The organism is Paraburkholderia fynbosensis, assembly GCF_902859935.1.
Taxonomy (GTDB): domain Bacteria; phylum Pseudomonadota; class Gammaproteobacteria; order Burkholderiales; family Burkholderiaceae; genus Paraburkholderia; species Paraburkholderia fynbosensis.
This window is the reverse complement of the sequence record NZ_CADIKI010000001.1, coordinates 460,418-575,760: the sequence shown is the minus strand read 5'-3', so window position 1 is coordinate 575,760 and position 115,343 is coordinate 460,418. Positions and strand designations below refer to the sequence as shown.

Annotated in this window: 91 protein-coding genes, 2 pseudogenes and 1 riboswitch (2 of these 94 running past the window's edge); of the genes and pseudogenes, 57 read left to right on the top strand and 36 right to left on the bottom strand. The window is 64.9% G+C overall.

All coding sequences use genetic code 11. The features are described from left to right. From hutH to hutG, 7 genes are all read left to right on the top strand, one after another. Positions 1–894, top strand: the 3' portion of a protein-coding gene (hutH, locus tag HV770_RS02520) for a histidine ammonia-lyase (RefSeq protein ID WP_175157922.1). Its footprint begins 627 nt before the window's first position; only the last 894 of its 1,521 coding nucleotides appear in the window; the start codon falls outside the window, past its left edge; its stop codon occupies positions 892–894. A 24-nt stretch (positions 895–918) separates the two neighbouring features. Next, complete coding sequence (gene hutC / locus HV770_RS02515) at positions 919–1,614, top strand: histidine utilization transcriptional repressor HutC (RefSeq protein ID WP_175157921.1); 696 nt, start codon at positions 919–921, stop codon at positions 1,612–1,614. A 52-nt stretch (positions 1,615–1,666) separates the two neighbouring features. Then, entirely contained in the window at positions 1,667–3,355 is a 1,689-nt protein-coding gene (hutU, locus tag HV770_RS02510) for a urocanate hydratase (protein ID WP_175157920.1), read from the top strand. A 20-nt stretch (positions 3,356–3,375) separates the two neighbouring features. Then, positions 3,376–3,993: a HutD/Ves family protein gene (locus HV770_RS02505; protein ID WP_175157919.1), complete on the top strand. Its 618-nt coding sequence runs from the start codon at positions 3,376–3,378 to the stop codon at positions 3,991–3,993. An 88-nt stretch (positions 3,994–4,081) separates the two neighbouring features. Further along, positions 4,082–5,305: an imidazolonepropionase gene (gene hutI, locus HV770_RS02500; RefSeq protein WP_175157918.1), complete on the top strand. Its 1,224-nt coding sequence runs from the start codon at positions 4,082–4,084 to the stop codon at positions 5,303–5,305. 35 nt (positions 5,306–5,340) lie between these two features. After that, entirely contained in the window at positions 5,341–6,735 is a 1,395-nt protein-coding gene (locus tag HV770_RS02495) for a formimidoylglutamate deiminase (protein WP_175157917.1), read from the top strand. A 63-nt stretch (positions 6,736–6,798) separates the two neighbouring features. Next, a complete protein-coding gene (gene hutG / locus HV770_RS02490) occupies positions 6,799–7,611 on the top strand; it encodes an N-formylglutamate deformylase (RefSeq protein WP_121318872.1) in 813 nt (270 codons plus the stop codon). Between the two features lie 295 nt (positions 7,612–7,906). Here the strand turns inward: hutG and HV770_RS39345 are convergent, their stop codons facing one another. After that, positions 7,907–8,041 (bottom strand): hypothetical protein, encoded by a 135-nt coding sequence (locus HV770_RS39345; RefSeq protein ID WP_255219733.1) that lies wholly within the window; start codon positions 8,039–8,041, stop codon positions 7,907–7,909. Between the two features lie 334 nt (positions 8,042–8,375). Here HV770_RS39345 and HV770_RS02485 point away from each other — a divergent pair, with 334 nt between their 5' ends. Further along, positions 8,376–9,041 (top strand): hypothetical protein, encoded by a 666-nt coding sequence (locus HV770_RS02485; protein ID WP_175157916.1) that lies wholly within the window; start codon positions 8,376–8,378, stop codon positions 9,039–9,041. Positions 9,042–9,086: 45 nt separating this feature from the next. On the opposite strand, the gene HV770_RS02480 is transcribed toward HV770_RS02485, so the two are convergent. Next, positions 9,087–9,662 (bottom strand): hypothetical protein, encoded by a 576-nt coding sequence (locus tag HV770_RS02480; RefSeq protein ID WP_175157915.1) that lies wholly within the window; start codon positions 9,660–9,662, stop codon positions 9,087–9,089. A gap of 107 nt (positions 9,663–9,769) precedes the next feature. Here HV770_RS02480 and HV770_RS02475 point away from each other — a divergent pair, with 107 nt between their 5' ends. Both HV770_RS02475 and HV770_RS02470 read left to right on the top strand, forming a co-directional pair. Next, positions 9,770–10,693 (top strand): helix-turn-helix transcriptional regulator, encoded by a 924-nt coding sequence (locus HV770_RS02475; RefSeq protein WP_175157914.1) that lies wholly within the window; start codon positions 9,770–9,772, stop codon positions 10,691–10,693. After that, entirely contained in the window at positions 10,690–12,633 is a 1,944-nt protein-coding gene (locus HV770_RS02470; protein WP_175157913.1) for a DUF3857 domain-containing transglutaminase family protein, read from the top strand. The genes HV770_RS02475 and HV770_RS02470 overlap by 4 nt, the downstream gene beginning before the upstream one ends. 73 nt (positions 12,634–12,706) lie before the next feature. Here HV770_RS02470 and HV770_RS02465 read toward each other — a convergent pair whose 3' ends face one another. From HV770_RS02465 to glgC, 6 genes are all read right to left on the bottom strand, one after another. Further along, complete coding sequence (locus tag HV770_RS02465) at positions 12,707–13,858, bottom strand: branched-chain amino acid ABC transporter substrate-binding protein (protein WP_175157912.1); 1,152 nt, start codon at positions 13,856–13,858, stop codon at positions 12,707–12,709. 100 nt (positions 13,859–13,958) lie between these two features. Next, positions 13,959–14,267 carry a hypothetical protein gene (locus HV770_RS38145; protein WP_217468565.1) on the bottom strand — a complete coding sequence of 103 codons (309 nt, stop codon included), beginning with the start codon at positions 14,265–14,267 and terminating at the stop codon, positions 13,959–13,961. 63 nt (positions 14,268–14,330) lie between these two features. Further along, on the bottom strand, positions 14,331–14,792 hold the full coding sequence (locus tag HV770_RS02460) for a hypothetical protein (RefSeq protein ID WP_121318864.1): 462 nt from the start codon (positions 14,790–14,792) through the stop codon (positions 14,331–14,333). A gap of 177 nt (positions 14,793–14,969) precedes the next feature. Beyond that, the gene (pdxY, locus tag HV770_RS02455; protein WP_175157911.1) at positions 14,970–15,836 is read right to left on the bottom strand and encodes a pyridoxal kinase PdxY; all 867 of its coding nucleotides are present in this window, start codon (positions 15,834–15,836) and stop codon (positions 14,970–14,972) included. Positions 15,837–16,182: 346 nt separating this feature from the next. Then, a complete protein-coding gene (glgA, locus tag HV770_RS02450; protein ID WP_175157910.1) occupies positions 16,183–17,643 on the bottom strand; it encodes a glycogen synthase GlgA in 1,461 nt (486 codons plus the stop codon). Between the two features lie 104 nt (positions 17,644–17,747). After that, complete coding sequence (gene glgC, locus HV770_RS02445) at positions 17,748–19,016, bottom strand: glucose-1-phosphate adenylyltransferase (protein WP_175157909.1); 1,269 nt, start codon at positions 19,014–19,016, stop codon at positions 17,748–17,750. A gap of 469 nt (positions 19,017–19,485) precedes the next feature. Here glgC and HV770_RS02440 point away from each other — a divergent pair, with 469 nt between their 5' ends. After that, the gene (locus HV770_RS02440) at positions 19,486–20,607 is read left to right on the top strand and encodes an alpha/beta fold hydrolase (protein ID WP_175157908.1); all 1,122 of its coding nucleotides are present in this window, start codon (positions 19,486–19,488) and stop codon (positions 20,605–20,607) included. 104 nt (positions 20,608–20,711) lie between these two features. Here the strand turns inward: HV770_RS02440 and HV770_RS02435 are convergent, their stop codons facing one another. Further along, positions 20,712–21,707, bottom strand: a complete 996-nt coding sequence (locus HV770_RS02435; protein WP_175157907.1) for an LLM class flavin-dependent oxidoreductase — start codon at positions 21,705–21,707, stop codon at positions 20,712–20,714. A gap of 277 nt (positions 21,708–21,984) precedes the next feature. Between HV770_RS02435 and HV770_RS02430 the strand changes: the two genes are divergently transcribed. The 18 genes from HV770_RS02430 (at position 21,985) to HV770_RS02345 (ending at position 42,006) form a co-directional block, all read left to right on the top strand. Continuing rightward, complete coding sequence (locus HV770_RS02430; RefSeq protein ID WP_175157906.1) at positions 21,985–23,064, top strand: LLM class flavin-dependent oxidoreductase; 1,080 nt, start codon at positions 21,985–21,987, stop codon at positions 23,062–23,064. Between the two features lie 12 nt (positions 23,065–23,076). After that, positions 23,077–23,913, top strand: coding sequence for a class II aldolase/adducin family protein (locus tag HV770_RS02425; RefSeq protein ID WP_175157905.1), 837 nt, complete (start codon positions 23,077–23,079; stop codon positions 23,911–23,913). A 216-nt stretch (positions 23,914–24,129) separates the two neighbouring features. Next, positions 24,130–24,789, top strand: a complete 660-nt coding sequence (locus HV770_RS02420; RefSeq protein ID WP_175157904.1) for a cysteine dioxygenase family protein — start codon at positions 24,130–24,132, stop codon at positions 24,787–24,789. After that, positions 24,786–26,387, top strand: coding sequence for a rhodanese-related sulfurtransferase (locus HV770_RS02415; protein ID WP_175157903.1), 1,602 nt, complete (start codon positions 24,786–24,788; stop codon positions 26,385–26,387). Before HV770_RS02420 ends, HV770_RS02415 begins: the two co-directional genes overlap by 4 nt. Before the next feature lie 582 nt (positions 26,388–26,969). After that, positions 26,970–27,872 (top strand): ABC transporter substrate-binding protein, encoded by a 903-nt coding sequence (locus tag HV770_RS02410; protein WP_175158033.1) that lies wholly within the window; start codon positions 26,970–26,972, stop codon positions 27,870–27,872. Positions 27,873–28,525: 653 nt separating this feature from the next. Further along, a complete protein-coding gene (locus HV770_RS02405) occupies positions 28,526–29,077 on the top strand; it encodes a hypothetical protein (RefSeq protein WP_175157902.1) in 552 nt (183 codons plus the stop codon). Positions 29,078–29,101: 24 nt separating this feature from the next. Next, positions 29,102–30,055 (top strand): patatin-like phospholipase family protein, encoded by a 954-nt coding sequence (locus HV770_RS02400; RefSeq protein WP_175158032.1) that lies wholly within the window; start codon positions 29,102–29,104, stop codon positions 30,053–30,055. A 281-nt stretch (positions 30,056–30,336) separates the two neighbouring features. Beyond that, on the top strand, positions 30,337–31,026 hold the full coding sequence (locus HV770_RS02395; RefSeq protein ID WP_175157901.1) for an ABC transporter permease: 690 nt from the start codon (positions 30,337–30,339) through the stop codon (positions 31,024–31,026). Positions 31,027–31,031: 5 nt separating this feature from the next. Beyond that, positions 31,032–31,745 (top strand): ABC transporter permease, encoded by a 714-nt coding sequence (locus tag HV770_RS02390; RefSeq protein WP_175157900.1) that lies wholly within the window; start codon positions 31,032–31,034, stop codon positions 31,743–31,745. Positions 31,746–31,817: 72 nt separating this feature from the next. After that, positions 31,818–32,609 carry an ABC transporter ATP-binding protein gene (locus HV770_RS02385; RefSeq protein WP_121318837.1) on the top strand — a complete coding sequence of 264 codons (792 nt, stop codon included), beginning with the start codon at positions 31,818–31,820 and terminating at the stop codon, positions 32,607–32,609. 34 nt (positions 32,610–32,643) lie between these two features. Continuing rightward, positions 32,644–33,693: a GlxA family transcriptional regulator gene (locus tag HV770_RS02380; protein ID WP_121318835.1), complete on the top strand. Its 1,050-nt coding sequence runs from the start codon at positions 32,644–32,646 to the stop codon at positions 33,691–33,693. Between the two features lie 97 nt (positions 33,694–33,790). Beyond that, positions 33,791–35,026: an aspartate aminotransferase family protein gene (locus HV770_RS02375; protein ID WP_175157899.1), complete on the top strand. Its 1,236-nt coding sequence runs from the start codon at positions 33,791–33,793 to the stop codon at positions 35,024–35,026. Between the two features lie 67 nt (positions 35,027–35,093). Then, positions 35,094–36,155, top strand: a complete 1,062-nt coding sequence (gene aruF / locus HV770_RS02370; protein ID WP_175158031.1) for an arginine/ornithine succinyltransferase subunit alpha — start codon at positions 35,094–35,096, stop codon at positions 36,153–36,155. Next, on the top strand, positions 36,152–37,189 hold the full coding sequence (gene astA, locus HV770_RS02365; protein WP_175157898.1) for an arginine N-succinyltransferase: 1,038 nt from the start codon (positions 36,152–36,154) through the stop codon (positions 37,187–37,189). Before aruF ends, astA begins: the two co-directional genes overlap by 4 nt. 2 nt (positions 37,190–37,191) lie before the next feature. Then, positions 37,192–38,655: a succinylglutamate-semialdehyde dehydrogenase gene (gene astD, locus HV770_RS02360; RefSeq protein WP_175157897.1), complete on the top strand. Its 1,464-nt coding sequence runs from the start codon at positions 37,192–37,194 to the stop codon at positions 38,653–38,655. Between the two features lie 9 nt (positions 38,656–38,664). Continuing rightward, positions 38,665–40,005 (top strand): N-succinylarginine dihydrolase, encoded by a 1,341-nt coding sequence (gene astB, locus HV770_RS02355; RefSeq protein ID WP_175157896.1) that lies wholly within the window; start codon positions 38,665–38,667, stop codon positions 40,003–40,005. Next, on the top strand, positions 39,989–41,050 hold the full coding sequence (astE, locus tag HV770_RS02350) for a succinylglutamate desuccinylase (protein WP_246290682.1): 1,062 nt from the start codon (positions 39,989–39,991) through the stop codon (positions 41,048–41,050). Before astB ends, astE begins: the two co-directional genes overlap by 17 nt. A 161-nt stretch (positions 41,051–41,211) precedes the next feature. Further along, positions 41,212–42,006, top strand: a complete 795-nt coding sequence (locus HV770_RS02345) for an ABC transporter substrate-binding protein (RefSeq protein WP_175157895.1) — start codon at positions 41,212–41,214, stop codon at positions 42,004–42,006. Positions 42,007–42,112: 106 nt separating this feature from the next. Here the strand turns inward: HV770_RS02345 and HV770_RS02340 are convergent, their stop codons facing one another. Beyond that, positions 42,113–42,871, bottom strand: a complete 759-nt coding sequence (locus HV770_RS02340) for an acetoacetate decarboxylase (RefSeq protein WP_175157894.1) — start codon at positions 42,869–42,871, stop codon at positions 42,113–42,115. A gap of 265 nt (positions 42,872–43,136) precedes the next feature. Between HV770_RS02340 and HV770_RS02335 the strand changes: the two genes are divergently transcribed. Further along, on the top strand, positions 43,137–44,501 hold the full coding sequence (locus HV770_RS02335) for an EAL and HDOD domain-containing protein (RefSeq protein WP_175157893.1): 1,365 nt from the start codon (positions 43,137–43,139) through the stop codon (positions 44,499–44,501). A 196-nt stretch (positions 44,502–44,697) separates the two neighbouring features. On the opposite strand, the gene HV770_RS02330 is transcribed toward HV770_RS02335, so the two are convergent. Beyond that, positions 44,698–46,155 (bottom strand): HDOD domain-containing protein, encoded by a 1,458-nt coding sequence (locus tag HV770_RS02330; RefSeq protein WP_175157892.1) that lies wholly within the window; start codon positions 46,153–46,155, stop codon positions 44,698–44,700. Between the two features lie 91 nt (positions 46,156–46,246). Beyond that, positions 46,247–48,061, bottom strand: coding sequence for a putative bifunctional diguanylate cyclase/phosphodiesterase (locus HV770_RS02325; protein WP_175157891.1), 1,815 nt, complete (start codon positions 48,059–48,061; stop codon positions 46,247–46,249). A gap of 303 nt (positions 48,062–48,364) precedes the next feature. Between HV770_RS02325 and HV770_RS02320 the strand changes: the two genes are divergently transcribed. From HV770_RS02320 to HV770_RS02310, 3 genes are all read left to right on the top strand, one after another. Then, positions 48,365–49,702, top strand: a complete 1,338-nt coding sequence (locus HV770_RS02320; RefSeq protein WP_175157890.1) for an EAL and HDOD domain-containing protein — start codon at positions 48,365–48,367, stop codon at positions 49,700–49,702. Positions 49,703–49,877: 175 nt separating this feature from the next. Further along, on the top strand, positions 49,878–50,438 hold the full coding sequence (locus HV770_RS02315; protein WP_175157889.1) for a peroxiredoxin: 561 nt from the start codon (positions 49,878–49,880) through the stop codon (positions 50,436–50,438). A 168-nt stretch (positions 50,439–50,606) separates the two neighbouring features. Next, positions 50,607–51,071 carry a hypothetical protein gene (locus HV770_RS02310; protein WP_175157888.1) on the top strand — a complete coding sequence of 155 codons (465 nt, stop codon included), beginning with the start codon at positions 50,607–50,609 and terminating at the stop codon, positions 51,069–51,071. A gap of 70 nt (positions 51,072–51,141) precedes the next feature. Here HV770_RS02310 and HV770_RS02305 read toward each other — a convergent pair whose 3' ends face one another. From HV770_RS02305 to HV770_RS02275, 7 genes and pseudogenes are all read right to left on the bottom strand, one after another. Continuing rightward, entirely contained in the window at positions 51,142–54,471 is a 3,330-nt protein-coding gene (locus tag HV770_RS02305; protein WP_175157887.1) for an efflux RND transporter permease subunit, read from the bottom strand. Between the two features lie 3 nt (positions 54,472–54,474). Further along, entirely contained in the window at positions 54,475–57,609 is a 3,135-nt protein-coding gene (locus HV770_RS02300) for an MdtB/MuxB family multidrug efflux RND transporter permease subunit (RefSeq protein WP_175157886.1), read from the bottom strand. Positions 57,610–57,627: 18 nt separating this feature from the next. After that, the gene (locus HV770_RS02295; RefSeq protein WP_175157885.1) at positions 57,628–59,025 is read right to left on the bottom strand and encodes an MdtA/MuxA family multidrug efflux RND transporter periplasmic adaptor subunit; all 1,398 of its coding nucleotides are present in this window, start codon (positions 59,023–59,025) and stop codon (positions 57,628–57,630) included. Between the two features lie 370 nt (positions 59,026–59,395). Continuing rightward, a complete protein-coding gene (locus tag HV770_RS02290; protein ID WP_246290680.1) occupies positions 59,396–60,250 on the bottom strand; it encodes an IclR family transcriptional regulator in 855 nt (284 codons plus the stop codon). Positions 60,251–60,877: 627 nt separating this feature from the next. Next, positions 60,878–61,249: pseudogene (locus HV770_RS02285) on the bottom strand (transposase); the annotation flags it as partial. A gap of 1,206 nt (positions 61,250–62,455) precedes the next feature. Beyond that, positions 62,456–62,653, bottom strand: a complete 198-nt coding sequence (locus tag HV770_RS02280; RefSeq protein WP_175157883.1) for a hypothetical protein — start codon at positions 62,651–62,653, stop codon at positions 62,456–62,458. Between the two features lie 99 nt (positions 62,654–62,752). After that, the gene (locus HV770_RS02275) at positions 62,753–63,259 is read right to left on the bottom strand and encodes a phasin family protein (protein ID WP_175157882.1); all 507 of its coding nucleotides are present in this window, start codon (positions 63,257–63,259) and stop codon (positions 62,753–62,755) included. 238 nt (positions 63,260–63,497) lie between these two features. On the opposite strand from HV770_RS02275, the gene HV770_RS02270 reads away from it, so the two are divergent. After that, complete coding sequence (locus tag HV770_RS02270; RefSeq protein ID WP_175157881.1) at positions 63,498–63,746, top strand: ATP-binding protein; 249 nt, start codon at positions 63,498–63,500, stop codon at positions 63,744–63,746. Positions 63,747–64,482: 736 nt separating this feature from the next. Here the strand turns inward: HV770_RS02270 and crcB are convergent. Further along, positions 64,483–64,863, bottom strand: a complete 381-nt coding sequence (crcB, locus tag HV770_RS02265) for a fluoride efflux transporter CrcB (protein WP_175157880.1) — start codon at positions 64,861–64,863, stop codon at positions 64,483–64,485. A gap of 80 nt (positions 64,864–64,943) precedes the next feature. Continuing rightward, positions 64,944–65,005, bottom strand: a riboswitch (Fluoride riboswitch). A gap of 231 nt (positions 65,006–65,236) precedes the next feature. Further along, positions 65,237–66,424, bottom strand: a complete 1,188-nt coding sequence (locus HV770_RS02260; RefSeq protein WP_175157879.1) for an ammonium transporter — start codon at positions 66,422–66,424, stop codon at positions 65,237–65,239. Positions 66,425–66,832: 408 nt separating this feature from the next. On the opposite strand from HV770_RS02260, the gene HV770_RS02255 reads away from it, so the two are divergent. Beyond that, positions 66,833–68,572 (top strand): sensor histidine kinase, encoded by a 1,740-nt coding sequence (locus tag HV770_RS02255; protein ID WP_175157878.1) that lies wholly within the window; start codon positions 66,833–66,835, stop codon positions 68,570–68,572. A gap of 35 nt (positions 68,573–68,607) precedes the next feature. On the opposite strand, the gene HV770_RS02250 is transcribed toward HV770_RS02255, so the two are convergent. Further along, the gene (locus HV770_RS02250; protein WP_175157877.1) at positions 68,608–68,934 is read right to left on the bottom strand and encodes a hypothetical protein; all 327 of its coding nucleotides are present in this window, start codon (positions 68,932–68,934) and stop codon (positions 68,608–68,610) included. A 150-nt stretch (positions 68,935–69,084) separates the two neighbouring features. Then, on the bottom strand, positions 69,085–69,666 hold the full coding sequence (locus tag HV770_RS02245; protein WP_121318687.1) for a DJ-1/PfpI family protein: 582 nt from the start codon (positions 69,664–69,666) through the stop codon (positions 69,085–69,087). A 241-nt stretch (positions 69,667–69,907) separates the two neighbouring features. Here HV770_RS02245 and HV770_RS02240 point away from each other — a divergent pair, with 241 nt between their 5' ends. The 4 genes from HV770_RS02240 to HV770_RS02225 all read left to right on the top strand — a co-directional run bounded on the left by HV770_RS02240 (position 69,908) and on the right by HV770_RS02225 (position 74,656). Continuing rightward, positions 69,908–70,378, top strand: a complete 471-nt coding sequence (locus HV770_RS02240; RefSeq protein WP_175157876.1) for a BCAL1086 family glycoprotein — start codon at positions 69,908–69,910, stop codon at positions 70,376–70,378. 87 nt (positions 70,379–70,465) lie between these two features. Continuing rightward, positions 70,466–70,921, top strand: a complete 456-nt coding sequence (locus HV770_RS02235) for an Rrf2 family transcriptional regulator (protein ID WP_175157875.1) — start codon at positions 70,466–70,468, stop codon at positions 70,919–70,921. A gap of 137 nt (positions 70,922–71,058) precedes the next feature. After that, positions 71,059–71,706 (top strand): NAD(P)-dependent oxidoreductase, encoded by a 648-nt coding sequence (locus tag HV770_RS02230; RefSeq protein WP_175157874.1) that lies wholly within the window; start codon positions 71,059–71,061, stop codon positions 71,704–71,706. Positions 71,707–72,010: 304 nt separating this feature from the next. Then, positions 72,011–74,656, top strand: a complete 2,646-nt coding sequence (locus HV770_RS02225) for a mechanosensitive ion channel family protein (RefSeq protein WP_175157873.1) — start codon at positions 72,011–72,013, stop codon at positions 74,654–74,656. Positions 74,657–74,690: 34 nt separating this feature from the next. On the opposite strand, the gene HV770_RS02220 is transcribed toward HV770_RS02225, so the two are convergent. Then, complete coding sequence (locus HV770_RS02220) at positions 74,691–75,200, bottom strand: cysteine dioxygenase family protein (protein WP_425497364.1); 510 nt, start codon at positions 75,198–75,200, stop codon at positions 74,691–74,693. Between the two features lie 299 nt (positions 75,201–75,499). Here HV770_RS02220 and HV770_RS02215 point away from each other — a divergent pair, with 299 nt between their 5' ends. Both HV770_RS02215 and HV770_RS02210 read left to right on the top strand, forming a co-directional pair. Next, positions 75,500–75,973: an Lrp/AsnC family transcriptional regulator gene (locus HV770_RS02215; RefSeq protein WP_281366191.1), complete on the top strand. Its 474-nt coding sequence runs from the start codon at positions 75,500–75,502 to the stop codon at positions 75,971–75,973. Between the two features lie 215 nt (positions 75,974–76,188). Continuing rightward, a complete protein-coding gene (locus HV770_RS02210) occupies positions 76,189–76,398 on the top strand; it encodes a hypothetical protein (RefSeq protein ID WP_168664567.1) in 210 nt (69 codons plus the stop codon). A 39-nt stretch (positions 76,399–76,437) separates the two neighbouring features. Here HV770_RS02210 and HV770_RS02205 read toward each other — a convergent pair whose 3' ends face one another. Further along, complete coding sequence (locus HV770_RS02205; RefSeq protein ID WP_175157870.1) at positions 76,438–78,879, bottom strand: FUSC family protein; 2,442 nt, start codon at positions 78,877–78,879, stop codon at positions 76,438–76,440. A gap of 203 nt (positions 78,880–79,082) precedes the next feature. On the opposite strand from HV770_RS02205, the gene recC reads away from it, so the two are divergent. The 3 genes from recC to HV770_RS02190 are packed head-to-tail and all read left to right on the top strand — an operon-like array spanning position 79,083 to position 88,356. After that, positions 79,083–82,469, top strand: coding sequence for an exodeoxyribonuclease V subunit gamma (gene recC, locus HV770_RS02200; RefSeq protein ID WP_175157869.1), 3,387 nt, complete (start codon positions 79,083–79,085; stop codon positions 82,467–82,469). Further along, positions 82,466–86,164 carry an exodeoxyribonuclease V subunit beta gene (gene recB, locus HV770_RS02195; RefSeq protein WP_175157868.1) on the top strand — a complete coding sequence of 1,233 codons (3,699 nt, stop codon included), beginning with the start codon at positions 82,466–82,468 and terminating at the stop codon, positions 86,162–86,164. The genes recC and recB overlap by 4 nt, the downstream gene beginning before the upstream one ends. Then, positions 86,161–88,356 carry an AAA family ATPase gene (locus tag HV770_RS02190; protein WP_175157867.1) on the top strand — a complete coding sequence of 732 codons (2,196 nt, stop codon included), beginning with the start codon at positions 86,161–86,163 and terminating at the stop codon, positions 88,354–88,356. Before recB ends, HV770_RS02190 begins: the two co-directional genes overlap by 4 nt. A 256-nt stretch (positions 88,357–88,612) precedes the next feature. On the opposite strand, the gene HV770_RS02185 is transcribed toward HV770_RS02190, so the two are convergent. Continuing rightward, positions 88,613–89,254: a VC0807 family protein gene (locus tag HV770_RS02185; protein WP_175157866.1), complete on the bottom strand. Its 642-nt coding sequence runs from the start codon at positions 89,252–89,254 to the stop codon at positions 88,613–88,615. Positions 89,255–89,428: 174 nt separating this feature from the next. Here HV770_RS02185 and arfB point away from each other — a divergent pair, with 174 nt between their 5' ends. Further along, the gene (gene arfB, locus HV770_RS02180) at positions 89,429–89,833 is read left to right on the top strand and encodes an alternative ribosome rescue aminoacyl-tRNA hydrolase ArfB (RefSeq protein WP_175157865.1); all 405 of its coding nucleotides are present in this window, start codon (positions 89,429–89,431) and stop codon (positions 89,831–89,833) included. Positions 89,834–89,851: 18 nt separating this feature from the next. On the opposite strand, the gene HV770_RS02175 is transcribed toward arfB, so the two are convergent. After that, positions 89,852–91,147 (bottom strand): EAL domain-containing protein, encoded by a 1,296-nt coding sequence (locus tag HV770_RS02175; protein WP_175158029.1) that lies wholly within the window; start codon positions 91,145–91,147, stop codon positions 89,852–89,854. A 561-nt stretch (positions 91,148–91,708) separates the two neighbouring features. Between HV770_RS02175 and HV770_RS02170 the strand changes: the two genes are divergently transcribed. Further along, positions 91,709–91,999, top strand: coding sequence for a putative quinol monooxygenase (locus HV770_RS02170; protein ID WP_121318652.1), 291 nt, complete (start codon positions 91,709–91,711; stop codon positions 91,997–91,999). 102 nt (positions 92,000–92,101) lie between these two features. Here HV770_RS02170 and HV770_RS02165 read toward each other — a convergent pair whose 3' ends face one another. The 3 genes from HV770_RS02165 to HV770_RS02155 all read right to left on the bottom strand — a co-directional run bounded on the left by HV770_RS02165 (position 92,102) and on the right by HV770_RS02155 (position 93,887). Beyond that, a complete protein-coding gene (locus HV770_RS02165; protein WP_007182306.1) occupies positions 92,102–92,359 on the bottom strand; it encodes a hypothetical protein in 258 nt (85 codons plus the stop codon). Positions 92,360–92,647: 288 nt separating this feature from the next. Continuing rightward, on the bottom strand, positions 92,648–92,884 hold the full coding sequence (locus HV770_RS02160) for a hypothetical protein (protein WP_175157864.1): 237 nt from the start codon (positions 92,882–92,884) through the stop codon (positions 92,648–92,650). A gap of 283 nt (positions 92,885–93,167) precedes the next feature. Continuing rightward, a complete protein-coding gene (locus HV770_RS02155; RefSeq protein WP_425497363.1) occupies positions 93,168–93,887 on the bottom strand; it encodes a YdcF family protein in 720 nt (239 codons plus the stop codon). 264 nt (positions 93,888–94,151) lie between these two features. On the opposite strand from HV770_RS02155, the gene HV770_RS02150 reads away from it, so the two are divergent. Continuing rightward, the gene (locus tag HV770_RS02150) at positions 94,152–94,463 is read left to right on the top strand and encodes a hypothetical protein (RefSeq protein ID WP_121318645.1); all 312 of its coding nucleotides are present in this window, start codon (positions 94,152–94,154) and stop codon (positions 94,461–94,463) included. 335 nt (positions 94,464–94,798) lie between these two features. Here HV770_RS02150 and HV770_RS38395 read toward each other — a convergent pair whose 3' ends face one another. Continuing rightward, positions 94,799–95,053, bottom strand: a complete 255-nt coding sequence (locus HV770_RS38395; protein WP_246290678.1) for a hypothetical protein — start codon at positions 95,051–95,053, stop codon at positions 94,799–94,801. A 307-nt stretch (positions 95,054–95,360) separates the two neighbouring features. Beyond that, positions 95,361–95,756: pseudogene (locus HV770_RS02145) on the bottom strand (transposase); the annotation flags it as partial. A 406-nt stretch (positions 95,757–96,162) separates the two neighbouring features. Between HV770_RS02145 and HV770_RS02140 the strand changes: the two are divergent. The 9 genes from HV770_RS02140 (at position 96,163) to truB (ending at position 108,860) form a co-directional block, all read left to right on the top strand. Further along, positions 96,163–97,065 carry a LysR family transcriptional regulator gene (locus HV770_RS02140; RefSeq protein ID WP_175157862.1) on the top strand — a complete coding sequence of 301 codons (903 nt, stop codon included), beginning with the start codon at positions 96,163–96,165 and terminating at the stop codon, positions 97,063–97,065. A gap of 222 nt (positions 97,066–97,287) precedes the next feature. Beyond that, positions 97,288–98,511: a pyridoxal phosphate-dependent aminotransferase gene (locus HV770_RS02135; RefSeq protein WP_175157861.1), complete on the top strand. Its 1,224-nt coding sequence runs from the start codon at positions 97,288–97,290 to the stop codon at positions 98,509–98,511. Between the two features lie 358 nt (positions 98,512–98,869). Further along, positions 98,870–99,859, top strand: a complete 990-nt coding sequence (scpB, locus tag HV770_RS02130) for an SMC-Scp complex subunit ScpB (RefSeq protein WP_175157860.1) — start codon at positions 98,870–98,872, stop codon at positions 99,857–99,859. A gap of 63 nt (positions 99,860–99,922) precedes the next feature. Beyond that, complete coding sequence (gene rluB / locus HV770_RS02125) at positions 99,923–101,770, top strand: 23S rRNA pseudouridine(2605) synthase RluB (protein WP_175157859.1); 1,848 nt, start codon at positions 99,923–99,925, stop codon at positions 101,768–101,770. 516 nt (positions 101,771–102,286) lie between these two features. Then, on the top strand, positions 102,287–102,745 hold the full coding sequence (gene rimP, locus HV770_RS02120; protein WP_121318629.1) for a ribosome maturation factor RimP: 459 nt from the start codon (positions 102,287–102,289) through the stop codon (positions 102,743–102,745). Then, entirely contained in the window at positions 102,742–104,217 is a 1,476-nt protein-coding gene (nusA, locus tag HV770_RS02115) for a transcription termination factor NusA (RefSeq protein ID WP_121318627.1), read from the top strand. Before rimP ends, nusA begins: the two co-directional genes overlap by 4 nt. A gap of 94 nt (positions 104,218–104,311) precedes the next feature. After that, entirely contained in the window at positions 104,312–107,275 is a 2,964-nt protein-coding gene (gene infB, locus HV770_RS02110; RefSeq protein ID WP_175157858.1) for a translation initiation factor IF-2, read from the top strand. Positions 107,276–107,467: 192 nt separating this feature from the next. After that, positions 107,468–107,833 carry a 30S ribosome-binding factor RbfA gene (rbfA, locus tag HV770_RS02105; protein ID WP_121318621.1) on the top strand — a complete coding sequence of 122 codons (366 nt, stop codon included), beginning with the start codon at positions 107,468–107,470 and terminating at the stop codon, positions 107,831–107,833. 91 nt (positions 107,834–107,924) lie between these two features. Further along, on the top strand, positions 107,925–108,860 hold the full coding sequence (truB, locus tag HV770_RS02100) for a tRNA pseudouridine(55) synthase TruB (protein WP_175157857.1): 936 nt from the start codon (positions 107,925–107,927) through the stop codon (positions 108,858–108,860). A 137-nt stretch (positions 108,861–108,997) separates the two neighbouring features. Here truB and HV770_RS02095 read toward each other — a convergent pair whose 3' ends face one another. The 4 genes from HV770_RS02095 to HV770_RS02080 form a co-directional block, all read right to left on the bottom strand. Then, entirely contained in the window at positions 108,998–110,626 is a 1,629-nt protein-coding gene (locus tag HV770_RS02095; protein WP_281366190.1) for a DHA2 family efflux MFS transporter permease subunit, read from the bottom strand. Further along, positions 110,595–111,839 carry an EmrA/EmrK family multidrug efflux transporter periplasmic adaptor subunit gene (locus HV770_RS02090; RefSeq protein WP_175157855.1) on the bottom strand — a complete coding sequence of 415 codons (1,245 nt, stop codon included), beginning with the start codon at positions 111,837–111,839 and terminating at the stop codon, positions 110,595–110,597. The genes HV770_RS02095 and HV770_RS02090 overlap by 32 nt, the downstream gene beginning before the upstream one ends. Positions 111,840–111,911: 72 nt before the next feature. Next, complete coding sequence (locus HV770_RS02085) at positions 111,912–113,420, bottom strand: efflux transporter outer membrane subunit (RefSeq protein ID WP_175157854.1); 1,509 nt, start codon at positions 113,418–113,420, stop codon at positions 111,912–111,914. Positions 113,421–113,469: 49 nt separating this feature from the next. Next, positions 113,470–113,985: a MarR family winged helix-turn-helix transcriptional regulator gene (locus HV770_RS02080; RefSeq protein WP_175157853.1), complete on the bottom strand. Its 516-nt coding sequence runs from the start codon at positions 113,983–113,985 to the stop codon at positions 113,470–113,472. 333 nt (positions 113,986–114,318) lie between these two features. On the opposite strand from HV770_RS02080, the gene typA reads away from it, so the two are divergent. Then, positions 114,319–115,343 carry the 5' portion of a translational GTPase TypA gene (gene typA, locus HV770_RS02075; RefSeq protein ID WP_175157852.1) on the top strand. The gene runs 802 nt beyond the window's last position, so 1,025 of the gene's 1,827 nt are visible here — the first part of the coding sequence; the start codon lies at positions 114,319–114,321; the stop codon falls past the right edge of the window.

The window sequence follows — 115,343 nt, the reverse complement described above, 5'->3', positions numbered from 1 at the left end:
GAAGACCTGTACCGCACCGCGCTGGTGGCGGGGGCATTGTCGGTGGACGCGGCAATGGGTTCGGTCAAGCCGTTCGACGCACGCATTCACGAACTGCGCGGCCATCGAGGCCAGATCGACGCGGCGGCGGCTTACCGCTCGCTGCTGCAAGGCTCGGGCATCAACGTCTCGCACGCCGACTGCGACAAGGTGCAGGACCCGTACAGCCTGCGCTGCCAGCCGCAAGTCATGGGCGCGTGTCTCGACCAGATGCGCCACGCGGCCGACGTGCTGCTGCTGGAAGCCAACGCGGTGTCCGACAATCCGCTGATTTTCCCGGACACGGGCGAAGTGCTGTCGGGCGGCAACTTCCACGCCGAGCCGGTCGCGTTCGCCGCGGACAATCTCGCCTTGGCCGCCGCCGAAATCGGCGCGCTGGCCGAGCGCCGCATCGCGCTGCTGATCGACACGACGCTCTCGGGCCTGCCGCCGTTCCTCGTGCGCGATGGCGGGGTGAACTCCGGCTTCATGATCGCTCACGTCACGGCCGCCGCGCTCGCCTCGGAAAACAAGACGCTCGCGCATCCGGCCTCGGTCGATTCGCTGCCGACCTCCGCGAACCAGGAAGACCACGTGTCGATGGCGACGTTCGCCGCGCGCAAGCTCGGCGACATCGCGGAGAACACCGCGAACATCCTGTCGATCGAACTGCTCGCCGCCGCGCAAGGCGTCGATCTGCGCGCGCCGCACAAGACCAGCCCGAGCCTGCAGAAGGTGATGGACGCGGTGCGCAAGGACGTCGCGCACTACGAGCTCGATCACTACTTCGCGCCGGACATCGCGGCGGTCACGAAGCTCGTGCAGGACGGCACGGTGGCGAAGCTGAGCCCGTTCTCGTTCGCGTCCGAGCAGTAAGTTGTGAATACGCGGACGAGGCCAATGAACGCACCGGCTTATCAGGGCATCAAGGACTTCATTCTCGCGCGCATCCATGCGGGCGAGTGGGGTGAAGGCGACCAGGTGCCCTCCGAAAACGAGCTCGCACGCGAATTCAACGTCGCGCGCATGACGGTCAACCGCGCGTTGCGCGAGCTGACCTCGGAGCAGGTGCTCACCCGCGTGCAGGGCTCGGGCACGTTCGTGGCGCGTCCGAAGTACGAATCGACGCTGGTGGCGATCCGCAGCATTTCCGATGAGATCGTCGCGCGCGGCCATCGCTATCAGGCGAAGGTGCTGCACATCGGCGCGAGCATCGCCGACGCGGCGCTCGCCGGGGAGATGCAGGTGAGCGCGGGCAGCCCGGTGTTTCACTCGCGCGTGCTGCATTTCGAAAACGACGAGCCGGTGCAACTCGAAGAGCGCTGGGTCAACCCGGCCGTCGCGCCTGACTACGCGTTGCAGGACTTCACGAACACCACGCCGAACCAGTATCTCGTGCGCGTCGCGCCGTTGCAGCGGGTCGAGTACCGCATCGAGGCGCTGGCGGCGGATGCCGACACGCGCGACCTGTTGACGATGGACGAAGTGGAGCCGTGTCTCGTGCTGCATCGGCGCACGTGGTCGCAAAGCCAGGTCGCCTCGATTGCCAATCTGTGGCACCCCGGCAGCCGTTACCGTTTCACCGGGCATTTCTGATTTCGCTTTTTCGAATCTCTCCCGAACATCTTCAAGCCTTCCGAGGGCCACCATGAACAATCCGAAACACATCGATCCGCGACTCGACCCGACCCGTACGATCCGCGCGCCGCGCGGTGCGGAAAAGACCTGCAAGACGTGGATCGCGGAAGCCGCGTACCGGATGATTCAGAACAATCTGGATCCCGAAGTCGCCGAGCATCCGCACGCGCTCGTCGTGTACGGCGGCATTGGCCGCGCCGCGCGCAACTGGGATTGCTTCGATCAGATTCTCGCGTCGCTGAAAGACCTGAACGAAGACGAGACGCTGCTGATTCAATCGGGCAAGCCGGTCGGCGTGTTTCGCACGCATGCGGACGCACCGCGCGTGCTGCTCGCCAATTCGAACCTGGTGCCGCATTGGGCGACGTGGGAACACTTTCACGAACTCGATCGCAAGGGTTTGATGATGTACGGTCAGATGACCGCGGGCAGCTGGATCTACATCGGTAGCCAGGGCATCGTGCAGGGCACCTACGAGACGTTCTTCTCGGTGGCGAACCAGCACTTCAACGGCGATCCGACGGGCCGCTGGATCCTGACCGGCGGTCTCGGCGGCATGGGCGGCGCGCAGCCGCTCGCAGCGACCATGGCGGGCTTCTCGATGATCGCGGTCGAATGCGACGAGACGCGCATCGACTTCCGTCTGAAAACGCGCTACGTCGACAAGAAAGCAAAGACGCTCGATGAAGCGCTTGCGATGCTCGAGGCGGCGAAGCAGGCCGGCAAGCCGGTCTCGATCGGTCTGCTCGGCAATGCCGCCGACGTGTTCGCCGAATGCGTGGCGCGCGGCATCACGCCGGACTGCGTGACCGACCAGACCAGCGCGCACGATCCGATTCACGGCTACCTGCCGCAAGGCTGGAGCGTGGAAGACTGGCGCGAGCGCATGAAGACCGCGCCGGACAGCATCGTCGTGCCGGCCAAGCAATCGATGGCCAAACAGGTGCAGGCGATGCTCACGCTGCAGGAGCGCGGCGCGGCCACGCTCGACTACGGCAACAACATCCGTCAGATGGCGCTGGAAATGGGCGTCGAGAACGCTTTCGATTTCCCGGGCTTCGTGCCCGCGTATATCCGCCCGCTGTTCTGCGAAGGCAAGGGCCCGTTCCGCTGGGTCGCGCTGTCGGGCGATCCTGAGGATATCTACAAGACCGATGCGAAGGTCAAGGAACTGATCCCCGACGATCCGCATCTGCATAACTGGCTCGACATGGCGCGCGAACGCATCGCGTTCCAAGGGCTGCCGGCGCGGATCTGCTGGGTCGGCGTGAAGGATCGCTATCGTCTCGGCCAGGCGTTCAACGAGATGGTGAAGAACGGCGAGCTGAAGGCGCCGATCGTGATTGGCCGCGATCACCTCGACACCGGTTCGGTGGCGAGCCCGAATCGCGAAACCGAATCGATGAAGGACGGCTCGGACGCGGTCAGCGACTGGCCGCTGCTCAACGCGCTGCTGAATACGGCGGGCGGCGCGTCGTGGGTGTCGCTGCATCATGGCGGCGGGGTCGGCATGGGCTTTAGCCAGCACTCCGGCGTCGTGATCGTCGCGGACGGCACGGACGCTGCGCGCGAACGCCTCGGCCGTGTGCTGTTCAACGACCCGGCCACCGGCGTGATGCGTCACGCGGATGCAGGCTACGAACTCGCGCAGGAAACCGCGCGCGAGGCGGGCCTCAATCTGCCGATGCTGGGCCGCTGATCGTGACCGACGTGGGCAGCATGGCGACGCTCACACTGATTCGCGGAGCCGGGCTCGTGGCGGCGCCGTGGAAAAACGGCGGCGGCGTCACGCGTGAAGTGGCGGTGTTTCCCGAGCGCGCCGGCATGAACGATTTCATGTGGCGCGTGAGCATCGCCGATGTCGCGCGGGCCGGGCCGTTCTCGCGTTTCGAGGGCATCGACCGTACGCTGGTGTTGCTGTCCGGCGCGGGGATGGTGCTCGACGAAACCGGCGCGCGCGCGGCGAAGTCGCACGCGCTGACGCGGGCACTCGACATCGCGCGTTTCGATGGCGCAGCGCAGATCGACGCGCGTCTGGTTGACGGCGCGACGCGTGACTTCAACCTGATGGTGCGGCGTGACGCGGCGCGGGGCGAACTCGACGTGTGGCATGGACAATCGCAAGCACGCACGCAACACAGCCTGTCGGCGGATGTCGCGCTGCTGTACTGCGCAAGCGGCCAGGTTGCGCTTGCTGCGGGCGATGCCGAAGCGCTGTCGCTCGACACCGGCGATACGCTGCGCATCGACATGCAGGATCCGTCGAATGCGCTGTCATGCACACTCGAAGGTGCGGGCGCGGTGCTCGCGATCAGCATCCGCTACACGCAACGATGACGACGCTTCGCGTGCTTGCCTCGACGCAGCAGAAAAGCGCGCGCACGCGAACCAACACGGACACCCAACGAGCTGCAACGGGCACGCGATGAAGCAAACCGTCTGGCATCACCTGAAACTCTGCCCGCAGGGCGACCCCCGACACGCGCTCGCCGATGCCGCGATTGCCGTCGAAGACGGCCGCATCGCATGGCTCGGCGCAGCCCCCGAATTACCCGCTCACTACGCCGCGTGGCCGCGCGAAGATTTGCACGGCGCATGGGTGACGCCGGGCCTCGTCGACTGTCATACGCATCTCGTGTATGGCGGGCAGCGCGCGGACGAGTTCGCGCAGCGCCTCGCGGGCGTCAGCTATGAAGAGATCGCGCGGCAGGGCGGCGGGATCGTCTCGACGGTGCGCGCCACGCGCGCCGCGGACGAAGCCTCGCTGTTGCGGCAAGCAGCCGCGCGGCTCGAGCCGTTGCTCGCCGAAGGCGTGACGGCCATTGAAATCAAATCCGGCTACGGCCTCGATCTCGCCAGCGAGCGCAAGATGCTGCGCGTCGCGCGGCAGTTGGGCGAGCGCTATCCGGTGACGGTCTACACGACATTTCTCGGCGCGCACGCGTTGCCGCCCGAATTCGCCGGCCGCGCGGACGCGTATATCGACGAAGTCTGCAATGTGATGTTGCCCGCGCTCGTCGATGAAGGCCTCGTCGATGCAGTCGATGTGTTCTGCGAGCGCATTGGTTTTTCGCTCGCACAAAGCGAGCGCGTGTTCAACGCGGCAGAGCGCTACGAACTGCCGGTGAAGATGCATGCCGAGCAGTTGTCGAACGGCGGCGGCACCGCACTTGCCGCGCGTCATCGCGCGCTGTCCGCCGACCACCTCGAATTCCTCGACGAAGCCGGCGTCGCCGCGATGAAAGCAGCGGGCACGGTGGCGGTGCTGTTGCCGGGCGCGTACTACTTCATCCGCGAAACGCAATTGCCGCCGCTCGAATTGCTGCGCCGCTACGAGGTGCCGATCGCGATTTCGACCGACAGCAACCCCGGCACGTCGCCCGCCACGTCGCTGCTGCTGATGATGAACATGGCGAGCACGCTGTTTCGCATGACCGTACCCGAAGTGCTGCAAAGCGTGAGCACGCATGCGGCGCGCGCGCTCGGCAAAGCGGACACGCACGGCGTGCTCGAAGCCGGACGGATGGCCGATTTCGCGGTCTGGTCGGTCGATTCGCTCGCGGAGCTGGCGTACTGGATCGGGCGTCCGTTGTGCGCGAAGGTCGTGCGCGCGGGCGAGACCGTTTATACACGACGTGACCTGAGCTAATACCGCAAGCCAGGACCTGAGAGACGACTTAAGCGATGACACAATCGAATCGAACGCTGTTCGCCGGGTACGCCTATCTGCCGGATGGCTGGCGTCGCAACGTACTGCTGGAGTGGGACGCGCACGGCACGCTGACGGCGGTCACGCCGGATAGCACCGCGCCTGCCGGTGTGAGCCATGCCGCCGGCCCGGTATTGCCTGGCATGCCGAACCTTCATTCGCACGCATTCCAGCGCGCGATGGCCGGTCTCACCGAATATCGCGCCGCTTCCGCGAGCGGCGCCACCGACAACTTCTGGAGCTGGCGCGACCTGATGTATCGCTTCGCCGCGCGCATCACGCCCGAGGGCCTTGCAAGCGTCGCGCAATGGCTGTACATCGAAATGCTGAAGGCGGGCTATACCTCGGTGTGCGAGTTTCACTACGTGCATCACGCGCAGGACGGCAACCGCTACACGAATCAGGCGGAGCTGGCGCAACGCGTGGTGGATGCCGCGTCGGCGAGCGGGATCGGCATGACGATGCTGCCGGTGCTGTATCAGTACAGCGGCTTCGGCTCGCGCGCGCCGCGCGACGATCAACGGCGTTTCATCAACACGCCTGAGAGCCTGCTCGATCTGCTCGGCACGCTGCGCGCGGCGCGCCCCGAGAGCGCGGCGTTGCGTTACGGCGTGGCGCCGCACTCGCTGCGTGCGGTGTCGGCGGATTCGTTGCGTGCGCTGCTCGGCGGCATCGACGCCGATGCGCCGGTGCATATCCATATCGCCGAACAGACCGCCGAAGTCGATGCGTGCGTCGAGACCGAAGGCGCGCGGCCGGTGCAATGGCTACTGGATCGTTTCGAAGTCGACAGCCGCTGGTGTCTCGTGCATGCGACTCACGTCGACGCAAACGAAACGCTCGCGCTCGCGAAGCGTGGTGCGGTGGCCGGCTTGTGCCTGACCACCGAAGCCAATCTCGGCGACGGCATTTTCCCGGCGCAGGAATATCTGGACGCGCAAGGGCGCATCGGCGTGGGCTCGGATAGCCATATCGGCGTCGATTGGCGCGCCGAATTACGGCTGCTCGAATACGGCCAGCGTCTGACGCGCCGGCAGCGCAACGTGCTGGCGTCGGCGGAGGCCCCGCATGTCGCGGACCGCCTGTTCAACGCCGCGCTCGATGGCGGCGCGCAGGCGAGCGGCCGCGCGGTCGGCGCGTTGCAGGCGGGCCGCCGGGCGGACTGGCTGGTGCTCGACGCCGATCACGCGAGCATCGCCGAGCATGCGCCCGCTGCGTGGCTCTCGGGCGTTGTATTCTGCGAACATGGCGAGACGCCGATTCGCGACGTCTACGCGGGTGGCGACAAGGTCGTCGAGAACCGCAGGCATCGCGACGAAGAGGGCGCTTACGCGCGCTATCGCGCAGCGCTCGCCGAGTTGCTGAAGTGAAGAGCTGAAAGTCGATGACTTGCCGAACCGATTCTTCGATCCAACTGATTCTTCCGGACTGACATGACTGCATTGAACACACCGCCGGTTTTTTCGCTGCATCAGGGAAGCCTGCCGCTGCTGATCTCGATCCCGCATCTGGGCACGCAGATTCCCGCCGACATCGCCGCGACGATGACCCCGGCCGCGCAACGCACCGACGATTGCGACTGGCATCTGGACCGCCTCTATGCTTTCGCCAAACGCATGGGCGCCTCGATTCTCGCGCCCACGTACGCGCGCTACGTGATCGATCTGAACCGGCCGCCCGATGGCGCGAACCTCTATCCGGGGCAGGACACGACGGGGCTGTTGCCGGTCGACACGTTCGACAAGGAACCCTTGTACCGCGACGGGCATCTGCCGGACGACGCCGAAGTCGCGCGCCGCCGCGACGCATACTGGAAGCCGTATCACGAAGCGTTGAGCGGTGAGCTCGCAGCGCTCAAGGCGAAGCACGGCAAGGTGCTGCTGTGGGAAGCGCATTCGATCCGCTCGCGGGTGCCGCGCTTCTTCGCGGGACGTCTGCCGGATTTCAACTTCGGCACGTCGAACGGCGCGAGCGCGGTGGCGGGCATGGGCGAGGCCCTGGCTGCTGTCGTCGAGCGGCACGGCGGCTATACGGCGGTCGCCAACGGCCGCTTCAAGGGTGGCTATATCACGCGGCAATACGGACAACCGGCGCAAGGCGTGCATGCGGTGCAACTCGAGTTGTCGCAGATCACGTATATGGAAGAACAGCTTCCCTACGCGTATGACGAAACCCTGGCGGCGAAGGTCGAGCCCTTGCTCGAAGCGCTGGTGACGACGGCGTTGCAGCGCGTCGCAGCGGCTTGATAGGCGACCTGTGATCGCCCGATGGCAGCATCGCCGCTGCCGTCAACTCAACGCGTCATCACACGGGTGACGCCGCCGCGCTGTCCGCGCGAGGTCTGGTCCGTGTCGGCTCGCACCGCAAAGGTGTAACAGCATGTGTCCGTGATTGCGCGGCGGCGCTTTCGCGCGGAATGTATAACGCGTCGAACACGTCCGTTCGCGCTGTGCCGCATCAAACCCGTCTGCAATAGAAAAGCCCCGCTTTTGCGGGGCTTTGCGACGCGTGCCGTGCCTGTCGGGCACGGCATCGCCACCATTAGTGGCAGCGCTTTTCCCAGTGGTGGTGAACACGCACCTTGTGGCATTCGCGATGATGCTCGTACGCTTGTGCGGGAGCGATCGCGCTCAGGGTAACGACGGCCGCGGCCATGGCGAGAACGATTTTCTTCATTACAAAACCCTTAAGTCAATGTTGTGGAGCTACCGATGCAGCACCGGACGTGCCGCATCGGCACGCAAGCATGCCACATTGCGTGCGTCGCGCGTAGGAACACCGTGTGAATGCTTGTGTCGATGCAACCCGCGGCCCGTCGTGAGGCGCGTGCAGCAAGGCGGAGCGCGCGGTACCGTGTATTTTCGACACAACGGCGCAGGTGTGGGGCAATGAATACAGGGGTGCGCATGCCGGGATTGCGGTTCGCGCAGTGAAGCGGCTACCCTTTCAAAACGATGACGTGCGCGAGCGTGTCGTCACTACATCGGGCAACAAGATGGAAGACCCAGCGATGGAAGATTCCGACGAATTGCTGCTCCCGGTCTGGCGAGCCAACCTGGTGCTGCTGACCCGCGAGGTCGGCGCGGCGACCCGGCTCGCGCGCATGATGACCTTTTCCGCGAGCTACCTGAAATTGATGCTGTCCGGGCAGCGCGAATTCAGCGAGGAATTCGTGCGTGGCATCGAAGCGGTCACCGGTTTGCCAGGCGGCTGGATGAACGTGCCGCACACCGAACACGAGATACCGCCGAACGCGCGCGAGGCGATCGACAACGAACAGCCGCTCGCGCGTTTTCGCGGCACGGCGCATCCGGTGCGAAAGAAAACCGTGTTGCGGCCGCCCGGGCCGATCTTCGGCCAGCCGGCGCCGGCGAAGCGCGTCGAGGAAGAAACGCTCGACGTCGAGGCGCATCGGCGTCACGCGCATTTTCGCAAGGTCCGTGATCTGGCGATTCAGGACGTGCGGCGTCTCGAGCGGCATCTGAGTCATGCGCCGGTGGAGTTGTCGGTGATGCGTGCGAAGGTGGAGGAGGTGATCGCCGCCGCCGAACTCGACGACCCGATTCAGGCCGACCTCGCGGGCCGGCTCGAACAGATCGAGAAGCATCGTCATTTGCTGCTCAGGCATGTGGAGAGGCTGCAGGCGCTGCTCGCGCATCTGGGCGAAGGGGAGTGAGACGCGCGAGCCGCAGCACTTCGATCACACCGATCCGGTCATGGACTAAGCTTTGCGCCGCGCGTGAAACTCGGCTTCGAGCGTCCACGTCGCGCCGTCCGCGGCGAGCGCCGCGCCGGTCCAACGGAAGGCATCGCGCGTGATGTCGGTGAAATTCCAGCGAATCGGCGTGCCATCGGCGTGCGTGCCGATCTGCACGAGATCGTCGCCGATGCGCCGGCCGGTCAACTCGTCGCGCTGGCCGGTCCGCGGGTTGAAGTAGGTGACGCGCCACACGCGCCGCGCCGGGTCCCAGATGCGCAGCGTGGTGCCGTACATCGCATCGGTTGCCGGACTCCTCGCGTCCGTATCATTCCTCGCGGCGATCGCGAGTTCGCGTGCGCGGCGCGGCGGCATGATCCACACGTCCTGCACGGCGCGGCCTTCCAGCACCCAGCCGAAATGAATCTCGCCGCGCCGCGGCGCGTCGCGCAGGTCGACGCGGTAGTGCACCACGTCCATCTCCCAACTGCCGATCAGCCAGCCATAGAGGTCGTCGGCGGCGTCGATATCGGCGGCGCGCGCCGGTGTGTTCAATGCGGCGACGAAGCCGCCTTCGAAGGGGTTCTCCAGTCGATTCATGCTGTGTACTCCATGGGCCGAGAGTCGGATGGACATCGGCGGGCGGGCCGAACCGCGCCGCCCGCCGATGTGCTAAAACCACGATACGGACTCTGCCGGGGTGCATCTTGGGGAAAATTGCCGTCACGTTGCAGCAGGCGTTGGCTCAGCGCGAGCGGGACGGCGTACGCGGCGCCATGGCCGCGCGTGCGCTCGCCCGGGGCGCGGGCTGGGAGGCCGTGGACCTGCTGTGCACGTACGGCCCGCGCGACAGGCCCTTCGAGGAGCGGCACGCCGGCGTGTGCATCGCGATGGTGGTGGCCGGCTCGTTCGACTACCGCGCCGCGCCGGGCCGCGAATTGCTCACGCCCGGCGCACTGCTGCTCGGCAACACGGGCGAATGCTTCGAGTGCGGGCATCGGCATGGGGCCGGCGACCGCTGCATCGCGTTCCACTATGCGCCCGCGTACTTCGAGCGGCTCGCCGCCGATGCGGGCGTCGCGAGCGGCCAGTTGAATTTCAGGCGTGCGCGCATTCCCTCGCAGCGTGCGTTCTCGCCGCTGCTCGCGCGGGCTTGCGGCGGCGCTCGCGTGGACTCGGACGACGCCAACGAAGGCCTCTGGGCCGAGCTGGCCATCGAGCTCGCGGCCGCGACGCTGCAAGCGGCCGGCGCCGTGACGCGCGCCGAAGCGTGCGCGAAGGGCACGGCCAGCAGCATGGCGAAGTCGCGCGTCGCGCAGATCGTGCGCCTGATCGACGACACCCCAGGTGCACCGCACACGCTCACGAGCCTCGCCCACGCCGCGGGCCTGAGCGAGTTCCACTTCCTGCGCACGTTCAGGCGCGTGAGCGGCGTGACGCCGCATCGATACCTGTTGCGGGCGCGTTTGCGAGCGGCGGCGCTGCGTCTTCAGGACGGCGGCGCGAAGGTCGTCGACATCGCACTCGATTGCGGCTTCAACGACCTGTCGAATTTCAATCACGCGTTTCGCGCGGAGTTCGCCGCGAGTCCGAGTGCGTGGCGCGCGCGGGGCAGGGCGCACCGTTCATGACGGGCCAGGTCGCGCTGCCGGGGCAGGCTGCTGCTTCGACGCCGGGTGCGTCTGTCGCCTTCACCGGCCTTGTCTGGTTTGCCGCCTTCACGTTTTCTGCGCCCGCTCACGCCGACGACAACCCATCGACCGCCGCCTTCGAGGAACGCGCGCCCTCCACGATGGAAAGCGACGTCCACGTGTTCACGATCCAGAAAGACGGTTCGATCGAAGAACACGATGACACCATCCTGCGCGCCAACACCACGAGCGGTGTCGACGACATCGCGCAACGCTATGTGTGGTTCAACAAGGACATCGAACAGGTGCAACTGCTGGTGGCGCAAACCATCGACCGCAACGGCGTCGCGCATCCGGTCGGTCCCGAGGCGATCCGCGACGTGCAGGAGCCGCGCTCGGCCGGCGCACCGAGTTTCGAGGACGGCGTGCTGCGCACGGTGATCTTCCCCGGCGTCGAACCCGGCGCGCGCGTGCATCTGGCGTTTCGCAAGACGCGCGCGAAGCCGTTGCAGGCGGGCACCTTCGCGTACCTCGTCGAACCGACGCGCGAGCCGGTCGAACTGCAACGGCTGATCTTCGATCTGCCCGCCGACGTGCCGCTCCACGCCGACGCGCGCGGCTATACGGCCGTGCCGCCGGTGACGGCCAACGGCCGCACGCGCTATGAGTTCGATTACCGGCACGGCCCGTATGCGCGGCTCGAAGCGGGCGCCGTCGGCTACGCGAACTGGGGCGACCGGCTGATGGTGTCGACGGTGCCGGACTTCGCGAGCTTCGCCGCGCGTTATCGCGGACCCGCCACCGATGCGACCATCGACGATCCCGCCATCGTGCGGCTCGCGCAGAGCCTGACCGCCAACGCCGCCGATCCGCGCGCGAAGGCGCAGGCGCTGTACGACTGGATGCGTCTGAACATCCGCTACGTCGCGTTGTTTCTCGGTGAGACGGCGGCAGTCCCGCACAAGGCGAGCGACATCCTGCGCAACCGCTATGGCGACTGCAAGGATCACGTCGCGTTGTACGGCGCGCTGCTGGCCGCGGTGGGCATTCGCAGCGAGGCGGTGCTGCTCAACCTCGGGCCGTACTACAGCTTGCCGGACGTGCCCGGCTACGGCGTGAGCGCGATCAATCACGCGATCATCTGGATTCCTGAGCTGTCGCTGTTCGCCGATACGACGGCGGGCGGCACGGCCTTCGGCTATCTGCCGTCGGGCGTGATGGACCGGCCCGTGCTGCTGGTCGGTGAAGGCGTGTTGTCACGCACGCCGGCCACACAAGTGCGCGGGCGCAGCGCGCGCCTGCAGATCGATGTCGACGAAAGCGGTACGGCGGATTACGCGTACCGTGTCGAGGACACAGGCTTCACCGCGGAAGTCGAGCGCAATACGTTCCGGCGCGCGACGTGGCAGCGCACGCAGCAGATCGCGGCGAACCGTCTGTTGCAGACGGGCTTGCATGGCACGGCGCAGTTGCGCACGGACGACGTGGCCGCGACCGATGGGCCGTTCGCCACGGCGATGCAGGGGACTGTCGCGCATTTCGTGTGGCAGGACGGCACGACGGCGCTGCCTGCGCTGACGAGTCTGGCCGGCGGGATGGGCTCGCAGGTGCAGAGCTGGCTCGCGGAGCCGGCGCGGACCCAGCCGTGGGCGTGCATCGGTGGAGAGTTCGACGAGACGCTGGAGATGACGCTGCCGCGCTTCGTGCACGTAACGGATCTACCCGCCGATACGGCAGTGCAGGACCGCTTTCTCACGTTTTCATCGCGCTACGTATTCGATCCCGCGACGCGGACGTTGCAGGTCAGCCGGCATCTGCGCGCCGCGTACGGCCATCAGATGTGTTCCGCCGACGAATTCGCGGCGATGAAAGACGACCTCGTGCGGATCGAGCGCGATCTCGATGCCGAACTGGTGGTGAAGGTGAAGAATCCGCAGTAGCGGCCCTGGCCGTTCGGAGGCCAAGGGCCGCACACGCTTGACCGTGCTGCGCTCGATGTTACGGGTGACCCGCTCAGGTCCCGCTCTTCGTCACGATCGGCACCCAGCCGCCGTTCTTGACCTGATACAGCGTGGACGCGCCGCTCTTCAGCGCGCCGGTGCTATCGAACGAAATCTTGCCGGTCACGCCTTCGAAATCGATCGCCTTCAGCACGGGACGATAATCCGCTGGCGAACTCGATTTGGCCTGCTGCATCGCCTTGATCGCGGCCCACGCGCCGTCATAGCCGAACGGCGCATAGGACAGGATGTCTTCGCCGAAGCGCTTCTTGAACTTCGCAGAGAAATCCTTGCCGCCGGGCAGCTGCGCAAGCGGGCGGCCGTATTCCCAGGCCATCACGCCGTCCGCCGAATCGCCCGCGAGCTTGATGAAGTCCGGGTCCATCACGCCGCCGCCGCCCACCAGTTGCGCGTTCAGGCCCAGTTGCTTCATGCGCCGCGCGAAACCGGCCGCCTGGTTGTCCAGTCCGCCGAAGAACACCAGGTCCGCATTCGTCCCCTTGATCTTGGTGATCTGCGTGCTGAAGTCCACCGCGTGATTGTCGGTGTACTCGCGTGCGACGATCGTGCCGCCGTGCGCCTTCACCGCCTTCTCGAACTCGTCGGCTTCGCCCTGGCCGAACGCGGTCCGGTCGTCGATGATCGCGATGCGTTTGGCCTTGGTCACATCCACCGCGTATGCGCCCGCATTCCCGGCGTTCTGACCGTCGGTGGAAATCACCATGAAGGTGTTCGCAAAGCCGCGCCCGGTGATGATCGGATTGGTGGCGGCGGGGTCGATCACGGGAATGCCGGCCTGTTCGTACACCTGCGAGGCGGGAATCGTCGTGCCCGAATTGAAGTGGCCCACCACCACCGACACGCCCGAATCCACGAGCTTCTGCGCGGCCTGCACGCCGATGCGCGGGTCGGCCTGGTCGTCCTGCGAGATGAGCTGGAATTGCGCCACCTTGTCGCCGATCTTGAGCTTCTGCGCATTGGCTTCCTCGATCGCGAGCCGGACGCCGTTTTCCAGATCCTTGCCGTAGCCGGCGTTGGCGCCGGTCAGCGGCGCGGCGAAGCCGATCTTCACCGGCAGGTCGTCGGCGAAGCTGCTCAGCGGCGCGACTGCGAAGAGGGCGCCCGCGAACAGGGCAAGCGGTTTCAGCGTGTTGCGAAGACTCATGGTCTCTCCTTCCGGCGACGGTTCAGGTTATGAAAGCGGCAAGGCAAGTAACGCTGGATCGACACGCGAGTTCAAGCCTGGCGTCGCGCGTATCGACAGACTACGAATGATCGAACGCCATAAACAATGCTGGAATACGCTCAGTGGCGCTCAGCCGTGTTGATGCGTGGTCAATCTGGCGCGAATATAGAAAGCCAATTTGCCGCCGTCTTGGCAGTTCGAGGCGTTTTGGATGAGCATTTCGGCACAGGCCGCGCGGCGCGCTGGCGGCAAGCCGTGCGCGCCGGCTTGTGAGGTGCGGATTGCGGCATATGCTTAAGAAACCGGCGCGAGCGCGCCGGCGTTGCTGCTCGATGGTGGCTTCGTGATGAGGGACGGCAATGATGCGTGGCGCCGCGTGGCGCTGCATGGCGCTGCATGGCGCTGCGTGACGGGCGAACCCGCCAGCGTCGGCGCGAGGCCGGATCAACGCTTAACGCTCGCCTTGCTGGCGCAGCAACTCTTCACGCAGACGCAGCAGCGGCGCCCTGGTTTCTTCGTCGGCCCAGGTGTCGAGATCGTCGATCGCGCGCTGGCAGCCGTCGAGCACGAGGTCGAGGTCCACCGGCACGCCGTTGTTCAGCGCGAACTCGATGGTTTGCGCAAACTGCTCGCACTCGTCCTCGCCGTACGAGATGTCGAGGTTGTCGGCGATTATTTCGGCGATGTTGCTGCGCGCCTTGTCGTCGGGCGTGACCATGTCGACGATGCCGCGCGCGACGGCCGGCGAGTAGTAAAGTGCGATGTCGAGCCACTGCGCCGGATCGAAATCGGCCTGATCGAACTGGTTCTCGAAGTACTCGATCGCTTCCTGCTCGTGCGCTTCGTCGGCGTCGACGCTCATGCACAACTGCTCAAAAAATTCTTCCCGCTCGCTGCGGATATAACCGTCCATCGATGCCTCGTCTGCTGAATGCCGGATGCGTGTGAAATGCCATGTGAACGGGAGGATGCCTCGTCCACGCGGCACGCATTATAGGACGGCTGGCTGACAGACGCGCCCGGCGGCGTGCGGTGCGCCTCCACGTGCGGCCCTGAGGGACATCCCTAAGCACACCTCCTAAGCAGACCCCTAAGCCGTCTCCGCCACCCACGCATCGAACCACTCGCGCGGCTGCGCGATGTCGTTCTGCGCGGCGACCAGTTCCAGCTCGTAACGTCCGGCCTGCCACGTCGTCTTGACCACTGCGTTCACGGCGGCCAGCGTGTGCTCGAAGGCCGCGCGAATCGAATCGCCGAGCAGCGTACGCGCGACGAACACCGCGCTCGTCAAATCGCCGACCCCCACCGGTTGCCGCGCGAACGGATAGAGCGGGCGTTGCCCCATCCACGCCTCGCGCTCGGTGACGACCAGCATGTTGAAGCGGTCGGCGGGACTGTTGCGGTCGAGCAGATGCTTGACCAGCATGAGCTTCGGCCCACGCGCGATGACTTCGCGGCAAGCGGCCACGGCTTCTTCGAGCGTCTCGATCTCGCGGCCCACGAGCCGCTGTAGTTCGCTGTGGTTCGGTGCCATGGCGTCGGCCGCTTCCGGCATGGTGCGCACCAGGAATTCCTGGATGCCCGGCTCGACCTTGCAGCCGCTCGCTGCGCCCATGACCGGGTCGCAGAAGAACCATGCGCGCGGATTGGCGGCCTTCACGGCCTTGACGATCTCCAGCACCGACTGCGCCTGCTCGGGCGTGCCGAGATACCCGGAAAGCACGGCGTCGCAGCGCGGCAGCATGCCGATTGCGCCGATGCCTTCCACCAGATCTTCCATCTGCGGTGCACCGATCGCGCTGCCGGTCCAATGGCCGTACTGCGTGTGGTTCGAGAACTGCACGGTGTTCAGCGGCCAGACATTGACGCCGAGCCGGCGCATCGGAAACACGGCCGCGCTGTTGCCGGTGTGCCCGAAGACGACATGTGACTGGATGCTCAGAACGTTTTTCGTCATGATATGGCCGCGCGCAAGCGGTGTTGCGCGTTTCGAGGGTCTCTGGAACGATGCGCCGCACCGGCGTGACCGAGGTTGGCCGGTCGCCGCGTGCGGCAGGACTGCTTTAGATGGTGCAAGAAAAATGCGCAGTCTGCACTGTCAGGAAACAATACATGAGTTTGCCGCGCGCGAGTCGATCCGTCCCCGTGTTGTTGCGTCGAACCATCAGAATGGCGGGGCAACGGCTTGGGACGCGTGGGGAGGGGCGAACGGGGATGCGGCAGTGCGGGGCAAGTTGAATAAACGGGGCAAACGCTCGGCATCTGTCAGCCGCTGCCCCGACCCCTCGCCAGATCAAGGCAGATCAAACCAGTTCCCGATACAGCGCCAGATACCGCTCGGCCGACGCCCCCCAGCCGAAGTCCTGCCGCATCGCGCGCCGCTGCGCCGCCTTCCATTCGGTGCGTCGGCCGTACAGCGCGAACGCGCGGCGAATCGCGGCGGCGAGCCCCTTCGGCTCGAAGCGTTCGAACACGAAGCCGGTGGCGAGATCGTCGGCGAGATTTTCGAGCGACGCGTCCGCCACCGTATCCGCGAGGCCGCCGACGCAATGCACGAGCGGCAGCGAGCCATACGCGAGCGCATAGAGCTGCGTGAGCCCGCACGGCTCGAAACGCGACGGCACGGCGATCACGTCGCTGCCCGCGACGATCGTATGCGCGAGCGCTTCGTCAAAACCGAGTTCCACGGCGACCGACTCCGGATGCGCCTGCGCGACCCGCTTCAGGCCGTTCTCCAGCGCCGGGTCGCCGGTGCCGAACACCACCAGCTGCCCACCGCGCTTGACGATCTCGGGCACCGCGCCGAGCAGCAGATCGAGGCCCTTCTGTTCGGTCAGACGGCTCACCACGCCGAACAGCAGCGCATCGCTTTTCTGCGCGAGGCCGAAGCGCTTTTGCAAGGCCTCCTTGCACGCGAGTTTGCCGGCGAGGCGCGTGGCGCTGTAGTGGGTGTCGAGCAGCGCATCGTCGGCGGGGTTCCAGACTGCGTAGTCCACGCCATTGAGAATGCCGCTCAGATCGTGCGAGCGATGGCGCAGCAATGCGTCGAGCCCGCCGCCCTGGGCGAGCGTCTGGATTTCGCGCGCATAGGTCGGGCTGACGGTCGTGATGCGGTCGCTGTAGAAGAGCCCCGCCTTCAGAAACGACAACTGCCCGTAGAACTCGACGCCGTACATGTTGAAAAAATCGTCCGGCAGCGCGAGCTGGCCGAACTGATGCGCCGGGAAAACCCCCTGATACGCGAGGTTGTGCACCGTGAACACGCTGCGCGCGAGCGCGCGGCCATGCTGGCGCTCGGCGGCTTTCAGATAGGCGGGCGCGACCCCGGCATGCCAGTCGTGCGCGTGGACGATCTGCGGCGACCACGCCGGGTCCAGCTGCTGCGCCAGTTGCGCGGCGACCCAGCCGAGCAGCGCGAAACGCTGCGCGTTGTCGCCGTAGGGCACGTGTTCGTCGTCCAGGTACGGGTTGCCGGACCGGTCGTAGAGCGTATCGGCGCGAATCACGTAGACGACGAGGCCGTTCGACGGCAGCGTACCCCGTTCGAGCGTCACGCCCGGCGTATCGAAACGGCGCCCCAGCTGCGCGATCGGATGCAGGTCGGCGAGACCCGCGAGCACCGTCGGAAAGCCGGGCAGCAGCACCCGCACGTCGGCGCCGCGCTCGATCAGCGCGGGCGGTAGCGCGCCCGCGACGTCGGCGAGACCGCCCGTTTTGAGGAGGGGATACAGCTCGCTTGCGACGTGCAGGGCGCGAATCGTCATAGGCCGGGTCTCGTTCCTGAGTGAGGGTTGTGCGCCAGGTCATGCCGCGAGAAGCAAGGCCAGGCTGGCGACGGTCGGCGCATGGCCGCGCGCCGTGCGCGTCACTACGCCGTCTGCTTCTGGTGCAGCGCTTCGGGCGTGACCAGCACGACGCCATCGTCGGTGCGATAGAAGCGCTCGGCGTCGGCCACCGGATCTTCGCCGATCACCGTGCCTTCCGGTATCGCGCAGCCGCGGTCTATCACCACCTTCTGCAGCCGGCAGCTCGCGCCAACCGTGACCTGTGGCAACAAGACTGCCTCATTGATATTACAGAACGAACTCACCTTCACGTTAGACGACAGTACCGAGCGCGAAATCTGCGAGCCCGAGATCACACAGCCGCCGCACACGAGCAGATTGTTGCCCGAGCCTTGCAGCCCCTTCATGTCGCGTACGAACTTCGCGGGCGGCAACTGTTCCTGATACGTCCAGATCGGCCAGTTGCGGTCATACAGGTCGAGTGTCGGGATCGTCGAGGCGAGGTCGAGGTTGGCGGCCCAGTACGCGTCGATCGTGCCGACGTCGCGCCAGTACGGCTCCACGTTCGGGTCCGACGATACGCACGACATGCTGAACGGATGCGCGATCGCCGTGCCTTGCGTGACGACGCGCGGCAGGATGTCCTTGCCGAAGTCGTGATCGGTATCGATGCTGGAGATGTTCTCTTCGAGCAGCGTGTACAGGTAGTCGACGCTGAACACGTAGATGCCCATGCTGGCGAGCGCCGTATCCGGGCGGCCAGGGATCGCGGGCGGGTCGGCGGGCTTTTCGACGAAGCCGGTCACGCGCCGGTTTTCATCCACCGCCATCACACCGAACGCGACCGCGTCCATGCGCGGCACCTCGATGCAGCCGACCGTGCAGTCCGCGCCGCTTTCCGCGTGGTCGGCGATCATGCGCGTGTAGTCCATCTTGTAGATGTGGTCGCCCGCGAGCACCACCACGTATTTCGGCCGGATCGAACGGATGATGTCGAGGTTCTGGAACACCGCGTCGGCGGTGCCGCGATACCAGTGCGCGCCTTCCACGCGTTGCTGCGCGGGCCACAGGTCGATGAACTCGCCGAATTCGCCGCGCAGGAAACTCCAGCCGCGCTGCATGTGCCGCAAGAGCGAATGCGCCTTGTACTGCGTGACGACCGCGATGCGGCGGATGCCCGAGTTCAGACAGTTGGACAGCGCGAAGTCGATGATCCGGTATTTGCCGCCGAAGTGCACCGCCGGCTTGACGCGCTTGCTGGTGAGCGGCCCGAGCCGCGTGCCCCGTCCGCCCGCGAGGACGATGGCGAGGGTGGTGCGCTGAATGTCGGTGAGCCGCGCCGGCGTGTCCATGTCTGTCTCCTTTGTCGACCGCGGTGAGTGCAAAGCACTGACGCCGGTCGCCTGCAAGATAGTTGCTGAGTTATATGCCCGGATGGTGTAGTCACTTGCTTCGCGCCGATGCTCCGCGCTGATGATTCGGGCTGCCAGGCGCTCCGTCGACGCTGGGCCCGTCAGTCAGTTCTAGCACCGATTGGTCCTGCGCGAGAGTGCAAATTGCCCGCAGGCCGCGCGCGCGTCCATCTGGCGAACGATCGACTCTTGCACGGCGCCCATCCGTGCGGCACTGCACATAGCGCGTGAAGTGAGCTGCCGCAATATGCATGCCAAAGCGGCCGACCGCGGGCGGCCTGCGCGATTGACGGCACAGTCCGGCGGCGCGTCGTAGAATCGTGCCGTCTCACGCCGGAGATCGAAGGGCGGCGATCCGCCGTTCGGTCCTTGCCGGTTCCGTGCTGCGTCTTTTTTGCAAGAAAATCCGATGAGTTTTCGCCGCCATTCACTGCTTGCCCTGTTGAGCGTCTGCGCATGGGCTGCTGCATCCGCCGTTTCCTCTGCTTCAGCCGCCACGTCGCAGAACGCCGCCGCTGCGGCGGCGAGCGAGGCCAGCCCGGCAGCCGCGAGCGCCGCCGCCGTGCCCCTTGCCGATAGCGGCGGTCCGGCGTACGGGCCAGAGTTGCAGGGCTTCACGTATCCCGCGCCGGTCGAGCGCTTCGAGTTCACGTCGCAAGGCGTGCCGCTGCAGATGGCCTACATGGACGTCGAACCCGCCAAGCCGAACGGCCGCACGGCGGTGTTGCTGCATGGCAAGAACTTCTGCGCAGCGACGTGGGACGCGACCATTCATCGGCTGAGCGATGCCGGCTATCGCGTGATCGCGCCGGACCAGATCGGCTTCTGCAAATCGAGCAAGCCCGAGCACTATCAGTACAGCTTTCAGCAGCTCGCGCGCAACACGCATGCGCTGCTGGAATCGCTGGGCGTGAGCGACGTGACGATGATCGGTCATTCGACCGGCGGCATGCTGGCGATCCGCTATGCGCTGATGTATCCGCGCGAAACGCAGCAACTGGTGCTGGTGAACCCGATCGGTCTCGAAGACTGGAAGGCGAAAGGCGTGCCGTCGCTGTCGGTGGACGAGTGGTATGAGCGCGAACTGAAGACGAGCGCCGACGGCATCCGCCGCTACGAGCAGGCCACCTATTACGCGGGCCAGTGGCGTACGAACTACGAACCCTGGGTGCAGATGCTGGCGGGGATGTACCGCGGGCCGGGCAAGCAGATCGTCGCGTGGAATTCCGCGTTGCTGTACGACATGATTTACACGCAGCCGGTCGTGTATGAATTGGGGCAGTTGAGCATGCCGACGCTGTTGCTGATCGGGCAGAAGGACACCACCGCGATCGGCAAGGATGCGGCGCCGCCCGCGGTGCGTGCGCAGCTCGGCCATTACCCGGAACTGGGCAAGGCGGCGGCGAAGGTGATCCCGCATGCGACGCTGGTCGAGTTCGCGGAGTTGGGGCACGCGCCGCAGATGCAGGATCCGCAGGCGTTTCATCAAGCACTGCTGGACGGGATGGCGGCGGTGCCGGCCAATCGCTGAATGCGCACTTCAGTGGGCAACCCGGTCAGCACCTGACTGACCGGTTGCCTGAAGCAAAAAACAAGGGCGGTCACTGTGCCGCCCTTGTTCATACGCCGGCGCGATTACTTCCCGGCACTCAACTCGTCGCGCACTTGCGCGCCGATCTCGAACGACCGCAGCCGCGCTGCGTGATCGTAGATCTGCGCGGTGAGCATCAATTCGTCGGCGCCCGTCTGATCGATGATCGACAACAGGCCTGCGCGCACCGCGTCGCGATCGCCGAGCACGGTGCACGCGAGCGAGTGCGCGACGCCGTTCAATTCCATCTCCGACGCCTCGATCCGCTCGACCGGCGGCTGCAACTGGCCGGGCGTGCCTCGCCGCAGATTGATGAACTGCTGTTGCAGCGAGGTGAACAGACGCTGCGCTTCCTCGTTGGTGTCGGCAGCGAACAGGTTGACGCCGACCATCGCATGCGGTTTGTCGAGCGTTGCCGACGGCCGGAACTGCGAGCGATAGACCTGCAGCGCGGTGAGCATGTAATCGGGCGCGAAGTGCGACGCGAACGCGAACGGCAGGCCAAGCGCCGCGGCGAGCTGCGCGCTGAACAAGGACGAGCCGAGCAGCCACAGCGGCACGTGCAGCCCCGCGCCCGGCACCGCGCGAATGCGCTGGCCGGGCACCGGATCGGCGAAATAGCGTTGCAACTCGACGACGTCGTCGGGGAAAGAATCGGCGCTGTTCTGCAGATCGCGACGCAGCGCGCGGGCGGTGCTTTGATCGGTGCCCGGCGCGCGGCCGAGACCGAGATCGATCCGACCCGGGTAGAGCGACGCGAGCGTGCCGAACTGCTCGGCGATGACGAGCGGCGCATGGTTCGGCAGCATGACGCCGCCGGAGCCGACGCGGATCGTCTTCGTGCCGCCCGCCACATAACCGATCACCACCGACGTCGCCGCGCTGGCAATCCCTGTCATGTTGTGATGTTCCGCGAGCCAGAAGCGGCGGTAGTGCCACTTTTCCGCATGCTGCGCGAGATCGAGCGTATTTCTGAACGCGTCCGCCGGTGTGGCGCCCGCGGTGACCGGCGAAAGGTCGAGGACCGAGAAGGGGATCATTGTCTGTTCGTTTGCTGTTTCCGGCGCTCTCGCGCGATGGGGCATTGTGGCAAAGGTTGCGTTTTTCTGCTGACGGTGCGCGGATGTCCACGTTCGTCGAAGGGGGTTTGGGCCCGGCCGGCCCGCTCAAACGTTACATGCAAAGCCGATATAGATATGGCCGATCAATATTTAACAAGCGCATGTCGCGCTGCTACCTTAGGCCCCTCGAACAGCGTCATGCAGCCGGCGCAACACGCTACCGCCCCGCTGCGCAACCATTCAGGGAGACACTGACGTGTCCATCGAATTCATCGGTATGATCCAGACCCGCAAGGTGTCCGAAACCCACGCGCCGCAAGGCCCCACGGTCGACGTCGGCTACGTTGAGCAATTCGCCCGCGCACATGAAGCCGCGGGCTTCGACCGCATTCTCGTGCCGCATCATTCGACCAGCCCCGACGCGCTACTCACCGTCGCTCATGCGGCGAACGTGACAAGCCGCGTGCACTTCATGCTCGCGCACCGGCCGGGTTTTGTCGCGCCGACGCTCGCCGCGCGTCAGCTGGCGACGCTCGATCACTACTCGGGCGGACGCCTCGCGGTGCACATCATCTCCGGCGGCGACGATGCCGAACAGCGCCGCGATGGCGATTACCTGTCGCACGACGAACGCTACGCACGCACCGACGAATACCTGCATATCCTGCGCCGCATCTGGACCGAGACGAAGCCCTTCGATCATGCGGGCAAGTACTATCGCTTCGAACAGGGCTTCTCCGAAGTGAAGCCCGTGCAACAGCCGCATATTCCGGTGTACTTTGGCGGCGCGTCGTCGCCTGCGCTCGAAATCGCCGGCCGTCACGCGGACGTCTATGCACTGTGGGGGGAGTCGAAAGCCCAGGTGCGGGAGCAGGTGGCCCGCGTGCGGGAGCAGGCCGCGAAGCACGGCCGCAGCGTGCGCTTCTCGGTGTCGTTCCGGCCGATTCTCGCGGCCACCGAAGCCGCCGCGTGGGAGCGCGCGGAGCACATCCTCGCCGAAACACGGCGGCTGCGCGCGGCGCAGGGGCTCGGCGTCGGCGGTCCGGCGCAAAGCGAAGGCGCGCGGCGGCTGCTCGCGGCATCGGGCGAGTCGGATCGCGCCGACGAGCGCTTGTGGACCGGCATTGCGCGCGAAATCGGCGGACGTTCGAATTCGACCGCGCTGGTCGGCACGGCAGAACAGGTCGCCGATACGCTGGCCGAGTATCACGCGCTCGGCGTGTCGACGTTCCTCGTACGCGGCTTCGATCCGCTCGAAGACGCGATCGAGTACGGCCGTGAATTGATTCCCGCGACCCGTGACCGCATCGCGCGCGTCGAGCGCGTGGCGGCCTGAACGGAGACGCGCGTGACCGAACTTTCTCTCGCCGCATCCGACTCCCCGCACGCAGCCGAGCCGCCGACGCTCGCGCGTCACGCGCCGCTGCGCAAGTTCTGGTTCGACGATGTGCCGCCGCGCGAGAGCATCGCGGCCGAACGCCGGCATCGGCAGGAACGGCTGGCCGTCGCGTTTCGTCTGTTTGCGCGCCATGGCTTCGATCAGGGGCTCGCGGGTCATATCACCGCGCGCGACCCCGAGTGGCCCGATCACTTCTGGGTCAATCCGTTCGGCAAGCATTTCAGCCGTATCCGCGTGTCCGACCTGTTGCTGGTGAATGCCGAGGGCGAGATCGTGGTCGGCGAAGGGCCGTTGAATCAGGCGGCCTTCGCGATTCACGCGGCGATCCACGAAGCGCGCCCCGACGTGATTGCGGCGGCTCACACGCATTCGCTGTACGGCAAGGCGTGGTCGACGCTCGGCCGCACGCTCGATCCGCTGACTCAGGATGCGTGCGCGTTCTATCAGGACCATGCGCTGTTCGACGATTTTCGCGGCGTCGTGCTCGACACGGAGGAGGGGGCGCGGATCGCGACCGCGCTCGGCGAGCGCAAGGCGGTGATCCTGAAGAATCACGGCATCCTCACGGCGGGCCCAAGCGTCGAAGCGGCGGCCTGGTGGTATATCGCGCTCGATAACGCGTGCCATGCGCAACTGCTCGCGCAAGCCGCCGGTAGCCCACAAGCGATTGCGCACGACGTCGCCGCGCTCACGCACGAGCAGGTGGGCCGTCCGGGCGGTGCGCTGTTTGCATTCCAGAGCTTGCTGGAAGGGCTCGTGGAAGCGGAGCCCGACGTGCTCACTTGAGCGCATCTCAATGACGCCGCACGCCTGCGGTTCGCGGCGCAGATGGCAGGCGGATCGCAAACGGATCGCCAGCGGATCGGTGGGCGCCGCGCGCTTCGCGCACGCCGCGCTGTGCGAACGGCGTGCCGCGATGGACTGACATCTGCGTCGCGTCGCGGCGCTCGCGCGGACCGCATGAGCGCCTGACGCAGACCGATCCCTTTTTCAAACCCACCCATGACCCAGATGCTGAGGCCGGACCGGCTGCGCGTGTTCGTCGGCCGGATTGCTTCGCTTGTCGACGAGGCCGCGCATGACGACGCGACCCATGAATCTCTCGACGCACTACAAAACGAAACCCGCAAGGAAGCGCGTCTGCTCGAAGCCGGCGCCGCCGCATTGCGCGAACTGATCGCCCACGACGACTGGCTGCCCGATGCGTTCGCGCAGCCCCATCCCGAGCGGTATCAGCAATTCCTGTTGCACGCGGACTCGCGGCAGCGTTTCTCAATCGTCAGTTTTGTGTGGGGACCCGGCCAGGCGACGCCCGTGCACGACCACACCGTCTGGGGTTTGATCGGCGTGTTGCGGGGCGCGGAAATTGCTCAAACTTACCGTATCCGCGAGGGCGGTGCGCTCATCGAACACGGTGCACCGCAGCGCCTCGAACAGGGGGCCGTGGACGCGGTGTCGCCGCGTATCGGCGACATCCATCGCGTGAGCAATGCTTTTGACGACCGTGCGTCGATCAGCATTCACGTGTACGGTGGAAATATTGGCGCGGTGACGCGCTCGGTGTATACCGGCGACGCGGGCCGTAAGACTTTCATCTCAGGTTACTCGAACGACGTGTTGCCGAATATCTGGAATGTCTCGAAGGAGTCTCTTACCCCATGAGTGTCATCAACGAATTCCGTACCCGATCATTTGAAGACGTGCGCGGCGCGCTTATCGCCCGTGAAGAAATTGCACTTGTCGACGTGCGTGAGGAAGACCCGCACGCGCGCAGTCATCCGTTGTTTGCCGCCAACCTGCCGCTCTCGCGGCTCGAACTGGACGCGCCCGTGCGCCTGCCACGCGTGGCGGTGCCGATTGTCGTGTTCGACGCCGGCGAAGGCCTTGCCGAACGGGCCGCGCGGCGTCTGGGCGAACTCGGCTATACCGACGTCGCCTTGCTCGAAGGCGGTCTGCAGGGCTGGCGCGAAGCCGGCGGCGAACTGTTTCAGGATGTCAACGTGCCGAGCAAGGCGTTCGGCGAACTGGTGGAAAGCGTGCGCCACACGCCGTCGCTGTCGGCGCCGCAGGTGCAGGCGCTGCTCGATAGCGAAGCCGACGTGGTGGTGCTCGACGCGCGCCGCTTCGACGAATACCAGACCATGAACATCCCTGGCAGCATCAGCGTGCCGGGCGCCGAACTGGTGCTGCGCGCGCGGCAACTCGCACCGAACCCGGCCACGCGGATCATCGTCAATTGCGCGGGGCGCACGCGCAGCATCATCGGCGCGCAGTCGCTAATCAATGCGGGCGTGCCGAATCCGGTCGCGGCGCTGCGCAACGGCACGATTGGCTGGACGCTGGCGGGGCAGGCGCTCGCGCACGGCAGTTCGCAGCGCTTCGAGCCGGTCGTCGACGACGCGCTGCGTCTGGCCGCCGCCGACGCCGCGCGCGCGGTCGCGGATCGCGCGAAGGTGGGCCGCACATCGCGCGACGAAGCGCGCCGCTGGGCCGACGAGGCGGTGCGCAGCGTGTACCGCTTCGACGTGCGCACGCCGGAGGAATACGAAGCGGGCCACGTGCCCGGTTTTCGCAGCGCGCCGGGCGGCCAGCTGGTGCAGGAAACCGACATGTTCACGCCGGTGCGCGGCGCGCGCGTGATTCTCGCGGACAACGACGGCGTGCGTGCGAATATGAGCGCGTCATGGCTCGCGCAGATGAACGTCGAGGTGTACGTGGTCGACGGTCTGAGCGCTGCCGACTTCGCCGAGAAGGGCGCGGCGCCGCCCGCGCGTCTTGCGCCCGCGCCGCCCGAGGCCGATGAAATCACGCCGGCCGAGCTGCGCACGCTGCTGCAGTCGCCGGGCACGGTCGTACTCGATTTCACGACGAGCGCGAACTATGTGAAGCGCCACATTCCCGGCGCGTGCTTCGCGATTCGCAGCCTGCTCGATGCGGCCGTGCGCAAATTGCCGGATGCGCAACGCTATGTCGTGACCTGCGGCAGCAGCCAGCTTGCACGCTTTGCCGCGCCCGAACTGGCGGCGCTGACGGGCCGCCCGGTGCAAGTGCTCAGCGGCGGCACGGCGGCGTGGATCGAAGCGGGCTTTCCGCTCGAGAGCGGCGAGACGCGCATGGTGTCGCCGCGCATCGATCGTTACCGGCGTCCGTATGAAGGCACCGATAACGCCCACGAAGCGATGAACGCATATCTGGAGTGGGAGTATGGGCTCGTCGCGCAGTTGGGGCGCGATGGCACGCATGGGTTTCGCGTGCTTTGACTTTGATTTGAGTTGACTTCGACCGCTGCTTGCGCGTCTCCTTGAACGCTCGCTCGATGACCGCGCCGAATGGTTCAACCGGCTGTTGCAGCTTGTCGGGTACGCGCGGCTGCACGAGCCAGATGTCGCTCAGCGGCTTGAAGTCGCTGAGCGTGACGATATCGAGCGCGTCGGCGTGCGCGCGTGCGGCGGCGGTAGCGGCACGAGGCCGAGCCCGTTGCCGCCCGTTACCAGTTGCAGTGGCAACTCGGCCTATTGCAGCGACTGGCAGCGAATGACAGCGAGGTAGGCGTCGATTTCGTCGATCCTCATGATGTGCGGTGCTGGGCACGAGAGCGCAAAAAGAATGCGTTCGAAAATACCCGCCGCGCTGCGCACGCCCGCATCGCGCTCAATATCGTTCGCCTATTTGCTTAGCAGAATAATGCGTTTGTCTTATACAGAGGCGTCCCTTATCGTCGATGGCAAATCACTTCGTGCCATCGGGCAAGCATCGCCATGACGACTCTGCGTTTTTCGTTCGACCTCCTCTCTGTTTCGAAGCGTGCGTGGTCCGCACCGGTTCGCACCGTCACGCTGACGATGGCGGCGCTGCTGTGCGCCGCGCCCGCTCATGCGGCCGATCTGCCGGTGCTCAAAGTCGGCGACCAGTCCTTGCAGACGCGCGGCATTCTCGAAGCGTCGGGCCAGTTGAAAGACCTGCCGTACAGGATCGAATGGTTCAACTTTCCGGCTGCGCAACCGCTCGGTGAAGCGTTGAACGCGGGCGCGGTCGATGTCGGCGGGCTCGGCGATGCACCGCTCGTCTTCGCGCTGGCAGCGGGCGCTCAGGTGCGGGCGGTGGCCGCGACGCGCTCGACGCCGCTCGATCTCGCGATTGTCGTCGCTGCGAATTCGCCGCTCAACGACGCGGCGAGTTTGAAGGGCAAGCGCATCGCGACGACACGCGGCTCGATCGGCCACTATCTCGCGCTTGCCGCCTTGAAGAAGGCCAACGTGCCCGTGAGCGAGGTCACCTTCGTGTTTCTCGCGCCCGCCGATGCCAAGGCGGCGCTCGCGTCAGGCAGCGTCGACGCGTGGTCGGTGTGGGATCCGTATACGGCGCTGGGCGAAGCGCGCGATCACGACCGCATCATCGCGAATGGCGTCGGTCTGTCCGAAGGGCTGAGCTACCAGGTCGCGACGGATCGCGCGATCGCCGGCAAACGCGCGCAACTCGCCGATTTCCTGCGGCGCGTGGCGCTCGGCCAACGCTGGGCGCTGTCGCATCCCGACGAAGTCGCGGCGATGCAGTCACGCGTGACCGGCCTGCCGGTCGACGTGCTGAAGACGGTTTATCAGCGCGGCCAGGTGCATCCGGTGACGATCGACGACAGCGTCGTCAGCGCGCAGCAGCGCACCGCCGATACCTACGAAGCCGCCAACGTGATCCGCGCGCATCTGGACGTGCGCACGAGTTTCGACCGCAGCTTTCCGTTGCCTTGATGCGGCGGGCGGGCGCGTGAGCATGAACGCCATTCGCTCGCGCCGCCCAAATCATCTGCCAATTCGGTGTAAACGCGCTCTCGTCTAAACCGGCTAATGCGATTAGATTATCTGCACTTGGAAGGCTTATCGAGGGACCAGGGCGGCCAAACAAGCAGCGGTTTGCCATTCCGGCGATGGCGCAAGGTGTGCAGCCAAGGTTGCTCACCGCTTCGACGGAACCGGACCGCTGCGCGTCGTCCACGGTGCTTCGTAACTGGCGGCCAGTGGCCGCTTTCACTTCCGGTCGACTGTATCGACCGACCTGGCGACGCTTTTTTCTAGCGTCGCCTTTTTGCTTGTGGTCGCGCTGTGTCGTGCTTGTCTGCGATGAGCCGCGCACTGCGGCTTTCAGTTCGCCACCGCCCCCGCGGCCTTCACGCCACTGCGGCGCCGCGCTTTCGTCGCGCTTTTGCGACGTGCCGCGCAGACGCGCGCGAATTCCCGGTTTTCAATCGACTTGCATACGCGACGGCCACGTGCCGCCGTGTCAACCTCGCTCGCGGTTTGTGCCGGGTGCGGTTATCCTGTAGCTCGTTCCGAAGGAAGCCCCCTTGGGAGGCACTACATACGGGAATGCGCGTTTGACAGCGCATCCGCACAGGGAATTCGCCGTGAGCCTGAAACTGCTTAGCGTCGCGATGTTGGCCACGTGCGTCGCACTCACCGGCTGCGACGATCGACAGAGCGACTACGCCGTGCAAAAACTCAAAGACTTCTTCAACGCCGTCAAACCCGATGCGTTGCTGCTCAGAAACCTGACGCCGGGCATCACGACCGAGGCGCAGATCCGCGAGCAGATGGGCAAGCCAGAAACCGAGCGCACCTTCACCGATGGCTCGAAGCGCTTCGAATATCCGCGCGGCCCGCAAGGGCTGAACACGTACATGGTCGACATCGACCGTGACGGCAAGCTGCAGGCCATTACGCAGGTGCTGACGGCGGCCAGCTTCGCGAAGATCCGCATGGGCATGAGCGAGGACGAGGTGCGCCGGCTGCTCGGTAAGCCCGGCGAGGTCGCGGTGTTTCCTCTGAAGCCGGAGACCGTGTGGAGCTGGAAGTGGCGTGAGGGCGGCGTGACCGAGGAAGGGACTTTCAACGTGCACTTCGACCGCAATTTGAAGGTGTACACGACCTCGCGCTCGGACGTGATACGAGGGCGATAGAAAATAAGAAGCGGGGTGATGACAATGATACGTCGACGTCGGTACAGCCGGATCGGGCTGGTGTTGGGAGGCGGCGCCGCGCGCGGCTGGGCGCATATCGGGGCGATTCGCGCGTTGCATGACGCGGGCATCAAGCCCGACGTGGTGTGCGGCACCTCGATCGGCGCGCTGGTGGGCGCGGTGTACGCGAACGGCGACCTCGACTGGCTCGAGGAGTGGGTCGCGCGGCTCACGTGGCAGACCGTGGTGCGTCTGCTCGATCTGCGCATCTCGGGCGGTCTGCTCGGCGGGCGCAAGGTGATCCAGCTATTCGCGGACAAATTCAACGGCCGTTCCATCGGGCAGTTGAACCTGCCGTTCGCCGCGGTCGCCACCGAGCTCGATACGGGCCGTGAAATCTGGTTGCAGGAGGGCAGCACGATCGATTCGGTGCGCGCCTCGATTGCGATTCCCGGCATCTTCACGCCGGTGTGGCACAACGGCGTGTGGCTCGTGGACGGCGGCCTGAGCAATCCGGTGCCGGTCTCGGTGGCGCGCGGCATGCGTGCGGACTGTGTGATCGCGGTCGATCTGAACAACGACATTCTGAACGGCCGAGACTTCGGCGGCGGGGTGGTCGAAACGCCCTCGCTCGATCCGGGCGCGCCGCCGCCCGTCGCGCTGCGCCGCAACGGCAAGCCGTGGCCGCGCTGGCTGGCGCCCGCCGACGCCAGCTCCACCGATGACGTGCGCGTGGCGCCCGCGCCGAGCGCGCGCGTGCCGTCGATGCTGAGTTCGATCGCGCAAAGCATCGACATCATGCAGGTGCGGATTTCGCGCAGCCGCCTTGCCGGCGAACCGGCGGATATCCTGATTCAGCCGCGACTGGGCGGCATGGGCATTTTCGATTTTCACCGCGCGGCGCCGGCGATCGAGGAAGGGCGCGCGGCGGTCGAATACATGCTGCCGGCGATTCGGGCGCGGCTGGGGATGGAATAAGGCGGCGCGGTCTATCGAAAAAGCGACCGGAAACTTGCTAAATCGCGGCGGCGCCCGCCGCCCGCGCCGGACATTACAAACGCATATCTCCTGCAAAAACCAAGCGCTACCGGCATTGCGTGGCGCCCAGGCGCGGTTTGTTGCGACGCAACAAGACCCATGCCCTCCATTTGAGAAAATGATTTTCGCTTGCGAGACTCCGCGCCATGCCGGATGAGACGGGCAGGCCGCGAGGCCGACGCCGTCCGCGACATTCTCAATAAACCTGGATGGAGACACGCGTGTTCCTATACGGCTTTGGTCCGGTGTTGCTGGCCGGCACGATCCAGACGATCGAGCTGTCCGTCCTGTCGCTGGCGGCTGCCGTGCTGCTCGGCCTCGCGGGTGCGGCGGCGAAACTCTCGTTCAACCGCCCGCTGCGCGCGCTGGCGACCGGCTATACGACGCTGATCCGCTCGGTGCCCGATCTCGTGCTGATGCTGCTGCTGTTCTACAGCATCCAGATCGCGGTCAACGATCTCACCGATGCGCTGAGTCTGCCGCAGTTCGACATCGATCCGTTCGTCGCCGGCGTACTGACGCTCGGCTTCATCTACGGCGCGTACTTCACCGAGACCTTTCGCGGCGCGTTCCTCGCGGTGCCGCGCGGCCAGCTCGAAGCGGGCAGCGCGTACGGCATGAGCGGCGTACGCGTGTTCACACGCATCCTGTTCCCGCAGATGATGCGCTTCGCGCTGCCCGGCATCGGCAACAACTGGCAGGTGCTGGTCAAGGCGACCGCGCTGGTGTCGATCATCGGTCTCGCCGACGTGGTCAAGGCCGCGCAGGACGCGGGCAAAAGCACCTTCAACATGTTCTTCTTCATCCTGGTCGCCGCGCTCATCTATCTGGCGATCACCACGGTATCGAATCTCGTGCTGATCTGGCTCGGCCGGCGCTATTCGATCGGCGTGCGCCACGCGGAGCTCTGAGCGACATGATCGACATCATCAATCAATTCTGGCGCGCGTTCCTGTTCTGGGACGGCCAGCGCATCTCGGGTCTCGCGGTCACGCTGTGGCTGCTGGCGGCGTCGATCGGCATCGGCTTCGTCGTGTCGATTCCGCTCGCGGTCGCGCGCGTGTCGAAAAAGCGCTGGCTGTCGACGCCGGTGCGCATCTACACCTACGTGTTTCGCGGCACGCCGCTCTATGTGCAACTGCTGCTGATCTACACCGGCATCTACAGCCTCGCGTTCGTGCGCTCGCACAGCTTGCTGGACGCGTTCTTCCGCAGTGGTTTTCACTGCGCGATTCTCGCGTTCGCGTTGAACACCTGCGCGTACACCACGGAGATTTTCGCTGGCGCGATCCGTTCGACCTCGCACGGCGAAGTGGAGGCGGCTCGCGCGTACGGCATGAGCTGGTTCACGATGTACCGGCGCATTGTGATACCGTCCGCGCTGCGCCGGGCGCTGCCGTTGTACAGTAACGAAGTGATCCTGATGCTGCACGCCACGACGGTCGCGTTCACGGCCACCGTGCCGGACATCCTGAAGGTGGCGCGCGATGCGAACTCGGCCACGTACCAGTCGTTCAACGCATTCGGCCTCGCGGCGCTGCTGTATCTGATCGTGTCGTTCGCGCTGGTGGCGCTGTTTCGCCGCGCCGAGCGTCACTGGCTGGCTTACCTGGCGGTGCGCACGCACTGAGCGCGCGCTGTTGGCACCGGCGGGGCATCGTCACCGTCACAGATCGATCCGTATTTTCACAGGGAGAGCATCTTGCTCCACACCACTCAGACCGAAGCTTGCAAGCTCGCCGTACAGGACATCCACAAGCGCTACGGCGATAACGAAGTGCTCAAGGGCGTGTCGCTGAACGCGAACAAGGGCGACGTGATCAGCATCATCGGCGCGAGCGGGTCGGGCAAGAGCACCTTTTTGCGTTGCATCAATTTTCTCGAGCGGCCGAATGCAGGGCAGATCGTCGTCGACGGCGAAGCGGTCAAGACCAGGACCGACCGAGCCGGCAATCTCGAAGTCGCCGATCACAAGCAGCTGCAACGCATCCGCACGAAGCTCGCAATGGTGTTCCAGCACTTCAACCTGTGGGCGCACATGAACGTGATCGAGAACATCGTCGAAGCGCCGATTCACGTGCTCGGCATGTCGCGTCGCGAAGCGGAAGAGCGCGCGCGCGAATATCTCGAGAAAGTGGGTCTCGCGCCGCGTCTGGAAAAACAGTATCCGTCGCATCTGTCGGGCGGCCAGCAGCAGCGCGTGGCGATTGCGCGCGCGCTGGCGATGAACCCCGACGTGATGCTGTTCGACGAGCCCACCTCCGCGCTCGACCCCGAACTGGTCGGCGAAGTGCTGAAAGTCATGCAGAAGCTCGCCGAAGAAGGCCGCACGATGATCGTCGTCACGCATGAGATGGGTTTCGCGCGCAACGTGTCGAATCACGTGATGTTCCTGCACCAGGGCCGCACCGAAGAAGAGGGCCTGCCCGCCGAGGTGCTCACCGCGCCCCGCAGCGAACGGCTCAAGCAGTTCCTGTCCGGCAGCCTGAAATAACGCGCGGCCCGCGCTCGCGTTTTACTGATTAGCGATGCCTCGACCGTCCAGCCCGGCTCGCACCACCCAGGTCGCGATCGTCGCTTTGCCGCCCGTGTCGATGTCGGGTGTCGGGCCGATTGTCGACGCGCTCAATCTTGCCAACGAAATCGACGGCCGCGCGCTGTACCGCGTGCAGGTGTGTTCGTGGGACGGCCGCGCGGTGCCGCTCGCGGGCGGCGCGCAATGGCCGGCCGACGCCGCGTTCGGCGACGCGATCGCGTGCGACTGGCTGATCATCGTCAGCGAACGGTTTCAGCAATTCGCCGACTATCGGCTCTTTCTCGCGAGCCTCTCGCGCGTCGGCCAGCGCACGCCGCTCGTCACCGGCATTCACCACGGCGTGTGGTGGCTCGCGATGGCCGGGCAGTTGTCCGGCTATCGCGTGAGCGTGAACTGGGAAACCTATCAGCAGTTCTCCGAGCAGTTCGAACGCTCGATCGTCACGCAGCAGATCTTCGAAATCGACCGCGATCGCGCCACCTGCGCGGGCGGTCAGGCGAGCGTCGATTTCATGCTGGCGATGATCGGCCGCGAGCACGGCCCCGAACTCGCCGACCGGATCGCCGACGCGCTCGGCGTGGGCGTGTTGCGCGCGGGCGAAGAGCGTCAGCGCATTCCGTTCGTGACCGCGCCGGGTGAGCGTCATCCACGTCTGAACGATGCGCTGCTGCTGATGGAAGCGAATATCGAAGACCCGCTCACCACCGATGAAATCGCCGCTCTCGTGGGCGTCTCGCGGCGGCAGCTGGAGCGGCTGTTTCGCCAGTATCTCGGCTCGATGCCGTCCAAATACTACTTGGGGCTGCGCCTGTCCAAAGCGCGCACGCAATTGCAGCGCACCAGCAAGTCGGTGGTGCAGATCAGCCTCGCGTGCGGGTTTGCGTCGGCGGCGCATTTTTCCAATGCCTATCGCGAACGCTTCGGTGTCACACCGCGAGAGGATCGTCGCAACTGGATCGACAGGCAGACCGGCGCGAGTGGCGCCGCGGCCAGCGAACCGCGCCCGGCCGCGCTGATCGAGCGGCCGGATCTGGCGGATTGAAGCGGAACCTCATAGAAAGCGTCGCGTATGCGCAAGACGTATCGCGTGCGGTTTCCTACACTACCTGTATTACCTCTCACCTGTAACGAGGATTGCCATGAACGACTTGACAGTGACACGCAAGACCTTCGACGAAGTCATGGTGCCGGTGTTTTCGCCCGCCGCCTTCGTACCGGATCGTGGTCTCGGCTCACGCGTTTGGGATACGCAAGGCCGCGACTATATCGACTTCGCCGGCGGGATCGCCGTCACCGCGCTCGGTCATGCGCATCCGGAGTTGCTCAAGGTATTGCACGAGCAGGGCGGCAAGCTGTGGCACATCGGCAATGGCTATACCAACGAGCCGGTGCTGCGTCTGGCCAAACGTCTCGAAGACCTGACCTTCGCGGACCGCGCGTTCTTCGCCAACTCGGGCGCGGAAGCGAACGAGGCGGCGTTGAAGCTCGCGCGGCGCGTCGCGTTCGACCGTCATGGCCCAAAGAAGGCAGAAATCATCTCATTCACGCAGTCGTTTCATGGCCGCACGTTCTTCACGGTGAGCGTGGGCGGGCAGCCCAAGTACTCGGAAGGCTTCGGCCCGGTGCCAGCCGGCATCACCCACTTGCCATACAACGACATCGAAGCGGCGAAGAAAGCGATCGGCGCGCAGACCTGCGCGGTGATCGTCGAGCCGATCCAGGGCGAGGGCGGCGTGATTCCCGCCGATCCGGCCTTCCTGAAGGCGCTGCGCGAAGCCTGCGATCAGCACGGCGCGCTGCTGATTTTCGACGAGGTGCAAACGGGCGTGGGCCGCAGCGGCTACTTCTACGCGTATCAGGACACCGGCGTCACGCCAGACATCCTGACCACGGCGAAGGCGCTCGGCAACGGTTTCCCGATCGGCGCGATGCTGACCACCGCCGAACTGGCCGCGTATTTCAAGGTCGGCGTGCACGGCACGACCTATGGCGGCAATCCGCTCGGCTCGGCGATCGCGGAGAAAGTGGTCGAGCTTGTCAGCGATCCGAAGCTGCTCGAAGGCGTGCGTGCACGCGGCGAAGCGCTGAAGGACCACCTCGCGAAAATGCACGAGCGCTTCGGCCTCTTCACGCAAGTGCGCGGCAAGGGCCTGCTGATCGGCGCGGAACTGAGCGACGCGTTCAAGGGCCGCGCGAAAGACTTCGTTACCGCGGCGGGCCAGCACGGCGTGATCATGCTGATGGCGGGCCCGGACGTGCTGCGTTTCGTGCCGTCGCTGATCATGCCGCTCGAAGACATGAACGAAGGCTTCGAACGCCTCACGAAGGCCTTCGGAGAAATCGTCGGCGCGAACGCGCAAGCGGCGGCGCGTTGATTCACGCCAGCGCGCTCATGATCCGGCTCCAGCACCGAACCATGCGTCACATTCAACAGGATCGATGATGCTTTTCGTACGTCCAGGCCACCTGGCCGATCTCGATGCGCTCGAACATATGGCGCGCACCGCGCAACCGGTGCTGCATTCGTTGCCGCACGACCGGCGCGCGCTCGAAGCGCGCGTCGCCTTGTCGGAAGACTCGTTTCGCGCGGATGTCGATTTTCCGGGCGAGGAGTTCTATCTGTTCGTGCTCGAAGACAGCGAAAGCGGCAAGCTGATGGGCACCGCGAGCATCGTCGCCGCGGCCGGCTATTCGGACCCGTTCTACGCATTTCGCAACGACGCGCTGATTCATGCGTCGCGCGAACTGCACGTGAACCGCAAGATTCACGCGCTGACCATGTCGCATGAACTGACCGGCAAGAGCCGGCTCGCGGGCTACTACATCGAGCCGTCGCTGCGCGGCGAGCCCGCCGCGCATCTGATGTCGCGCGCGCGGATGATGTATATCGCGGCCAATCGCCGGCGTTTTACGCCCGAGGTGTTCTCGCTGCTGCTCGGCGTCACCGACGAGAACGGCGTGTCGCCGTTCTGGGAAGCGGTGGGGCGCAAGTTCTTCGGCCGCGATTTCGCCGACATCGAAATCGAATCGGGCGGGCGCAGCCGCACTTTTATCGCCGAAGTGATGCCTACCTATCCCGTGTATGTGCCGCTGCTGCCGGCAGCAGCGCAGCGCGTGCTCGGCGAGCCGGATTCGAAGGCCCTGCTCGCCTATGAGATTCACCAGGAAGAAGGCTTCGAGACGGACCGCTTCATCGACATTTTCGACGCGGGGCCGGTCGTGACCGCGCAGGTGGATCGCAGCGTCTGCGTGACGCGCAATGAAACGCGGGTGGTCCACGAGTCGGCTGCCGCCGCGGCGAACGCCGCGACGTATTTGATCGCGCATAACGGCGCCGACGGCGAATTCCGCTGCGTGCTCGGCGAACTGGCCGCGGGCAAGGACGCGGGCGCGTCGCTGCCGCACGCGGCGCGCGCGGCGCTTGGCGTGCAGGAGGGCGATACGGTGCGTTGCGTACCATTGCATGCGCCGCGTCAGGATGAACATTCGGGAGAGGCGCAATGATCGTCGTTCGCGTTGTGCAACGAGGCGATGTGGACGCGCTGATGCGGCTCGCACAGGAAACCGGCCCCGGCCTCACCACCTTCAAGCCCGACCGCGATGCGTTGGCGGCGCGTGTCGAACGCGCGCGCCGCACGATGGAAGACAAGGCCGAGCCGCACGAGGCCGGCTACTTCTTCGTGATGGAAGATACGGACACCGGCGACGTGGCGGGTGTCTGCGGCATCGAAACGGCGGTCGGCCTGCAGCAGCCGTTCTACAACTATCGCGTGAGCACGGTGGTGCACGCGAGTCAGGACCTCGGCATCTGGACGCGCATGAGCGCGCTGAACATCTCCCACGACCTGACCGGTTATGCCGAAGTGTGTTCGCTGTTCCTGAGCCCACGCTATCGCACGAGCGGCGTAGGCGGCCTCCTGTCGCGCTCGCGCTTCATGTTTCTCGCGCAGTTTCGCGAGCGTTTTCCGCAGCGTCTGTGCGCGGAACTGCGCGGCCACTTCGACGCGGAAGGCACCTCGCCGTTCTGGCGCGCGGTCGGCTCGCATTTCTATCAGATCGATTTCAACGCGGCGGATTATCTGAGCTCGCATGGCCGCAAGGCATTTCTCGCCGAGCTGATGCCGCGCTATCCGGTGTATGTCGAGCTATTGCCGGAGGAAGCGCAGCAATGCGTCGGCCTCACGCATAGCGACACGATTCCGGCGCGCCGCATGCTCGAAGCGGAAGGCCTGCGTTACGAAAATCACGTCGATATCTTCGACGCGGGTCCGGTGCTCGAATGCCATATCGCCGACTTGCGCACGGTGCGCGAGAGCGTGCTGGTGCCGGTCGAGATCGCCGATGCGCCCGCTCACGCGCCGCAGGATGGACCGAAATCGATGGTGTCGAATACCTCGCTGGGCGATTTTCGCGTCGGCGTGGTGGCGGGCGTGCCGCAGGACGGTGTGTTCCGACTGAGCGCGACAGAAGCCGCCGCGCTCGACGTCAAGGCCGGCGACCAGGTGCGGGTGCTGCCGCAGAAACACAAACAAGGATGATCATGAGCGAGCTTTTCATCGACGGCGAATGGGCCGCCGGCACAGGACCCGCATTCGCGTCGCGCAACCCGGGTACGGGCGCGACGGTGTGGGAAGGCAACAGCGCATCGGCGGACGACGTCGATCGGGCCGTGCGCAGCGCGCGCCGTGGCTTCGCGGCGTGGTCGGCGTTGAGTCTCGACGAACGGTGCGGCGTGGTGCGCCGCTTCGCCGCGCTCGTGACCGAACGCAAGGAAGCGCTTGCCGAAGCGATCGGCCGCGAAACCGGCAAGCCGCTGTGGGAAGCGCGCACCGAAGCCGCGTCGATGGCCGCGAAGGTCGAGATCTCGATTCAGTCGTACAGCGAGCGCACCGGCGAGAAGCGCTCGGCAATGGCCGACGGCACGGCAGTGTTGCGGCATCGCCCGCATGGCGTGGTGGCCGTGTTCGGACCGTATAACTTTCCGGGCCATTTGCCGAACGGGCATATCGTGCCGGCGCTGATCGCGGGTAACGCAGTCGTGTTCAAGCCGTCCGAACTCGCGCCAGGCGTGGCCGCGCTCACCGTGCAGACCTGGCGCGATGCGGGCTTGCCGGCCGGCGTGCTGAATCTCGTGCAGGGCGAGAAGGACACCGGCATTGCGCTCGCGAATCACCGGCAGATCGACGGGCTCTTCTTTACCGGTAGTTCGGACACCGGAACATTGCTGCACAAACAGTTCGGCGGGCGGCCGGAGATCGTGCTCGCGCTGGAGATGGGCGGCAACAATCCGCTCGTGATCGGCCCGGTGGCCGATCTCGACGCCGCCGTGCATCACACGATTCAATCGGCGTTTCTGTCGGCGGGGCAGCGCTGCACGTGCGCGCGCCGGATCTTCGTGCCGAACGACGCGTTCGGTGCGCGCTTCGTCGAACGCCTCGTCGATGTCACCTCGCGCATCAGCGTCGGCGAATATAACGCCGATCCGCAGCCGTTCATGGGCGCGGTGATTTCTGCGCGCGCCGCGTCGCGTCTGGTGGCGGCGCAAGAACGATTGCTCGCCGATGGCGCTCAAGCGCTGCTGAAAATGAAGCAGCGCGATCCGCAACTCGGCTTCGTCACGCCGGCGATTCTCGATGTGACGAACGTGAAAGATCTGCCCGACGAGGAGCACTTCGGCCCGCTCGCGCAGATCATCCGCTACGGCGGGTTCGACGAAGCGCTGGACAAAGCCAACGACACCGAGTTCGGCCTCTCCGCGGGCCTCCTCGCCGACGACGAAGCGCTGTGGACGCACTTCCAGCGCACCATCCGCGCGGGCATCGTCAACTGGAACCGGCCGACCAATGGCGCGTCGTCGGGCGCGCCGTTCGGCGGACCGGGCCGCTCGGGCAATCACCGGCCGAGCGCGTTCTATGCCGCCGACTACTGCGCATACCCGATGGCGTCCGTCGAAAGCGCGCAACTGCAAATGCCCGCGAGCGTCTCGCCGGGCCTTCAATTCTAAGGATCGACGATGCAAGCCACTGAAGCCAATTTCGACGGCCTGGTCGGCCCGACCCACAACTACGCGGGGCTCTCGTTCGGCAACGTCGCATCGCAGAACAACGAGAAGTCGATCGCGAATCCGAAGGCGGCCGCGCGCCAGGGTCTGCGCAAGATGAAGCAGCTGGCCGACCTCGGTTTTCATCAGGGCGTGCTGCCGCCGCAGGAGCGTCCGTCGATGCGCCTGTTGCGCGAACTCGGCTTCTCCGGCGACGAAGCGACGGTGATCGCGCGCGTCGCGAAAGACGCGCCGGAATTGCTCGCTGCCGCGAGTTCGGCCTCGGCGATGTGGACCGCGAACGCGGCGACCGTGAGCCCGTCCGCCGACACACACGACGGCCGCGTGCATTTCACGCCGGCCAATCTGTGCAGCAAGCTGCATCGCGCGATCGAGCATGCCTCGACGCGCCGCACGTTGAGCGCGATATTCGCGGATAACGATCGCTTCGTGGTGCACGAGGCGTTGCCCGGCACGCCCGCGCTCGGCGACGAAGGCGCGGCGAATCACACGCGCTTTTGCGCGGACTATGCGGCGCGCGGCGTCGAGTTCTTCGTGTATGGCCGCAGCGAATATCGTCGCGGGCCGGAGCCGAAACGTTTTCCCGCGCGTCAGACTTTCGAGGCGAGCCGCGCGGTTGCGCATCGTCATGGGCTGGCGGACACGGCCACGGTGTTCGCGCAGCAGAACCCCGAGGTGATCGACGCGGGCGTGTTCCACAACGACGTGATCGCGGTCGGCAATCGCAACACGCTGTTTTGCCATCAACTCGCGTTCGTCGAACAGAACGCCGTGTACGACGAGCTGCGCGCCAAACTCGCGGGGATGAGCGCGGGCTTTGACGTGATCGAAGTACCGGATGCGCAGGTGAGCGTGGCCGACGCCGTCACGTCGTATCTGTTCAACAGCCAGTTGCTGACGCGCCCGGACGGCAAGCAGGTGCTGGTGGTGCCGCAGGAATGCCGCGAAAATCCGCGGGTCGCGGCCTACCTCGACGAACTGGGCTCGCATGCGGGCCCGATCGACGATGTGCTGGTGTTCGATCTGCGCGAGAGCATGAAGAACGGCGGTGGCCCCGCGTGTCTGCGTCTGCGTGTGGTGCTCGACGACGCGGAACGCGCCGCGGTCACGCCGGGCGTGTGGATCGACGACAAGCTGTTCGGCCGTCTGGATACGTGGATCGAACAGCATTATCGCGACCGTCTCGCCCCGGCCGATCTGAGCGATCCGCAATTGCTGCGCGAGTCGCGCACCGCGCTCGACGAACTGACGCAGATTCTCGGCCTTGGTTCGCTGTATGACTTCCAGCGCTGAGCACGCAATGCCGGTGCCGCTGATGCTCGACGATTTCCTCGCCTATACGCTGGCGGGCACGCGCCCGGCCGCGAACGAAACGCAGGGCGTGTGCGCAAACGGCGTGCGCTGGTCGTGGCTCGACGACGGCGTGCTCGTGCTGGAGCCCGCCGCGCTTCAGCGGGGCGCGCGCAGCGTGCTGGTGTCGGCCGGCGTACACGGCGACGAAACCGCGCCGATCGAATTACTGGCGTTTCTCGTGCGCGATATTGCGCGCGGCAGCGCCGCGCTGACGTGCCGCCTGATGGTGATTCTCGGCAACGTCGATGCGATGCGCGACGCGCTCCGCTATCGCGACGACGATCTGAACCGGCTCTTCAGCGGGCGTCATCTGCAGGTGCCGCAGAGCCACGAAGCGCCGCGCGCTGCGGCGCTGGAGCAGGCGGCGGTGCAATTCTTCGCGGCGGCGCCGGATGCGCCCGGCGCGCGTTGGCATATCGACATGCACACGGCGATTCGCGCGTCCGCGTTCGAGCAATTCGCACTGTTGCCGCATACCGGCAAGCCGTTTTCGCGCGCGATGTTCGAATGGCTCGGGCAGGCGCGCATCAGCGCAGTGCTGTTGCACACGACCAAGAGCACGACGTATTCGCACTTCACGGCGCACGCTTGCGGCGCCCATGCCTGCACGCTGGAACTGGGCAAGGTGCGCCCGTTCGGCGAGAACGATCTGACGCGCTTCGCGGGCGCCGATCTCGCGTTGCGTCATCTGCTGGCCGGCACGCAGGGCGCAGCCGACGCGGGCGCCGCACTGCCGCGCGTATTCACCGTCATCGATCAACTCACCAAGCAGAGTGAAGCGTTCGAGTTGCTGTTCGCGGCGGACGTCGCGAATTTCACGCCGTTCGCTAAAGACACCTTGCTCGCGCGCGACGGCGACTATCGCTACACCGTGCGCCACGACGAAGAGCGCATCGTGTTTCCGAACGCGACGGTCAAGCCTGGCTTGCGCGCGGGTCTGCTCGTGGTCGAGACCACGGAGCAGACGCTGGCGCAACTTGTCTAGACAGGTGGGGTAGGTCTCCCCGGAACCCTGTACAATCCCGGCCTCGCGGCTGGTCCACCGTACCAAGCCGGCCGCACGAGTCTGGATCGCATTCCGGCGCAGCACCCCTCGCCGCCCTGACCTGGCTCAGTTTTATTCAATACCGTAGAGGAACACCCGTAATGAAGATGAATTGGCGAAACATGGCTGCGCTCGCGCTGTTCGCGACGGCGACGGTGACGACAGGCGCCGCGTCGGCCGCGGAGATCAAGGAAGTACGCTTCGGCGTCGAAGCGTCGTATGCGCCGTTCGAATCGAAGTCGCCGTCCGGCGAGTTGCAAGGGTTCGACATCGACGTCGGCAACGCCGTGTGCGCGAAGCTGAAAGCCAAATGCGTATGGGTCGAGAATTCGTTCGACGGCCTGATTCCGGCACTGCAGGCGCGTAAGTTCAACGCGATCAACTCGGACATGACGATCACCGAGCAGCGCCGCCAGGCGGTCGAGTTCACCGATCCGATCTACACGATCCCGAACCAGATGATCGCGAAGAAGGGCAGCGGCCTGCTGCCGACACCGGCATCGCTGAAGGGCAAGTACGTCGGCGTGCTGCAGGGCACGATCCAGGAAACTTACGCGAAGGCGCGCTGGGCGCCGGCGGGCGTCGACGTCGTGCCCTATCAGACGCAGGACCAGATCTACGCCGACCTCGCATCGGGCCGTCTCGATGCGTCGTTCCAGGACGCGGAAGCGGCCTCGAAAGGCTTTCTGAAGAAGCCGCAAGGCGCGGGCTTCGAATTCGCGGGTCCGGCCGTCACCGACGAGAAGCTGCTCGGCGCGGGCGTGGGCTATGGCATCCGCAAGGGCGACACCGCACTCAAGGATGCGCTCAACCAGGCGCTGAAAGACCTGAAGGCGGACGGCACGATCGACCGCCTCGCCGCGAAGTACTTCGACGTGAAGGTCGTGCTGCGCTAAAACGCGACGAAACTGTCGATGCAAACGGCCGCGATCGCGGCCGTTTGCATTCGGCCTGCGGCAAACGGTGGCTCCGGTATCGGCCCACGCCCGCCGCCACCGCCGCTCAGCGCACGTTCGCCTCGGGCTGAACGAGATAGTCGAACACCACTTCACCGAGCCCGAGCGTCAGATCGGCGACCAGGTGGCGCGCCTCGACGATCTCGAGCACTGGCAGCTCTGCGACCGGTGCAAGCGCGTGCGGCGCCAGTTCGAGCGCGGCCGGTCCGGTCCAGGCGCCTTTCAGCTCGATATCCTGCAGGTAGTAGCGCACCAGCTCGCAGATGCGCGGCGTGCCGTCCACGTGCGGAATCACCTTGAGCAGAAAGTTCGGCGCTTCGAGGCGATTCTTCTGCTGCGCGAGATCGAGCTGCCGGTGCTTATAGCCCATCGTGCCGGTGGCGATGCGCACCGGGCCGTAATCGAGCGTGCCGACCAGCGTGTCGGTGTGGACCGCCAGCACCGGGTTCGCGAGCTTCTTCGGAAAGCCCCACAATTCGCGGCCGCCGGCGATTGGCGGGTGATCGTCCAGATACATCGCCAGCGTGTAGCCGCCCGCGATGCCGTTGAGCGAGACCGGAATCACCTGGCCGCTTTCCGTGTAGTCGCCGAAGCCGGTCGAGTCGGGCATGCGGATGAATTCGTAATGCACCAGCGGTTCGCCGATCTCGAGCGGCTCGGGCACCACCGCGCGCAGTTTGTCGGGGTCGGTGCGGTAAGTGATGATCAGGAATTCGCGGTCGATGAACCGGTACGGACCCATCGGGAACGCCGGGCTCGTGATCGGCATCGCGAAGGCATTTGACAGCACGCTTTTGACGTCCATGTTTTTCCTTGCTGGTTAAAGGCGGTTGGAACGCTTTTGCACTGCACCGGAGTATCGTCGATTCCTTGACCGGCATCCCCGCCGACCGTTCGTCAATTATTTCGAGATATTGCGTCGTTGACATGTCGAGGGCTGACGGCCTGCGCTAAAATCGGCCGGACATTGTCGGCGCCACGGGTTTTGAGCGGCTCGACGAACGCGCGCCACGGCGCGGCTAAAACCAAAATACAACGGGAAGCGCCAAAGGCGCTGCGCGGGGATCGCCATGACCACCATCGCCATCGAGACTCTGAGCCAGACCGGCGCCACCGACGAAGCGCCTCTGCTTGCCAGCTTTGCCCGGCAGCCGATTCTTACTCGGGAGGGCATGCTGTGCGGCTACGAGATCAAGGTGCGGGCGCCGGCGGTGCCGGTGGACGAAGCGGACCAGGCCGAAGCCAGCCACGAAGCCCATCCCGATGCATTGCCGGGCCGCCCGCCCACGCCGGCGCAACGCGTGGCGCGCGCCGTCGTCCGCGGTCTGCTGCAGAGCGACGTGCGCAGTGCGCTCACCGGACATCCGGCCTATGTCGACGTCAGCCGCGAGATGCTGCTGGACGATTCCATTCTGCAGTTGCCGCCCGAGCGATTCATGCTCGAACTGTCACAGGCGCTCGAGGTCGACGACGCACTGATCGCAAGGGTCGTGCAATTGCATACGCGGCGCTATCGCTTCGTGCTCGACGAGGTAACGCAGCCCAACGAGAGCTTCGCCAAACTGCTGCCCTACGTCGACGTGGTCAAGATCGACGTCGCGCGCGCGCCGCGTGCGCTGCTGCCCAAGCTCGCGAGCGTACTGAAGTCGGCGGGCAAGCTGCTGCTCGGTTGCGGGATCGACGCGCAGGCCGACTTCGAAGCGATGCACGGCCTCGGCTTCGACCGCTTTCAGGGCTATTTCTTCGCTCGTGGCCAAAGCTCGGCGACGCGGCGTGTCAGCGCGCCGCGCCATGCGTTGCTGAATCTGCTGCAATTGCTGGCCGGCGACCCGACCGTCGCGCAACTCGAAGCCGAACTGAAGCTCAATCCCGTGCTGGTGATGCACCTGATGAAGCTGGCGAATTCGAGCGGGCTCGCCGTCGGTCACAAGGTGACGACGCTGCGCGATGCGATCAACGCGACCGGCACCGACCGCATCGCGCGCTGGACGCAATTGCTGCTCTATGCCGACGGCCGCAAGGTCGCGCTCGAGGACGATCCGCTGCTGCAACTCGCGGCGACCCGCGCGCGCTTCATGGAACTGGCGATCGAACGCTTGCCCGAAGCCGGCCGCGACGAGGCCGATGCGGCGTTTCTGACCGGCGTGTTCTCATTCGTCGACGCGGTGTTCGGTGGCTCGCTCGAAAGCACGTTGAACGTGCTGACGCTGTCGCGTCCGATTCAGGCGGCGATCCTGCGTCGCGAGGGCGTGCTGGGGGGCGTGCTGAGCACGGTAGAGGCGCTCGAGCGCGGCGAGTGGGAGCGGGCGGCCGCACTGTGCGAACACTTGCCGCCGCTGACGGTAGAGGAGGCCGCACAGATGGGACTCGCGGCCGGCGCGTGGGCCGGCGTCGCGGATCGCAGCGCGCAAGGGTTGGAAAGGATCGAGGATTGAGGGCGATGCCGGTGCAGCGTTGAGCCTCGGGTCAAGAGCAGGGCCGAGGCCGCGGCGTGCAGCGCACGCGTGGGGGACTGGCGCCCGCGCAGAGCCTCGCAAAACCGCGCATCGGTTTCGCATGAACAACATTGACGCAGGGCAAATACAGAACAGTCGAGAGTGAAACGCCGCGATCAACGATCGCGCCACGTCTTCACATCATCTCCATTTCCCGCATCTGCCCCAAGCCGAAAAAACGGCCTAACTCCTTCGCCAGCTCGTTCAACACGCTCATCTCCTTCTGCGAGATGCGGCGCGGCTCCTGCGCATGCGACCAGTCGCCGTATAAGAGCGCCACCGTCTGGTCGCTTTCGTCGACGACCGGCAGCAGCACGAAGGCGCGGGTGTCGTCGAACGATCGGCGGAACCATTCCGGTAATCGCGCGACCATTTTCGGATCGCGCGCATTCTCGATGAAGATGCCGACCGAGTTCGCAATCGCGAGATGAAACACGTCCGGCTCGAACGCGGTATTGAAGGTCAGCTTCGGCAGCGCCGCGTCGATCTTCGGACCGAGGCCGAGGCGCGCCTTGAAGGTGCCGTTGCTGTGCTTGACGAACACTACCGTGCGTGCGAAGCCGAGGCCGGCCAGCACGGTTTCCGACGCCATCGCGAGGGCCGGCGCGAGCGGGCTGCCGGCGGGCAGCTCGCGCAGATCCTTGACGCCCACCGCGATGCGCGCCTCAGGGCTGAGTGCCTCACGCGCGATCGCATCCGCGTTGGCGCGCAGCTCGACGATCTCGGCCATCACGCCATCGCCGCCTTCTTCGCGGGCGAGCGCGACGCTCATCTCGAGCAGCACGTCGGGGTCCGTATTCAGCGCGCCGCTATATTCCTGCGCCAGTTCGGCGATGCGCGCCTCGCGTTCCCAGTCGGGCATGTTCTGCTGCGTGAGCACGTCGGCGACCGCGGTCGAGTAGTTGGTGATGGCGCGCAGCCACTGCACCTGGCGCGGCTGCTCGACGTCCTGCGGATCGAACTCGCCCATGCCCGAGCGGATCATGTCGGGCAGACGCCAGCGCACCGCGGCTTCCGCGCCGATCTCGTCGAAGGTCACGCCGAGCACCAGCACGCACGCATCGGCTTCGAGCGTGCCGTCGTCGATATGACGGCGAATCTGATCCCACTCGGCGTCCAGATAGAACACCACCAGCAGCTTGCCGATCTGCCGCATCAGCGTGCAGACCACCGCTTCCTCGCCGGCGCGCAGGTCGCCGCGCTCGGTCAGCTTGCGCGCGACACAGCCCGATAGCAGCGTGCGGTTCAGTTCGAGTTTCGCGTCGATGCGGCGCGGCGCGCTTTGATGAAAGTGATCGACGATCTTCAGACCGACGACGAGATGGCCGACCGCGTCCATGCCGAGCACCATCAGCGCGCGCGACACGGTCGTGATGTTGCCACCGAACGCCATGTACATCGCCGAGTTGGCAAGGCGCAGCACCTTTTGCGTCAACGCGAAATCCGACAGCACCACCTGCACTAGACCCGTGAAATCAAGGTCGTCGTTGTTCACTGCCGCCATGGTGGTACGCAGCGACTGCGACAGCATCGGAAAATCGCCGCGCTCGCTCATTCGCGTCCAGAGCCGGTCGAGCACTGTCGCCTTTACCATGTGAGTCCCGCAAAAACCATACATGTTCCAATGAGTGCCACGCCGGCCTCGGGCCGGCTTGTTCCACCGCGTAGGCGCCGCGCCTGCATGGCTAGGCGGTGTGCAGGTGAAGCGTGCGCATTTCGAAACGCTGCGCGAGTTCGTCTGAGGGCAATGCCTTGCAGACGAGCCAGCCCTGAATGTGATCGCAGCCCATCTCGGTGAGCAGCGTGCGTTGCGCTTCCGTTTCGACGCCTTCGGCAACCAGTTCGAGGTCGAGCGTCTGGGCCAGTCCGACGACCGCGCTAACGATTGCCTGATCGTTTCGCGAGGTTAGCAGATTCTCGACAAAACTCCGGTCGATCTTGAGTTTGGCGAGCGGAAATCGTTGTAGATACGCGAGGCTCGAATAGCCGGTGCCGAAATCGTCGACGGCGAAGCGGATGCCCATCGCCGTCAGTTCTTCGAGCAAGCCCTTCGCGTGCGCCGGGTCGTGCATCAGCAGGCTCTCGGTAATCTCGAACACGACGCGGCGCGGATCGATGCCGGTCAGCTCGATCGCCTCGCGCACGGAGTCCTTGAAGCGCGGGTCGCGGAACTGCTGCGGCGACACGTTCACGGCCACGTATTGCAGCGAGATGCCTTTGGCGTCCCACTGGATCAGTTGCATGCACGCGACCTTCAGCACCCAGTTGCCGAGGAAGTTTATGAGCCCGATCGACTCCGCGAGCGGAATGAACATCGACGGCGGCACGAGGCCATGCACCGGATGCGACCAGCGGATCAGCGCTTCGACGCCCACCACGCCGTGCGTGCGGCTGCTCGTGATCGGCTGGAAATGCAGCGAGAACTCGCCGTTGCGCACGCCGTCGTAGAGGTCGGCTTCGAGCTTCAGGCGTTCGGCATCGGCGGGGTTGTCGTCGGGCACATAGAACGCGAGCGTGTTGCCGCCGGCCGCCTTGGCTTGCAACAGCGCGTGGTCGGCCCAGCGCAGCAGGTGCGTGTCGTGGGCGGCGGTGTCGTTGGCGTGGCGCACGTCGGGATAGAGCGCAATGCCGATGCTCGCCGACAGATGCACCTGCTGGCCCTTGAACACATAGGGCTGCTGGATCGCGGTCAACAGGCGCCGCGCCAGTGCCTCCGCGGCGGCGGCCGCGTCGGTGCGGCTGGCGGCGGGCTTCACGAGAATCGCGAACTCGTCGCTCGCGACGCGCGCTACGGTCTCGCTCGGGCTCGTCATGTTCATGAGACGCCGCGACGTGTCGCGCAGCATCTCGTCGCCGGCGTCGTAGCCGAGCGCGCGGTTCACGCGCTGATAGTCGTCGATGTCGAGCAGCAGCAGCGCGACCGGCGTGCCGTGCGCGTCGGCCTGATGCTGCGCGTCGAGCAACGCGGGCAGCAGCGCCGACTGGTTGGCCAGATTGGTCAGGCGGTCCAGATGCAGCGCCTGGGTCAGACGTTCCTCGGTGGCGCGCCAGGCCGACACGTCGAAGCCGGCGATCGCGTAGCCGTCGATGCCGTCGTGGCTGCTGCGCACGACGCGCAGTTCGACGGTGATCGGATAGGTCAGCGACTTGATCAGGCTCAGCGTCGCTTTCTCGACGTTGCCGGAGCTCGCGGCGCGCGTGAGCAACGCGTCGAGCCGTGGCACGTCGGCCGGTGCGACGAGTTCGTGCAGCGTGATCGTTTCCAGATACTCGCGGTGATAGCCGATGAAGCGCAGGCTCGCGTCGGACACATAGATGAAGCGCTGCGCATCGTCGACGTGCGCAAGCAGATCGACGGCGCCGACCACCTGTTCCAGTTGCGCCGCGCGGCTCGCGCCGCGCCTCGGTGCGCTGTGCGCGCGGCGCCCGAACGCACGAAGCCGGCCGATGACCGTGCGCAAGGAGCCCCGGCGGGGCGCGATGATCCTGTTCGCTTCCATGTTTGTCGCTGGCAACCTGTGTTCGTCTGGCAGGCGGGGCGGCGCGTTGTTCCGCGGGTTCGGGCGGTCGAGAGGTATCAGGCCGCCCCATCAGAACGAGATAACGACCCGCTGCGGAGAATCTTTAGCGGCTCACGCAAAAAACACCTGGTAAGAATGCGCGTGGACGCGCTGGCGACGGACTTGCCGCGATTCGGTTAAAGTGGCGCCGTTTGCCGTCCGTTAATAGAACAAACCCCGTTGTGCAGTACCGGCCGTCACGTCGCTGCTGCGTAGCCTTTCCGATACTTGCACCGATCATCCATGTCCGAACGTCATACTGCTGCGACGCCTGTCCGGCGCATCGAGGTGCGTGACGCATTCGCCGACGCGGCGCAGCCTGGCTGTCCCGCGCAGTTTGTCTACCTGGGCCGCCAACCCATCCTCGATCGCGCCGGTGCGCTCAACGCTTACGAGTTGCTGTTCCGCAGCGGCGCACACAACTACGCCGAAGTCGGCGACGACGCGCAGGCCACCGCCCAGGTGGTCGCGCATACGCTCGGCGGGATCGGCGTGCCGGCGGTGCTCGGGCCGCACCGCGGCTTCGTCAACATCGATCGTGCGCTGCTGTTCAACGACATCGTCCATCTGATGCCGCCCGAGTGCTTCGTGCTCGAGATCCTCGAAACCGTCACGTTCGACGCGCCGCTTGCGCGGCGGCTCAGCGAGTTGCGCCGCGTGGGCTTCCAGGTGGCGCTCGACGACGTCAGCGAGCTGTCGGACGAGCTGATCGAGGCGCTGCCGTACTCCGACATCGTCAAGATCGACTTTCTCGAGACGCGGCGCGCCGCGCTCCCCGAACTGGCCGCCACCGTGCGCGGCCACGGCAAGACGCTGCTCGCCGAGAAGGTCGAGACGCGCGAGGACTTCTCGCTTGCCCGCGAGCTCGGCTTCGATCTGTTCCAGGGATACTTCTTCGCGCGGCCGCAGGTGCTGGCCGCGCCGCGTAGCCGCTCGCTGCGCCCGGGGCTGTTGCGGCTGCTCGCACTGCTTTCCTGCGATGCCGGCATCTTCGAACTCGAGGCTGAACTCAAGCTCAATCCGAGCGTGGTGGTGCAACTGCTGCGGCTCGTCAATTCGAGCGCGTTCGGGCTGGGGCGCAACATTGCGTCGCTGCGCGAGGCGATCATCGCCACCGGCACGCGGCAGATCGCGCGCTGGGCCCAGCTGCTGCTGTACGCGAACAGCGGTGATCTGTCCTGGCGCGCCGATCCGCTGGTGCAACTGGCCGGCACCCGCTCGCGTTTCATGGAACTGGCCGCGAACTGGCTGCGTCCATCCGACGACGAATTTGCCGACGCCGCGTTCATGACCGGGATTTTTTCGCTGGTCCACGTGGTGGTCGGCAGCACGCCGCGCACGGCGCTGGAGAAGCTCGGTCTCGCGCCGCAAATTCGCGAAGCGATCGTGTCGGGCGGCGGCGAACTCGGCGTGTTGCTGCGGGTCGCCGAAGTGGCGGGCGAGGGCGGCGATGCCGCGTCGATTGCTGCAGCGCCCGATGCGCCGGCCGGTTTCGCGACGCTGACGCCCGACGTGCTGTCGGAGTTGAATCTGTCGGCGGCGGCGTGGTTCGGCGCGCACGTCGTGGAAGCGTCCACCTGAGACGGCGGGGCGCGGCGCACCGCGCCGATGTCTGTCGGTGGCATAACGGACTCCGTGCGTACGTGTTCCAATAGAGCGCGAAGGGGGCCGGGGCTGCGTTGAAACCGCTGCCCCCGACTCGTCAAACTCATTTCGACTCATTGAACGACGCGTGCAGTCACGCCTGGAGGAGCAGATGAAGAGGACATTCGTATCGGTGGCGCTGGCCGCCGTCATGTCGGCCGGATTCGCCGTGTACTCGTTGAGCGCCTGCGCGACGCTCAAGCCCGGCGACACGGCGCCGCCGTTCACCACGCAGGCGTCGCTGGGCGGCAAGACCTACACCTATTCGCTTGCCGACGAGTTGAAAAAAGGGCCGGTGGTGCTGTACTTCTACCCGGCTGCCTTTACCAAGGGCTGCACCATCGAGGCGCACGAGTTCGCCGACGCCGTCGACGAGTACAAGAAATACGGCGCGACGGTGATCGGCGTGTCGCACGACAACATCGACACGCTGACGAAGTTTTCGGTGAGCGAATGCCGCAGCAAATTTCCGGTTGCGGCGGATGCCGATTCGAAAGTGATCGGCGCCTACGATGCAGGCATGCCGATGCATAGCTCGATGGCCAATCGCGTGTCGTACGTGATCGCGCCCGATGGCAAGGTCATCTACGAGTACACGAGCCTGTCGCCGGAGAAGCACGTGGAGAATACGCTCAAGGCGGTGAAGGAGTGGGCGCAGGCGCATAAGCAGTAAGCGGCGCCCGGCGCCAGTCAGCGGGCGATCCGGCAGCCGATCTGCCGGCCGGTCAGCCGCCCTCGGCGCGGTTTGCTTGCGGGAGGCGCGTTATTCGCAACGGTGCTTTGCGCTGAGAAACCGGCATCGCTTGTGCTAGGCTGGATTTTTTTGCCGGGTGAGTTTGCGATGCCGATTGTGGTTGCGTTGATTGCGCTGATTGCGCTGGTGTACGGGGCCGTACGGGCGTTTTATGCGTTGCAGGCGGCCTTCGGGCTGGCCGTGGCGGTCGGTGTGGCGGTGCTGGTTGCGTTGCTGCTGATCGCCGCCGCCGTGTATTGGTGGCGCCGCCGCCAGGAGGTCGCTGCGAATGTTCGCGACGGCGACTGGACGCACGAGCTCAAAGGAAGCTGGGGTTCGGTGCGGCTTGCTGCGGCCAAGCGGTTCTGCGAGATTCAGGTCGGCGACGAGCGGGGGGCGTACATCTTCGCCGATCTGCTGGGAGCCGAAGCACGGGGCCGGGAAGGGCAAGCGCAAGTGGCTGTGAAGGTCAAGGACCCGAAGCACGGCGAATGGCTCGTGCCGATGTCGGGTGAGAAGCAGGCGAGGCAATGGCAGCGGATTTTTTCGCTGGCAGTGGAGCAGAAGCTCTGAGCTTTATCGTGCAGCCCGCCGTGGGTCGTGTATGTGAAGGCACGGCCCACGGCACAGCAGTTCAATCCAATTATGACGACGACGGCGCCGCGCCCGTTCTGCGCGCCTTTCTCGCTTCCCACCGCACGCGCAACCGGTCCATATACAGATACACGACCGGCGTGGTGTAAAGCGTGAGCATCTGACTGACGATCAGCCCGCCGACGATCGCGATCCCCAGCGGCGCGCGCAACTCCGCCCCTTCGCCGTGGCCGAACGCGAGCGGCAACGCGCCGAGCAGCGCCGCGCAGGTGGTCATCATGATCGGCCGGAAGCGCAGCAGACATGCCTGGAAAATCGCGTCGCGCGACGACATGCCTTGCCGCGACGCTTCGATCGCGAAGTCCACCATCATGATCGCGTTTTTCTTCACGATGCCGATCAGCAGAATCACGCCGATCAGCGCGATGATGCTGAACTCCGTTCGGAACAGCAGCAACGCGAGCAGTGCGCCCACGCCTGCCGACGGCAGCGTCGACAAAATCGTCAGCGGGTGGATGTAGCTCTCGTACAGCATCCCGAGCACGATATACACCGCCGCGAGGGCGGCCAGAATCAGGATCGGCTGGTCGGACAACGACTGCTGGAACGCCTGCGCGGTGCCCTGGAAGCTGCCGTGGATCGTCGCCGGCATGCCGATCTCCGCCATCGTGTCGTAAATCACCTGAGTCGCCGTCGACAGCGACACGCCCGGCGGCAGATTGAACGAAATCGTCGAAGCCACGAACTGGCTCTGGTGATTCACCGACAGCGGCGTGGTACCCGGCCCGAAGCTCGCCATCGCCGACAACGGCACCATGATTTCCTTCGATGTCGACACGGCCGCGCCCGACGAGGCGCTCGACTTGCCGCTTGCCGCAATCGAGTTGATCGCCTGATTGCGTGCCGAGTCAGCGGCAATGCTCGCGGTGCTCGATGCGGTCGTGCCCGCCGTACCGCCGGTCGCCGCGCTGGTGGTCGTGCTCGTGGCCGCGGCAGTCGCCGCCGACGTGACCGTGCCCGCTGGCGCATTGGTGGTCTGCGTACCGCTCGCACTGCCGCCCGACGTGCTGATATAGATCTGCTTGAGCATCTCCGGGCTCTGCCAGTATCTCGGCGCGACTTCCATCACGACGTGATACTGGTTCAGCGGGTTATAGATGGTCGACACCTGGCGCTGGCCGAACGCGTCGTACAAGGTGTTGTCGATCTGCGCCGGCTTGATGCCGAAACGCGCCGCAGTCGCGCGGTCGATCGTCACCATCGCTTCGAGGCCGCCTTGCTGCTGGTCGGAGTTCACGTCCGCGAGTTCCTTGCGCGCCTGCAGCGCCTCGGTGAGCTTCGGCCCCCACAGGTACAGGTCCGGCGTGGAGTCCGCCAGCAGGGTGAACTGGTACTGCGCGTTCGACTGCCGTCCGCCGACGCGAATGTCCTGCACCGGCTGCAGGAAGGTGCGTGCGCCGGCCACGTTGCCGAGCGGGCCGCGCAGTTGCTGGATCACCTGATCGGCGGACAGACTGCGTTCGCTTTTCGATTTCAGCGAGACGAACATGAAGCCCGCATTGGTTTGCCGGCCGCCGGTGAAACCGACCACGCTTTCCACTGCCGGATTCTTGCTGACGATGTCCATCATCTGCGAGAACTTGCCCTTCATCGCCTGGAACGACGTGCTCTGATCGGCCTGGATGCCGCCGATCATGCGCCCGGTGTCCTGTTGCGGGAAGAAACCCTTCGGCACGATGATGTAGAGCCAGATGTTCAAACCGATAGTCAGCAGCAGAATCGTCACGATCAGACGCGGATGCAGCAGCGCCCAGCCGAGCGTGCGCTCGTAGCCGCGCTGCATCGACGTGAAGCCGCGTTCGAGCCAGCGCCCGAGGCGGCCTTCTTCCTTCTGCTCGTGCTTCTCGCGCAGCAGGCGCGAGCACATCATCGGCGTGAGGGTGAGCGAGACGATCAGCGACATCGCAATCGCGAGCGACAACGTCAACGCGAATTCGCGGAACAGCCGGCCGACGATGCCGCCCATCAGCAGGATCGGCAGAAACACGGCGACCAGCGAAATGCTGATTGACAGCACCGTGAAGCCGACCTCGCGCGCGCCGAGAAACGCGGCCTTCATGCGCGGCACGCCGTTCTCGATATGCCGGGAAATGTTCTCCAGCACCACGATCGCGTCGTCGACCACGAAGCCGGTCGCGATCGTCAAGGCCATCAACGACAGATTGTCGATCGAAAAGCCCAGCAGGTACATCGCGCCGAACGTGCCGATGATCGAGATCGGCACGGCCACGCTCGGAATCAGCGTGGCGCGCCAGTTGCGCAGGAACAGGAACACCACCATCACCACCAGCGCGACTGCGATCACCAGTGTGCGCTCGGTGTCGCGCAGCGATGCGCGGATCGTGGGGGAGCGGTCGGCGGTGGGCGAAATGTCGACGTCGGCGGGCAGCGACGCGTGCAGTTGCGGCAGCATCGCCTTCACGCGGTCGATGGTCTCGATGATGTTCGCGCCCGGCTGTCGGTAGAGAATCACCAGCACCGCGCGCTTGCCGTTGAAGAGGCCGAGGTTGCGCAAATCTTCGACCGAGTCGACCACCTCGCCCATGTCCGAGAGTTTCACCGCCGCGCCGTTGCGATACGCGATGACGAGGTCCTTGTACTGCGCCGCCTTGGTGGCCTGGTCGTTGGTGTAGATCTGCACGTGGTTCTGGCCGAACTCGATCGAGCCTTTCGGGCTGTTCGCATTGGCCGCGGCGAGCGCCGCGCGCACGTCCTCGAGACCGATGCCGTAATGCGCGAGCGCATGCGGCTCCAGTTCGACCCGCACCGCCGGGTTGGCCGAGCCGCTCACGTCTACTTCGCCGACGCCTTCCACCTGCGAGAGCGACTGCTGCAGCACGGTGGCCGCCGAATCGTACAACTGGCCGGCGGGCAGCGTATTCGACGTGAGCGCCAGAATCAGGATCGGCGCGTCGGCGGGGTTGACCTTGTGGTACGTCGGATTGCTGCGCAGGCTGGTCGGCAGATCGGCGCGCGCGGCGTTGATGGCGGCCTGCACGTCGCGCGCGGCGCCGTTGATGTCGCGGTTCAGGCCGAACTGCATCGTGATGCGCGTCGAGCCCACCGAGCTCGTCGAAGTCATTTCAGTGACGTCGGCGATCGAGCCGAGATGCCGTTCGAGCGGGCTCGCGACGCTGGTGGCCACGGTCTCCGGGCTCGCGCCCGGCAACGACGCCTGAATCGAAATGGTCGGGAAATCGACCTGCGGCAGCGGCGCGACCGGCAGCTTCGTGAACGCGAAAATACCCGCCAGCGCGATGCCGATCGCCAGCAACGTGGTGGCGACCGGGCGGGAGATAAACGGACGCGACAGATTCATCGCTCAGTTCCCTGCATCGGCGGCAGGCGGCGTCGTGCCGCTGGACGAGCTACCGCGATTGAAGCGCGCACGCGCGCGGCGGCCGAGCGAGTCGAACGCGAGGTAGATCACCGGCGTGGTGAACAGCGTCAGCAACTGACTCACGATCAACCCGCCCGCAATGGCGATACCGAGCGGGCGGCGCAGCTCCGAACCGGCGCCGGTGCCGAGCATCAGCGGCAGCGCGCCGAGCAGCGCGGCGAGCGTGGTCATCAGGATCGGCCGGAAACGCAGCAGACACGCCTGGTAGATCGCTTCGCGCGGCGGTTTGCCTTCCTCGCGTTCGGCGTATAGGGCGAAGTCGATCATCATGATCGCGTTCTTCTTCACGATACCGATCAGCAGCACGATGCCGATGATGCCGATGATGTCCAGATCGTGCCCGGTGATCAGCAGCGCGAGCAGCGCGCCGACTCCGGCCGAGGGCAGCGTGGAGAGAATCGTGATCGGATGGATGAAGCTCTCATACAGCACGCCGAGCACGATGTACATCGTCACGATGGCCGCGAGAATCAGGAACAGCTCGTTCGTGAGCGACGCCTGGAACGCCAGCGCCGCGCCCTGGTAGCGCGTCTGGAACGACGCCGGCAGGCCGACGTCCTGCTCGGCCTGGGTGATCGCCTTAACCGCCGCGCCGAGCGACGATCCCGGCGCGAGGTTGAACGACACCGTGGTGGCCGGGAACTGGCTCAGATGCGTGACCAGGAGCGGCGCGGGCTTCTCGATGAACTTCGCGATCGACGACAGCGGCACCTGGCCGCCCGACGACGTGGAGGAGGGCAGGTAGATCGAGTTCAGCGACTCGACGTAGTGCTGCATTTCCGGCTGCGCTTCGAGAATGACGCGGTACTGGTTCGATTGGGTAAAGATGGTGGAAATGATGCGCTGGCCGAATGCGTTGTACAGCGCGCTATCGATGGTGGCCGGCGTGATGCCGAAACGCGACGCAGTGGCGCGGTCGATTTCGACGAACACCGAGCGGCCGTTGTCCTGCAGGTCGGTGGCTACGTCCGCGAGTTCGGGCGCCTGCTTCAGGCGGTCGACGAGCTTGGGCACCCAGGTCGTGAATTCGCTGATGTTCGGATCGGTGAGCATGAACTGGTACTGCGTCGGGCTCACGGTCGAGTCGATCGTCAGGTCCTGCACGGGCTGCATGAACAGCGTCGCGCCGGCGATATGCGCGACGTCCTTCTGCAACTGGCGGATCACTTCGCTCGCCGTGTGGCTGCGGTCGTCGCGCGGTTTCAGGTTGATCAGCATGCGGCCGCTGTTCAGCGTGATGTTGCTGCCATCCACGCCGATGAACGACGTGAGGCTGTCCACGTCCGGATTCTTCAGGATCTGCGCGGCGAGTTCCTGCTGACGCTCGGCCATCGACGCAAACGACACCGACTGCGGCGCCTGCGTGATCGCCTGGATCACGCCGGTGTCCTGCACCGGGAAGAAGCCTTTCGGAATGTACACGTACAACAGGGCGGTCAGCACCAGCGTGAGCACCGCGACGACGAGGGTAGAGCGCTGACGGTTGAGCACCCACGTGAGCGCGACCGCATAGCGGGCGATCACCCAGTCGATGAAACGGTGCGCCTTCGCTTCGAAACGGTGGCTCTCATGCGGCGGCGTGTGGCGCAGTAGCTTCGCGCACATCATCGGCACCAGCGTGAGGGATACGATTGCCGAGATCACAATGGTCACGGCGAGTGTAATCGCGAATTCGTGGAACAGCCGGCCCACCACGTCGCCCATGAAGAGCAGCGGGATCAGCACGGCGATCAGCGACACCGTCAGCGAAATGATCGTGAAGCCGATCTGTTTCGAGCCTTTTAGCGCGGCTTCGAGCGGCGCTTCGCCTTCCTCGACGTAGCGCGCGATGTTTTCGATCATCACGATCGCGTCGTCCACCACGAAGCCGGTCGCGATGGTCAGCGCCATCAGCGAGAGGTTATCGAGTGAAAAGCCGCACAGGTACATTACCGCGAGCGTGCCGATCAGCGACAGCGGCACCGACAGACTCGGGATGATGGTCGCGTAGACGTTGGCGAGGAACAGGTACATCACGAGCACCACCAGCACGACCGACATCGCCAGTTCGAACTGCACGTCGCGCACCGAAGCGCGGATCGTGGTGGTGCGGTCGGTGACGATCTGCACCTCGAGCGCGGCGGGCAGCGACTGCTGCAATTGCGGCAGCAGCTTCTTGATGCTGTCCACCACCTGAATCACGTTCGCGCCCGGCTGGCGCTGCACGTTCAGAATGATCGCGGGCGTGTTGTCGACCCACGCGCCGAGCTTGGTGTTCTCCGCGCCCTGCACGATGTTCGCGACGTCGGTCAGCATCACCGGGCGGCCGCTCCTGTACGCGATCACGGCGCTCTTGTACTGCTCGGCGTCGGTCAGCTGGTCGTTCGAGTTGATCGTGTAGTTGCGCGTCGGACCGTCGAAGTTGCCCTTCGGCGTGTTGACGTTCAGGTTCGAGATGGTGGTGCGCAGGTCGTCCAGATTCAGACCGTACGCGGCGAGCGCGCGCGGGTTCGCCTGAATCCGCACGGCCGGGCGCTGGCCGCCCGACAGGCTCACGAGACCCACGCCCGCGACCTGCGAAATTTTCTGCGCGAGACGCGTGTCGGCCATGTCCTGCACCTGGGTCATCGGCAGCGTCTTCGACGTGATCGCCAGCGTGAGGATCGGCGCGTCGGCCGGGTTGATCTTCGCGTAGATCGGCGGCGCGGGCAGGTCCGACGGCAGCAGGTTGCCCGCCGCGTTGATGGCGGCCTGGACTTCCTGCTCGGCGATGTCGAGCGGCAGGTCGAGGCTGAATTGCAGCGTGATGATCGACGAGCCGGCCGAGCTTTGCGACGACATCTGGTTCAACGACGGCATCTGCCCGAACTGCCGCTCGAGCGGCGCGGTCACCGACGACGTCATCACCTCGGGGCTCGCGCCCGGATAGAAGGTCTGCACCTGGATCGTCGGATAGTCGACCTCGGGCAGCGCGGACAGCGGCAAAAAGCGCAGCGCGACGAGGCCGACCAGCATGATCGCCGCCATCAGCAGCGCGGTGCCGACGGGACGCAGAATAAAAGCGCGGGATGGATTCATGCGGTAAGTGCCGTGCCTTTATGACGAAGCTTGCGATGCGTGTCGGCCGTGATGCGCGTGGGCGCCCGATGCGCCCGATGCCGCGGCCGCGCCGCTCGCGCCATGCGTGCCGGAAGCGGCGCGCGGACGCTCCGCCGGAATCGTGATCTTCGAGCCTTCGCGCAGCCGGTCCGAACCGTCGGTCACGACGCGCTCGCCGACCTGCAGGCCGGATTTGATACTGGTGCGTTCGCCGTCGACGGGGCCGGTCTTGACCGGGCGCACCGTCACCGTGTTGTCCGGCTTCACGACGTACACGAACTGGCCCATCGAGCCGTTGAGCACGGCGGTGGTCGGCACGATGACCGCGTCCTTGATCGTATCGACGAGAAGGCGCGTGTTGACGAACTGATTCGGGAAGAGACGCGTGTTCTCGTTCGGGAAGATCGCACGCAGCCGGACCGTGCCGGTGGTCGTGTCGATCTGGTTGTCCATGGTCTTCAGCGAGCCGGTTTCGAGCGGCACGGTGTTGCTGCGGTCATACGCGGTGGCCGACAGCTGCTCGCCGTTGAGCGTGTGCTGGATGACCTGCTGCAGGTTGTCTTCGGAGGTGGTGAAGATCACGCTGATCGGCTGCAATTGCGTAATTACGACGATGCCGGTGGAGAGGCTCGACGTCACGTAGTTGCCCGGATCGACCTGGCGCAAGCCGACGCGGCCCGACACCGGCGCGGTGATGCGCGTATAGATGAGGTCGAGCTTGAAGCTGTCGATGTTCGCCTTGTCGGATTTCACCGTGCCTTCGTATTGCCGCACGAGCGACGCCTGCGTGTCGACCTGCTGGCTCGCGATCGAGTCCTGCGTGAGCAGCGTCTGATAGCGTTTCAGGTCGAGGCGGGCGGTTTGCAGCAGCGCCTCGTCGCGCAACAGGATTCCTTGCGCGTTTGCGAGCGAGATCTGATAGGGGCGCGGGTCGATCTGGGCGAGCAGGTCGCCCTTCTTGACCATCTGGCCTTCCTTGAAATACACGTCCTGCAGCACGCCGCTCAGCTGCGGCAGCACGGTGACGGTGGCGAGCGGCGTGACCGTGCCGAGCGCGGTCAGCACCACCGGCATCTCGCCCTGGCTGGCGGTCGCCACGTGGACCGGCTGCGGCATATTGGCCATGGCGCCGCGCCCGCCGCGGCCGCCCGGAGCGCGAGCGCCCGACGCACCGCTGGCCGCTGCGGCGCCGCTCGCGCCACCAGGCCCGCCCCACGGATGCCAGCGCCACAGCACGACGCCGAGAATGAGCAACGCCGCGATGGTCAGTGCGATGTTGCGGCCACGATGACTTTTCACCACGCCGGGCGCGTCACTCGGGGCGCCGCCGGAGGACGGTTGGGAAGCCGGAGCGGCGGGGCGTTGGGATTCCGGGTGCTTTTGTTGTTCGTCCATCGGTTCGGTCAGGTGGCTGGCTTTTGATGTGAGCCGTTCGCGCGCTTGCGCCGCTACGGGAGTTCGGCGAATAGGCACGCGGGGCGGCATGACAGGCGGTTTCGACTGCGGGTGCGCCGCGCTGGTTCTGCGCGATGCTACCCGAGGCGCGGGACAGAGATGTTAACGCAATGCGGCATCTTCACAGGGTTGCCGAGCCGTTTCCGATGCCGGGAAGCGCTCGTCCGGCGAGCGCCCCGCGCGGGAATGCATGATCCTACGTTGCCCGGTCTGTAACAGTCCACCCGGCTATTTTTCTTTTGATTACGAAGGTTACAGGACGACGGGCGGTTGCCGCGGGTACGAGGCGGCGAGTTCTCGCGTTTGCGGCTCAGGTGTCGAGCCGCCGCCCCGGCGTGCCGCCGATCTCGAGCACGATTTGGCCGATGCATTCCAGCAGCGCCGGCGCGGCGCGTGAGATCAGCCAGTCGCGCGGACACTGGTCCGCCGCGCCGCCGCAATTGACCGCATAGCGCTCGCCCGACGGTCCGACGAAACCCAGCGCGATCGCGTTCAGGCCGGCATGCCACTCGCCGTTGGCGATCGCAAAGCCGCGCTCGATGGTGTCTTGCAGCGCGCTTTCGAGCCGGCTGCCGATGAAGCTCCAGTCGTCGCCCTCGGCCACCTGCAGGGCGGCCAGCAGCGTGTCGCGCTCCGGTTGGGCGAGCGCCGCGAGATAGGCGCGGCCCACCGCGGTGCGGCTCAGATTCATCCGCGAGCCGATCTCGAGACGCGACACCAGCACCGCCGAGCGCGGCCGGATCGCGTCGATCACCACCATCTCGAGCCGGTCGCGCACGGCCAGATGCACGGACAGTGCGGTGCGTTCGGCGAGTTCGATCAGGAAAGGCCGCGCGCGCGCCCGGATGTCGAAGTTGCGCAGGAAGCCGTTGCTCAGTTCCAGCACCGACGAGGTCAGCACGAAGCGCTCGCTGTCGGGCAGGCGGAAGAGGAAGCCGGTCCCGACCAGCGTGGCGGTGATGCGCGAGACAGTCGGCTTGGGAATGCCGGTCAGTTCGGTGAGTTCGCGATTGCTGAGCGGCGCGTCGGCAGCGGCGATCGAGCGCAGCACGGTCAGTCCTCGTGCAAGCGCGGTGACTTCACCGCCCGGGCCGTCTTTGTCTTTGACTGGGTCTGCTGCCGTTTTGAGTGACGCGGGTCGGGTCATGTAAATTTTTGGAACCATATTTCGATTTCTGCGTTTTGGCCTGGAGGCAGCCGTGCCACACTGGACCGTGCGAAGCCCCAAAAGAGGGCATGCAACAGATTCTAATTATAAGATTCATTTGGCCGGAACATTTTTCCGATGCGCATGAACCGCTTCAGATTTTTCTTGACTTAGTCAGCATAACCATAAAAAATGGAACCTCATTTCGAAAGACGATTTCAGACCCTGTATTCCCATAGTCTGAATTCAGCCAGATTCGCGCAGTCGCTGTCGACGCAGTACCGGTCGATTCTCGCAGTCCACGGTCATCAGTCCGCATCGGGTTTCGCAGCAGCGCCCTATCTTTCGAATACCGTCTCTCAGGTTCTAGCACGGCCCTCGGAATGGCTAGAACTTTTAAGGCGTCACGGCAACGTGACGCCTTTTTTTCGTCCTATTTTCGGCCACAACAAAGTCTGCAGCACCGCGAAAATTCGATGTGTGGCGCACGTTGTCGGGATATAACGCCTCCTATCGTCAAGTCGTTGCCCGAGTAAGCGGATCGAGGAAACGATATAAAGGCCGCGACCTCGTACCGAGGCAAATGAACGCGGACCTTACCCTGGGGTTGTTAGGCACTTTGTTAAGGGCTGCAAAGTGGACAGGCATAAGCACGGAGAATACGACGAAGTGCAAACCAGCCAAGGTGTCGGGCAATCGCTCGTAGTCTGTGGCCAGCCGGCGAAGGCGGTTGAGCCAGCCGAAGCTGCGTTCGACCACCGAGCGGCGCGGCAACAGCACGAAGCCCTTTTTCGCCTCCGATAGCTTGATTATCTGAAGCTCGATTCCTTCGTCGAGTGCAGCCTGCGCAGGCGCTTCGCCGGTATATCGCCTGATCGGCGAACGCCACCTTGACCGTCGGACCCGTGGCCTGCTGAACCTGGCGCGCCAGTTCTCCGACCTGCGCGTGTTCGTTGGCCGGCGTAACACGCACAGTAAGCAATTGCCCAACGTATCAACCGCCATGTGGACCTTGCTGGTCGGCACCGAAAGAGCTGGGTGTCGAATGCACAAAATATGATCTGAGAGGAAGTTAGGCAAACGAATCGACGCACTCAAAGGATCGGTCGTCTCGAGCGCAGTGCCGGGAATGACCGCCTGAAGCGCGCCCTGGCGGCACGCCTTGACAAGGCATTGACACGCGCCAGCATCAGTTCGGCACGCGCAGCGAAGTGGCTGGGTGTGAGCGAATATGACGTGCAATATTGGCGAGGGGGATTCACCGTGCCGCCGCTGACCAAGCACTCAGATCGCTATCCCCGTGCTCGAATGCCCCTTGAAGTACGTGGCGCGGAGGTGCCTCGTGATCGCTCTATCGATGGAAACATCAGTGGGTATACGCGAGCGCGACGCCTGCGATGAGCAATATCGCGCCCGGAACAAGCAGATGCCACGGATGATAAGCGGCCTTTCCCGAGAGAAACTGCTGCGCTAATGGCAGGGTTCAGCGCCGGGCAGCGGATCGTAGACGACACACTCGTCCGGTGAACGAATTTCATCGCGGTTGATCGAAGGGCGGATGCTGTTTCGTTACGCTTAATGTCGGGCGCGTCTGGCAATTAGCCCGCGAGGCTACGTGGAGCCGATCCAGTCTCACCAGAAGTTCCGAACCCTGCTTTTGGATGTGAATGGGTATGTTGTGTAGTGCAAGCACTGCGCGAATGCGAGTTCGCCAGTAGGCTGGTTGCATTACGACATTCGTCTTTGCGGTGTTGTGGCCGTAATCCAGATACTCCAACTCGGAGATCATCGTCTTGATATGAGCCAGGTCGTTTTCCGCGTGGGTTTGCGTTGACATAAGCGCTTGATGTTTCTCCGATTTATTGTTCGTCGATGTTCCAAGGTCGTCAGGTTCGTTCCGTTTTGCGCGCGACTTGTCGCGCTGACACATAGGAAACCGTCAGCGCCGGGACCGGGACCAGCGGCACCAGTCGTGGTGATCTAGGTTTCTGAGTAACTCTGCACGACGATATTCACGACAGTAGTGAGCGATCACGCCGGTTGCCGCAATCACCAGTACGAACACACCGATCACAATCCCAAGCCAAGATTCACCCATTGCAGTCTCCTTCGTTGCGTCCGGTTCTGCGATTACGGACCGGCTGACCGTGCACTACAGGCGTTTCTTCTATTCTCGCGTTGAACGTTCGTTTGAACGACGGGCCGCAAGTCGGCGGACGTGGCTCAACACGCCCGCCCGACGGCTTTCAGGACGGCATGGCCCTGTGGGGTGATGCTTAGTTGCCGCTGTCCGGTCGTCAGCAGTTCAATGTTCACCAGTTGACGTGCCAGCAGCGTTTGAATTTCCTCTCGGTCGGGTCTGATCTGATCGGGTGCAGCGTTCACCAGCATCAAGGTGGTGAATTCATGCGGACTCAACATGCGTGCCTCCTTATGAAGCGGTACATTTTCAAACTGACGGGCTGAGTGCTGAAACCGATGTCCGGCGTCGCGATTACTGCTCAACATCTTTGCATTGAGCTATTTAATCGCCGTGCGTGGTCCCTTGGCAGTTTCGATGGCCTGCGTGGCCGCTTTGCGAACGGACTCGCTCGCATGCAAGGAGGTCAGGGAGGCCGATTTCAACACGGTGGTCGCGGCTTCTGTCCCGGCGGGTGCGTTCTTCACACGGTTGTCTACAAGTGTTCGTGCGGCGTGATCCTCATGCTCGTCATGTGCTTCGGCGACCTTCGTCATTTCCGCTTTGGTGTTCCACGCGATGTCGTATAACTGGCGGCTGTATGAAAGCGCCTGTTCGACTGCGGGCTGTATTAGACCGGCCTGCCACGTGAGGTATTCCTCGGGCGTCTTAGCCGACAGCGCTTCATGCCAGTAAGCTTCGTTCGTCGCAAGTGCCGAATGGATAGTGTGCAGATTCAGTTCGATCAGAAGTTGGAAGCTCTCGAACGCCTTATTCGTCAAGGCGAACGGGGTGACAGCGTTGTCGGCCTGCGACGCGATGAATTGATCGGGTTCGAAAATGCTCATTCATGTTCTCCTTAATTATCGTCAATGAGCGCCCGATGGCCGTCAGGCAGAGAAACCGGGTGCGCCACCGGACCGCCGGCCCGCAAGGCTGTACCTGACCGAGCGGATGCATTTCCCAATAAGTGGAATCATTCTAACGTCGTAAAAGCAACATTTGGCGTGCTCTTATGTAGGGGCATCCCCTACCTCTGAAGACATCAGAATGTCATCGGTGTGCCCGGCGAGCCTGGACTGGTAGATGGTGGCGAACCTGAGCGACAAAGGTATCGGCCTCCCGGTATCGCAACTTGAGCATAGGTTCGAAGCGTACGTTCAGCTAGCCATCCCTGGATGGCCGGTGGCGAGGGGTCTCGGCATCGGGCTGTCTGTCGTCCAGAACCTGGTTGATACGCATGGCGGCCGCGTCACCGCCGCAAGCGGCGAAGTAGGGAAGTGCCGGACAACATTGACACCTTCATCGGACAGCTGCAGCGGATGGGCCGGATGAACGCGCAGGGCGCGATGCGGTTGCGTTGCAGCGCTTTGTGGCACCTACGCTTTCCTGCGAGGCTTGGGTTGGATTAGCGTGCAAAGTCGTAGGACTGCCCCTTTCTTCTGTCGCTTCTCCGCCGCGAAATTGAGCTTTTTTCTCCGCGGTGTTTCACGTGGTATCTGCAAAAGCACGAGGTGAGCTCCAGGAAGTTCTTCCAGAGCTTTCGTGCGAGGCTCCCATCCATGTCCTTTGGCAAAAGACGCGACATGCGCAACCCAAGGTCCACTTGCGGTGGATGAATTGACTCGCCTCGCGCAAGCCGAACCAGACACATTCAATCCTTAGCGTCTTCACCATTTATCATCGATCTCGATAAAGACGGATTCGCTTGCGTGAGAGAGGATGCAAGGCAACCGAACAGTCGCGCTGCAGGTGAAGTGCCTGCCGCCTTACTGGGAACTTGGGACTGGAGCCTTGGGAAGTGGGCAATGGGTGAAAGCCGGTTGTGTCGGTTTGCCGAGATTCCGGATGGCGGTGCGCGGGCCATTGATTAAGAGCGTGCTGGCCTCGCCGTGGTGATCGTGCGACGTGGGGGTACGTAAATCATTGCCCATACTTTTCGGTCACTTCGATTTCGAGCCCAGAGCCGTCGTTTGTTACGAGGCACAGGTGCTCACGGGCGTGCACCAAAGCGCGCTGTTCAGTTCCTATGACGCTCGATAGCTTCGATGGCAGCCTGGTCGCCGCCTCTTCAGCGTGACAACAGCGAGACGGTTGCAATGCCGAGGATGGTCATCGCGAGCGACGCGCTCACATGAATGACAATCTCGCCCGCGGCCCAGCCGAGCCGGCCGTCCTGCAAGCGCTGCACGACTTCCGCTGAGAACGTCGAGAAAGTGGAAAGGCCGCCCATCAGGCCGGTAATGACGAAGAGCCGCCATTCGGGCGCGATCTGCGGAACCCGCGCAAATCCCGCGACCGCGACGCCGATGATGTAGCCCGCAATCACGTTGGCGGCAAGCGTGCCGAGCGGCAGGGCGCTAAACATGCCGTTCAGGCGGATGCCGAGAAACCAGCGAAATAGCGAGCCGAGCGCGCCGCCAATGGCGACAGCGAGAAAGGACCAATACATGGAAGAAGACCTGACCAGACCGAAGTGTCGACAAACCGGGCTGAGCGTGGGCGAGGCGATGCCGCGTCCGCAGTCATCCGGGCGAAGCAGGCATCATCAGCCACGAGGGCGGTTAAAGGAGAATGCCATCTCCAGCGTCGAAGTCTAACATCGGCGGGGCATGTGGGGACAGGTCCAGGCCGCGTCGAGGGCGTGGCGCGCGGTTTTTCGTCCGCGCCAGCTCGGATCTGCGCGCCTAGCGGTGGAGCGGTACGAGGTGAGTACCGGAACTCCCGGCGTGGCCGGTGCGCTCGCGTGGGCGGCGCGTCAACGCCGTGCCCTCACGCGGAACGCGCCGCCGGCTGCGCTCGCACCAAGCCTCACTTCGTGCCTGTTATTCCGGCGTTGCCGAAATCTTGTGAATCGACAGATCCGCGCCGTTGTATTCGTCTTCCTGGTCGAGCCGCAGGCCCACCGTCAAACGGATCGCGCCGTACACGATCGAGCCGCCGAGCGACGCCAACGCGATGCCGCCCAGCGTGCCGATCAGCTGCGAGGCGAATGACACACCGCCCATGCCGCCGAGCGCGTGCTGACCGAAGATCCCCGCGGCGATTCCGCCCCATGCGCCGCACAGGCCGTGCAACGGCCACACGCCGAGGACGTCGTCGATGCGCCAGCGGTTCTGCACGCAGGTGAACATATACACGAACAGCGCGCCCGCCATGCCGCCCGTCACCAGTGCGCCGAGCGGATGCATCACGTCGGAGCCGGCGCAGACCGCCACCAGACCGGCGAGCGGACCGTTATAGGTGAAGCCCGGATCGTTGCGGCCGGCGAACCACGCGCTCAGCGTGCCGCCGACCATCGCCATCAGCGAATTGACGGCGACGAGGCCGCTGATCTTGTCGACCGTCTGTGCGCTCATCACGTTGAAGCCGAACCAGCCGACCGTCAGCACCCACGCGCCCAGCGCGAGAAACGGAATATTCGATGGCGGATGCGCCGCAATGCCGCCGTCCCGATGGTAGCGCCCGTGCCGCGCGCCCAGCAGCAGCACCGCCGGCAACGCGACCCAGCCGCCGAACGCGTGCACCACCACCGAACCGGCGAAATCATGAAACGGCGCGCCGAACACGTGGGCGAGCCAGTCCTGGACGCCAAGACGCCCGTTCCACACGATTCCCTCGAAGAACGGATAAACGAAGCCGACCAGCACGAAGGTCGCGAACAGTTGCGGATTGAATTTCGAGCGCTCCGCGATGCCGCCCGACACGATCGCCGGAATGGCGGCGGCGAAGGTCAGCAGGAAGAAAAAGCGCACCAGCGCGTAGCCGTTGTGCGCGGCCAGCGACTCGGCGCTGCCGAAAAACTGCACGCCGTACGCAATCGTGTAGCCGATGAAGAAATACGCGATAGTCGAGACGGAGAAGTCCACGAGAATCTTGACCAGCGCATTGACCTGGTTCTTTTTGCGCACCGTACCGAGTTCGAGAAACGCAAACCCCGCGTGCATGGCCAGCACCATCGCCGCACCGAGCAGAAGAAACAGGGTATCGGTGCCGGTTTTCAGACTTTCCATCGATGTTTCCTGCCTATGCCAAAAAAGCGGGCAATGAATGCAAGAAGTGGGCCAAACTTGTGCCGAGAAGCGCCGCTGCGGTGCGATCCAGCACCGGCGTGGATTACTCAGACGCATGGCACATCAGGGCACGCCTTAGCGTGCACCGGAAAAAGACACGAAAAGCACAAATGAAGTGCACTCGGATCAACGCGCGGTCGGAATGATCCAGATAAGGGCGCAATATTCGATTTTAATTACGTTTCATTCAAAATCCTGACGCATTGTCATGCGTTGCGAGATTTTTCGGGCGGCCGAGGAAGCGCGCGGCGCACGGTGACCGCCAGCGTCTTTGTTTTCCTCGCAAACGTCGACATAATGTGCCGACCCCGTGAACGATCTACGGGCAACGACCTTCAATGCGCACGCATGAGACTGACGACTAAAGGCCTGTTGCTGATCGCCATTCCGGCTGTGTTCGAACTGGCGCTGCTGTCCGGACTGGTCAAGGCCCAGTCCGACGCGGCGCTGGCGGAGCGTTGGGCCATTCATAGTGAAGACGTGCTGCGCCAGAGCGCGGCGGTTCTCGATCCGGTGCTGGGCGAATCGGTGGCGCTGCGCGGTGCGGTGCTCGCCAACGACACGCACTTCGCCACGCCGGTCGCGGTATGGGTGGATGTCGACCGTCGCATCGACGAGCTGGCTGAACTGGTCGCCGACAACCCCGCTCAGGTCGAGCGTGTGGTGCAGGTGCGGCAGGCCGTTCAGGCGTATCGCCAATGGTCGGACCGGATTCAGGATCTGCTGCGCTCGGGATTGCGGCATGACGTTCTCCAACGCTTGCGCGATCCGGCGAAAAGCGACGCGCTCGATCGCTTCCGTCAACAGATGGTCGCGTTCCAGGCGCAAGAGCGGCGCATCGATGCGCTGCGCTCGACCGCCGCCGGCGTCGCGCGCGAACAGCAGCAGACTTTGATCGCTGCGGCGGCGTTCGGCTCGCTGCTGTTCGTGGCGCTGGCGATCTGGTGGTTCACGCGCGGTGTGCGCGGACGGCTCGCGCTCCTGTCCGACAACGCGGGGCGCCTCGCAGGCAACGAGCCGCTGGCGCCGCTCGACACCGGTCGCGATGAAATCGCCCGCCTCGATCTGACCTTGCATGAGACGAGCCGGCGTCTGCTCGAAGCCGAGCGCATCCAGGCGCGCTTCCAGGCAGACCTCACGCGCCGCACCGGCGAACTGGCGCAGATCAACGAGACATTGCGACAGCAGACCCAGGAAAACGAGATGTTCATCTACAGCGTGTCGCACGATCTGCGTGCGCCGTTGGTGAATCTGCAAGGCTTCTCGAAGGAACTGATCCGTGCCTGTGACGAACTGCGCGTGGCGGTGCGCGAGTCGTCGCTCGCCGAGCAGTCGCGGCAGCGGATCGAACGGGTAGTCGACGAAGATATCGGCGAAGCGCTGCATTATCTGCAGACGGCCGTGTTGCGGGCGTCGCACATCATCGATGCGCTGTTGCGGTTGTCACGGGTCGGTCGCGTCGAGTATCGCCGGCAGAAGGTGGACATGCAGGACATCGTGCAGCGCGTGATCGATGCGATGCAGGGCTCGATCCGCACGCGGCGTGCTCGCGTGAGCGTCGGCGAGTTGCCTGCGGTATGGGGCGATCCGACCGCGCTCGAGCAGGTGTTCGCTAATCTGGTGGGCAATGCGGTGAATTATCTCGACCCGGCGCGCGAGGGCAAGATCGAAATCGGGACGACGCCAGCGCCGCCGGGGGTGCATTCGTTACGCATTTTCTATGTGCGCGACAACGGCCAGGGAATTCCGGCGGTTGCTTTGCCGCGGCTTTTCAACGCTTTTCAGCGCTTGCACGGCAATTCGACCACCGGCGAGGGCATCGGTCTCGCGCTCGTGCGCCGGATGGTGGAACGGCACGGCGGACGCGTGTGGGCGGAGTCGCAGGCGGGGCGGGGCGCGACGTTTTATCTGTCGCTGCCCGAAGCCGGTATGCGGTCCGAGGAAGCGGCTGTCGCGGCGCCAGGTTTTCCGTCGATACGGGGCGAGCGCGGTCGGCGCGCGGACCGCGACGGTCGTGAAGGCGCGAGAGCAGGTGACAACCGGACAGTGCATTGCGTCGACACCGCGCCCGGTATCGGCTCGCGCTGATCGGCGCGGGCTCATGAGCATGCCGGCTATGCGGTTCAGTGCGCGGCGAAGATGCGCCGTGGTTTGAGCAGCTTGCTGCCGCGAATCGACCAGTAACAGCCGCAGGCGAGCAGAACGGCGACGCCTGTCAATGCCTCGATCGGTGCGGGCTGCAAACCGGGCAGGCCGCCGATCGTGAAGAGGCCGCGCGCGACGATCAGCAGTGCCGCCCAGATCGAACACGCGGCTTGTACCAGCATGCGAGTGCCGGTTACGCGCCGTGCGCGGTTGTCGCTCGACCAGTTGGCCGGCGTGCGCGCGCAGAAGAAAGCAATAGCCATCAGCGTGATGGCGAGGATGACGATCCAGTCGATCAGTTCCATCGAAAAACACTCCCAAGTCAGCCCGAGACTTTAGAAAGGTTTTGCGGTGCGAACTATCGGACGAATCTCAAATGCAAAATGTTGTGCCGTATTCCGGCGAACGCCTGGTGCCGCGCGGGCAGGGCGCTCGCCGTCGAATTTCGCCCTAGCTTAAAGCTCGATCCGCGTGCCGAGCAGCACGAGGAACTGGCGCAGCCATTCGGGATGCGCGGGCCATGCGGGGGCGGTGACGAAGTTGGCGTCGGTGATCGCGGCGTCGACCGGAATGTCGGCATACTCGCCGCCAGCCAGTTTCACTTCGGGCGCGCAGGCCGGGTACGCGGAAATGCGCTTGCCGCGAATGACGTCGGCGGCAGCCAGCAGTTGCGCGCCGTGACAGACGGCGGCGATCGGCTTGCCCGCTTCGGCGAACTGCCGCACGACCTCGATCACTTTGGGATCGAGCCGGAGATACTCCGGCGCGCGGCCGCCAGCGATCGCCAGCGCGTCGTACTGGCGCGGATCGGCGTCGTCGAACGACGCGTTGAGCGTGAACTGATGCCCGGGCTTTTCGGTGTAGGTCTGGTCGCCCTCGAAATCGTGGATCGCGGTCTTGATCCGGTCACCCGCTTTCTTGTTCGGACAGACCGCGTCGACGATATGGCCGACTGCCTGCAGCGCCTGAAACGGCACCATCGTTTCGTAATCCTCGGCGAAGTCGCCGGTCAGAAACAGAATCTTCTTTGCCGCCATCGTATGCCTCCAGTTGATCAATGGAAAACAGCGAACCCAGTTCGACATTCATCGATGCTCACGCAGTCTACTCCATCGCGTTTGACGCAACCGCGACGGATTGCGTGAGCGAGCGTCCTCGCATGGCGCACCGTGCCGCGAACACGGCGGCGCGCGCTGCCCAGTGAGTCAGTGCGGCGCAACGGCGTATGATTAGCGCGTTTTCGCACGTGGAGGCCGCTCGATGCGGCTCAATTCAAACATGACTTCATCCCTCTATTGTTCGTTGTTGCGCCGCGCGGCGGTCGTGGTCGTCGTATTCGGCGCGCTGGCCGCGTGCCAGAAGAACGATGCGTCGGCCGGACAGGTTGCCGGCAAGCTCAACGACGCCGCCCAGCTCGCGGGTCAGAAGCTTGACCAGGCGGCGAGCTACGTCGGCCAGCAGGTCGATGCGACCAAATCCGCCGCGCAGCAGAACCTCGAATCCGCCTCCGCGCCGTCGATCAACATCGACCCGAGCGCCCTTGCTTCGAGCGCGCAGGCCAATCTGCAAAGCGCGGCGAGCACGACTCACGCGCAACTCGGCAAGGCCGCGTCGCTCACCGGCCAGAGCCTCGAAACGGCGGGGCGCAAGCTGCAGGAGTGGTCGGCGCAGAATACGGCGTCGTCGGCGCACGCGGCGGCTTCGTCAACGGGCGATTCGGCCGATGCGCAAAAGCAGATGGACAAGTGACATGCGAGCCGGTTCGATCGTCCATTTGACGGCTGGGTTAAATGTAATTACTATGGTTACACATTGTGGTCGCCGGGCGGGTATGTTGTGAATACGAGTAGCCGGTTTGCATTTGCGGTGCACGTGCTTGCGCTGTTGTCGCTGCAGGAGGGTGTGCCGCTTTCGTCGGAGATGATCGCGGGCAGCGTGAACACGAATCCCGCGCTGATCCGCCGGCTGTTGACCATGCTGGCCGAGGCGGGTCTTACCACCTCGCAGCTCGGCTCGGGCGGCGGCGCGCTGCTGGCCCGTGCGCCCGCGCAGATCAGCTTGCTCGACGTCTACCGCGCGGTGGATGACGCGCAATTGTTCGCGCTGCATCGCGAGGAGCCGAATCCGGCGTGTATGGTCGGGCGCAATATTCAGGGAGTGCTGCGCGGCATCATCGACGAAGCGCAGGAGGCGATGGAAGCGTCGCTCGGCGCTCGTACGTTGGCCGACGCCACAGCCGACGTGGTGCGCGCGGAAAAACAGCGCGAGCGTAAGCGGCGTGCGCACGGATGAGGCGGTGACGACGCAGTAATCGGAGGGCGCATGTGCGGCACATGCGTCTGAGAAACGGACGGGGGCGCGAGCCCTCTTTTTTCCACGATATATGTAATCAATGTAGTTACATATAAATCCATCACAGGAGCTAGAAAATGAGCAAGCAACTGAAGATCGCGTTGTTCGGTGCGACCGGCATGATCGGGTCGCGGATCGCCGCGGAAGCGGCCCGTCGCGGGCATCAGGTGACGGCGCTGGCGCGCAATCCGGCGCGCGTGCCGACCGACGTGGCGAATCTGCACGCGGCGCAAGCCGATCTGCTCGACGCCGCAAGCGTCGGCGCCGCGGTGCGCGGCCATGATGTCGTGGCCAGCGCTTACGCTCCGCCGCAGGACGACCTCGCGACGCTCGCGAAGGCGACTCACGCGCTCGTCGAAGGCGTGCGCGCGGCGGGATTGAAGCGCGTCGTCGTGGTGGGCGGCGCGGGTTCGCTGGAAGTCGCCCCAAGCAAGCAACTGGTCGATACGGACGGTTTTCCCGGCGCGTACAAGGCGATTGCGCTCGCCCATCGCGACGCATTCGACTACTACCGCGGCATCACTGACCTCGACTGGACTTTCTTCGCGCCGGCCGCGCTGATCGCCCCGGGCGAGCGTACCGGCCAGTTCCGCACCGGCGCGAACACGCTGTTGGCCGATGCCGAAGGCAACAGCCGCATTTCCGCGGAAGACTACGCGATCGCGTTCGTCGATGAACTGGAGCAGGGACGCTTCGTTCGTCAGATCGCGACGGTCGCCTACTGACGCAGACATCGACGAAGGCGGGCGGCGCGAGCATGCGGTGTTTTTACCGTCCCCGTGGGGGAGCGCGGGCGATCCGGTCCGTGAACACAGCGGCAAGTCGACAAGGCGGCGCCGCGACACCGCTGCGTCGCACGCGGCGCGCCGCGGCGACGCCGATAGCGTAGAGCGCACCGCGACGAAGGCGAGCTCGCCCTGCTGTGCTTTCGAAGCCCGCGCAAGCGCCCTAACATTCGGTTACGCATGTTCGGGCGCGCCGGCCAAAACTGCGGCTACACTGGCGACTCCCGTTTTCCTACGGATTGCCATGCAGTCATGCCCGTCGCGGCGTGAGTCCGAGGCTACGCCGTCCAACGGCGTGCAGCCGGCGACCCGCGCCGTCCCTCATTGTTTCCCAGACCGACCCGGCTCCGGCATGCGCCCGACTGTGTGCGCGCGCGTCGCGGCATGGTTCGGCGCATGGATGGCCGCGCTCGGCATCGCGCTGATCCTGTGCGCCGGCGCGCTGCCCGTGTCGGCGCTGGCTGCCGGCGCGCCCGCCAGCGCACCGGCCAGTGTGCCCAGCAGCACGCCGCTCATCCCGGCCTTGCAGAGCCTGATCAACAGCGCGACGGTGACGCCCACGCCAGTCGCGTCGGCCGCGTCGGCCCCCGACGCGGCGTCCGCACCGTCGCCCGCGAGCCAGGCGGAATTGGCCCGCTCGCTCGACAGTGTGATCGCCACGCTCGACAACGACCGCCAGCGCACCGCGCTCGTCACCCAGCTCAAGAAGCTGCGCGACGTCTCGCAGAACGTCGCGCCATCCACGCCCGCGCCCGCGCAACCGAGTCCCGGTCTGCTCGGCGCGATCGCGTCGGGCATCGCGTCGTTCGAAGCCGACGTGCATCAGGGCCGCACGCCCGTGCGCTACTGGGGCGGACGCTTCAATGCGGCCGGCAACGAGCTATACACGATCATCACCAGCCAGGGACGCGAGAGTTTCGGCCGCGTGCTGTTCTCGATGCTGGCGATGCTGGTTGGCTGGGGCGCCTGCGCCGGCGCGCTGATCTATCTGCAATACCGGCTGTACCGGCGCTTTGGCATCGTCATGCAGCTGAAGCCGAATCCGACCACGCGCGAACTGCTGGTCTTCGCGCTGCGCCGTGTCGGTCCGTGGATCATCGCCTTCGTCGCGGCGCTGCTGTTCGTGCGCGCGATGCCCGATGCGCTCGGCCGCACGCTCGGCATGGTGGTCGCCTATGCGATCGTCGCGGGCGCGGTGTTTTCGGCGATCTGCCTGATCATGTTCTCGCTGTCCGGCTCGGGGCATCGGCGCATCGCGGTGGGTCTGCTGATCGATCATGCGCGGCGTCTGCTGTTCGCGGTCGGCGTGTGTGGCGCGCTCGGCGATGCGGCCGTCAATTACGACGTCGCGCACCAGCTCGGCTCGAATCTCGCCGCGTTGATTTCGACCGCGGCCAACATGACGGCTGCCGTGCTGACCGGCTATTTCGCGCTCGCGTTTCGCCGGCCGGTCGCGCATCTGATCCGTAACCGGCCTTACGAGCAGCGCCACCATCACAAGGCCGCGACCGACGCGTTCGACGTGCTGGCTGCGCTCTGGCACGTGCCCGTGCTGGTACTGGCGACGGCGTCGGTGGTCGCGACGCTCGGCGGTTCGGGTTCCAGCGAAAACGTGCTGCAGATTTCGGTGGTGACCGCGCTGTTGCTGGTGCTGGCGTTTTTCCTGTCGGCCATCGTGTTGCGCATGACGCGCCCGCGCAGCGCACGCGCCCGTCGCCGGTCCCCGTATCTGACGCGGCTGTTGCGGTTTTTCGGCACGTTGCTCACGCTCTTCATCTGGCTGTTCTTTTTCGAACTCGCGGCGCGTCTGTGGGGCGTGTCGCTTGCCGCGATGGTCGAGCAGAACGTCGCGGCGCGCGGTATCGCGCATGCCGTGACGGCGATCGTCGCGACGGTGTTCATTGCGTGGCTGCTGTGGATTCTGGTCGATACCGCGATTACCGAAGCGCTCAATCCGGCCGGCCCGCGCACCAAGTCGCGCAGTCCGAGCATGCGCGCGCGCACGATGTTGCCGCTCGTGCGCAACGTACTGCTCGTGAGCATCATGACGATTGCGGGCATCGTCACGGCGGCGAACCTCGGCATCAATGTGACGCCGCTGCTGGCGGGCGCCGGTGTGATCGGTCTCGCGATCGGTTTTGGCGCACAGTCGCTCGTGACCGACCTGATCACGGGGCTTTTCATCATCATCGAAGATACGATTTCGGTGGGCGACTGGATCGACGTGGACGGCGGCCATGCGGGCACGGTCGAGCATCTGTCGATCCGCACCGTGCGCCTGCGCGACGGCCAGGGCGCGATTCACGCGATTCCGTTTTCGCAGATCAAGATCGTCAAGAACCTGTCGCGCGACTTTGCTTATGCGGTTTTCGAAGTGCGAATGGCGTTTTCCACCGACGTCGATCTGATCACGCAACTGATTCGCGAGGTCGGTGCGGATCTGATGGCCGACTTCCGTTACCGTCGCGAGATGCTCGGACCGATCGAAGTGTGGGGTCTCGACCGTTTCGATCCGAACTGGATGGTCGTGAAAGGGCAGATCAAAACGCGGCCGCTACAGCAATGGAGCGTGGCGCGCGCGTTCAACCTGCGGCTCAAACTGAAGATGGACGAGGCGGGCATCGAGATTCCGGTGCCACAGATGCGGGTCTATACATCGTCGAAGGATAGCGAGGGGCAGCCTTTGCAGGATGACGAAATGGCCGGGTTTGCCGGGCATGCGCATCAGCCTGTCGAGGCGGCGGCCGGCGCGTCGAAGCATGCCATGCATGCGCCACTGGCCGTGGCGCGCGATGTGTCGCATGAGCCGCGTCCGGCGCCGCCGCCGACCGGCACTGCGCCGGTTCCACCGCAGATTCCCACGGCGGGAGAAGCGGGCGGCAAGAGTTGATGGAAAGTGCGGGCGGTGCGGCGACGAGTGTCTGTCAGACCAGCGTCGGCGAGGCGTCCGCGCGCACGACGTCGTTCACGTGGGTAGCGATCTGCGCGCCCGACACGCCGTAAATATGCAACGAGACGGCGGGCGCCTCGCTGTCATTGCCCAGCCGATGAATCCCGCCGCGACCGCCACGCACGAACGACACCGCACCCTGTTTGCGCGCCTGCACGCGAGTGGCGCTTGCGCAATGCCGCGCGCCGTCCCAATCGAAGACCGTCTCGCTCAATGTGCCTTCGAGAACTGCATAACCGCACCACGTGTGATGCGCGTGCACGGGACTCATCTGGCGCGGCTGCCACACCAGCGCGGCGATGGCATAACGGCCATGCGGATCGGCAGCTAGCAGGTGACGCCGGTAGTTCTCCGCCGAGCCTTCACGTTGCGCCGGTGTGAGAAACGCCGGGTCCGTGGCCGCTTGGGCGAGCGCAAGGCGCAAGCTGCGCGCGAAGAACGTCGAGTCCGACGGCTCCGGGAATTTCACACAGGCTTCGAACATCGCGTCGAGCGCATCGCACAGACGCGCGAGCGGCGCCCGCTGAAGAACGTGCGATGACGTTTCGCCTGACAGTTGAGATGGCGTGGTTCGAGCCGCTTGCGCGAGGAGCGAGCGGCAATCGTGAAAGCGGTCGAACGAGGTTGCGCGGGAGTCGTGGCTCATGGTCGTGGCGCAGCGGCAGGGCTGCTCGCCGGTTCTGTGGGATAGCGATATTTATACCTGTTTGACCGAAGAAAGAGTTTCCATATAATTCCCCTGGAGGTCTTAAAAGTAGAATAATTTCCTATGGGGGTGTTGAAGTGGGAATGGATATCATCGATCGGAAGTTGCTTGAATTGCTGCAGGAAGACGCGACCATGCCGATCGCCGAACTGGCGCAGCGCGTGAACCTGTCTCAAACGCCGTGCTGGAAGCGGCTGCAGCGTCTGAAAGAAGCGGGCGTGATTCGGGCGCAGGTGGCGCTTTGCGATGCGCGCAAGCTTGGCGTGGGGACGACAGTGTTCGTCGCCGTGCGCACCAACCAGCACACTGAGGCGTGGGCGCAAACCTTCACGCGTGCCGTGGACGAGATTCCGGAAGTGGTCGAGGTGTACCGGATGAGCGGGGAAACCGATTATCTGCTGCGCGTGGTGGTGTCGGATATCGACGATTACGACCGGATCTACAAACTATTGATTGCCGCCGTGCCGCTGTACGACGTGAGTTCGAGCTTTGCGATGGAGCAGATCAAGTATTCGACGGCGTTGCCGGTGCGCGCTTCGGCAGTGACGTAGGCAAGCGCCTGCTTCACGTTGCGGCGGGTGCGGCACTTGCTGCGTCGAATGGCAAGCCGGTGTTGATTCGCACATGCACGAGTCAACCATCGGCAAGCCCCTCGGCCCAAAGCGTCACTTGCCGCCCCGTTGCAAGCCATGTGCAAGCTCAGTGCGCGTAGAATGCCGCGTTCGTCAAAACCATCCTCAACCGCTTCGCGAACCGAGCCTGCCTCATGAACAAACCGCCGCGCAAGAAGAACCCGACCTTTGGCGTTGCCGTCTTCATCGTGATTGCGATACTGGTGGTGATCGCCACGATCTTCTATAACGCCATCCGCGAAAAGCATGAGTTCGACAGCCAGAACACGGCGGTGCCATCGATTTCATCGGAAGCGGCGGCTGCGGCGACCGCCCTCAAGCCGGCCAGCGGCGCAGCGCAGTAACACGACGCGCGCCGCGCGCGTGCCGGCCTGCTTGCCGCTTCACGCTTCCGGCAAGCGAATCACGCTGGCATCCTTGCGGATCAGCGCCGCCGCCGCCAGCATCTGCTTGCACTGATGAGCGAGCAACTTCATGTCATGCACGGCCTCCGTCGAGTAGTCCCGCGACTTCTCCGTTTCGACCACCATCGCATCGAGATCGCGGCTCAGCAGTTTGATCTGCTCGGCCTGTTCGGCAGGCAATGGGGTGCCGGCTTCGGCTTCGGTGAGATTGTCGCGCACGACGCTCAACGCGCGCTGCAGCGGTTGTAGCGAGACGTCTTCGACTTGCTGCTGTTGCTGCGCGGAAGTGCGCAACAGCGGCGCGGCCGCCGTGATCTGCGACGCGAGCACGTGGCTGCGCACCAGCAGTCCATTCAACTCCGGCACGAACATCTGCGCGGACTTCGGCTCGAGCATCATCCGCTGAAACGCCTGGCCGAGATTGGCGAACGCAACATGAACGTTCTTGCGCGCGAGCCGGTAGTTGTAGTCGCGATCGAGTGCGGTGGCCGCCGCCGCGGCGGCAGCGGAGGCGCCTGCCGCCGGCCGGGCGGTCGCATTGCTGACGGTCGCGGTGCCTGGGTTGGCGCCGGCGTCCGCGATCGGTTGCGTGGCGCCCGCCGTTGCCAGCGCGGGTCCGGCGAAGCCGATCGCCGGATCGGCCATCGCCGCAGCGGGCGCGCGCGCGCCGGCTTCGGTCACGACGGCCGCCACCGCGGCGGCCGGCTTGCCGCTCCACCACCAGCTCGCTTCCAGGTAATGGCGCGTCGCACTGATCATGGTGTTGACGAGCTTGCCCATCAGCCGGTATTCCCAGTACGGGAACAGATGGCTCGCCGCGATCGCGATCGCGCAGCCGACCACCGTGTCGATCGCGCGTTCGCCGATGATGCGCATGCTGCCCGGCGCGAGCAGATGGAACAGCAACAGCACATACGACGACGTGAACACGACGCTCGCCGTGTAGTTGAACAGCAGCAGGCTGTAGCTCATCACCATCGACGCGAACATCGCCACCATGACGATGTGCGGTTCCTTCACGAAGATGATCAGCGCGATGCTCGCCGCGCAGCCGATCAGCGTACCGACGATCCGCTGCCCATTGCGTTGCTTGGTGAGCGAATAGCCGGGCTTCAGAATGATGACGGTGGTCATCACGATCCAGTACGCATTGGTGAGCGGCAGCAGACGGCCGAGCCAGAAACCCACGGCCACCGCGATCGTCACGCGCAGCGCGTGACGGAAGCTCGGCGAGGCCATCGTCAGGTTCGAAAAAATCTGTCCGAACGGCACGCGGCGGCTCGACACGAAACGGCTCAACGCCTGATCGATGCGCAACTCGGTTTCGGTCGCGCTCGGCTCGCCCGACAGGCTCTTGCGCATCTTGTCGATCAGCCGCGTGGCGCTCCAGATGCGCCGGAAGCTGGAGGACACCGCCGAATAGCCTTCGGGGTTTTTGGCCGGCAGATCCTGCTTGCGCAACAGTTCGATTTCGAACTCGATTGCGCGCAATTCCGCCTTGACGTTCACCCGCGCACGCGGCGCCTGGTTCTGCAGCACTGCGAGGCCGATTTCCTCGAGGTCTTCGGCGGCCTTGCGAATCAGGTCGCGGTAGAACACCAGCAGATCGGAGCCGCCGAACGTGCTGCGAACCAGCGAATAATCGGTGTGCGCACCGACGAACAATTCGTGAAGGTCGACGGTGTTGATGAACAGATTGAACAGCATCGCGCGGCGCGGTTCGAGCTTGCCGCGTTTGAGTCTGGGCAGATTGCGCAGCACGATGTCGCGCGCGGCGTCCTGACGTTCCACCGCGGCGATCTGCCTGTCGACGAGAATCCGGTAGCACTCGTCGAGATCGTTGTCGATGTCGTAGAACGCGGCGCGCGCGAGCAGATAGTCGGCGCAGGCGAACACGCTTTCGGCGAGCGCCTGCTGCTCGATACGATGCAGCATCCAGCGGCTCACGAAGGTCGACCAGTACGTGTACCAGAGGCCGCCCAACAGAATCCACGACGCGTTGACGAGCGCCTGTGTCGGCGTGAAGTGCTCCTCCAGCGTCATGATCATCATGAACAGCGTGGCGAAGCTGATCTGCGGCCAGCGGTTGCCGTATACGACGATCAGCGACAGCAGGAAGGTGAGGGGCACGACCGTGCACCATAGCGCGACCGGGTTGACCGTGGCGAGGCCGGTGGCGAGCGCGGACAGAAAGCCGATCACCGTGCACGCCAGCATCTCGTTGTGCTTGTACTTGAGCGGGCCCGGCATGTCGACGACGCACGCGCCGAGCGCACCGGTGGCGATCGTGAAGCCCAGCTCACGATTGTGAAACACGATCAGGCACAGGATGGCCGGTAATGACACACCGACTGCGATGCGCAGGCCGCCATAAAAGTATTGGCTATAAAGGAATTTTCTTAACTCAACCGAATAGCGCATCGACTACCTGGATTTCATTCACGGAGCAAACACGGTTGAAGGGGGCGGACCTGAACTGCCGTCGAGTCTAACTTATTTTGCGCGGGATTCGACCTCATCCGATTGGCCAGGTTCTGCCCTGGGAGCGCGTTTGTTATGCTGTTGCTTCAGTGCCCGACGCGGCCCGCGCGTCGCGCTTTCGCCGCCCGTCTCACCCGGAATCCATGCTCCAGCTCTTCTACTCGAACCGCTATGAAACGCTTGTCGGCGCGCTGCTCGACGACCTCGCGCAAGCACCGTCCGACCCCTGGACCGCGCAGCCCGTGATCGTCCCGAGCGCCGCCGTGCGGCGACGGCTCGAGCTCGATATCGCGAACCGCCAGGGCATCTGCGCAAATGTCAACTTTGGTTATCTCGCGCAATGGCTGTGGGCGCAGATCGGCGGCGTGATCGAAGTGCCGAGGCATTCGCCGTTCGCGCCGGACCGGCTCGTGTGGCGCTGCTACCGTTTGCTCGGTGAAGCCGACGAAGCATTGCCGTGGAATGCGTCGCCGCGTCTGCGTACCTATCTCGACGCGGCAGACGCGTCGATGCGCTACGAACTCGCGCGGCGCGTGGCCACCGTGCTCGACCACTATCTGACTTACCGCCCCGAATGGCTGCTGCAATGGCAGAAGGGCGGATCGATCTTCGCGAGCGGCGCGGCGGACGACAGCGGTCCGCGTCTTACCGGCGCGAGCGAAGCGGCGCGTGAGGACGAGCGCTGGCAGGCGGAGCTCTGGCGTGCGGTGCTCGCCGAAGTGGCCGGGCTCGCGGGAAATGCCCAGACGCCCGCTGCCGCGTTGCCGCCCGCCTATCGTTTCCTGGAGGAAATCGACCGGCTCGATCTCGAGGCGATCTCCAAAGCCAATTGGCCGGAAGCGGTCAGCGTGTTCGCGCTGCCAACCATGCCGCCGTTGCACGTTGCATTGCTGCGTGCGCTGTCGCGCTGGGTCGACGTGCGTCTTTACGTGATGAACCCGTGCCGCGAGTTCTGGTTCGACGTCGTCAGCGAAGGACGCGTGCAGGCGCTCGACGCCGCCGGCCAGCTCGACTATCAGGAAGTCGGCCATCCGCTGCTTGCCGAATGGGGCCGTCAGACTCAGGCGCAGTTGCACATGCTGCATGAGCTGACCGAGAGCGCCGCGTCCAGCGAGACCGGCGATTTCACCGAGAACCCGCAGCCGAGCTGGCTCGCCGCCGTGCAGAACGGCATGCTCGATCTGCGCGCGGAGACCGACGCCGACGAGTTGCCGATCGAGCGCGGCATCGAGGTCCACGTCTGTCATAGCCTGTCGCGACAGCTCGAAGTGCTGCACGATCGCCTGCTCGGCTGGTTCGACGAGTTCGACGATCTGCAGCCGTCGGACGTGCTGGTCGCGGTCTCCGATCTCGCTGCGGCCGGTCCGTTGATCGACGCGGTGTTCGGCACCACGCCGCCTGGCGATACGCGCCGCATTCCGTATCGGATCACCGGTTTGCCGCCGTCGCAGGCCAATCCGGTTGCGCGCCTGTTGCTCGACTGGCTCGCGTTGCCCGAGCGCAGCGTGGGGGCGCCGGACCTGATCGAATGGCTGCGGGTCGATGCGATCGCGGTGCGCTATGGCATCGATGCGAACTCGCTCGAAGCCGCGCAGGAATGGCTTGCCGCAGCCGGCGCGCGGCGCGGGCTCGCGCCGCTCGAACCGACCGGTGAACACGTGCCCATCGCCCGTCATACGTTTGCTGACGCGCTCACGCGTCTCTATCTCGGCTATGCGATGCCCGACGGCGGCGAACCGGTCGATGCATGGCTGCCGGTCGAAGGCGCCGACGGCTCGGATGCCGAATTGCTCGGCCGCCTGTCGCGTTTCGTCGACGACATCGACAGCTTCGCGGCGCACTGCGCGATCGAGCGCACGCCCACCGAGTGGTCGCAAATGCTGCTCGACACGCTGGCCCAGTGTTTCGACGGCGGCGTCGAGTTTGCCGACTCACTGGCTGCCGTGCGCGACGCGATCGACAAGATGAGCGATGCGATGCAAGCGGGCGCCGAAGACGTGATGCTGCCTGCCGCCGTGGTGCGCGGCGCGCTCACCGAAGCGCTCGACGACCCCGCGCGCGGCGGCGTGCCTTGGGGCAGCGTGACGTTTTCGTCGCTAACGAGCTTGCGCGGCTTGCCGTTCCGGGTCGTCTGCCTGCTCGGCATGGACGACGGCGTGCTGCCGAGCCTCGCGCGTGCGGACGAGTTCGACCTGATGGCCGCGTTCGGCAAAGCCGGCGACCGCCAGCGCCGCGACGACGAGCGCAATCTGTTCCTCGATCTGCTGCTGGCTGCGCGCGAACGGTTCTTCATCGCGTACACGGGCCGCAGCATTCGCGATAACGCGCCGTTGCCGCCGGCCGCGCTGGTCGACGAACTGCTCGACTATCTCGCGCAGACGTCGGCGGGCGAGGATGCGAGTCCCGCCGACGTGGAGCGCGCGCGCCATGCGTTCATCGTCGATCATCCGTTGCAGGCGTTCGCGTCGGATTATTTTTCCGCGCAGCCCGAGCTGTTCACCTATAACGCGGATCGCGCCGAACTGGCGACATTGCTGGCCGCGCCACAGCATCCCGCCGCCGCGCCGTTCTTCGATCGCCCGTTGCCGCCGGAAGACACAGCGCCCGTTGCGTTCGACGAATTCGTGCGCTTCTGGCGACATCCGGCGCGGGCGTTGTTGCGCGATCGCCTCGGTATCGTGCTGTCGGATGCGCAGGGCGAATTGCTGGACACCGAGCCGTTCGATCTGGACTACGCGGGACGTGATGCATTGGCCGATCGCCTGTTGCCCGTGCTGCTCGATGCGGACACCGAAGACGACGCCGTGATGGTCGAGCGCGTGCGCCGCGTCGCCGCGGCCAGTCCCGAGCTGCCAGGCGGCGCGACCGGCGCGGTGTGGCGCGCGCGCGAACTCGGCGCGTTGCACCAGCTTGCCGCGAGCGTGCGCCGCGAGCTGGCCGAGGGTGTCGAACGTTTGCCGTTCGTACTCGACATCGCGCCGCGCTGGCCCGACAGCGCCGAGCTCGCCGGCGCGTTGTTCGGCCCGCACGACGCGGCGCTTCGCGAGGCCGCGAAAGCACCGCTGCAACTGCACGGCACATTGAACCTGCTGACCGGAACGGGACAGGTGATTTTTCGTTACGCCAAGGCTACTGCGCGAGACTATCTGTCCGCGTGGCTCGCGCATCTGGTCTATTGCGCCGCGCGCCCGGACGGGCCGCGCCGCACCGTGTGGCATGGCAGTGGCGAGAGCTTCGAGCTCACGCCGGTGGCCGCGCCGCTCGACGAACTCGCGCCGCTCGCCGCGTTGTTCAGGGCGGGGCGCATGCTGCCGCTGCGCTTTTTTCCGAAGAGCGCATGGACGCGGGTCAGCGAAAGCGAGTCGGCGGCGCAGGGTGTGTGGATCAACGACCGCGTGCGCGGCGAATCCGACGACCCCGCGTTGCGCATCGCATTGCGCGGCACGCCGCTTACGCTCGACGAGCCGTTCGGCAGCCTCGCGGCCATCGTCTTCAAGCCGTTGATCCAGCATCTGCGGAGCGCATCATGAGCCGCGCCGTGCAGAGTTATGCGCTGGTCGCCGAGGAACTCGACGTCTTCGCCTGTTCGCTCGACGGCGTCAACCAGATCGAGGCGTCGGCGGGCACCGGCAAGACATGGAACATTTGCGCGCTGTATGTGCGGCTGCTGCTCGAAAAGAACCTGAACGCGGACCAGATCCTCGTCGTCACGTTCACGAAGGCGGCGACCGCGGAGCTGCACGAACGCATTCGCGGCCGTCTCGCGGAGCTGCATCGCGCGATCGGGATGGACGACGACGGCGGTGATCCGTTCATCCGGCGTCTCTTTGAAACGACGCTCGCGCCGGAGCGCGGCATCGAACGCGACGCCGCGCTGAAGGTAGTGCGGCGCGCCTTGCGCACCTTCGATCAGGCGGCGATTCACACGATTCACGCGTTCTGTCAGCGTGCGTTGCAGGAAGCGCCATTCGCCGCGGCGATGCCGTTCGCGTTCGAGATGGAGGCGGACGACGCCGCCTTGCGCTTCGAAATGGCCGCCGACTTCTGGCGCGAGCAGGTCGAACCGACGGCCCATGCGCATCCCGCCTTCGCCGCGTGGCTGGTGGCCAAACGCGCCGGTCCCGCTTCACTCGACGAGCAACTCGCGCGGCGTCTGAAAAAGCCGTTGGCGCAATTGCGTTGGGGCAGCGTCGACGCAAGCGGCGGCAGCGCCGATCCGCATGCAGGCTTCGACGTCGCCTGCGCGCTCTGGCAGGCGGAGCGCGACGCGATTATCGGTCTGCTTGCGCAAGCGCAGGAACGGCTAAGCAAGACCACGCACAAGCCCGATCACGTGAGCGCCGCGGTCGCCGCATGGACCGACTACTTCGCGCAGGGCGATTGCCATGCGCCGCCGCCGAAGGCCGCGTTGAAGCTCACCGTGTCGGCGTTGAAGAAGGCCACCAAGGTCAAGTTCGAGCCGCCCGAGCATCCGTTCTTCGAACACGCCGAGGCGCTCGCGGCCGCCGTGGCCGCGGCCGAAACCGCGCAGCGCGCACGCTGGCTGGAACTCGTGCAGACGTGGCTCGACTACGCGCCAGCCGAACTCGTCGCGCGCAAGCGCACTCGCCGGGTGGTGTCGTTCGACGATCTGTTGTCGAATCTGTATCGCGCGCTGGCCGCTCATCCATGGCTTGCCGATGCGCTGCGCACGCGTTATCCCGCCGCGCTCATCGACGAGTTCCAGGATACCGATCCGCTGCAGTTCGCGATTTTCAGCCGCATCTTCGCGCCGGCCGGGCCGCTGTTTCTGGTCGGCGATCCGAAGCAGGCGATCTACAGTTTCCGTGCGGCGGATCTGCACACCTATCTGGCGGCGCGCGCGGCGGCCTCGGCGTGCTACACGCTGGCCGTCAATCAGCGCTCGACCGCGCCGATCGTCGACGCTTGCAATCGGCTCTTCGAAGCGAATCCGCAGGCGTTCGTGCTCGACGGCCTCGACTATCAACCGGTGCGCGCGGGCGAGCGGCGCAGGCCGCCGTTCGCTGATCCCGACGCGAGCGCCGGCGATTTCCGCGTCTGGAGCTTGCCGCAAGGCGACGCCGCGTTGACCAAGCGCGACGCGCAGCGCGAAGCAAGCGAAGCGTGCGCGGCCGAAATCGTGCGGCTGTTGCGCGGCGCGCGCGAAGGCACGGTGACGATCGGCGACGCGCCGCTCGCGCCAGGCAACATCGCCGTGCTGGTGCAAACGCACAAGCAGGGCAGTCTGATCAAACGCGTGCTGGCGGCGTGGGGCGTCGGCAGCGTGGAACTCGCGCAGGCGTCGGTGTTCGCGACGCTCGATGCCGAGCAGATCGAGCGCGTGCTGGCCGCCGTCGATACGCCCGGCGATCTGCGCCGGCTGCGCGCCGCGCTCGCCACCGACTGGCTGGGCCTCGACGCCGCCGCATTGTGGCGGCTCGAGCAGGTTGCCGACGCGCCACCGGTCGCCGGCGATCCCGCGCATGCGGCCGACGCGATGGGCTGGGTCGAACGTTTTTCGCGCTATCGCACGCTGTGGCACGAGCGCGGCTTCGCCGTGATGTGGCGCACGCTGATGCGCGAGCTGCGCGTCGCGCAACGGCTGGTTGCGGGTGCGGACGGCGAGCGCCGGTTGACGAACGTGAACCATCTCGCCGAACTCGTGCAGGCGCGGGCCGCGACGCAGCCAGGCATCGCGCCGACCTTGCGCTGGCTCGCCGCGCAGCGCGCGCAGGGCGGCGGCGAGGATGCACAGTTGCGCCTCGAGTCGGACCGTAATCTCGTGCAGATCGTCACCGTGCATAAGTCGAAGGGGCTCGAGTACGCGGTGGTGTTCTGTCCGTTTCTGAACGACGGCGCGTTGCGCGAGCCGCCGTCCTCCGGCTTGCCGGACGTACGCGAGTACCACGACGAAGCGGGCGAGGCGGTGCTTCACTACGGCTGCGACGACGAGGAGGCCGAGCACGCGTCGCGTTACGCGATGCGCGAGCAGGCGGCGGAGCGGGCGCGGCTCGTCTATGTCGCGCTGACTCGCGCGGTGTATCGCTGCTACCTGGTTGCGGGCACTTACCTGTCGTCGCGTTCGACCAAAGAGTCGCGCCGCAGCGTGCTGAACTGGCTGGTGGGCGGCAGTGGTCATAGCTTTGACGACTGGCTCTGCGAGCCGCCTGACGAAGTCACATTGTCCGCGCGCTGGCAGGCGCTGGCGAGCGGGCCGATCACGCTGCAGCCGCTGCCGCGAGTAGCGCGCCGCACGCCGTTGGAAAGCCTTCAGGATCACGGCGCGCAGATGCAGGCGCGCGCCAATCGCCGGCCGTTGCGCGATCAGTGGCGCATGGCGAGCTTCAGCGGGCTGATCGCCGCGGGCGGGAAAGCCGAGGCGGCGCATACGCCAGTGGAAGAGGTGCGGCCCGATCATGATGAGATCGCCGATGCACTCGTGGCCATGCCCGTCTCCGCGCCTGTTGCGCAAGCGCCGTCGCACGCCGGAGACGACATCCTCGCGTTCCCGCGCGGTGCGGCGGCGGGCGACTGTCTGCATCGCATGTTCGAGCTCGCGGATTTCACCGATCCTTCGACGTGGCCGGATGCGATCCGCGGCGCGCTGCGCGAGCGGCCCGCGCCCGCTGCGCCCGAACTCGCCGTGCGGCTGCCCGCGATGATGCACAACCTGCTCGCCGATGTGGTCGCCACCGAACTCGTGCCCGGTATGGCGCTGGCGAGGCTCGATCCGCGCCGGCGTCTGAACGAGCTCGAGTTTCTGTTCGCCGCACCGTCGCTCGATTTTCCCGCGCTGCGCGAGCTGCTGATCGAACACGGTTATCCCGATGTCGCGCTGGAGCCGGGGGTGTTGCGCGGCTTCGTGAAAGGATTTATCGACATGATCGTCGAATACGACGGACGGTTCTGGATCGTCGACTGGAAGTCGAATCATCTGGGCGATGCCGCCGCCGACTACGCCGCCGCGCCGCTCGAAGCGGCGATGGCAAGCCACGCGTATCACCTGCAGGCGCTGCTTTATACGGTTGCACTGCATCGTTATCTGAAAACGCGGGTGCGCGATTATTCGTACGACACGCACATTGGCGGGTATCTGTATCTGTTCGTGCGCGGCGTGCGTCCGCAATGGCGCGATGCCGACGGTCCCGCCGGTGTGCATACGCGGCGGCCCGCGTTCGAACTGGTGGCGCTGCTCGATGCGGCGATGATCGGAGGTGTCGCATGAGCACGTTCGAACAGCGCGCGTCGACACCGCTGGAGCTCGACGACATCGGTGTGAATTTGCCCGCGCCGGCCGATTTCAGCCTTGCGCTCGCCGAGGGTTTCGCGCGCCGCATCGGTACGCTGGCGCGGCGCGGCGGTGCGTCGGCCGATGCAGTGAAGTGGGCGGCTCGGGGCGCGTTCGCCGCGAGCCGTGCGACGGCAGAAGGCCATGTATGCGTGCCGCTTGCGGCGCTGGCGCGGCGCTTCGAGGCGTCGCGCGCCCAAGTGCGCGCGGCGTTGTTTGAGAGCGGCATGGTGAGCGACGGTTCGCAAAGCGCCGCGGCGTTGCGGCCGCTGGTGATCGACGGGCAAGGGCGCTTGTATCTGGCGCGGTACTACGACTATGAGCGGCGTCTTGCGCGTTCGCTGGTGGCGCATGCGGGCGGGGGCGAGGGGCGTGCGCGTGACGCGATGGTGGCGGGAACCGGTCTCGATGCCGGTGCCGGCCCTGATGCCGCAGCAGACGCCCGGACTCTGCACGCGCGTCTGCTGCGCTACTTCGGTCCGCCGAAAGACGATGAGGTCGACTGGCAACGTGTCGCGGCGGTCATGGCGCTGTCGGGGCGGCTCACGATCGTCAGCGGTGGACCGGGCACCGGCAAGACCACGACGGTCGTCGGCGTGCTGGCGTGCCTGCTCGATGCCCGCGCCGATTTGCGGATCGCGCTCGCCGCGCCCACCGGTAAAGCGGCGCAGCGGATGCAGGAAGCCTTGCTCGCCCGCGCCAGCGATTTGCCGCCCGAACTCGCCGCGCGTTTGCCGCAGACGTCGTACACCTTGCATCGTTTGCTCGGCTCCGGGCCGGGGGGACGCTTCCGGCATCATCGCGACAATCCGCTGCCGTACGACGTCGTCGTGATCGATGAGGCGTCGATGATCGACGTCGCGATGGCCGCGCATCTGCTCGACGCGATTGCGCCGCAAACGCGTCTCGTGATGCTCGGTGACAAGGACCAGCTTGCCGCCGTCGAGGCCGGCGCGGTGTTCGCCGAACTGAGCGCGCGGCCGGCCTTCACGGCGAGCGGGCTGCAGCGGATCGCGGCGGCGCTCGGCATCGAGGCGGCGCGGCTCGAAAGGGCGTTGCCGGAAGTGCCACGCGATCTCGATACGGCGCCCGACGATTCTTTCGTCTCGTTCACTACGCCGGACGATTTCGATGCGCCGCCTGATGACCTGTTCGTGCACGCCGCGGAGCCGGATGCGTACGACCAGCAGCCGGCGGGCGATCTGTTCGACAGTGCGAGGGACGCTCCGGTCGAAGATCAGCGCGCGTTGCCAGCGTCTTCGTCGCGGTCTTTTTCGACGGCATCGGCATCCATCGCTCGCAACCCGTTGGCAGATTGCGTCGTATGGCTCGAGCGTAATTACCGGTTCGGCCTCGAATCGCCGATCGGCCGCCTGTCGCTTGCGATTCGCAGCGGCTCAGCGAACGCGGCGCTCGACGTTCTACTGATCGATCCTGCCCAAACCTGCCCGGCGGCGTTGCACGAAGACACGCAGCCGACGCTGGCCGAGCGCACCATCGCACGGCTTGCCGCAGGCTTCGCCCCTTATGCCGACGCGCTCGCTTCAGCGCTCGCCGCCGGTACGCCGGACCCGTTGCCGCTGTTCGACGCATTGAATCGCTTCCGCATTCTGTGCGCGACCCGCTCGGGCCCGCGTGGCGTCGATCAGGTGAATGCCGTAATGGCCGCCCAGGTGCGGCGCGCCGCGGGTGTGACGCTGGGGGTGGGCGCGCAGTGGTTCGCGGGGCGTCCGGTGATGGTCACGCGCAACGACTACGCGCTGGGTCTGTTCAACGGCGACATCGGCATTGCGTTACCTGGCGCGGGTGGTGCGCTGCGCGTGTATTTCCGCACCGGCGATGGCGGCCTGCGCGCGGTGTCGCCCGCCGCGCTGCCGCCGCACGATACCGCTTTCGCACTGACGGTTCACAAGTCGCAAGGCTCGGAGTTCGAGCACGCGGTGCTGATGTTGCCGTCGGTGTTCAGCCGGGTGTTGTCGCGTGAACTCGTGTACACGGCGATTACGCGCGCGAGGGAGCGTGTTGAGGTGGTCGGCGCGCGCGCGGTGCTGGCGCAGGCGATCGCTACGCCGACGCAGCGTGATTCGGGGTTGGCGACGCGGATTGCGGAGGCGTCCAAGGGTAAGTGAGGTGGGGGGAGTTGCGGCGCGTCGTTCACGCGTGGTTTGGACAGCGCCGGAGTTCGGGCGGCGTTGCACGGCCATAGCATGCTTCGGAGCTGCCGGTGCGGACCATGTCGATGGGCGCCCGATCGCTCCAGGTCACGCGGCGAGGGGGCAACGTGCTCGGCCAGCGTGAGAGAGAGTGTGTGTGTGCGAATGAACGCGCGAGTCCAGGGCATTCAAGCCCCACGCCTCAAACCGTTTCAAACTGCCAGAGGCCGACTCATCCCCCCATCCCATCCGGCTGCACACTTTCATCGACGCCACTGCGCATCGTCTTGCGATACCACAACGTCCACAGCGCGAGGCCGCCGTAGATGCCGTAGCCGATGAACGGCGACACGACAAGAAAGCGCCCGATCGGCCACGTGAGCGCCACCCACGCACGCAGGGCGGTTTCGCACGTGAGGCCGGCGCCCCAGACGAGCGTCATCAGCCGCATCGACGAGGCGAGGCCTGGCCGCTCACGCCATAGCACTTCGAAGTGTGCGGCGCCACCCTCCATTTCGCGGGCGACGGTGGCGCGTGCGAGATAGAAGATCAGCGGACGGCGCAACGGCAGTGACAGCAGGAACACTACGCCGACAGCGCCCGACACCAGCGACTCGCGCAACAGCAGCACACGGGGACTCCCGCCGAACGCCATCGCCGCGATCGACAGCACGATGCCGGCCAGGACCATCAGGCTAAGCGCGTCGACGCGTCGGAAGCGCGCCAGCTCGACCAGGCTCCAGACGATCGGCGGCAGGGCGGAGGCGATCAATGCGCCGGTCTCGCCGAAATGCGGCAGCGAAAACCGGTAGGCGAGCCACGGCAGCAGAAAATTGACGGCCAGTTCGACCACGAAACCAGGTCGGAGCTTCATGTGAATTTGCGCTGTAAATGGAGAACGCAGTATCGATGAACACGCGAAGGCGGTGCAAATCGTTTTTCCCATGGGCCGATGCGCCCGACAGGCGGGAGCGCATGGCTTTCGAGCGCCTGTGCGCGGTCCCACCTACGCTGTGTACACTGACGCTTCCCACCTCGAACCATTCTCATGACATCCCGCTATCCGATCCCGCCGAACGAAATCGAATTGACCGCAGTGCGTGCGCAGGGAGCGGGCGGCCAGAACGTCAACAAGGTGTCGAGCGCGATTCATCTGCGTTTCGACGTGCAGGCGTCGTCGCTGCCGGAGGTATTGAAGATGCGCCTGCTCGCACTGTCCGATCATCGGCTCACGCGTGACGGCGTGGTGATTATCAAGGCGCAGGAGCATCGGACTCAGGAGATGAACCGCGCGGCGGCGCTGGCGCGGCTCGACGAACTGATCGAAAGCGTCAGCGTGACGCGCAAGTCGCGTGTCGCCACCCGGCCGACGCGCGCGTCGAACCGGCGCCGTCTCGACAGCAAGGCAAAACGCGGCGAGATCAAAGCCGGCCGCGGCCGGGTCGATGACTAGCGAGCGGCACGCTGGCAACTACCGCTTGCCCCCACGCCCCGTTGAATGCGCATCCGCATTCAACGCGCTCGGCACGAAGTCGACGCACAGCACACGCATGCCGTCGCGTTCGAACGCAATCGCCGCGGTGTAGCAGTCCTGACCATCAGCCAGCGAATAGTGCGGCCCCATCATCGCGACGCGTCCCGGTGCTGCGAGCGCGTGTTTGAAATAGGCGCGCCGCGACCAGTTGCTACGCGTCTCGGAGTAGAGCGGAGCGAGCCGCAACGGAGGCGGCGGCACCGAGGTGGCCGTGACCGACGACTGCGTCTGCTCGCCTTGTCCGTCGGTGATGAACACCCGGCGCGCCTCGCGCAGATGCCACACTTTTTGCGCCGCCAGACGCAGATCACCGCTTGCCTTGAACTCTTCGGCGGCGGCCAGCACCGCTTGCGCGAATCCTTCGAAGCCGAGCCGCGGATGGCCGGCGTGCTCGCGTTCGTAAGCGGCGAACTTGCTCCAGATCGACTCGACCAGCGCCGGCACCTTCGCGCAGGCCGCCTGCACCGAACCTTTCGGCTGGCCGAGCCAGAAACCCTGTACGAAATCGACGTCGGCCTGCATCAGGATCATCAGTTCCTCGTCGGTCTCCACGCCTTCGGCCAGCACCAGTGTGCCGGACTGGTGAAGCATCGCGATCAGATGGCTGATCATCGAATCGTCGCCTTCGCCTTTGCCTGCCCGCGCCACCAGCGAACGGTCGAGCTTGACGATGTCGGGGCGAAAGCGCCACACGCGGTCGAAGTTCGAAAACCCGGTGCCGAAGTCGTCGATCGCAATCAGGAAGTCGCGCGGTTGCGAGGCGGCGAGCATGCTCGCGACGGCGGATTCGTCGTCGGCGGGTTGCTCGAGCACTTCGATCACGATGCGCTCCTGCGGCAGCCCGAAATGCGCGGACAACTCGTCGATGAAGGCGCGCTGCGGCCAGCCGGTCTCGAACACCTGGGGGCGCGTGTTCAGAAACAGCCAGCCGGTGGTGATGCCTTGCTCCATGAAGTTCGCGACATGCAAACAACGCGCGATGCGATCGAGCTCGCGCGCGTCGGCGGCCGAGCGGGTGCCGGAAAAGAGCACTTCGGGCGAGACGGGCAGGCCGACCGGATCGAAGGCGCGCAGCAACCCCTCGTAGCCGACCACGCATTGATGCGTGACCGACACCACCGGCTGGAACACGCTGTGCAAAGTCAACGCGCGCCACGTCGCGGTCCATCCGGACTCGCCGCGCACCAAGTGCGGGAGCAGGCCGCTCAGGGTCACTTCGCTGACAGTTGGCATAAAGGCGGGCGAGGGATTGGGCATGGAGACGTCGCGGCAAGCGGGTGACGGAGCGCGCACATCCATGCGGCGCGCAACGGAGGCACAGCCCCGGCGTAAGCAGGGCGAGACCGGTCGAGCTCGGGAACGCGTAGAGCGATGCCAGCCATGCTGGACTCCGGCGAAATTAGTCAAATCGAGTCTAGCAGTTTGCAATTCGCATGAATGTGCGGGTAATCACAGACGCTGGACTCGGGAAATTGCTACGCGGACTGGTCGTCGAGCGCGGTCCGGCATGGCGTTGCAGGCATCGCGCGCGAGCGTTTTGCACGAGCTTGCCTCACGCGAGACCGATTCTCAATCGCAATGAACAGCCTGCATGGAGCGAGCGTAGCAGGGCGGCAAGTGGCCGCCCGCCAAACTCCAGGCTGGGGCGGTGCTCAGACGTTTTTGCGCGCCATTGCGCTTTTTTATCGGCTCCCCACGGGGCGTCGTCAGGCGCGTCAGCGTCGCGTCGTCCTCGCCAGCAGGTTTGGCGCACGGCGGGTATGCTGCTGCTTTTCGTGAAAAGGGAGTGCAGGCATGTCGGAAATCGCGGTGGTCGCAATCTCGGTGGCGAAGCCGGGCTATGAAGAACAACTGCGTCAGGCGCTCGAAGGTATTGTCGGGCCGACACGCAAGGAAGCGGGCGTGCTTCAGTACGATTTGCATCGCGACGTGCAGGAGCCGCGGCGGTTTGTGTTCGTCGAGCGTTGGGAAAGCCAGGAGGCGCTCGCGGCGCATGCGAAATCCGCGCACATCGACGCGTACAGAAAGGCGGTGGCGGATTGGGTCGAGCACGCGGAAATTCGCGTCGTGTCGAAGATCGCGTAAGCGTTGCGCAGGCATTGCCCGGATGCTCGGGCGAAGCAATGCGATGGCGGCGAGTGAGCCATGAGGCCGGACCCGGCCCACGCGGCGCTCGCCGTTTGTCTTTTAGTGGGTGGCTTGCGGGACGTCGAGGATCAGGATGATGGTCCAGTCGGCGTCGCCGTCGTGGTGATACTGGCGTTCCGCCACGATGAACGGTTGCTGCTTGCCGTCCGGCCCGAGAAACAGCACGTCGCCTTCCATCGGCAGGCATTCGACGGGCGGCAGCGCGAGAAACGCTTCCTGACCGCCGCGCGGCATCAGTTTTTCAATTTTGCGAGATGCTGCTTCGGTCCATTCGATATCTAGCTGGATGTTGCTCATGCTGTCCTCCGCACCAGGGTGCGCACGGGTTAGGGGATTCCGGCTGGGTGCCGGTCGGTGCGCGACTTTAGCATACCGAAAGCCGGGCGCCGACGGCTCGGCGCGGGTCGGCGGCGCGGCGTGCTCGCGCGAGCGTGCGATGGGCCGCGAGACCCTTTCAGCATGTCGCCGGCCATGCCCGCGAGTCCTTTGCCAGTCCATTAGACAGCAAAAAAGCCGAAACCGGCGGTGCCGGCTTCGGCTTTTCCCCTTCGCGGAGCCGCCGCGGGGTGCGCGGTGCAACTGCGCTTACGAACTGGAAGCGTCGGCCTTCTTGTGATGATGCGGCGACATCTTGTGATGCTTTTCGGGCATCGCCGGCGCGCTTTGCATCGCCTGCTGACGGTTTTGCAAATCTTGCGCGCGCTGCTCGATATCGGCGGCCTTGGCGGGATCGGTGCTCGTCATGATGCCGTTGTCTTGCGCATACGCTGCGCCCGTTACCGCACCGAGGGAAACCAGGATCGCCAGGGACATTTTTTTCATCGTTACCTCCGCAGATGGATGTGGACCCACGTGTTGCCTGTCCGGTTGGAGAGACAATGCATTCTAGCCAGCAATCTTCGCTCCAGCCGCCCGCCTGTAACGGGGCTAACTATTTGTTACACCTTGTCATTGGCGGCGCGCGGTTGGCAGACGACAGGCCACTCGAACGTTACGCGAAAATCAGAGAGCCGTGCTTCAGCTGAATCTGAAAGAATTCGCATCGCTAACTAAAACGCATAAACGCCCGAACCAACTGAGCGCTGCATCAAACGCATTCGCGCGTTCAGAACCAGCCAATAGCGCGATAGACATGAAATTGCGCTATCCCGATCAATTCATGCAACGCGATCTCGGCACTCACGAGGTTGTCATAGCGAGGCAGTACACCCAGATGGGCGTGCCTTGCGCTGGAGATCAGGGGTTGCGGCGTGAGCCCGAAGCGATGGAAGTCGAGCAGGGCACGCGGCATCTGATACGCAGAGGTGACGAGTATCACCGCGTCATAACGCGATTGCCCGAGTATGGCCGAGACGTTGCGCGCGTTTTCATACGTGGTGAGGCTGCTGTTTTCGAGCACGATGTCCGCGCGCGGTACCTGCTCGCGCAACAGGTAGGGTAGATAGGTATCGGCTTCGGTCGCGTCATGCTGCTGCGGATTGCCGCCGCTCACGATTACCTGGCAGATGAGCGCCGTCCGTTTGCACGCCGCATAGTTTTCCGCGCTGACCGCGATGCGGCGAAGCACATCGCGCGGCGGTACGAGTACGTCATCGGCGTTGTAAACCGTGCCGCCGCCGAGCAGGATGATCGCCGTGCGTGGCGCGAAGTTGGCGGCGGTCGTGTTCTGCGGAGGGCGCTGAACGAGCGCGAGCAAGGGCTCGGTGAGCCAGCCCGCGGCGAGCAGCCAGAAGAGGAAGGCGAGGCACAACGCAAGAGGACGTCGGGCGCGCTTCCATAGCACGATTGCTGCAAAAAAAAGCGCTAATAAAGTGAATAGAATCAATTTAAATGGGGTAACGTATGTCTTTCGGGACAAATCTACGAGCTTGCTATCGCGCCGCAGCGGTTGCATCGTCGGTTCGTAGACAGAACGCAACGCCGTTCAGACGGGGGTTCCGAAAACGAGACCAGGCAGCACCTGGCGGATTCGCCACTGCCCGCAAGGCGGACGGCTTCCAGCCAAGGGCGGGTGCTACGCGCGTCACTGGTGGCGCGGTGACGTGTCGGGCCTAGATGTGTCATAGCTGCACTTTAAGAAAGAAGTGAGATGACCACGTATTCCAACGAAGCGGTACTTGAAGCGCTGCGGCGAGCGCAATATCGTCAGGTTCCCTGGGCCAGACGGCCGGGCGTGTTTCAATATCTTCGCGCACTGGGCCTGATGGACACGGTTCGGCAGCGCACCGTCGCACCGGCCCCAGGCTTTCATGCACCTGTCGACATCGCCGTGCTCACGGAACGCGGCAGAGCCGAGTTCGCGCGGCTCGCGCATGACGAGCGTCTGCTGAGCTGGAGCGCGCAGCGATTGAACGAATACGCCGTCTTAACAGCCGAAGCGCGGTCCACCGCCGCTCTCTGAACGCAAATTCGCTTGGGTTGGGGCGGTCAACGATACGATCACCCGGTCGCATCACGCGGCTGGCGGTGGCTTTTTGCTTCCGTCATTCAGGAATGAGGGGCGCTTCGAGCGTCGGCGGCCGTCGTTCAGCAAAAAAGGCCCGTATCGCAAGGATACGGGCGTACCGGAATTACTACTGCCACGCTGTGCTAATGGCGTTAAGTCAGACTGGCACAGGGGGCGGTGGTTCCCCGATTATTTTCGCTGCACGTCCGGCATCAATGATCCTTGGTGGCTGCGCTGCAAACCATCCATCACGGCAAGCCGATATGCCCCCGCAGATCCAGTGGGCAAACCTACCGATGTCTCGTTGGCTCTGCGCGTGGCGTATCCGGACGCGCACGCACGTTACTCGCGATATCGCCGCGCAAGTCGCCGCGTGGCGCTGGCGGCGTGAAATCGCGGTTGCGCGTCTGGCTCTGTTGCCACGCTTCAAGCGTGGCCGAACGATCCGGCCGCCAGTTCCATGCCTGTTGGCGTTCCTGAGCGAACGCCGGTGCGGCCATTGATGAAATCACAATGCCGCACAGAAGCAGTGACATTGGTTTCATGCGGAGCTCCCGTCAAGCCGATCGACTCGAGGCCTGTTTGCATACGTCTAAGGTATGCCGGGACGCGAAAGCACGTTGTAATTAATAGTAAATGGATGTTTCGTCCACAGGCCATCACGGCTGATTTGGCCTCAAGTCAGCGCGCGATGGTTGCGCAAGTGGTGGCGGGGCGAAAGCGACGACTGAAGAGGGCGCGCCAGACGGCGGTGCCCACGATGGTGCCGGCGGGCTGTGTAGAGACACGCGCGGCGGTCCGGATAAAACGCCGGGCGCCCGTAGGCGCCCGGAGGTGAAACAGTACGCGTCAAGCCATCTTGACCGGCGCGCGCCACGACTCCGGATTGGTCCAGAACGCGCCGCGCAGGCGGTCGCGGCTCGGCGGTGCCGGCGGTTTCGCGGCAGTCGCGCCGATGCGGCCGCGCAGCGAAATTTCACGGCCGCTCGTGCCGAGTCGCTTAACTATTTCGGCGAGCGTACCATCGGCTTGCCATTCGTCGAAGCGACGGCGGCAAGTCGGCGGCGACGGATAGCGGCCAGGCAGTTTGGACCAGCCTTCGCCCGTCGACAGCACCCAAAGCACGGCGTTGACGACCGCTCGCGCTTCCACGCGCGGCCGACCGCGGCGTTCGCTCCGTGCCGGTTCAGCGCAGAACAAAGCCTCGACCAGCGCCCACTCGTTGTCTCTCAAATCGTCGAACAGCATCATGTTTCACCTCAGCGAAGCTAACTCCGGTGCGCTGCCCCGCGCCGCGCACTCTCCATGCACTCGATAGGCGAGTGCCAAGGGGATCGGGCTGCCACGGCTGCTATGCAGTCAGAAGTCATGGCGCCGACCCTGTATTCATGCAAATGCAGGAAGCGTGCCAAGTTGATTCCGATCGCCCCGAAGCCCTGTGACGGCGGGCCAGCGCAGGCGCCAGCTAGGGGCGTATAAGAATCCAAAAAACCCATCTCGCAAATCGGGACAATCACCAATCTTGTGCAACCAGGCCCGGCCTGCGTGCGTTCGCGCCGTATTGCTGCATCGCAGCGAGACGGCTAGCTCCATGCTGCGGCACCCTTTTGGCCTTACAATGCGCATCAAATGAAGTTATTAATGAGGTTGGTAAATGAATGTGACGCTGCGTCAGCTCAGGGTTTTCATCGAGGTCGCGCGCCTGCAGAGTTTCAGCCGGGCCGGCGATGAAATCGGCCTGACGCAATCCGCGGTGAGCCGCTGCGTGCGCGAACTCGAAGGCGAGATCGGCCTCAAGCTGATCGATCGCACGACGCGCGAGGTGCAACTCACGGACGTCGGCGGCAATCTGGTGTCGAGCGTGTCGCGTTTGCTGTCGGACCTCGACGACGCGCTGCGCGAGATCCGCGAAATCGGCGAGCAGCGGCGCGGACGCGTGGTGGTGGCCGCCAGCCCGACCGTGGCCTGCCGGCTGATGCCGGGCATCGTGGCATCGTGCGGGCGGCAATTTCCCTATATCACGCTGGGCTTGCGCGACGACGTGCAGAGCGACGTGGTGCGCAAGGTCAAGTCGGGCGAGGTCGATTTCGGCGTGATCATCGGCCCCTTCACCGCCGACGATCTGCTCAGCGAATCGCTGATGACGGATTCGTTCTGCGTGGTCACACGCGACGACCATCCGCTCGCCGCGCACCGCCAGGTTGCGTGGACCGACCTCGAAGGTCAGCAACTCGTGATGCTCGATTACGCGTCGGGCAGCCGACCGATCATCGACGCCGTGATGCAGGAGCACGGTGTGAGCGCTACCGTGGTGCAGGAGTTGGGGCATTCTGCGACCGTTTTCGGGCTGGTCGAAGCGGGCGTCGGCGTCAGCGTGCTGCCGTGGCTCGCTTTGCCGCTGCCGGCAGGGGCGTCGCTGGTCGCGCGGCCGCTCGTGCCGCGCGCGGAGCGCCGGGTCGAACTGGTGCGCCGGCGCGACCGTTCGTTGTCGCCGGCGGCGGAGGCGGTGTGGGACTTGATCCGTCAACTACCGGGGCGGGCAGAGGATTTGAGTTAGTCCGGTCGTGCGATGAGTCTGGTCGGATCGACTTCAGTCTCGCGACGGCGGATAGAGCGTGGAAGGGGTTCCGCGCAGCGGCGTGAACCTCGACGCTTGCGGGGACCGTCCTCCTCCCACACGCGCAGCCCGCCGAGCTCGCCGCTGCCGAAGCGGGCACCGCGCTAAACTGGCGCCTTCCCTGAACGTCAGCCTTTACCTTTCACCTGTCTGGAAGTCTCGATGAGCGATTTGGACCTGCCTGTGCCCTCCATCCCGAATGCGCGCGAGGCCGTGCGCGCGCTGCGTTCTTCGCAGATCCGTGAAGTCGCCAATGCCGGCTTTGGCGTTGAAGACGTCCTGCCGTTCTGGTTCGGCGAGTCCGACCGGGTCACGCCCGCTTTCATCCGCGACGCCGCCAGCACCGCGCTGGCCGCCGGAGCTACGTTCTATACGCATAACCTGGGCATTGCGCCGTTGCGCGCGGCGCTCGCGAGCTACGTCGGCGAACTGCACGGCGCGACTTCGCCGGACCACGTCGCGGTGACGAGCGCCGGTGTCAACGCGCTGATGCTCGCCGCGCAACTGGTCGTGGGCGCCGGTGATCGCGTCGTTGCGGTGACCCCGCTGTGGCCGAATCTGGTCGAAATTCCTAAAATTCTGGGTGCGCACGTGGAAACGGTTGCGCTGGGCTATGGCGAACGCGGCTGGCAGCTCGACGTCGAGCAATTGCTGGCGGCGCTGACACCCGGCACCAGAATGCTGATGATCAATTCGCCGAACAATCCGACCGGCTGGGTGATGAGCCGCGACGATCAACGCACTGTGCTCGACCATTGCCGGCGCCACGGCATCTGGATCGTCGCGGACGAAGTCTACGAGCGGCTCTATTACGCGGACGTCGACGCGGCCTCGACCGGCGCGCCTGCGCGCACCGCGCCGTCGTTCCTCGATCTGGCCGGCCGCGATGAACCCGTGATCTGCGTGAACTCGTTCTCGAAGGCGTGGCTGATGACCGGCTGGCGGCTCGGCTGGATCGTGGCGCCAACCGCATTGATGGAGGATCTGGCCAAGCTGGTCGAGTACAACACATCATGTGCGCCGTCGTTCGTCCAGCAGGCCGGCATCGCAGCGGTCCAGCAGGGCGAGCGGTTCACGCAGGAATTGGTGCTCGACTTGAAGGCTTCGCGCGATCATCTGGTGCGCGCGCTGTCCGCGGTGCCGGGGGTCGACGTCAAGGCACCGCCTGGCGCGATGTATCTGTTTTTCTCGATGCCTGGCGCGTCGCACAGCCTCGAACTATGTAAGGCGCTGGTGCGCGAAGTCGGGCTGGGCGTGGCGCCCGGCAGCGCGTTTGGGCCGCAGGGTGAGGGTTTCGTGCGCTGGTGCTATGCGTGCGATACGGCGCGGCTGGACGCGGGCGTCGAGCGTCTGAAGCTATTTCTGACGCGGTCCGGCGGGGTTTAGTGGACGTTTGGGGAAAGGTCCGGCCGGCCAGCTGAAAACGCCTAATCAAAAAAGCGGAGTTTCTGACAAGACACCTCTGCTTTTGCACTCGGATACACCGGCCGGAGCGCAATCGGAAAATGCGCGAGGGGTTTCGTCTTTACGCACCGATTGTTTTTGCGTAATATGGCGCTCAGTCACGCGATTCCTTCCAGGAACATCGCTGCTCCGTCCGGCTGGGTTTGGCTCGATAGTCTGTTTCGCCACCCCCCGGTGCGTGCTCCCATCAATATGACCGATCAGAATCGGGCGAGCGCGTCTTCAGTTCCACATCGTCTGTTTGATCCGGTTCTTTGACCACAGGGTCTGACCTAGCTGCATGAATACCCAAGAGGCGAAGATCGTCCTCGAGACTGCCTTGATCTGCGCGCAGGAGCCGTTAAAGCTCGGCGAATTGCGCAAGCTCTTTGCCGACGGCGTGTCGGCAGACACCGTTCGGAACTTGCTCGAAGACCTCAAGCAGGACTGGTCTGGGCGTGGTGTGGAGCTGGTCGGGCTGGCATCGGGCTGGCGGTTTCAAAGCAAGCCCGCGATGCGTTCGTACCTGGATCGCTTACATCCGGAAAAACCGCCGAAATATTCGCGCGCGGTGCTCGAAACGCTCGCGATCATTGCCTACCGGCAGCCGGTCACGCGGGGCGATATCGAAGAAATTCGCGGTGTCACGGTGAATACGCAGGTCGTCAAGCAACTGGAGGATCGCGGCTGGATCGAGGTGATCGGTCATCGCGACGTGCCGGGGCGTCCGGCGCTGTACGCAACCACGCGGCAGTTTCTCGACGACCTTGGTCTGACCGCGCTCGACGAGTTGCCGCCGCTCGCGGACCCGTCGGCCCAACTGAACGCGGATTTGCTCGGTCAGCATGCGATCGAATTCACCGACATCGAGGCCGCGCAGAATGTGGCGACGAGCGAAGAAGGCGAAGTCGCGGATCAGCCCGAGGTGCCGCCGGCCGAGGTGACAGGGGCAGAGAGTGCCGAAACCGAAGCGGCCGGGAATGCCGCAGACGTCACGCCGACGCCGCAGCCGCATCCGGACACGGTCGACGCGCCGGGCGCACAAGAACATGCCGAAACGGCAGACGCAGCACCGCAGGCCGGCATCGCCGGGTCAGCACAGCATGATGATCCGGTCCCCCAGGCCGATCCGGCAACACCCGCGCACGACTCGGGCGTACTCCGCAATACGGAGCGCGCCGCCGAGCCGAATCCGACCACGGCGGCGCAAGGCGATCCTGAAGATCGTCGCGATGCCGCGCAGGACGCAGGCATTCTGACCGACGACGAACCCGAGTCGCGCAGCGCCTGACGTAACCGAACTTTTTTGCCACGCCCGCAACGGGCGTGCGCGACCTGACATTTTGAGGTTGTTTTGACACATACCCACGACACCGATTCGTCCGAATCCGAGCGCGCCGTGCCGTCGGCACGGGCCGACGAAACGCGCAACACGCAAGCGTCGGCAGGCGAGGGCGAGCGCCCGGCGCAGACCGCGGAAGCAGACGGCGAAGACCGTCCGCGCCGCGGCCTGCGTCGCGGACCGCGCAGCCTGATCGCGCGGCGCCGCGCCGGCGCGAAGACGAAGGGCGCCGAAGGCGTGCCCGCGCCAGCGGCGTCGGTCGTCACCGAGGCGCCGCCGGACGGCGAAGTGGTCGCGCAGGTGCGCATGCCCCGTAAGGATGCAGGCGCCAAGGGCCAAGGCTCGCGGCGCAATGCCCAGGCGGGCGCCGCAAAGCGCGAGGGTGGTCAGCGCGAAGGCGCGCCTCGTGAAGGTCAGCGCGAGCGTCAGCCGCGTGAGGACGGGCAGCGCCAGAACCGCCGCGGCGGCGAGGTGCCGGCAGCGGCGGGCGCGGAAGCCGGTCAGGACGATCTGTTCTCGTACGTGACATCTCCGGCGTTCGACGCGGACAACAGCGCGACCGGCGGCGTGCGCGCCCCGATGCTTCGTCGTGGCAAGCCGGCTGCGCCCAAGCGTGTGCTGGCCGCGGACGACGACGCGCCGAAGCTGCACAAGGTGCTGGCCGAAGCGGGCATGGGTTCGCGCCGCGACATGGAAGAGCTGATCGTGGCCGGCCGCGTGTCGGTGAACGGCGAGCCGGCTCACATTGGCCAGCGCATCATGCCGACCGATCAGGTCCGTATCAACGGCAAGCCGGTCAAGCGCAAGCTGGCCAACAAGCCGCCGCGCGTGCTGCTGTATCACAAGCCGACCGGCGAAATCGTCAGCCACGCGGACCCGGAAGGCCGTCCGTCGGTGTTCGACAAACTGCCGCCGATGAAGACCGCCAAGTGGCTCGCGGTCGGCCGCCTCGACTTCAACACTGAAGGTTTGCTGATGCTGACCACGTCGGGCGATCTGGCGAACCGCTTCATGCACCCGCGCTACAGCGTTGAGCGCGAATATGCGGTGCGGGTGGTCGGCGAACTGGCCGAAGGCATGCGTCAAAAGCTGCTGCACGGCGTCGAGCTGGAGGACGGTCCGGCCAACTTCCTGCGCATTCGCGACGGCGGCGGCGAGGGCACCAATCATTGGTACCACGTCGCGCTCGCCGAAGGGCGCAACCGCGAAGTGCGCCGTATGTTCGAAGCGGCCGGCCTGATGGTCAGCCGCCTGATCCGTACGCGTCACGGTCCGATCTCGCTGCCGAAGGGTCTCAAGCGCGGTCGTTGGGAAGAACTCGAAGACAACCAGGTGCGCACGCTGATGGCGTCGGTTGGTCTGAAGGCGCCGACGGAGGAGCGCGGCGGCCGCAGCTCCGCGCCAGAGCGCAAGCAGCCGGATCCGATGCAAACCTCGATGGGCTTCATCAATCGCGAACCCGTGCTGATGTCGCATAGCCGGTTCGAACAGCAGCCGCGCGGCCAGGGTCAGGGCCGCCGCGGTGCGGCGGGCGGCGGCTTCGGCGGCGGCGCGGGCACCGGTTACGGCAACCGCGGCGCGGGCCGTGGCGCTGGTGGCTTCGGCAGCGCGTTGGGCGGCGGTGCCGCCGGCCCGCGCGGCGGCCGTGAGGTCGATGGCAATCGCGCGCCGTCAGGCGCTGGCAATCGTGCTGGCGGCGGCAAGCGTGCCGGTGGCAACACTGCCAATCCGGGCGGCGGCAATCGTGGCCCCGGAGGCAATCGTGGCGGCAACGCGAATCGCGCGGGCGGCGGGAATGCCAACGCGGGCGGCGCTAATCGCGGCAGCGGCGCGCCGCGCGGCCGTACGCGCGGTCGTTGAATAACCGGAATAACAGGTATGACGGCCGGCAGCGTATCGTTCCTTGACGATTTTCGCGGCCGCCGTCGGATTCGATCGATGAATGCCACAGTTTTATGCTGCGCGTAAAACTGCGATGCGGCGGAAAATGGGGCAGGGTTTAGCCGCCCCGCTTGTCGGGCCTTTTGCAGAGCGGCATCAGCCGCTCCGCAAAAGGCCCGCGAGGCCGCCGCGGCGTCGAAAGATTCCCATGAAATCAAGCGGAAATGCGCTTCGTACGGCGTTCTGCGGTTTGCGTTTGTCCCGAAAAATGGCTACAATCGCGGAGTCGCTGGGCGTGCGGCTTTTCATGTGCGGCTCAGGTGCGACCACCGGTAATAAGATGATGGGCGTTTAGCCCATTTTTTTTTGCCGCTCAGTTCATCGTGGTTCGGCATCTCGGGTTCGCACGAACGTGCGCCGGCTTGGCGCACGGCCCGCATTGATTGTTTGCAAAACAAGCGGCAGGCTCGCTGCGCGAACATCTAAGAGGGCACTGTGCAACTGACGGAACTGATTGAAACCACGGTCGTGGGACTCGGCTACGAGCTCGTCGATCTCGAGCGCACCGGGCGCGGCATGATGTGCATCTATATCGACCAGCCGGCCGGCATCGCGATCGAAGACTGCGAGAAAGTCACGCGTCAGCTCCAGCACGTCCTGACGGTCGAAAATATCGATTACGAGCGGCTTGAAGTATCGTCGCCGGGTCTCGACCGCCCGCTGAAAAAACTGGCGGATTTCGAACGCTTCGCAGGCAGCGAAGTGGTTATCACATTGAAAAAGCCATTGGACGGACGGAAATCGTACCGGGGCATCCTGCATGCTCCGCAAGGCGAAACGATCGGTCTGGAATTTGAAGGGAAGGAAGGCGCCGCGATGCTCGATTTCACACTCGCGGACATGGACAAAGCACGCCTCGTTCCGAAAGTTGACTTTAGGAGCCGCAAACAATGAGTCGCGAAGTGTTGATGCTGGTGGATGCGCTGGCACGCGAGAAGAATGTCGACAAAGACGTGGTATTTGCCGCGCTCGAAGCGGCTCTCGCTTCGGCCTCCAAGAAACTCTTCGAAGAAGATGCGGATATCCGCGTCCATATCGACCGTGAAAGCGGCGAGCACGAAACGTTTCGCCGCTGGAAAGTGGTGCCGGACGAAGCCGGTTTGCAGGAACCGGATCAGGAAATTCTGCTGTTCGAAGCACGTGAGCAGAAGCCAGAGATCCAACTCGACGAGTACATCGAAGAACCGGTGCCGTCGATCGAATTCGGCCGTATCGGGGCGCAGGCTGCCAAGCAGGTAATCCTGCAGAAGGTGCGCGACGCGGAGCGCGAGCAGATTCTGAACGACTTCCTCGAGCGCGGCGAGCACATCATGACCGGCTCGGTGAAGCGTCTCGACAAGGGCAATTTCATCGTCGAAACCGGCCGTGTCGAAGCGCTGCTGCGCCGCGACCAGTTGATTCCGAAGGAAAACCTGCGCGTGGGCGACCGCGTGCGCGCCTACATCGCAAAGGTCGATCGCACCGCACGCGGTCCGCAGATCGAGCTGTCGCGTACGGCACCCGAATTCCTGATGAAGCTGTTCGAGATGGAAGTGCCGGAAATCGAACAGGGCCTGCTCGAAATCAAGGCTGCTGCCCGCGATCCGGGCGTGCGCGCGAAGATCGGCGTGGTCGCGTATGACAAGCGCATCGATCCGATCGGCACCTGCGTCGGCATTCGCGGTTCGCGCGTGCAGGCGGTGCGTAACGAGCTCGGTGGCGAAAACGTCGACATCGTGCTATGGTCGGAAGATCCCGCACAGTTCGTGATCGGCGCGCTCGCGCCGGCAGCCGTCCAGTCGATCGTCGTCGATGAAGAAAAGCACTCGATGGACGTCGTCGTAGACGAAAACGAACTGGCGGTCGCGATCGGCCGCAGCGGCCAGAACGTGCGTCTTGCCAGCGAACTCACCGGCTGGCAGATCAACATCATGACGCCGGACGAATCTGCGCAGAAGCAGAATCAGGAACGCGGTGTATTGCGCGACCTGTTCATGGCGCGTCTCGATGTCGACGAAGAAGTCGCCGACATCCTGATCGACGAAGGCTTCACGAGCCTCGAAGAGATCGCCTATGTGCCGCTCAACGAAATGCTCGAAATCGAAGCATTCGACGAAGACACCGTTCACGAACTGCGTAATCGCTCGCGCGACGCGCTGTTGACGTTGGCGATCGCGAATGAAGAAAAGGTCGAAAATGTAGCACTCGACCTGAAGAGCCTGGACGGCATCGATGCCGACCTGCTCGCGAAGCTGGCTGAACACCAGGTCCAGACGCGCGACGAACTCGCCGAGCTGGCCGTGGATGAACTGGTCGAGATGACCGGTATGGAAGAGGATGCCGCTAAGGCGTTGATCATGAAAGCACGTGAACACTGGTTCCAGTGAGAAATGACCATGGCGCACTAAATTGAACGCGGCCGTTAGGCCGCATGACACGATGCTAACCGCAAGGAATCGGTCCTTGCATTAAGAGGAATGAATGGCGAGTAACAACGTAGCCCAATTTGCCGCGGAACTGAAAATGCCTGCAGGCGTGCTGCTCGAGCAGCTGCAGGCGGCGGGCGTCACAAAAGCGAGCGAAGACGACAACCTGTCCGAGGCGGACAAGGCGCGTCTGCTCGACCACTTGCGCAAGTCTCACGGCTCGACTGATGCGGACAAGCGCAAGATCACGCTGACGAAACGGCATACGTCGGAAATCAAGCAATCCGATGCGACGGGTAAAGCTCGCACCATTCAGGTCGAGGTGCGCAAGAAGCGCACTTTCGTCCGCCGCGACGAAACCTCCGCCGAAGGCGGAGATGCATCGAATCATGCGGCCGAAGGCGCCGAGGTCGACGATCTGGAACTTCAGCGTCGTGAAGAGGAAGCTCGTCACGAAGCTGAGCTGCTCGAAAAGCAGGCCCAGGAGCTGAAGGCCCGCCAGGAACAACTCGAACGCGAAGAAGCCGAGCGTCAGGCGCGTGAGCAGGCTGCCGAAGCCGAGCGCCGTCGCGCCGAGGAAGAAGCGGCGAAGAAGCGCGCAGCGGCTGCCGTCGAGGCGGCGGCACGCGAGAAGGTGCAGCAGGCGGCGCAAGTCGCGCAGCCGGTAGTCGCGAAGGCGGAGCCGGTGGCTGCCAAGGCAGCGGAGCCGGTGCTCGCCAAGGAAAGCGAGCAGGACGACGAACGCGCAGCGGCGGAACGCGCTGCGCAACGCGAAGCTGCGAAGAAGGCGGAAGACGCAGCGCGTCAGGCCGCGGAGAAAGCGCGTGCCGAGCAGGAAGAAATCGCGAAGCGCCGTGCCGCGGCGGAAGCCGAAGCACGCGCAATTCGCGAAATGATGAACACGCCGCGCAAGGCACAGGTCAAGGCGCCGGAACCGGCACCGAAGCCCGTCGAGCCGGCCAAGGCCGCGGAAGCCAAGGGCACGCTGCACAAGCCCGCACGTCCGGCAGGCGAAGCACCGGTGCGTCCGGCTGCGAAGAAGCCGGCTGCTGCGGCGCCGGCATCCCCGAGCGCACCGTCCGCCGGTGACAAGAAGAAGCCGGGCGGCGGCAAGGGCAGCTGGCAGGACGACGCAGCGAAGCGCCGTGGTATCAAGACGCGTGGCGATTCGAGCGGCGGTGTCGATCGCGGCTGGCGCGGCGGCCCGAAGGGTCGCGGCAAGCATCAGGATCAGAACACCACGTTCCAGGCGCCGACCGAACCGATCGTGCGTGAAGTGCACGTGCCGGAAACCATCACGGTCGCCGATCTGGCACACAAGATGGCGGTGAAGGCCTCGGAAGTCATCAAGTCGATGATGAAGCTCGGCCAGATGGTCACGATCAACCAGATGCTGGACCAGGAAACGGCGATGATCATCGTCGAGGAACTGGGTCACCACGCGGTGGCGGCCAAGCTGGACGATCCGGAAGCGATGCTGGTCGAAGGCGAAGTGTCCGATGCGGAAGCATTGCCGCGTCCGCCGGTCGTCACGGTCATGGGTCACGTCGACCACGGCAAGACCTCGCTGCTCGACTACATCCGCCGCGCGAAGGTTGCAGCGGGCGAAGCGGGCGGCATTACGCAGCACATCGGCGCTTACCACGTCGAAACGCCGCGAGGCGTGATCACGTTCCTCGACACGCCGGGTCACGAAGCCTTTACGGCCATGCGTGCCCGCGGTGCGAAGGCAACCGACATCGTGATTCTGGTAGTCGCAGCCGACGACGGCGTGATGCCGCAGACGAAGGAAGCGATTGCCCATGCGAAGGCAGGCGGCGTGCCGCTCGTCGTTGCGATCAACAAGATCGACAAGCCGGATGCGAATCCGGAACGCGTGAAGCAGGAACTCGTCGCGGAAGGCGTCGTGCCGGAAGAATACGGTGGCGATTCGCCGTTCGTGTCGGTGTCGGCCAAGACCGGCGCGGGCATCGACGATCTGCTCGAAAACGTGCTGCTGCAAGCCGAAGTGCTGGAACTGAAGGCGCCGGTCGAGGCGCCGGCCAAGGGTCTGGTCATCGAAGCGAAGCTCGATAAGGGTAAGGGCCCGGTCGCAACGATCCTGGTCCAGTCGGGTACGCTGAACCGCGGCGATGTGGTGCTGGCGGGTAGCGCTTACGGTCGCGTGCGAGCCATGCTCGACGAAACCGGCAAGCCGACCAAGTCTGCCGGTCCGTCGATCCCGGTCGAAATCCAGGGTCTGTCGGAAGTCCCGCAAGCAGGCGAAGAAGTCATCGTCATGCCGGATGACCGCAAGGCGCGTGAAGTCGCGCTGTTCCGTCAAGGCAAGTTCCGCGACGTCAAGCTGGCCAAGCAACAGGCCGCGAAGCTCGAGAACATGCTGGAACAGATGGGCGAAGGCGAAGTGCAGTACATGCCGCTCATCGTCAAGGCCGACGTGCAGGGTTCGCAGGAAGCTTTGGTCCAGTCGCTGCTCAAGCTGTCGACCGACGAAGTGCGCGTGCAGATCGTCCACGGCGCCGTGGGCGGCATCAGCGAGTCCGATGTCAACCTGGCCACGGCTTCCAAGGCGGTCATCATCGGCTTCAACACCCGTGCGGATGCCCAAGCTCGCAAGCTGGCGGAATCCAACGGCGTCGACATTCGCTACTACAACATCATCTATGACGCAGTGGATGACGTGAAGGCCGCGATGTCAGGCATGCTGGCACCGGAGAAGCGCGAAGTCGTGACGGGCACGGTCGAAGTGCGCCAGGTCTTCAAGGTACCGAAGATCGGCGCGGTGGCCGGCTGTATGGTCACGGACGGTTTCGTCAAGCGCTCGTCGTCGGTGCGCGTGCTGCGCAACAACGTCGTCATCTTTACGGGCGAGCTCGATTCGCTCAAGCGCTTCAAGGACGACGTGAAGGAAGTCCGTCAGGGCTTCGAGTGCGGTATGTCGATCAAGAACTTCAACGACATCGTCGAAGGCGATCAGTTCGAAGTCTTCGAGGTCACCGAAGTCGCGCGTTCGCTGTAATTCACGCGACACGGCTCAACGGGCGGAGCGGGCTTTGACGCCCGCCCCGCCCGTTGTTTTTGGGCCCACTGTTTTGTGCGCAAGCGCCCTGGTCATGCTTTGAAAAGCGCGCCGCTTATATGCCGCGCGAAAAAATCACCACGGTTTGCGCGAACCATTTTTTGCATCCGTCAGATCGGATCACACAACACCATGCCTAAGAAACGTTCTTCTCCCAATCGCAACGTGCAGATCGCCGATCAGATCCAGCGCGATCTGTCCGAGCTGCTGCGCGAGGTCAAGGATCCGCGCATCGGCATCGTCACCATTCAGAGCATCGAGCTGACGCCGGACTACGCGCACGCGAAAGTCTATTTCACGACGCTGACCGGCGACCCGCAACAGACGCTCGAAGCGCTCACGCACGCAGCCGGCCATCTGCATAATCAGCTCTTCAAACGACTGCATATCCATACCGTGCCGACGCTGCATTTCCACTACGACAAGACGATCGAGCGCGCCGTCGAAATGTCGCGTCTGATCGACGAGGCGAATGCCAATCGCGCGAAGGAAGACTGAGCGCAGCGTGAGCGGCCGCGCTCGTTACCATGCCTGAGCCCGATACGCTCAGTGCCGTTTTTGTATTCATTGAAGTTTCCGCCTTTCCGACATGACCGCACCTCAACGCCCCCGCGTGCCGCGTCGCGCGCTCGACGGGGTCCTGCTGCTCGACAAGCCGTTAGGCCTGTCGAGCAACGACGCGCTGATCCGCGCGAAGCGTCTTTATCTGGCGAAAAAAGCCGGCCATACCGGCACGCTCGACCCTCTTGCGACAGGCCTGCTGCCGCTGTGTTTCGGCGAAGCCACCAAGTTTTCGCAAGATCTGCTCGAAGCCGACAAGACCTACGAGGCGACCATGCGCCTCGGCATTCGCACGACTACCGGCGACGCCGAGGGCGAAGCGATCGACACGCGCGAAGTGACGTGCGGCGAGGCCGCGGTGCAGGCGGTGCTGCCAAAGTTTCTCGGCGACATCGTCCAGGTGCCGCCGATGTATTCGGCGCTCAAGCGCGACGGCAAACCGCTGTATGAATATGCACGCGCTGGGCAGACCCTGGAGCGGGAAGGGCGTCAGGTAACGATTCTCAGACTCGAATTGCTCGCGTGCGCGCTGCCGGACGTGACATTTCGCGTGACTTGCAGCAAGGGCACCTACGTGCGCACGCTGGCCGAGGATATCGGCGAAGCGCTGGGTTGCGGCGCACATCTGGTCGTGCTGCGGCGCACGGGTGTCGGCGCGCTGACGCTCGCGAATTCGGTGACGCTCGATGCGTTGTCCGATGCAAGCGAAAGCGAGCGCGACTCGTGGCTGCAGCCGGTAGACGCGTTGCTGTCAACCTTCCCGCTCGTGCGGTTGAACGAAGACGACACGCGCCGTTTTCTGCATGGTCAACGCCTCAAGCTGTCCGAGTTGACCATTGGCGGCGACGCCGTGAACGCGCCGCGCGTAAGAGTCTATGCGGGGCAAGGCCGCTTGCTGGGCGTCGCGAAGCAAGGCGAGGGCGTGCTCGCGCCCGAACGGCTGGTGGTAACGACGGCTAACTAGATCGCTGTCGCGACTTTAAGCAGACGCGTCCGGCGACGGCGTCCGGCCTGCTGCAAGTGCAAAGAAAAAGGCGGGACCGCGATCGAGCGGTCCCGCCTTTTTTCATCTTGAGCGCGTCGTAGGACTGAAGCGGAGCCTCAGTGCGCCGCGGCGGCCGCTGCGCCTGCATCGCCGCCCGCGCGTTCCGGCCGCGTGATCCAGATCAGCGCGATCAGTGCCACGAAAATGCCGGCGGAAACAAAGAACAGATCGTTCACGCCCAATTGCGCGGCTTGCTGCGTGGCCATCGAGTTGAAGAGACCATACGCCTGCGGCTGACTGAAGCCTGCCGCGCCCATCTGTCGGACCGACTGATCGAACACCGGGTTGTAGGCGTTCGCCTGTTCGGCCAGTTGCGCGTGATGCATGATCGTGCGGTGATCCCACGCGGTCTGGAAAATCGAAGTGCCGATACCGCCGCACATGATCCGCACGAAATTCGACAGACCCGACGCCGCCGGAATACGGTTGCCGGGCAAGCCCGACAGCGTGATCGACACGAGCGGAATGAAGAATCCCGCCATACCGATACCCTGAATCAACGTGGGCAGCAGCAGCGAATACGTATCGACGCCGGTCGTATAACGCGAGCGCATCCAGAAACACAGCGCGAAGATGAGGAAAGACAATGTCGCGATGTAGCGCGGATCGGTACGCGGCAAGATCTTGCCCGTGATCGGCGACAGCAGCACGGCGAACAGACCGACGGGCGCCATCACCAGCCCCGCTTCGGTCGCGGTGTAGCCGATATCGGTTTGCAGCCACAGCGGCAGCAACACCAGATTGCCGAAGTAGAGCCCGTAGCCGACCGACAGCGCGATCGTGCCGCCCGTGAAGTTGCGCCGGCTGAACAGCGACAGATCCACCACCGGATGCTCGGCCGTCAACTCCCACACGATGAAGAACGCGAGCGCGATCACCGCGACCAGTGCCAGCACGACGATGGTCGTCGACGAGAACCAGTCGAGATCCTTACCCTTATCGAGCATCACCTGCAGCGAGCCGACCCAGACGATCAGCAGGCCGAGGCCGACGCCGTCGATCGGTGCTTTCCGGATCGCTGAATCACGGTTGCGGAAGATCATCCACGTCGCCCCGGCGGCGATGATGCCGACCGGAATGTTGACGTAGAAAATCCATGGCCACGAGATGTTGTCGGAAATCCAGCCGCCCAGAATCGGACCGGCCACCGGCGCAATCAGCGTGGTCATCGCCCACATCGACAACGCCATCGGCGCCTTCGCGCGGGGATAACTGGCGAGCAGCAGCGTTTGCGACAACGGGATCATCGGGCCGGCCACCGCGCCTTGCAGCACGCGCGAAGCCAGCAGGAACGGCAGCGTCGGCGCGAGACCGCACAGCCATGACGAAATCACGAACAGCACGATCGACGCCATGAACAGGCGCACCTGGCCGATGCGGTCGGTGAGCCAGCCGGTCAGCGGCACGGAGATCGCGTTCGCGACCGCGAACGAGGTGATTACCCACGTGCCCTGGTCGGCCGACACGCCGAGGTCGCCTGAGATCGACGGAATCGACACGTTCGCGATCGACGTGTCCAAAACGTTCATGAACACGGCGAGCGACACCGCGATGGTGCCGATCACCAGTTGCGCGCCCTCGAGTGGCGGATGAGGGGCTTGCGCCTGAGCCTGAGCCATTAAAGAAGCCTTCTCTGAATCGTCGTGTGGCTGCTTAGCTCTTCGCTGCGGGCTTCGCGGCGGCACCGGTCTGCGCCGACTTCGGCGTACCGCCGTTCGGCCCGGCGTTTTCCGCGATGATGCGCGCAATTTCCGCGTCGGCTTCGTCGCCGTATTTATCGAAGACGTTGGTCTGGTAGGCCGTATTGGACGCGTTGCCGAGCTGGCCGCCGCTGGCGTCCTTGATGTTCACGTCGGCTTGCATCGACAGACCGATCCGCAGCGGGTTCTTGTCGAGTTCCTGCGGATCGAGCGCGATACGCACCGGCAGACGCTGCACCACCTTGATCCAGTTGCCGGTCGCGTTTTGCGCGGGCAGCAGCGAGAACGCCGAACCCGTGCCTGCGGAGAAGCCGACCACCTTGCCGTGATAAGGCACCGACGAACCGTACACGTCGGCGGTCAGTTCCACCGGCTGGCCGATGCGCATGTGCTTGAGCTGCACTTCCTTGAAGTTCGCGTCGACCCACACGTCGTGCAGCGGCACGATGGCCATCAACGGGGTGCCCGGCGAGACGCGCTGGCCGACCTGCACCGAGCGCTTCGCAACGTAGCCGGTCACGGGCGCGGGCAGGACGTTACGCGCATGGTTCAGGTACGCGTCGCGGACCTTCGCGGCGGCGGCCTGCACATTCGGATGGTTCGCGATCGTGGTGTTGGCGGTCAGGGCGCGGTTCGACGCCAGTTGCTGCTTCGCGGCGTCGACGGCGGCTTGCGCGCTCTTCACCGCGTCGCGGGCGTGCGAGATTTCTTCCTGCGACACCGCGCCGGTTTGCGCGACCGTCAGACGGCGCTTCAGGTCGTCCTGAGCGCGCGACAGATCGGCCTGACGCAGTTCGACTTGAGCCTGGTATTGATTGTCGTCGGCGAACAGCCCGCGCACCTGGCGCACCGTTTGTGCGAGATTCGCCTCGGCCTGTTCGAGCGCGACGCGCGCATCGGCCGGATCGAGCACGACGAGCGGATCGCCCGCCTTGACGACCTGCGTGTCGTCCGCGTTCACGGCGATCACGGTGCCCGTGACTTGCGGCGTGATCTGCACGACGTTGCCGCTCACGTACGCGTCGTCGGTGTCTTCATGGAAGCGCGCGACGAGGAAGTAGTACAGGCCATAGGCGAGCGCGGCGATCAGAATCACGATGACGAGCAGCGTCATCATGCGCTTGCGTTTGCCGTTGTTCGCCGGTTGTGCCGGTTGTGCCGGCTGTGCGTTAGGCGCGGGCTGTTGGGGGGTGCTCATTTGATGTGCTCCGGGTTCTCTTGAACGTCGTCGTTTATTCGGATGTTGGTGTGCGTGCTGCGCGGCGCGTGGTCAGTTCGCCGCGGCGGTCGCGGTGGCCGCCGACGCCGGGGCATCGGTCGGTACCACGAGGCCGGTCTGCGTTGCGTCGAAACCGCCGCCGAGCGCCTTGATGAGGCCGATCTGCATATCGCGGCGGCGCATCTTCAGGCCCGTCACCGTCTGTTCGGCGGCGAGCAGATTCTGGTCGGCGGTCAGCACCTGCAATTGCGGCGACAGGCCGGCCTTGTAGCGGATCACGGCGAGTTGGTAGGCCTTGCTCGACGCATCGAGGGCGCGTTGCGCGTCGCCTTCCTGCTGGTCGATCGAGCGGATCGACGACACCTGCGTCGCCACCTGCTGGAGCGCGTTGATCAGCGTCTGGTTGTAGTTCGCGACGTTGAGGTCGAAATCGGCAAAACGGCCCTTCAATTGCGAGCGCAATGCGCCGGCGTCGAAGATCGGCAGGTGGATCGCCGGACCGAACTGGATCTGACGGCTCGACGCGGTCAGGAAACGGCCCCAGCCGAACGCGTCGAAACCAAAGCCGGCCGCGAGGTTCACGTCAGGGAAGAATTCGGCTTTCGCTTCCTTCACGTCGTGCATGGCCGCTTCGACCTGCCAGCGCGCGGCGACGATATCCGCCCGGCGCGCCACGAGGTCGGCCGGGATATTGTTCGGCAGCGCGACCGTGTCGCCGACTGTCAGCGTCGGCTTGGCGATCTGCAGGCCGCGGTCTGGACCCTTGCCGAGCAGCGCGCCTAGCTGGTAGCGCACGACGGTGATCTGGCCGTCGAAGTCGGTCAGGTTCGACTGGCTGGTCGCGATGTTGCCCGTCGCGGTTTGCCGCTCGACGTTGGTGTCGAGGCCGGCCGCCACGCGGCCATCGGTGATGCGGCCGATGTCCTTGCGGTTGGCGATTTCTCGCTCGGCGATTTCACGGAACGCGTACAACTGAGCGAGCTGGTTGTAGGTGCTCGCCACGGACGCAGCGAGCGTCACGCGCGCCTGCTGCATGTCCGCCTGAGCGGCCCTTTCCTGCGACACGGCCTGGCCGAGGCGCTCACGATTCTTGCCCCACAGGTCGAGGTCCCACGACGCGCTCGCGAGTACGTTGTTCTCGCTATACCACGTGCCACCGTACGGAGGCGGGTAGAGCGAGTTCGCGGAGAAGATCTCGCGGGTCCACGAATAGCTGGCGTTGACTTTCGGGAACAGCGCCGAGCGCGAGCTTTCGATATACGAGGACGCCTTCGCCAGACGCGCCTGTGCCTGCGCAATCGACGGACTGCCGTCGAGCGCTTCCGTGATCAGTTGGGACAACTGCGGGTCGCCGAACTGCTGGGCCCAGTCGAGCGACGGCCATTGACCGCCTTCGCCGGGCAGACTCCGCGCTGACTCGTACTGCGTCGGCGACGAGATCTGCTTGTCGTTCTTCATGCCGAAGTAGTTCGCGCACCCCGTGAGGGCAAGCGCCGTCACCGCAGCGGCGACAGCGGCCCGGCTCGAAAGCGCGGGCGCGGACAGGGAAAGGGATTTCATCGCTCGACTCTTTGAGTGAAATGTAATGATGGACGCTGCAAGCAATTTCTTACGATTTGCTGTCAAAATTGCTTGCTGCATCACGGGCTAGTCCCGTTTGATCACCGGAATTGACGAGCACGCGACGCAGCATGCTCTTCAGGAAGCCCACCTCTTCGGCGGTGAAGCCGTTCAGCAGGCTGTCCAGCACGCCGTTGAAGATGCCCGGCATTCTGGCTGCGATCGCATGGCCTTCCGGGGTCAGCGCAAGGCGTACGACCCGGCGGTCTTCGTTGCTACGCACGCGGGTCAGCAGTCCGCGCTTTTCCAGACGGTCTACGAGGCGCGTGACGGCGCTTGCGTCGATGCCGTATTCACGGGCCAGTTCGGCGGCCAGCAGGCATTTTCCGCTGGCGACCATGAACAGAATGCTGCCCTGCTGACTGGTGATGCCCAACTCCGCCATGCTGCGCTGGGTGACCAGGTTCGACATGGTCGACTTCACCCGCGAGAGGAGATAGCCCACGCTTTCGCCTAGCTGATACTCGCTGAGGTTCGGCGCGGGATGGGGGGACGGCTCCGTCATGATTCTCGTGCGAATGCAATGGTTGACTAGGCAGGATTATAGGGCGCGGTTGATTGACGCGGCAAGCGTTATTACAGCTTAGGCAAGGATCTGTCCGCTCCCAAGCCGGAATAAATGCGGCTTTGCGTAGGTTTGTGCTGACGGAATCAGGTTGCTGTCTTACGCTCCATTGCGTCGAAGATGGCGGGTCTATCAGGGAATACCAGAAAGCTTCATTCTTGCGTGCTACAATGTTGGGTTCCCAAAAGTGCGCTTTGGGCTTGTCGTGGTTGGTATCAGTAAGTCGTAACCGGCATAAGCAAGCGGCGCACTCCAACTGTCTCCAGGTTTCCTATGACCCGCGCCCTACGCAACATCGCCATCATTGCTCACGTCGACCACGGCAAGACCACGCTCGTCGACCAGCTCCTCCGTCAGACCGCCACCTTCCGTGACAACCAGCAAGTCGCCGAGCGCGTGATGGACTCGAACGACATCGAAAAGGAACGTGGCATCACGATCCTGTCGAAGAACTGCGCGGTTGAATACGAAGGCACGCACATCAACATCGTCGACACCCCGGGGCACGCCGACTTCGGCGGCGAAGTGGAGCGCGTGCTGTCGATGGTCGACTCGGTGCTGCTGCTGGTCGACGCCGTCGAAGGCCCGATGCCGCAAACGCGCTTCGTGACCAAGAAGGCGCTGGCGCTCGGGCTGAAGCCGATCGTCGTGATCAACAAGGTGGATCGCCCGGGTGCGCGGATCGACTGGGTGATCAACCAGACTTTTGACCTGTTCGACAAGCTGGGCGCAACCGACGAGCAGCTCGACTTCCCGATCGTCTACGCATCGGGTCTGAACGGCTACGCTGGCTTGACGCCGGACGTGCGCGAAGGCGACATGCGTCCGTTGTTCGAAGCCGTGCTCAAGCACGTGCCGGTGCGCGCGGCCGATCCGGACGCGCCCCTGCAACTGCAGATCACATCGCTAGATTACTCGTCGTACGTCGGTCGTATCGGCGTGGGCCGCATCACGCGTGGCCGTATCAAGCCGGGCATGGCGGTTGCCGTGCGTTCGGGCCCGGATGGCGCGATCCTGAACCGCAAGATCAATCAGGTGCTGTCGTTCAAGGGCCTCGAGCGCGTCCAGGTCGACTCGGCCGAAGCCGGCGACATCGTGCTGATCAACGGTATTGAAGAAATCGGCATCGGCGTGACCATCTGCGCACCGGAACAGCCGGACGCGCTGCCGATGATCACCGTCGACGAACCCACGCTGACGATGAACTTCCTCGTTAATTCGTCGCCGCTGGCTGGCCGCGAAGGCAAGTTCGTCACGAGCCGTCAGATCCGTGACCGCCTGATGAAGGAGCTGAACCA

Bases quoted from the DNA above. Each gene is read 5' to 3' on its own strand.
- hutC (WP_175157921.1), top strand. From the start codon at position 919: ATGAACGCACCGGCTTATCAGGGCATCAAGGACTTCATTCTCGCGCGC.
- hutU (WP_175157920.1), top strand. From the start codon at position 1,667: ATGAACAATCCGAAACACATCGATCCGCGACTCGACCCGACCCGTACG.
- HV770_RS02505 (WP_175157919.1), top strand. From the start codon at position 3,376: ATGGCGACGCTCACACTGATTCGCGGAGCCGGGCTCGTGGCGGCGCCG.
- hutI (WP_175157918.1), top strand. From the start codon at position 4,082: ATGAAGCAAACCGTCTGGCATCACCTGAAACTCTGCCCGCAGGGCGAC.
- HV770_RS02495 (WP_175157917.1), top strand. From the start codon at position 5,341: ATGACACAATCGAATCGAACGCTGTTCGCCGGGTACGCCTATCTGCCG.
- hutG (WP_121318872.1), top strand. From the start codon at position 6,799: ATGACTGCATTGAACACACCGCCGGTTTTTTCGCTGCATCAGGGAAGC.
- HV770_RS39345 (WP_255219733.1), bottom strand. From the start codon at position 8,041: ATGAAGAAAATCGTTCTCGCCATGGCCGCGGCCGTCGTTACCCTGAGC.
- HV770_RS02485 (WP_175157916.1), top strand. From the start codon at position 8,376: ATGGAAGATTCCGACGAATTGCTGCTCCCGGTCTGGCGAGCCAACCTG.
- HV770_RS02480 (WP_175157915.1), bottom strand. From the start codon at position 9,662: ATGAATCGACTGGAGAACCCCTTCGAAGGCGGCTTCGTCGCCGCATTG.
- HV770_RS02470 (WP_175157913.1), top strand. From the start codon at position 10,690: ATGACGGGCCAGGTCGCGCTGCCGGGGCAGGCTGCTGCTTCGACGCCG.
- HV770_RS02465 (WP_175157912.1), bottom strand. From the start codon at position 13,858: ATGAGTCTTCGCAACACGCTGAAACCGCTTGCCCTGTTCGCGGGCGCC.
- HV770_RS38145 (WP_217468565.1), bottom strand. From the start codon at position 14,267: ATGCAGCGCCACGCGGCGCCACGCATCATTGCCGTCCCTCATCACGAA.
- HV770_RS02460 (WP_121318864.1), bottom strand. From the start codon at position 14,792: ATGGACGGTTATATCCGCAGCGAGCGGGAAGAATTTTTTGAGCAGTTG.
- pdxY (WP_175157911.1), bottom strand. From the start codon at position 15,836: ATGACGAAAAACGTTCTGAGCATCCAGTCACATGTCGTCTTCGGGCAC.
- glgA (WP_175157910.1), bottom strand. From the start codon at position 17,643: ATGACGATTCGCGCCCTGCACGTCGCAAGCGAGCTGTATCCCCTCCTC.
- glgC (WP_175157909.1), bottom strand. From the start codon at position 19,016: ATGGACACGCCGGCGCGGCTCACCGACATTCAGCGCACCACCCTCGCC.
- HV770_RS02440 (WP_175157908.1), top strand. From the start codon at position 19,486: ATGAGTTTTCGCCGCCATTCACTGCTTGCCCTGTTGAGCGTCTGCGCA.
- HV770_RS02435 (WP_175157907.1), bottom strand. From the start codon at position 21,707: ATGATCCCCTTCTCGGTCCTCGACCTTTCGCCGGTCACCGCGGGCGCC.
- HV770_RS02420 (WP_175157904.1), top strand. From the start codon at position 24,130: ATGACCCAGATGCTGAGGCCGGACCGGCTGCGCGTGTTCGTCGGCCGG.
- HV770_RS02415 (WP_175157903.1), top strand. From the start codon at position 24,786: ATGAGTGTCATCAACGAATTCCGTACCCGATCATTTGAAGACGTGCGC.
- HV770_RS02410 (WP_175158033.1), top strand. From the start codon at position 26,970: ATGGCGGCGCTGCTGTGCGCCGCGCCCGCTCATGCGGCCGATCTGCCG.
- HV770_RS02400 (WP_175158032.1), top strand. From the start codon at position 29,102: ATGATACGTCGACGTCGGTACAGCCGGATCGGGCTGGTGTTGGGAGGC.
- HV770_RS02390 (WP_175157900.1), top strand. From the start codon at position 31,032: ATGATCGACATCATCAATCAATTCTGGCGCGCGTTCCTGTTCTGGGAC.
- HV770_RS02380 (WP_121318835.1), top strand. From the start codon at position 32,644: ATGCCTCGACCGTCCAGCCCGGCTCGCACCACCCAGGTCGCGATCGTC.
- HV770_RS02375 (WP_175157899.1), top strand. From the start codon at position 33,791: ATGAACGACTTGACAGTGACACGCAAGACCTTCGACGAAGTCATGGTG.
- aruF (WP_175158031.1), top strand. From the start codon at position 35,094: ATGCTTTTCGTACGTCCAGGCCACCTGGCCGATCTCGATGCGCTCGAA.
- astA (WP_175157898.1), top strand. From the start codon at position 36,152: ATGATCGTCGTTCGCGTTGTGCAACGAGGCGATGTGGACGCGCTGATG.
- astD (WP_175157897.1), top strand. From the start codon at position 37,192: ATGAGCGAGCTTTTCATCGACGGCGAATGGGCCGCCGGCACAGGACCC.
- astB (WP_175157896.1), top strand. From the start codon at position 38,665: ATGCAAGCCACTGAAGCCAATTTCGACGGCCTGGTCGGCCCGACCCAC.
- astE (WP_246290682.1), top strand. From the start codon at position 39,989: ATGACTTCCAGCGCTGAGCACGCAATGCCGGTGCCGCTGATGCTCGAC.
- HV770_RS02345 (WP_175157895.1), top strand. From the start codon at position 41,212: ATGAAGATGAATTGGCGAAACATGGCTGCGCTCGCGCTGTTCGCGACG.
- HV770_RS02340 (WP_175157894.1), bottom strand. From the start codon at position 42,871: ATGGACGTCAAAAGCGTGCTGTCAAATGCCTTCGCGATGCCGATCACG.
- HV770_RS02335 (WP_175157893.1), top strand. From the start codon at position 43,137: ATGACCACCATCGCCATCGAGACTCTGAGCCAGACCGGCGCCACCGAC.
- HV770_RS02330 (WP_175157892.1), bottom strand. From the start codon at position 46,155: ATGGTAAAGGCGACAGTGCTCGACCGGCTCTGGACGCGAATGAGCGAG.
- HV770_RS02325 (WP_175157891.1), bottom strand. From the start codon at position 48,061: ATGGAAGCGAACAGGATCATCGCGCCCCGCCGGGGCTCCTTGCGCACG.
- HV770_RS02320 (WP_175157890.1), top strand. From the start codon at position 48,365: ATGTCCGAACGTCATACTGCTGCGACGCCTGTCCGGCGCATCGAGGTG.
- HV770_RS02315 (WP_175157889.1), top strand. From the start codon at position 49,878: ATGAAGAGGACATTCGTATCGGTGGCGCTGGCCGCCGTCATGTCGGCC.
- HV770_RS02310 (WP_175157888.1), top strand. From the start codon at position 50,607: ATGCCGATTGTGGTTGCGTTGATTGCGCTGATTGCGCTGGTGTACGGG.
- HV770_RS02305 (WP_175157887.1), bottom strand. From the start codon at position 54,471: ATGAATCTGTCGCGTCCGTTTATCTCCCGCCCGGTCGCCACCACGTTG.
- HV770_RS02300 (WP_175157886.1), bottom strand. From the start codon at position 57,609: ATGAATCCATCCCGCGCTTTTATTCTGCGTCCCGTCGGCACCGCGCTG.
- HV770_RS02295 (WP_175157885.1), bottom strand. From the start codon at position 59,025: ATGGACGAACAACAAAAGCACCCGGAATCCCAACGCCCCGCCGCTCCG.
- HV770_RS02290 (WP_246290680.1), bottom strand. From the start codon at position 60,250: ATGGTTCCAAAAATTTACATGACCCGACCCGCGTCACTCAAAACGGCA.
- HV770_RS02280 (WP_175157883.1), bottom strand. From the start codon at position 62,653: ATGTTGAGTCCGCATGAATTCACCACCTTGATGCTGGTGAACGCTGCA.
- HV770_RS02275 (WP_175157882.1), bottom strand. From the start codon at position 63,259: ATGAGCATTTTCGAACCCGATCAATTCATCGCGTCGCAGGCCGACAAC.
- HV770_RS02270 (WP_175157881.1), top strand. From the start codon at position 63,498: ATGGTGGCGAACCTGAGCGACAAAGGTATCGGCCTCCCGGTATCGCAA.
- crcB (WP_175157880.1), bottom strand. From the start codon at position 64,863: ATGTATTGGTCCTTTCTCGCTGTCGCCATTGGCGGCGCGCTCGGCTCG.
- HV770_RS02260 (WP_175157879.1), bottom strand. From the start codon at position 66,424: ATGGAAAGTCTGAAAACCGGCACCGATACCCTGTTTCTTCTGCTCGGT.
- HV770_RS02255 (WP_175157878.1), top strand. From the start codon at position 66,833: ATGAGACTGACGACTAAAGGCCTGTTGCTGATCGCCATTCCGGCTGTG.
- HV770_RS02250 (WP_175157877.1), bottom strand. From the start codon at position 68,934: ATGGAACTGATCGACTGGATCGTCATCCTCGCCATCACGCTGATGGCT.
- HV770_RS02245 (WP_121318687.1), bottom strand. From the start codon at position 69,666: ATGGCGGCAAAGAAGATTCTGTTTCTGACCGGCGACTTCGCCGAGGAT.
- HV770_RS02240 (WP_175157876.1), top strand. From the start codon at position 69,908: ATGACTTCATCCCTCTATTGTTCGTTGTTGCGCCGCGCGGCGGTCGTG.
- HV770_RS02230 (WP_175157874.1), top strand. From the start codon at position 71,059: ATGAGCAAGCAACTGAAGATCGCGTTGTTCGGTGCGACCGGCATGATC.
- HV770_RS02225 (WP_175157873.1), top strand. From the start codon at position 72,011: ATGCAGTCATGCCCGTCGCGGCGTGAGTCCGAGGCTACGCCGTCCAAC.
- HV770_RS02220 (WP_425497364.1), bottom strand. From the start codon at position 75,200: ATGTTCGAAGCCTGTGTGAAATTCCCGGAGCCGTCGGACTCGACGTTC.
- HV770_RS02210 (WP_168664567.1), top strand. From the start codon at position 76,189: ATGAACAAACCGCCGCGCAAGAAGAACCCGACCTTTGGCGTTGCCGTC.
- HV770_RS02205 (WP_175157870.1), bottom strand. From the start codon at position 78,879: ATGCGCTATTCGGTTGAGTTAAGAAAATTCCTTTATAGCCAATACTTT.
- recC (WP_175157869.1), top strand. From the start codon at position 79,083: ATGCTCCAGCTCTTCTACTCGAACCGCTATGAAACGCTTGTCGGCGCG.
- recB (WP_175157868.1), top strand. From the start codon at position 82,466: ATGAGCCGCGCCGTGCAGAGTTATGCGCTGGTCGCCGAGGAACTCGAC.
- HV770_RS02190 (WP_175157867.1), top strand. From the start codon at position 86,161: ATGAGCACGTTCGAACAGCGCGCGTCGACACCGCTGGAGCTCGACGAC.
- HV770_RS02185 (WP_175157866.1), bottom strand. From the start codon at position 89,254: ATGAAGCTCCGACCTGGTTTCGTGGTCGAACTGGCCGTCAATTTTCTG.
- arfB (WP_175157865.1), top strand. From the start codon at position 89,429: ATGACATCCCGCTATCCGATCCCGCCGAACGAAATCGAATTGACCGCA.
- HV770_RS02175 (WP_175158029.1), bottom strand. From the start codon at position 91,147: ATGCCAACTGTCAGCGAAGTGACCCTGAGCGGCCTGCTCCCGCACTTG.
- HV770_RS02170 (WP_121318652.1), top strand. From the start codon at position 91,709: ATGTCGGAAATCGCGGTGGTCGCAATCTCGGTGGCGAAGCCGGGCTAT.
- HV770_RS02165 (WP_007182306.1), bottom strand. From the start codon at position 92,359: ATGAGCAACATCCAGCTAGATATCGAATGGACCGAAGCAGCATCTCGC.
- HV770_RS02160 (WP_175157864.1), bottom strand. From the start codon at position 92,884: ATGAAAAAAATGTCCCTGGCGATCCTGGTTTCCCTCGGTGCGGTAACG.
- HV770_RS02150 (WP_121318645.1), top strand. From the start codon at position 94,152: ATGACCACGTATTCCAACGAAGCGGTACTTGAAGCGCTGCGGCGAGCG.
- HV770_RS38395 (WP_246290678.1), bottom strand. From the start codon at position 95,053: ATGAAACCAATGTCACTGCTTCTGTGCGGCATTGTGATTTCATCAATG.
- HV770_RS02140 (WP_175157862.1), top strand. From the start codon at position 96,163: ATGAATGTGACGCTGCGTCAGCTCAGGGTTTTCATCGAGGTCGCGCGC.
- HV770_RS02135 (WP_175157861.1), top strand. From the start codon at position 97,288: ATGAGCGATTTGGACCTGCCTGTGCCCTCCATCCCGAATGCGCGCGAG.
- scpB (WP_175157860.1), top strand. From the start codon at position 98,870: ATGAATACCCAAGAGGCGAAGATCGTCCTCGAGACTGCCTTGATCTGC.
- nusA (WP_121318627.1), top strand. From the start codon at position 102,742: ATGAGTCGCGAAGTGTTGATGCTGGTGGATGCGCTGGCACGCGAGAAG.
- infB (WP_175157858.1), top strand. From the start codon at position 104,312: ATGGCGAGTAACAACGTAGCCCAATTTGCCGCGGAACTGAAAATGCCT.
- rbfA (WP_121318621.1), top strand. From the start codon at position 107,468: ATGCCTAAGAAACGTTCTTCTCCCAATCGCAACGTGCAGATCGCCGAT.
- truB (WP_175157857.1), top strand. From the start codon at position 107,925: ATGACCGCACCTCAACGCCCCCGCGTGCCGCGTCGCGCGCTCGACGGG.
- HV770_RS02090 (WP_175157855.1), bottom strand. From the start codon at position 111,839: ATGAGCACCCCCCAACAGCCCGCGCCTAACGCACAGCCGGCACAACCG.
- HV770_RS02085 (WP_175157854.1), bottom strand. From the start codon at position 113,420: ATGAAATCCCTTTCCCTGTCCGCGCCCGCGCTTTCGAGCCGGGCCGCT.
- HV770_RS02080 (WP_175157853.1), bottom strand. From the start codon at position 113,985: ATGACGGAGCCGTCCCCCCATCCCGCGCCGAACCTCAGCGAGTATCAG.